Here is an 83,677-nt window from a genome sequence, read left to right on the forward strand (position 1 = left end):
TAATAAAATCAGATCAAAACTATTGGAAATACATAAACTTATTGCATCTTTTCCATTTAAAGCATAGGTAATTTCGAAAGACTCGTGGGAAAGAATAGACTGTAAAACTTTAATATTATCAGGAATATCATCTACAATGAGGATCTGATGCTTCTTCATTTTTAGTTATTTATAGGGAGAAATAGATATTGTTTCAAAACAGCAAACAAAGGATAAAATCGATCTCTAAAATTTGCGATCCCTAAATATAAGAGATAAATCTCAACTAGCGTAGGTCAATTCCTAAAAAGAAGCAAATATACCTAAGAGAAGACTCTTATTTAGATTATTTATTAACAGTTTAGCAAAACTGACAACTCCTACGCTCTTCAAAAATAAGAATCGTAGTTGCTGCTTCCATGCAAAGGTTTCCATTCCTACAACAAACTAATATTTCCACATACAGTAAATAATCAAGCGTGAATAAATCTTTTTAATAGATTAAAACTCAAACTTGGCAGCTTTGACACTTTGCAATCTGATTATTTCAATGTAATTTTACAATTCATTATCACACTACTATTACAAAAATAATTAACATGGAATTGGAAAACTTACCACAAGAGATTGCCGACGCAATCAGAAAAGGTGCAAAAACCAATCAATTGATCCAAATGGCAAACCAATTATTGGAAAATGGAGATCAGGAAAATGCAGCTATAGTATTAGATTATTGCATTTAATGCCTCCCAATTGACAAAAGCCCTGGGAATTTATTTTTTCGGGGCTTTGTTGTTGTGATGAAAGAATTACACGAATTATATCTAATTATCGCGAATGTGTGTTCTTTCCTATTCCGTCGCGAATAATCTGATTACTTCTATTCAAGTGAAGTATGCGCGACGATTTACATTGGTTTACCTATCCCGGGATGGCAGTCGCTTATCGCTCCTTTATCCCGGGCTATGGAATTAGAGCCTTTCAGGCTCGCATAACTTGAATCTAATTTTTCTTTAATTTGACATGGCAGTGTTCGGATAGATTGCTTCGTCGTCGAAAGGACTCCTCGCAATGACAGCCTATATCAAGCATTGTACTTTGAATAAAAAAGACAAAGGTCTTTACTTCAAAAAACCCTGACTACGAATATCTTTGTGAATCTGAACAATATTATCGGGAATATCCACTGATATCAGCCAATTCACATCTAACCCGTTCTGAATAGCAAGCTTAATTAGATATTCATTTTCGGAGATTTGATTACCCAAGCTCTGTAAATCATTTTTTAAATCGATAAAATAATCTTCATGTAACTTATTGATTAACGTCAATATTTTAAATGTTCTTGTAATAATATACATACAACATTTATAGGCTTTACCATAGGGTTCATCCGCTATTTTTCTACTATTGGATTGCAATACCCCATTCAACATCAATAAGTTTAAGCTAACTTCACCAAAATGATCTCTGGTAATTCTAACATGCTCTGTTATCTCTCCACTCAAATATCGCATGTCCATATGCAGATAGCCTGGACTGTAATACCCGTTGGTCATCTTATTGATCTGTTTTAGCACATGAGTTTCCATTTCCTGTCTCCTACTTTCAATCGATTTATTATCAATCAAATCAAAGTACAAACGATTAACAAGATTAGAGTCCTTTTTCAACAAACGAAACAGGAGCTTATCTTTTTCGTTTGATGGTAAATTAGAAATAGCTTCCTTAAATTTATTATCCAATTTCATAGCTGATTTTTTCTGAAACATCCACGTCTTTTCGCTAAGCAAATTTAATCAAAAGCTAAAAATAAAGACACTGATTGTTAATGATTTTCACTGATGTCAATCAAGAAAATGGTACTTCCGTTTTGTATTTACAACCGCCAATAAATTACAACCAGGTGTTGTACGATAGATATTCGTTCACTTTTCAAAAAAATAAAAATGAGAAATTGATCAAATACCAAACCATCTAAAATGAAAAAACTCAAAAAATTAAATTCTTTGGGTTTTTGTTTATTAAGATATGCATATCCTCTCGCTGAATACTTTCTTAATTCCGTCGCGAATAATCCAATTGCCTCTAATTAAGGAAAATGTGCGCGACGGTAGGAGTAGTATTCCGGGCTATGGAATTAGAGCCTTTCAGGCCCTCCCAAACTTGATCTTTATTGCCACATTTTCCTTTTTGGTTTGGTAGTATTCGAACGGATTGCCGCGCTGCGCTCGCAATGACAGCTTTGATGGAAACATTTTGCAATTAATAAACTTCCGAAAAAGAGTATTAACATCAATTCCTGTTTTTTCCCTATTCAGGGAAAATCCCGATAGGGAAAAGGGTGCCTTTATCTTCAATTAGCAGTTCTCATGCACCCCTCTGTCCTGTCGGACATCTCCCCTGAAAAGGGGAGAACGCAATGAATAAATGCTGATGCAAATTGATGAAGATTGCTACGCCCGTTAGGTCAGTATAAAAAAATGGATTACCTCAATTCCTTGTCTATATCATACGATGGAATCCGATACTAATAGATCTTTAACATCTTTTAACTAATAATATTATTACATTAATCTCTTTATTTTTATGATTTTAATATTTTTTCTCCTACTTTTAATCATCGTTTAATTTTTTTTATGCCCTTTTATAATGCAGACAATAAATTATTACAATCCCAATAAGAATATAATCTATGTTACCATGAAATTCTTCCGATTGCATTAAGCGCATCATTTTAAGGAATAGCAAAGGCTCCCGATGAAACAGCATTCATTTTTTATGGAAGAGCAAAGACTCCGAAAGGAGGAGCAATCATTTTTTGAGGCAGAGCAGTAACTTTTTCCTAAACAGCCGAGATGAAAATGCCAAGAGCAAATCATTTTTTTGAAAGAGCATGAATTTAAACACCAAGAGCAATGGATTAGAGGAGAAGAGCATTAACAAACATAGGAACAAAACATCCTTCCGGAAAGACAGCCGTTTAATTGCGGAAGGAACTTTAAGAATTACACCTATAACCAATAGTCTGATTTAGCCAACAGATATAATGGTTTCGGTATCATGTAAAAATTAAGTAGTTCTCTATTATAAAAACAGTCCATCGAAAAGGAGATATTTTTCCTTGGATAATCTAACAATTAAAATTTAAAAGCAATGAATAAAAAGTATAAACCGATTCACAAAATGTTGCCAAGATTCAACGATTTTGTGGCATCGAATCAAACAAAACTAGAAGCAATTCCACTTGTATGGGAGGTGATTGATTTAATTCTAAAATATATCCCAAAACTTGAAGTGGCCAAACAGGCACACAACTATGATTTTAAAGGAATCACAGCAGTTAAGCGGCTTAAAAAAGCTGACTTGGCTAATAGCCTGCATCTGGTAATGAATTTAATTTATAATGATTGCCTTAAAACCGGTAATCAGGCAGTAATTCGCAATTTTAGGGATAGCGTAAGCAATTTGGGGCATATATCCAATGCCAGGCTTGTAAGCAAAGCAAAAAACACCATAACTTATTGTGATGATTTGGGTGAAAACCTGACAATAATCGGGGTGACACCGGAAATGTTAGCAACACTTAAAGCTGATGCAATTGCTTTTGAAGCTGCCATTCCTCAACCTCAGGAGAGCATTAAGAAAGGGAAAATTGCTACCGAACAAATTAAAACCTATAGTACGGAGGTGATTGACATTTTTAATGAACGCTTGAATCGGGTAATGGAATCCTATTTTAAGGAATCAGAGCCAGATCTTTATCGTGCGTATTTATTGGCGACAGAAAGAGAAAATGCTGTCAACAGAAAATTAGCTGTTCGCGGTACTATTTTCGATCGGGTTACCAATAAACCAATTACAAGGGCCTTGATACATATTCCTGCTGTTGGAATCAAACATTTTTGTAATAGTACAAAAGGTGGTTTCCGAATCAAGAATTTGGAAGCAGGAACCTATCAGGTAGAGGTGAGTGCTGTGAATTACCAGACTCAAACGCTTACCCTCGTGCATCATCCTGGTGAAACCAATAAATTAGATATTTTATTGGAACCTGCATTGATAATGCATTCTGAAGAAATGGAATAAATTTACAGGGTTCTACTTAATTTTATTAGTGCTCTCCATTTATTGGGGAGCACTATTTTTTTGGCTTGTTTGGATTGGACGGATTGTTTCGCTGCTCTCTTTAGGTCAGCTAATTAATAGTGTCATTGCGAAGTAGCGATAGCGAATGAAGCAATCTGTTGAAAATGGTGCAGGCGTTCCGTTTGGGGCGCTGCTGTATTCGGGCAGATTGCCACGGCTCCGTGCCTCCGCCTCGCAATGACAGAGGAACAGCAGATTGCTTCGTCGTTGGAACAACTCCTCGCAATGACAGTTTCATTCGGACAGATCACTGTCAATGTAAAATGATTTTTTGTTACCATTTTTTCTTTTTTTAATGGTCAACTTATTTCAGGCATTGACACCTTGAACTCAGCAACAATAGAAACAGATACTGAAACAAGTTCAGCATGACAGAAAAATGGAACGTCATCCTGAATTTATTTCAGGATCTCTCAATTTCAGAGATAGCCCTACCACTAATAAAACCAAAAACTCTGTTTTTACTTAAGAGGGGTCAACATGCTCCGGAATAGCAGATGAAGCAATCTGTTGAAATTTTTCAGGCATTCCGTTTGGGGCGCTGCTGTATTCGGGCAGATTGCCACAGCCTCCTTTGTCGGCTTCGCAATGACAGCTTTATTCGGGCAGATTGCCGCGGCTCCGTAACTCCGCCTCGCAATGACAGATCATAGACTATAGTTGCTTCAAATAGAAATTAAAAGCCCTGTAAACCAGAGCTCTTAATTTCGTACAATCAGCCCCGCGAGTACTAACAACTTTTGGGATGGTACACCGAAGTTGTTATTTTAAATTCTTTATTTTTTGATTTAAAGAATCCATATAGTTCTCAACATCTTTTATCGCCTCAGGTTTTGGTGCCCAAGACGCAAATTCTACACCTACTCCTGGAACATAGGGCCCTTCTTTAATTTCGTAAATTACAGAACCAGAATCCTCTACCATAATGGTATGCCAGATACCTGCTGGAATTTCTACACCATACCCACCTGAAATAGGATTCAATGGTTTTACTTCAATAATTTCTCCAGAATCATCAAAAAGTAACACCTGAATCTTACCTCTTAACAGTAAAAAGACTTCTACTTTTTCTGTGTGTCTGTGAGGAGGTAAATAAGTTCCAGGCTCCAATGCATTTAGCATTCGTTGTAACAATTCCTCACCATTTTCATGAAAATTGTAATTCATGCGTTTACGAGGATTTTTAATTGCTTCTTCAGATATTCGATTCAGTAATTCTGTATTTATACTTTTCACAATCATTAATCTAATTAATAAAACTTTTGATCTGCCTGAATTTATATTTTAAGCAAGTTGATGCAAATGAAAATATTTGCGTTTTACGATGATATAAATTACTGCCAAGATTAGTAAAACAGACAAAACCAATAGTATGATTGCCGCAATTCCAACATCTACTTTCAATAACAATAAAACCACAAAATTTAAAGCCAACTGAACAAGAGCATAAGCACTTGCAACTAATAAATGTGGCACTTTAGCTTCATTTGCCAGAATCTGGTATAAATGCTTTCGATGTGCCTGAAAGATGTTTTCTTTTAGTAACAAACGGTGAATAATGGTTAAAACACTATCTACACCATATACTCCCAACAATAATACCGGAACAATAGATGGTTGAACTAAAAGTAATTTGCCAATCATGAATAGCAGAATAAAAGCTATGGCTATGGAACCAACATCACCGGCAAAACATTTTGCTTTTTTTCTAAAATTGTAAAAATTAAAAACCATTACACTTAACGAAGTACAATAGATTAAATCATTTTCTATGAAATTTACATGATAGTTGTTAAGCATCCATAAACCTGCTAATACAGCAATACTGTATACACCAGTTATTCCATTAATCCCATCCATAAAATTGTAAGCATTGGTTATTCCTATGAATAGTATAAATGCCATCACAATCCAATACCATGGTTGGTCAAACAAATTCAATTGATAAAAAAGTAAAGCCATGGCAATTAAATGAACGGAAAGGCGAAGCTTATTTGATAGTGTCAAAATATCATCCAGAAAACTAATTAGAGTTATTAGTGTTAAGCCAAGAAAAAACCAGGAGTATTGAAAACCCGAATAAATAAAAAAAGATAAAACACCAAAATAAAAGATAATTCCACCTCCCCTTAAAGTTATGGAAGTATGAGAACTTCTTTGATTTGGCTTGTCAATAATATTAAAACGATCGGCAATTTTAAAGTAAATAAGAATAATGGCGATCAGGATTAAACTAATTAAGATGTAATACATAGCTGTTCAATATTATCTTTGTAGTGATCTAATTTAGTGACTTGGTATGTGAAAATGATTTAATAGTTTCAACCAAACCTTCACGTGTTGAAACTGGCAACGTTTTACTCAATACCTTCTTTATTTTAAGATTTGAAACAACATAATTCTCAGTTAATTTATTTAATCTCTCTTCCGTTAATGGTAAATGTAGAATAGAGCCAAGTTTAGCCAAACTTGTCACCAAATTAACAGGTAGCTTTAATATCCTTGCCTTTCTATTAAGTGTTTCAGATATTACTTTAATTAATTCATTTGTGGAGATGGCATCATCATCTGCCAAATGATATATACCAGAATCCACCTTATTGATAATAAATTCATTAAAAATAAAGCAGAGATTAGATACGCTCAAAAATGAACGCTTGTTATCAAAACTTCCCAAAGGATAAGGAATTCCAGATTTAGAAAAACGATACAGCAAATTTAAATTTCCTTTATTCCCAGGACCATGTATCATACAAGGTCTAAAAATATAAAACGATTTACCCAATGGTAAATTCATAGACAAAATATGTTCCTCAGCTTTTAATTTGGATTTACCATATGCAGTTACAGGATTGCATTTTTCTTTTTCATCAAGAGTTTCTCCTTGTACAACATCCGCAACCGCCTTTACCGAGCTCATGAAAAAGAATTTTGAACAATTACTGTCTAAAAACCAATCGTAGATTTTTTTAGTCAATCCGTAATTTATATCAAAATAGACTTTATCATCAGATGTGTTTTTTAAGTCATGCGCTTTGCCCGCTAAATGAATGATAACATCGAATTCCTGTAGTTCATTTAGTTTACTCCAAGAATAAATATGCTCAACACCGTCAATATCTTGATCAATAATATCTAGCCCGTATAATTTATAATTAGGAAATTTAGCTAAATAGTTAACTAAATTTCTTCCAACAAAGCCTGAAATACCGGTTATAAGTATTTTAAATTGCTTCATACAAAAATTCTTTATATACTTTTAAATGTTCATCAACAACCCTATCTACACTAAAATCCTTTTCAGCAATAGATCTCGATTTTTTACCAAATTGTTCTCGTAGCACGTCTCCAAGAATAAGCTTTTCCAATCGTTCAGCCAATATTTTATAATCTTTTGGTGGAATCAAATAACCATTTTCCCCTTCTACAACACACTCCTTACACCCAGGATGATTAGTCGTAATTATTGGTCTTCCTATTGCACAAGATTCAATTAAAAATTTTGGAATTCCCTCTCCATAATATGAAGGAAAAACAATTATATCAGATTTGGCAATTAACTCTTGCATATTTTTTGCAAACCCTAACCATTTTATAGTTCCATCTGATTCCCATTCTCGTATTGTTTCTTCACTTATTGCAGCAGGGTTTAGTTCATCTAATCCACCTGCAATTACAAAATCGACATTATTTATTCCATAAGAATTTTTTATCTCCTTTGCTGCTAAATAAAACTCTTGAAAACCCTTTGGGTATAAAAGGCGCGATGCTAACAAAACCTGCACTCTTTCCTTTTTTGCGACGGGTTTATATGAAAATTCATCCAAGTTAACACCTGATCCCTTAGTAAAAACAGTTTGTTCACTTTCAACAATACCATTGTTTACTAAAATAGCTTGATCATCGGAATTTTGAAAAATAACCTTTAATTTATTATCAATGCGAAATGATCGTCGCAATAATTGTAAAGCAAAAAACCTTTTTAATTTTGACCCTTCAGAAGAAAATAATATACCCAAGCCACTTACTGCGTTAACAACTGAAATGTTTGGAAACTTACGAACAGCAAACCCACCAAGTATCATTGGCTTTAGAGTAACATGATGTACAATATCTGGACGTTCTTCCTTATATAATCTCCGTAACTTCCTATAAATTAAGTATTCATTTATAGGATTAAACTTCGACCTCTCAAATGGCATATCTATAAAATTGATTCCCATTTCCTCAATTTCATGTCTTCTTCCACTATCTTTAGTTATGAGAGTTACATCATAACCATTTTTAATGGCGGCAAGTGCAATAGGAAGTCTATGTGATAGGAAAAACCAATCGACATTAACAACTATAAATATTTTCTTGTTCATTTTTTCTACTTCATTGAAAAAGAAAGAAAATGTAAATCATTGCAGGACTTACATTTTCTTACATTCTCTATTTCAAATAATATTATTCTACTAATTTCTCTAATGAATCAATACCATATGCACTTGGGATGCCATATAAGAACTGACCACAATCTGTAGGTTTCAAAACTAACTTTTTATTTTCAATAAGATCAATTTTCAAGACTTCTTGTGCCCATTCTAATATCTTATCAATTGTAGGTGTGTTTTTACCTAATTTTTCACCTATCCATTTAGCAATACACAATCCATAGTAAATATCATCTGTATAAAATCGATACTCACTACTTACTTTATAAATACCATCTTCATGTTGAATTGCAGGTGTCAAAATATTACCTAAGGTGTTTGATGTAACGAATGACCCTAGAATATCCGAATTACATGAATTGTAAGAAACACGTTCAAGTTCCAAATAGTCTAACATGTAGGTGAAAGATTGGTCTGGAAATCTATTTTTTATTTCTTCCCTAATTCCAGTATAGTCGCCATCAAGGTCTTTAAGAAGATCCGCAGATAATTGATCATAGTCTCTATAGAAATATGGTATTTCTTCTTGCTTATGCCATACTCCTCCATATTTAAGAAATAGACCAAACATCCTTGTTGTATGAATTATTTGATTATCCACAGATAAGGTTAAGGAAATGAAATTTTCAGCTAACTTAAATTTTCCAGTATCAAACCAACGATAACAAATATCGTTTAATACTAATTCATTTAAACTCTCGAAATAACTTTTATCGGATAGTGCAACAACATTGACTGATTTAGGTCCATAAGTAATCCCTTCTTTTCCATAAGTTTTCGTGCGGCATACCCAAGGTATTAAACCAACGGCAAAGGTGATTATATTCTTAAGTTCAAATTTATCGGCAATCTCTTCAACCATCCAGTTAAAACCACCTTGACCATAAATTGTACCTACATAAACATTTTTGTCTTTATTAATTGCAGGACCTATGTTATGTAATGCATTTCTATATTCGCATACTGGCATACACAAAATTATGACTTCAGATTGAGGTATAACCTCATTCGGATCAGAACTGCATTTTTCAATTTTCCCTTTAAATGTAGAATGAACAGAAGTATCTGGCAATTGGTACTCCAAATTAATTTCCTCTGACCATTTTTCGGGTGATCTTGACAATAAATTAACAGTATGCCCAGCACTATGAAGTAAAGGGATAAGTGTATGGGCACTATTACCACCCCCAACTACTGTTATAACACTTTTTCTTTTTTCCATTTTCTAAAAATTATTGGTTATAGATTCTTCTGATAATATCCTTTTTAGATCTAAAAGTCTTAAATTATAACTAGAGTTTTGATTGAATAAGCCTTTTTCTAAAATCCATTCTCCATCTTTGAATAAGTAACGGTATGGTTCTTCATTTATATACATTTGCGATGGGTTATAACCGCCAAATGCTGTTTGCATTTCATTTACAAGGTATTTACCATCTTTTGTTTCAAAAATATCATACGCCATACAGTTATGATCCATCTTGATGGCGATATCCTTGACAAATTCAAGTAAATCTCTAGGAACATCAACCCAGCCAACAAGACCCGATCCACTATGTGAACCATTCTTTTCTAACTTTTGATGTCCAAAATAACTATCGCCAATTTTTATCATTCTCCATTCATATACAATATCAACGCATTCTTGTGTAATTACATACCCTTTTTGGCGGTCGCTTAAAATTGGAACACTAACAGGAATATTATACTTATGTTTAAGCGTATTATATCTAGTTAATCCACCAAATCCTATTTTCATAAAAGGAAATACTTTTCTAAGATATCTCTTGTATGAATATTGCCCTTTAATTTTAACTACTCCTGATCCCCCACTCCCTATATTTGTTTTATTAACAACTGGGTAATCAAAGCTTTTAGCCAATTCTTTCCCCTCGTTTTTATCATATATTACATAGGTTTTTGGGTGAGGAATAGAATAAGCTTGCAGATAATAGGCTAAAAGTCTTTTGTTTTCGTAAAAATGAATTTCATTGAACTTTGGATAAACAAGTAAATTCATTACTTTCTCAAGTACATAAATTCTTTCAACAAATAAATCTCTCCAATGAGAAAGCAAATTAGAAGGACGATACATAAAAGCGTCACAATTACTTTCTTTTACTTCTTCAAGCCAATTTTCACTCAAAAAATCTATGGTCACATAATCGATTCCTAATTCAATACATGCATTCTCCACATATTTTTCATTTCCCATAAATTCTTTTAAGATCCCTACCTTCATAATAAAGCTGATTAAAAATTACAAATCCCATAATGATAATAAAATGGATAAAGTTACTTCGATATCGGTTAGCACTACCAGGATTTAATAATCCAAATGGATAATGCACCAACATGATCCAAAACACGGTACTAAAATACATGTAAATGTTTCGTACATGTAGTTTACCCAAACTTATCCTTATAATTAATTTCTCTGACACAATAAAAGTCATAACAATGATAATTATCCAACTCTCAATAAAAGCGGATAGTGTCAGAAGGTTATTTACCTCACTTAAACTTGGTCCAACAAAACTCAAATAAAAACCAATTGGAATTTTTTTGAAAAAATCATTCTTCTCAAGCCAGAATTGATTCTGTCTGGTCGTATTTGAGGATAATGAAAAATGCTGTTCCATCATCCTTGCCAATTGATCAATTGTATCGCTAAAATATAGAAGTACTGCTACGCAGAATACTATCTGAGATATTACTATAATACCCCACACTAACTTATCTTTTACTTTCTTATTTAAAAATATTAAGAAAAATATATTAACTAAAGCAATAAAATATTGGGGTTTTAATACTGCCAATAAGTATAAAGCTGAACATAACAAGAAATCATACTTTATTTTTCCTTTATTCGAGTAATCAATGAGTTTTCCAATGATAATTCCAATAGCATAAGCACCCAAAGCATCTTTACCCACTATAGATGTCCAAATACCAAAAGATGGCAACATTAAAAGAAAAAATAAAAGCCTATAATTACGTTTTGATAGACTTAATTTTTTTAACGGATAAATTATTCCAACTATAGAAGTTATACAAAAAAAGAAGTGTACTATTATATCTAATCGAAATACCAACTTTATTATTCGAACCAGATATATTATTAAATCGGTTGAAATAAAAAGTCCTTTTAAGGAAAATGGAATACTTGAATTCAAATACAATTCAGTATCTCCTAATTTTGTTAATCGAGCAATTACAAAAACTGCCAAAAACATATATAGAAACTTAAAAGCAATAAATAAGTCAATAAGTTTAATTCCTCTCAGCATATCCTCGATAAAATAAAATTCCAAACAATAACATTTGAGAAATCACAATATAATAAACAAATTGATTTCCTTTAAAGTAATACAAAATAAAAGAGAGTACTACAACATTTATGATAAGGGTTCCAACCATGATCTTGGAAATTGTGACAATCTTTCCTTTTGAAATTGAAATCTGCGTAAGTAATTCGTTAAGAGACATGAAAATTACTACATAAATTATAACGCCAACAATAGCATCAACTTGCTGTAAGTATTCGTTTGTAACTAATTTGATAAATGCTTCGGAGAATATATCAAAAATGACACAACCCACTAGCATCATGAGAAAATAAAACAATAACAAATAATTAAAATACTTATTCCCCTTTGTTTTTTTTGCGTGGGAAATAATTTTTGGATACAGGGCCTGAGTTAAAGCTCTCATAACACCTGTTCCGGCAGCTACAAATTTTTCTCCTATTCCATAAAAAGCAACAATCGCATCGCTTCTAAAAAATCCTAATACGAGGATATTTGTTGTTTGAGTTACATTTAAACTTAGGTTAGAATAAAATACATTCAAGCAACGAAGAAAAAACACTTTCATATAGTTAGCAGGAGGAAGCGAGAAATTTATTTTCCCTTTCATCATGGTATAAACAAAGGAGATTACACCGATTAGTAAAAATGAAATTCCATTGATTAGCTGGACATCATATGCACTTGATTTAGAATCAATAAAAACAAAGACACAAATTGTAAATAGTGATCGAGCAGCTAAATTAAAAATAGTAATAAACTCCATTTTTTCTATTGCCTGATAATAAAAGTTTGGCACTAAACTTTTACCCACAACCAGCAGTAAACTAATAAGAATGACATCACTAATTTGCTCAAATCTAACAATCAAATTGCATAGCAAAAATACGATTATTAAAGACAGAATCGACAATAATAATTTTAAAATATAAACTGTAGTAAAAACATTACCCACAAGATTTTTCTTGCCCAATCTTAGCGTTAAATCTTTTGTCGCTGATTGTTGAAATCCGAAATCAATTAAAATTTGAAAATAAAATATTACTGCATTCGCAAATACTACAACACCATATTGGTCCGCTCCCAGATTTCTAAACAAAAATGGAACTATAGCCAGCGTTAATAAGAGAATACCAACTTGCATGGCAGCAAGCATTGAAAAGTTTTTAAAAATCTTTTTTATGGCATCTATATTAATATTTTCATTAAGTGTCAATTTAGTCTTTCTCAATTAATATTCCTTTTTTATATGTACAAAACCATTCGGCAAAAATCTTTACACCTTCTTGTATTATAACTTTAGGCTTGTAATTTGTTACATTAGACAATTTACTAGTGTCAGCATACGTTACTTTTACGTCTCCCATTTGCATTGGCATGAAGTTCTTTTGTACTTTCTTTTCTAAAGATTTTTCCAAAATATCAATAAACTCCATTAAATCAACAGGACTAGAATTACCAATATTATATACTTCCGCCTTAACTTCATTGTCCGAGATTGCAAAAAGACTCTTCATTACACCATCTACTATATCACTTATAAAAGTGAAATCTCTTTTCATTTCCCCATTATTAAAAACTTTAATTGGTTCTTCTTTCATAATGGCGTTTGCAAATAACATTGGAGCCATATCGGGTCTTCCCCAAGGCCCATAAACTGTAAAGAAACGCAAACCTGTGGTTGGCAAGTTGTACAAATGACTGTAGGTATAGGCCATCAGCTCGTTGCTCTTTTTGGTGGCCGCATACAAACTTACGGGGTGATCCACACGATCGTCTTCAGAGAATGGAATTTTAGCATTTGCGCCATAAACAGAAGAACTTGAAGCATAAACCAAGTGTTCAATTTTATTGTGGCGGCAACATTCCAAAATATTGACATAACCCACCAAATTAGATTGTACGTAAGCATGTGGGTTTTCGATGGAATAACGAACACCAGCTTGAGCTGCAAGGTTAACTACATGCGTGAATTTTTCCTGAGTAAACAAATCCTCCAGGCCTTTTAGATTGGTGATGTCTAATTTTGCGAAGCGATAGTTACTGTACTTCAAACTTTGAACCAACAAATCATTAAGAGATCCTGAAACGAGTTCAGGATGACGGTTTGGGCCGTTAAATTCTGAAATGAGTTCAGGATAATGATCCACTTTAGAACGATCAATTCCTGATTCTGCCAATCGGGCATATTTTAGGTTCACATCGTAGTAGTCGTTGATGTTGTCGATTCCAAGCACTTCATGACCCTCTTTCACCAAGGCCTCCACTAAATGGAAACCGATAAATCCTGCTGCTCCTGTTACTAGTATCTTCATATAAACGCGAATTTCGCTAATTACTAAATATTACGCTAATTAGAACTAATTACACGAACACATCCAATCTGTCGCATTCGTGTAATTCGCCTTAATTTGTGTCATTGGTGTTTTTTACTTTCCTTTACCAATGTTATACACCTCAAAACCCAAGGCTTCCAATTGCGCTTTATCTACAATATTTCTACCATCAAACACGAAAGCAGGTTTCAGCATTTCCTCATAAACCTTTTGCCAATCGTAGGTTTTAAATTCGTCCCATTCGGTGAGGATTGCTATGGCGTGGGCATCCTTCATGGCATCATAGGGGTTTTGGTGAACGGTTACTCTATTTAGCAGATCCCTCGTCGCTTCGCTTCCCTCGGGATGACAGCCTGTTTTTTGGGTCTGTAGGTATTCCAGGTCGGCATATATTTTTTCTGCAGGGACTTTTGGGTCGTACACGTGGATTTCTGCTCTATCCTGAAGCAATTCATCTGCCACATAAATGGCAGCAGATTCGCGGGTATCGTTGGTATCCTTCTTGAAAGCCCAGCCCAGGAAAGCAATTTTCTTGCCCGATACGGTATTGAAGAGCGAATCGATGATGTTTTTGGCAAAGCGGTGTTTTTGGTAATCGTTCATTTTCACCACCTGCTCCCAGTAGTCTGCTGCTTCGGGCAAATTAAAATGGCGACACAAGTACACCAGATTTAAAATGTCTTTCTGGAAACAAGAACCACCAAAACCTACCGAGGATTTCAGGAACTTGGCACCAATACGGCTGTCCATTCCAATGGCTTTCGCTACCTCGTCTACATCGGCACCGGTTTTCTCACATAAGGCAGAAATGGCATTGATGGAGGAAACGCGCTGTGCCAAAAAAGCATTGGCTGTCAGTTTTGATAGTTCGGAAGACCACACCCGGGTAGTGAAAATATTCTCTTTGGGAACCCAATTCCTGTACACTGCTGCCAGTGCCTGGATTGCTTCCTGTCCGGCGGCATCCTCTCCTCCACCTATTAAAACACGATCTGGTGCGTATAAATCGGCAATGGCTGTTCCTTCAGCCAGGAATTCCGGATTGGAAAGTACCTGAAACTGTGCACCATTACCCGTAGCATCCAAGATAGTACGAATGGCCTGAGCAGTACGCACCGGAAGCGTAGATTTCTCTACTACAATTTTATCTTCCTTTGCTACCCGGGCTATCTGACGGGCACACAACTCCACAAATTTTAAGTCGGCAGCCATTCCTTTTCCTACGCCGTAGGTCTTGGTTGGGGTATTCACCGAAATAAAGATAGCATCGGCCTCCTGAATGGATTTTTCAATATCCGTAGAATAAAAAAGATTTCTGTTGCGAGCCTCAGCAACAACCTCAGCAAGACCTGGTTCAAAGATGGGTAGTTTGCTTAGATCAGTATCGTTCCAATCGGCAATACGTTGGGCATTGATATCCACTACATTTACTGTGATATGCGGACATTTTTGAGCGATCACTGCCATGGTTGGGCCACCTACGTAACCGGCGCCTATGCAGCATATATTCCTTATTTCTTTCATTTTAGTGTTATGCTTCTATATTGTTTGTATTTCATTTTCAACTTCATCACTTTCTTGTAGCAGATTGCGCTAATTAAGGCGAATTACGCTAATGCTACTCCCGTCATGCTGAACTCGTTTCAGTATCTGTTCATTCTTAAATCCTGAGATCCTGAAATAAATTCAGGATGACGTCGCATCAGGATGATGATGTCAATTCAGGATGACGTCGCAATTCGCGATAACTTCGTCAATTCAGGATGACGCTAACAATTTTTCGTCATGCTGAACTTGTTTCAACATCTCTCAACTTCACGTCATGCTGAACTTGTTTCAGCATCTGTTCATTCTTAAATCCTGAAATCCTGAAATAAATTCAGGATGACGTCGCATCAGGATGATGATGTCAATTCAGGATGACATCGCAATTCGCGATAACTTCGTCAATTCAGGATGACGCTAACAATTTTTCGTCATGCTGAACTTGTTTCAACATCTCTCAACTTCACGTCATGCTGAACTTGTTTCAGCATCTAAATGTCTTCCAACTATCCTGAGATCCTGAAATAAATTCAGGATGACGGTATCAATTCAGGATGACGTTGTCAATTTTCGTCATGCTGAACTTGTTTCAGCATCTCTCAACTTTTCGTCATGCTGAACTTGTTTCAGCATCTGTTCATTCTGAAATCCTGAGATCCTGAAATAAATTCAGGATGACGGTATCAATTCGGATGACGCTCTATTCAAGATGACGCTGTCAATGTTACGTCATACTGAACTCGTTTCAGCATCTCTCAACTTTTCGTCATGCTGAACTTGTTTCAGCATCTCTAACTGTTCGTCAATCATTAGCGTCATTCGTACTTTCACTCCATTTATCCTTAATGCTAACAAGGAATTCCTTCCCGAACACCATGCCTACCCCAACGATTCCCCCTAAGAAAGTCCAGATCACTAAAATCATCGGCCGTTTAGGCTTTGATTTTTCGATGGGAATAGAAACCGGTTCTATGATGGTGAATACCGGAGTATCCTCTTTTACCTGTATTTTTTGTGTTTCCAACTGCTTTGCCAACTCTGAATATACGCCATAAACCAAATTGTATTCTGCCTGCAGGCGCTCCAGTTCTGTTTGCGCCATGGCAGTGCTTACATTTCTGTTACGGTCGCGAAATTTAGCCAATTTTTGTTGTACGGCATCAAATTCTTTTTGTTTTTCGCTGAAGCGATTCTCCACAAAAGCCAATTGATCCTTTGCCTTTTGAATTTTAAAATCGGTGATGGCTTGCTGCAGGAGTTCCTGTGCTCTTTTTGCCAATTGAGCTGCCGCTTTTGCTTCGGGCATGCGGGCGGAAAGGGATACGTAGCCGTCTTTGTCGTTTACCTCAATGCTTAACTGTGCAGACAAGATTTCTATTAATTTCTTTTCGTCCTGGCTAATGGAAAGCAATTTTTTGTCATTGGTTAATTGGTCATTGGTAGATTGGTCACCTTTGATGGCTTTGATAATGACACCCGGAAGGCCAATGGTGTATTTTTTGAGATAGCCTAAAAGAGTTGGCTTTTGAATTTCCAGGTAGTAATCAGCAAATGTAACTTCCTTTTCTTGGCCTTCGACAGTAATCGGAGTTTGCATCAATTCCTTCTGAAAAGGGATACTACTTACAATTTTTGGATACAATGTTGGAGGTATTGCAGATCCTCCGCCCATGCTTCCCAGGTTAATACCGGCCATGGCTGCCAGTCCGCCCAGGCTACCGCCCAACTTGCTTCCTCCCTCGGCAGCTTGTGGCACCATGGTGGTAGAGGCGGTGTATTCTTTTGCGGAGAACAAGGCAATGAATAATCCGAGTGCCATAAAAATCAGAGTGGTCTTGATAACAGATCTTCTGCCTTCCCATAGGGTTTTTGCGAGCTGGATCAGATCAATTTCGTCGTCGTGAACTGTATTGTCGGTTTTAGATTCTTGCATACTTTTTTAATAGGTTACGCTTATAATTAATTTCGCGAATTAAGATGGATTTTGCGGATGAGGCGTTTTCCTCTTAATTTAAGTGCGTGATATTTCTTATTCTAATTATTGTATTTCTCTAGTTTACGTTAATTCTGAGATCCTGAGATCCTGAAATAAATTCAGGATGACGTTGTCAATTCGGATGACGGTGTCAATTCAGGATGATGGTTTCAATTCAGGATGACGTTCTATCCAAGATGACAATGTCAATGTTACGTCATGCTGAACTTGTTTCAGCATCTATGTCTTCCAACTATCCTGAGATCCTGAAATAAATTCAGGATGACGTTGTCAATTCGGATGACAATCTCAATTCAGAATGACGTTCTATCCTAGATGACAATGTCAATGTTACGTCATACTGAACTCGAATCAGTATCTCTCAACTTCACGTCATGCTGAACTTATTTCAGCATCTAAATGTTACCTTATTGAAAATCCATTTTCAAATCTTTTAGATCTGGATTAAAGCTCTTAATTAATTTCATTTTCCATTCTCTTTTCCAGTTTTTCAACTGCTTCTCCCTTGCTATTGCATCCCTTACATCATCAAATTCTTCATAATAAACCAAGTCAGTCAAATTGTATTTACTGGTAAACTTAGCTCCTATTCCCTCTGAATGTTCTGCAATTCGTCTATTTAAATCTGATGTTACACCTATATATAATGTTGTTCTATTTTTATTTGACATGATATAAATGTAGGATCTTTTCATTGTTTCACTATTCATTTAATCGTCAATCCTGGGATCCTGAGATCCTGAAATAAATTCAGGATGACGATTTCAATTCGGATGACGATCTTAATTCAGGATGACGTTCTATCCCAGATGACAATGTCAATGTTACATCATGCTGAACTCGTTTCAGCATCTATTACCATTCGTCATGCTGAACTTGTTTCAGTATCTCTCAACTTCACGTCATGCTGAACTTGTTTCAGTATCTCTCAACTTTTCGTCATGCTGAACTCGTTTCAGCATCTGTTTCATTAAATCCCTCACTCCCTAACGCGTAGCAATCGCTATAGCCGTAATTAAACTCGCCAATGTAGATGTAAAGGCTAACCATTTACTTGCATTCGCTGCCTTATCAACCTCTGGTTTTTCCGGAACAATAATCTCGCAACCCGGTTCAACCCTTGGGAAACGACGACCGAACAAGCCGGTGCGTGTTGCCTGAGTAGTACCATTGGCATAAAGCACATATACTTTCCCTTTTTTGGCTAACTGAGCAAAACCTCCACTTTTATTGATATAGTCTTTCACGCTTCTTTTTTCGGAATAGGTATGCGCCACCGGATTCAAAACAGCACCGGACACGCTAACCGTCTGCAATTTAGATGGCACCAACAGCTGATCCCCTGCCAGCAGTTGCAAATCCGCTCTTCCTCCCGGGTTTGCCATGATTTTTGGCAAATCAATTCCTACGATCTGATAGGATACCTTTTCCACCTCGTCTTCATTCATGGTGGTATCCTGAGCGGCAATTGCCAATTTAGCCTGATATTCTGCCTCGCTTAATTCTATTCTTCGGCGCAGGGAAGCTCCTTTCACATAAGCCTCCGGTGTAATGCCTCCTGCACGTTTGATTACATCAGATATTTTTTCATCCTTACGGATTACACCATAATCTCCTGCATATTTCACTTCCCCCTGCACGCTTACTACGCCTTGCGGACGATATCCCGGTGCACGGCGTACATATACTTTATCAAAAGCATTTAAAAGAAAGGATTCCCCTTTAGGATCTAATTTTAAATTACGATCGAGTCCGAACTGGAAAGTATGCAACAAGGCCTTGTTCAAATCTTCTGTTTCGGAATAATCCAGGACACGACTAACCTCAATACCCGATACCTCGGCATTTTCTTTGAATCCACCAGCCTGAAAGATGAGATCCCCAATTTTTAAATTTGCGGCCCAGGCATAAGTCCCTGGATATTGTACCTCACCAACAATCTCAACAGTTCTGGCCTCCCTCATATCAAAGATGGAGGAAATATGCACCATGTCCTCCTTCTGAAGAGCTACATCTGTTTTTCCATTTACCACATCGCGTACCGAAAAAGATATTGCTTCCAGACTTCGGTCTGCTTTCTTACGGGTGATCACGCCACGCTCCATAAAGGCCTCCTCCTTTAATCCTTCAGCTTTTGTGATTAATTGCGATAGGCTCATCCCTTTTATCATCTCATAATTACCCGGACGATAAACTGCTCCTTCAATACTGATTCTATTCTCGAATCGCGGGGTTACCACTCCTGCAACCAGAGAATCTCCATTCACCAAAGTGGTTGTTTCAAAATCTGCTGCTGTAACGCCCACAAAACTTAAGGTTCTGGAATTATTGCGATACAATTCCAAACGATGTGTATAGGCCTTATCCGTAAAGCCACCGGCATAGCGTAATAAATCGGATACAGACTCGCCATCCTTCGCCTCAAACAATCCTGTGCGCTTGAACTCCCCGGCAACAGCCACTCGTTTTAAATAAGGTCGAATCAACACCACATCCTGATCGCGCAATTGAATATTCTCTTGCGTTTTCCCATCAACAAGATAGGCATATACATCTACGGAGTTTATGGTCTTACCATCCCTGATGATATCAATCTGACGAAAGGAACCATTTTCATTGGGACCTCCTGCCAGGTATAAGGCATTAAATACAGAAGCAGTAGCTGGCAATGCATAAGTTCCAGGCACATTCACCTCTCCTATCACATTTACTTTTACCCCTTTTAGTGTACCCATGCTGATATCCGCAAAAGTATTGGGCTGATCCCCCTGCATACCATTATATATAGACACCAGGCGGTGCTTAATTTTTGTTTTTGCATTTGTAAAAGACAATCCGTAAACATATACAGGTCCCAAATCAGGAATTTGAATCGCTCCGTTTTTTTGTACCGTCAACAGGTAGGATTGTTGAGAAGCTCCATAAACGGATATATTTACCTCATCACCTATTCCCAGAGAATAGCTATCGGATACCGGTACATCAACACCAGGCTCAAAACTCAGATTTTTAGAATTGAAAAACTGAAAGCCAAATATGTTTTTATTTTTAGGACTTGCTTTAATAGTTTCTTTCTTAGACAGCTCCATCTCAGGCTGCAATGTCTTTTCTTGCATCTGGATCGTAGATGCTTTTGCCCCTCCATTATTCTTTATCTCGTTAATTCGTTGCACCATTTGGTCGATTTGCGACTGAGAAGCACCGCGAGCACGAGCCAAGGTCATGGCTTCCTCCATACTCATGCCATTCTTTTCCATTTCAGCAATCAAGCGTTCAATTTGGGCATCACTTAAAGCTTTTACATTTACTGTTGCCGGATTGATATTGGTATTTTGTGCATTTCCATTTATGCTGCAAAAAACAAGCATAAGACCAATAATAAAAGCATTCCGTACGGTTCGAATCATAATCTTTTAAAAAATAATAGATGATAAATCTGTTTACAAATCCTCATTTAATCCGTTCTGCTTTGACAAAACCCTAATTTTATTTTATCAAAGTTTTTTAAGCTAGCGCAAAAATAAAAAATGAATCTTCAAATCCCTAATTTATATTCTCTTTTCCGTTTGCTATTTAATAACATATTAGCAAACTTATTTTTGCGTTTGCAATAATAAGAACAATCAAGCTTTTTTCCGCCTGCCAAATGTGCCAAGTTGAAGAGGCTGATCCAAACATTAGGAAACAGCCTCTTGATAAATCATCATATATATAATTACATCACTTCAACATCTCCTTAAACTCTGTGATATCAATATCATTAAGTTTATCCTCTCCATTCACACTTTTCTTATCCAATTGCTCATAAATAGAATTCATTGATTTAAATTCAGGAACAATCTCTTTCATATGGGCGACAATCTTAAAATTATCATTTGTCTCCAAAAGTTCTGAAAAATGATTAATCATATGATCGACTTCTGCAGAATCATATCCCCTAACCTTAGCAACCATTATTCGTGGATGTTGGGTAGGTACAGTGTTTTCTTTCACGTTCAAAAGCTCTTCATACAACTTCTCTCCAGGTCTTAAACCTGTGTATTGAATTTGAATATCAGCACCAAGCTTTAAACCACTTAGTTTAATCATCTTGGAGGCCAGATCCGCAATCTTCACAGATTCCCCCATATCAAAAATGAATATTTTACCACCTTTTCCTATAGCACCTGCCTGCATTACCAATTGGCAAGCTTCCGGAATAGTCATAAAATAGCGGGTAATCTCAGGATGCGTTACTGTAACAGGTCCTCCCTTTTCAATCTGAGCTTTAAATCTTGGAATAACAGAACCATTTGATCCCAGAACGTTACCAAATCGGGTTGTAATAAAATGAGTCGGGCATCCCGGATAATTTAAAGTCTGGGTATAGATTTCAGCTATTCTCTTTGAAGCTCCCATAACATTTGTGGGATTTACCGCCTTATCCGTTGAAACCATTACGAATCGTTCCACACCATATTCGAGAGCTAAATCCGCAATGTTTTTTGTACCAAAAACATTCGTTTTAATAGATTCAGAGGGGTTATTCTCCATCATTGGTACATGCTTATATGCTGCGGCATGATAAACCAATTCAGGTTTAAAAGTCTCAAATAATTTTCGAGTTCTTCCCTTATCTCTTATATCTCCAATAACTATTTCAACATTAAAAAATTTCAACTCTTCCTTAAGAGAAAGTTCAATATCATACAAAGGAGATTCCGCCTGATCAAACAATACAATAAGCTTAGGACTAAACCTTGCAACCTGACGAACCATTTCACTCCCTATGGATCCTGCAGCTCCAGTTACCAAAACGATTTTTCCATTCACCTGTTGATTAATCTCTTCCCAATCTAATTTTATGGGATCCCTTTCCAGAAGATCTTCAATTTTTATTGCACGAATTTGTTTTACACTCAACTCTCCATTCACCCAACTTTCAAACTTTGGAACTTCCCAAACCTTTACATTATTATTGAGGCACTTTTCAACAATACACTGCTTCTCTTCCCTGCTTAAATCTTTTTTGGCAACAATAACTTTATCTACACGTGAATCAATAATCAATTTATCCAAGTCTTTCGAACCGAAAATCTTTATATTCTCCAGCTTATTTCCAATCTTTTTATTTTGATGATCAATAAAAGCTACAATTGTACTATTAACTTCACTACCACTATCAAGAGCATGTTTAGCCATAATCCCAAACTCATCGCTGCCATAGATTAAAACATTTTCCCTCAATCTGGAATACGTTAGATATTTATAATAAATCGCCTTGAAAATGATTCTACTACTTGTCATTAAAAATACAACAGAAATATATTCAATTATCAAGATTGAAAAGGGTATTAAAAAACCATTCTCATGAAATAAATAACTAACACCATTAATAGAAGCGAGAATAAAAGAGCCAATAAGAACTACGAGAAAAATTCTTTCTGCATCTTTAGAGCTAGTGTAACGTACAATTCCGGCATAAGTTCCTCCAAATAGAAAACACAGAGCGCGAACTCCAACAACTAATGGAATAATTAATTTTGCTGAATTAAAATTTATACTTTCGATATTGAAATTGAATCGAAGAACATAGGCTGCCGAGATGGAAACCAAACTAATTATTAAATCAATTATAAAAACAATCCATCTAGGTGTTGTTTGATCAAAAACATTGATTTTTAAAATTTTCATAGACATTTAATTGTAATTAATATAGTGTATGTCTTCTATAAAGTAAGGCAAGACAAAATTAGGTTCTTATTTTTCTAAAAACAACTGTCAAGTTTGCCAATTTTTAATTTTCATCAATTTTCCAGCATATTTCATGTGGTTTTTAAATGAATCTGCCATAAATCTGATATTAAAATATGATTGCAACACAAATAGAAGGTTGCGTCGTTGATAGAACAAATTTGAATTCACACTATCAAAATCTCCTCCATTAATCATGTGATATTTTACAATTTCATACTACAATAAATTATCCTCTTAAGTAGAATATACTTCTAAATATCTTATTGATTGCGACTAAACATCGACTATGGTAATTCTATATCAAAACAGTATTTTATTTGACAAGCTCCTATGAAAAAAAACTTAAAAGCGGTCAGGTCATTTATCGCTTTATGTTTTAATTCTTATACTAAACCAAACTAAAACCAATCTACCCTACTTACAGAAAATAAAAACATACTCAGATATTCAAAATATGGATCTATTTCTTGATAAAAAAAAGATCAACTCTTACGAATTGATCTTTGATTTATCTGCTAAGTAATGGTAAACCTATAAGCCGGGTTCTGTATTCTTCGAAAAGAACTTCTATCATTTATCTAGAACATTTGTTGCCAAATGCCTCAAGCAATCTACCCCCCGACATCGGCCGAGTAAGCCTAAAACTGCCGGTATACTTGATCTTGCAATACATAAGGTACACAGCTACCGATGTCGCCACCAGCACTGGTGAGCTCTTACCTCACCTTTTCACCCTTACCCGAAGGCGGTTATTTTCTGCTCTACTACTAAGATCTTTCGACCTTCTTCCCGTTAGGAAGTATGCTACTCTGTATTGCCCGGACTTTCCTCTCCTTTTTGCAAAGCAGCGATAGAACGGTTTACCGTCTGCAAAGATAGGAAACAAATTTAATCCTTCAGATAAATCTGAAGGCAATTAATAAATGAAGCTAAAGATGGAGGCAATTGGTGGATTGGTTGATTGGTCACTGGGGGATTGGAGGATTGGGGAATTGGGCACTAGACATTGGTGGATAATGTCCTACTGACCTTTGACCAAATGATTATTAACTATTAGTAGTTTTTTTTGATCCTATAGATCGAATATAAGCATTTAACATTTTAGCTATAACAATACTATCTGATTCAAGTTCTTTATATATTTTCTTTTCTATTAAGTTTCGGTCTACTGCTTTTTTTATCCAGTTTTGAGTCTCGTATAAGGAGCCTCTGGCATAAAATAAAAAATTTTTATTCTCTTTATAATGATATCTTCCATATCCTTCACATATATTGGCTGAAATGGAATCTGCAGATCTGGCTAATTGTTTACCAATAGTGGATTTTTCAAAATAATTCCATGTTGACACAATATTCCAAATTCTCTCCTCAAAAGAATAGGCCAACTGATACAACTTCAAATCCTTTAAACCAATCATACTTATATTTATAATAATCTTTACCGACCAATAGCCAAATGACAAATGACCATTAAGCACTGACTATTGTCTAATGACCATTGACCACAACCTAGCATATTATAACTTTACGATAAAGGCATCGGGGAAACCCTTTTTGCGAACATCTCTTAATTCTCTGCGACAAACCCAATAATTGTCATAGTCACCATAAAGAAAGCGATACAATCCATCCTGCTGATCAAAAGTGCGGGATACTTCTAAATTAAAGCGGGAAATACTCAGACCAGATTTACTGGCAAAAACCTGAATACTATAATGTTTAGCTGCAGCAGGAGACAATTTACCTTCCTGAATGATTTCTTTTTTCGGGTTTTGTATCCTTGCACGATCAAAACCTAAATCTTTTAATTTCTGAACCGCTTCCTCTGCCAAAGCCTTATCGTCATATGGCCCTAATTCAATCAAATAAACAGGTTTTTTTGTGAACTTTAACTGGGACAAATCATAGTAGTAATCATGATACTCTTTGCCTCTCATTTTTCGTCCCATATTATTGCCAGAATTCTGTGAAATTGATTTCTGCCCGACTTTGGCAACATGGAGATTTCCCAGCTTCCCCTTATTGAAAACCAACACTCTCGCGTTCTTGTATTTGGTACTTAATTCCTTCTTCATATAAGCCTCTGCATCGGCAACATCTTCAAAACGCCCAAATAAATAATAAAAAGCGCCATCCTGCTTTAAAGCTTTCACATCCTGTAAAGGTGCAAATTGATTGGCATTGTATAAAGATTCACTTTTTTGTAATAGGATGGTATAAAAATAGGAGGTGGCCACATTATTTAGTTTTCCTATGGCTATCTCCGCCTCTCCCTTCAGCCTAGCTTTCTTCTTGGTAAGCTTCTTCTTATCCTGATCTTGCTGTTCCCCGGACATTAAATCTTCAATTTCATCAGAGGGAAATTCCGCATTCAAATCTACTATGCGAGCTTCGGGATAGCCCATTTCCTGTATTTCTTTATTCAATTCCTCTGCATCCTCTTTCGACTTTGTGACTCCAGACAAATAATGATATTCGCCATCGCTCCCCGTTAATTCCAATACATCTTTTATATTTTCGAAATAATCGGTATAAACCGGATACTTATATTTGGCAATCTCCACCGCGTAAGAAATCCCATCGGAGGAGGAGTCTGAAAAATTAATATCAAAATAAGGAGAAAAGAAACCAATGGTTCCTGCGGATAAAAGTATACAAATCAGAAAGTAAATATTTCTCATAATAGATTAGTAGGGCAGAGATTAGTTATCAATTTTATCAATAGTAAATATAATAAATTCCTTAAGGATAGAAAATAAATTCTTTAAAAGACGGTCAAGTATTGACAAAATAGATAAAAGTTGAATTAGAGAACGAAAATTAACTCTACTCTTCTGTTTTCCCGCTGCTTTATTTCGGGGCAATCTACCCCGTCACTGCATCCATTCACAATAAACTTCTCCCCGTAAGCATGAACTTGTATTTTTTCCGCTTCTATTCCTTTACTAATGAGATAATCTTTGGTTTTATTAGCACGGAATAAAGAAAGCTTCCTATTTATATTTGAACTCCCTTTGGCATCCGAATGTCCGTTAATCCGAATCTTTAAATTGGGATGCTGATGCCAAAAGTTGGCGAAACGGTCGAGTACAATTCTGGATGAATCACTTAATTGGTTCGCATTGACATTAAAATAAATATTACTAAAAATAATTTTCTTATCCGGATAAGCGATTGGTTTTAATACTGTTGTGAATTTATTAACATTTGGAATCTTACTTAGAAGTACTTCTATCTGCTCCCCTTCTTTTTTAGGACTGAATATTCTTGTAAGGTTGGCATATCCTGATTTGCCAACTTCTATCTGGTACAAAACACCACGATCCACATCTGCTTGAATCACTGTAAAACGGTAAACACCATTTCCCTTATCCCCCGGTAATATTCTCACATCCTTATTGGTAACTGTATTTTTTAAAGACACCTGAGCGCCAGTTACAGGCTTTTTACTGTCCTTGTCTTTCAAAGCAAATTGAATCCTCCCCTTTTCCTGAACCTCAATACGATAAATTTTATCTCTCAGCTTATCTTCGACATCCGACACAATTAATCTGCCAGAGGAATCAGAATAGTCGATAACTGAAAAATCATTACCCGAAGAATTATAGCGATAGCCTGCATTTTTCACAGCTCCCCAATTTCCTGAAGGACTCTTCGCTGCATAAAAAAGATCTAATTTTCCATAACCCACCTTTCCATCCGAAGCAAACCACAAATTCCCATCCTTTAGAACACGAGGAAAAACTTCGTCGCCATTGGTATTGATTGCCTTCCCCAAGCGTATTGGTTTTGACCAGGCATTTCCACGCCGATAGGTCATATAAATATCCATTCCTCCTTCTCCTCCGGGCTGATTCGAGGAAAAATACATAATCTTACCATCTGGAGAAAGAGCCGGATAAGCACAGGAAAACTTTCGGCTATTAAAAGAAAGCAGACTTTTGGCTTGCCATTCCCCTTTTCGTTGTACTGCCTCTACAATTTCCATTTGCTGCTTCCCCTTGCGTTGATACCAACGGGTATAATACAGATTTTTCCCATCAGCACTCCAACAAAGTGCACCAATATTACTGGAAGGATCTAAATTGGGAGCATAAAGCTTTGGTTTCGATTTTTGCGGATTCTCCGGATCATACTCATACAACTGACAGGTGCTATTTCCAGGCATCTTTCGGGATCTTCTATCTGAAAATAGAATTCCATCAGAGTTTTGTGAAATTCCCAGACACTTTCCTTGCGGATGCAAGTCCAGCTCCTCTCGACGGAAGTCTGTTTGTTTTATTTTTCCCGCTGCTATTTTCTTAATTGCAAGTATTCTCGCATTCACAAGATCGGCAGGAGCACCCAAAGATTTGGCTCTTTCACTAAAAAGAATTGCTACTTCAAAGTTAGAATGCTCCATTTGAATCTGGGAAAGTGCCAAAAGATCTTGATATGTTTTCTCTTCTTCAAGTATTTTCTGGTAATATTTTTCGGATTGATCAAATTCTTTCAGAGCAAAATAAGCCAAGGCCATCTTTCTAAAAACCGCAGTGTTCAATATCTTGACCTGATGATAATTCGCAATTGCCTCTGGATAATCCGACTTGGCGAAAGCCTTATCTCCTCTATGTGAAAAACGGTTCTGACCACTTAAGGAAAGGCTAACAAAAATAAAACAAAATAATATTGAAATCCTGGATATCATATCTTTAGTCTATATTAGTATAAACATAAATAAAAATAAAACTTTTTTACCTAAATATCAAAACCAATTTGTATCTCTACATCATTCTTGCGTCGGTGGTAAAAAAAGGATATCCCAATTAACTTGAGTTCGATTAAAAAAGTCAATTGTAAAAGAAGCGACATTTGCAGGCCTGATTTAGATAAAATTACACTGATGTCCGGTTAAATTGTATTCTACTAAATTTCCTGTCGTACCTACGGTACTTATTGTTTTTCAAGAAATTGATATCTACCATACTTTCATCCCTCCGGGATTATTTTTAGCTCCCTTAGGAGCGATAGTATGGTAGAAACAAGTTCGTAACAATAAAAAGAGCCCCGTAGGTGGCGATACAATTTTAAAACCTAATATTATTATCTTTACCTACCTCTGTCTGAATTTTAATCGGTCAGTAGTGATAAAATTAGTTAAAATTAAACTTATCCATAAAATCTGAAAAGCAACTCCACTAATTAAACTGGTATAAAAGAAAAATTTACGACAGTAATCCTAAAATACAGAAAACACCTTAAACCATTGCATACGATCAACTTATTTAAGTATAGTAGCATCACACACAACAGAATCATATTATTACTACAGAGAAACAGAACTATAACTTAATAAACGAAGATCGCCTTTATATTACAAGCATTTATCACGATCTCATCAACAAAGAACTATCCCCATAACTAAGAAAACGAAAATCATTTTGAAGCGCATACTGGTAAATCTTTTTCCAATCCTCCCCTACCAGAGCAGAAATTAACAACAATAAGGTACTTTTAGGTTGGTGAAAATTAGTGACTAGTCCCGATATGACTTTAAAATCGTAGCCCGGAGCAATGATAATTTGAGTAGCCGCATTAAACAAACTCAATTCATGTTGCTGCATATACTTGCAAATCGCTTGGTAGGCTTCCTGATAATTATAAAATTGAGGAAGTTGGTAGGCTTCCCATTGTTTTAGAAGATTCGGATTTTCTACATTACACAATAGCTTAACTCCCATCCAATACAAACTCTCCAAACTCCTTACAGAGGTGGTACCTACTGCAATAATTTTATGCTGACATTCCGATAGGGAAACAAGCGTTTTCAAGTCAACCTGAATGTGCTCGGTATGCATTTCATGCTCCCCAATATTCTCGGCTTTTACCGGCTTAAAGGTTCCTGCTCCTACATGTAAAGTCAATTCCTCTCGGAAAATTCCTTTTCCACCCAACTCGGCAAGTACCTCTTCCGTAAAATGCAATCCTGCTGTCGGAGCTGCTACAGATCCTTCGAACTTAGAATAAACCGTCTGATAACGAATGGTATCCGAATCTTCGGAGTCCCTATTTAAATAGGGAGGAATAGGAATTTTACCTGTTTGATCTAAGACTTCTCCAAAACTTAAATCAATAGGGTCCCAGGAAAATTGCACTTCATGTGCCCCATCAACTTGTGATAAACGTTCCGCTCTAAGATGATAAGTTTTTCCATCCACATAAAAGGGCATTTTCAGAACACCAGTCTTCCACTTGCGCAAATTCCCAACGATACATTTCCAGCTCGATCGGGTTTGTGCTTGAAAAGCCAGATTATAATCCGCAGGGTTTAAAGGTTCTAAACAAAAAATCTCCACTCTGGCTCCCGTATCTTTATAAAATATCAATCGCGCCTGAATAACTTTTGTATTATTGAAAACCATGCTGCAGTTTGCCTCAATATGCTGTGAAAGCGATTGAAAAACAGCCTCCTTTATTTCCCCGTTCTTATAAATCAGTAATTTTGAAAGATCGCGGTTCTGTAATGGATATTTGGCAATTCTCTCCTCGGGCAAATCATAGGTAAATTCTTTTATTTGGATTTGCTGTGCCTTCAAGCTTTTCATCTCTGTAGATTCTGTCATCATGCTTCTTCTCTAAGCCACTGTATTCTTGCGTGGGTTTCTTATTTTGATCGGCAAAATTAGTTAACTTTGTCGGAAATTGAAAAAATGCAGTCTAATTCTAAGCACCTACTGGAAAATGTAAGAGATTCCAGATATCGAATTGGATAAAAAAATAAAACATATGCAAATAAATATTGGAGATAAGGTTCGCTATTTAAACGAAACCGGAGGAGGAATCGTCACTCGCCTTTTGGATGCGAACACCGTGATGGTTCTGAATGAAGAAGATGAATTCGAAATTCCTACTCTAAAGAAAAATCTGGTTGTGATTGAATCTGCCGGAGGCACAAGTCAACCAAAGAGGGAAAGTAACTTTCCACAAAGTAATTCCTTAGTCTCTAAACAATCCTCTGCGAAACCCCTGTTTGTGGAAAAAGAAGATGTTTATATGGCTTTTGTTCCTAAGGAAGGATATGCTGTAACAGACAGTCCGATGGAACTTTATCTGATTAATGACACCAAACAAGTATTGCTATATGGATTTTTTGATGAAATAGAAGGCAAATTACAGGGAAGAACAGCTGGAAATCTGGATCCCAACTCCAAGATCATGATTCGTGAATATGAGCGACAAGAACTCCACGAACTATCGACCTGCACCTTTCAAATTCTATTTTACCAGCAAGGTGATTTTCAGATTAAAAAACCTTTAGAGAAAAACATTAAGATTCAAGCGGTTAAATTTCATAAAGACAGTAGTTTTCAGGAAACTGCTTATTTTCATGAGAATGTAATCCTATATAAGCTGAGTACTTCAGCCATAGATCAGCAAATGGAAGATCTGAGCCAAAAGGAAATAAAACAGATTATCCGCGAAAAAGAAGCTTCTGATACAGGTAGGAAACCACAAAACAAGCAAAATTTAAGTAGCGCTATTTTAGAGGTAGATCTACATATTAATGCATTAATCGATTCGGTTACCGGATTGTCTAACGCAGATATTTTAGAATATCAACTCAACAAGTTCCATGAAATAATGCGGGAGTATCAACAAGAAAAAGGGAAGAAAATTGTGTTTATTCATGGAATAGGGAATGGTACCTTAAAGAAAAAGCTTCATGATGAATTACATCGAAAATATCGTAAACATTACCAACAGGATGCTTCCTTTAAGGAATATGGTTGGGGTGCAACCATGGTAACTATTAGATAACTTCCTATTGAAATTATACAATTAAAACTAATCTTGTACGGTGAATTTGTAAACAGAACCCTCCTGAAGAATTAATCAATCCTTTTAATTTTTGATAAAATCAGGTTTGCCTGTTTACAGGTTCCCCTCTGTTTAAATCAACCTTTACTCCGATAAGTCTATTTTTTTGGATTATTTAGTAAAAATAAAGTTAAGGTACATCAAACCTTTAACTCCATGATACAGGCAAGAATCACTAATACTTTAATATCCCAAAAAGGATTTTATAGGTTCAAAGCAAGCGAGAAAAGCCAAAAAGCCTAAAGATGCAATTACGATTCCGGAAATTTTATTAATCCAAAACAATTGCTTTAATCTAAATTTACGACGAAATGCATTGATGATAGTCGATAAAGTGTACCACCACAAACTACCGCCAATCAAAACTCCCAGTATCAGAAATAGTTCAATGCGGACGGTAGGGTTATTGCCAAAAATAGAAGCTCCGGCGAATACTGCTACAAATACGAAAACAGCAATAGGATTGGAAACAGTCAAGAAAAAGATGGAAAGAAAATCTCCCAGCAAACCTTTTTTGCCCGATCGCTTTGCTCCCCTTATCTGCTTAATAGGATTGGTAAGAAAGATCCTCATCCCTACGTACACTAGAAATATACTCCCGATTAATTGAAGATAAAACTCTTGCGTTTTGATGAAATTAATTACGATACCCAATCCAAATGCAGCAACCGTGGCATAAAACATATCTGCAATAGCAGCGCCTAAACCAGATATAAAACCAGCTAGTCTCCCTTTGTGTATGGTCTTTTGAATAATAATTACACCAATTGGCCCCAACGGAATGGATACCATTAGCCCAACTATTATTCCCTTAAAAATATATTGAAAATCCAAATGATTATCTTTTTCTGTGAGCAAATTTGATTCGCAAAGTTCGGAAAATATCTATTAAAAGTCCATATCATCAGACGAAAATCTTTGAAGAATTGTGTCATCATTAATTTCCTTTGATAAAGATTCAATTACCTTCATGGGAACATCAAAAAGATCTAACACAAGAAGGCCATCCAAACAATCATTAAAATTAGGATCGATATTAAATCCTACAATCCTTGCATTCAAGGATATATACTTTTTCAACAATACTGGTAATTTATCATTAGTAATTTCAAAATCACCTATAATCTTGTCCAGTTTATTAATATCATTTTTCGCAGTTTCAAGCAGGATTTCAATATCTAAATCCTTAATCTTCACCTTAAACTTCTTTCTCGATTTGATATGTTGTCCTATTTCATAATTAAAGTAGTTCGCCATAATAAATTTAATAATCAAATCCTTAGACAGATTTGAATATTTATTACTGATACTCACTGGTCCAATTAAATATCTCGATTCCGGATTTTTCAGGAGAAAATATAAAATCCCTTTCCACAAAAGAAACAAAGGCATGGGCTTGCGCTGATATTCTTTCACAATGAAGGAACGTCCTAATTCCAATGATTGGCTTAAAACAGGTTGGAACTCTTTACTCATCCGGAAAAGACTATGCAAATAAAACCCTCTCAAGCCATATCCTTCCAATATTTCTTTTCCCTTTCCAACGCGATATGCCCCAACAATTTTATGCTGTTCTTCGTCCCAAATAAAAAGTTGATGGTAATATAAATCATATTCATCCACATCGATACTCTGGTTGGTACCTTCGCCTACTTCACGAAAAGTAATCTCCCGTAATCGACCAATCTCGGTTAATATATTTGGTAATTTGGCTGAAGGAGCACAATACACCACATAACCTCTACTCTTAAAAAGAAGGTGTTCCGGATCCAGACCTTCCACTTCAGCACGAATCACATCAGGATCAATCGGAGCAACGATATCCTCCTTCTTCTCTGTTTTCTTTTTCCGTTTAAACTGATAAAATTTTTTCACCTCTATTGGAGTTCCCAGCATATATGTTTTTGCCCTAAGAAAACGTCCATACTGATTAATATCTGTAAATTCCTTTTGATCCTTCACAGAGATTGGATTTCCAATCCTAATACGAACAACTTTATTTTTCTTATTTAAAAGCTCTGATGGTAGTTTTACGGTACGTAAACTTGGATGAATCATTCCTAACAAATGAAATATCAAACTATTACTACCCTGAAAATAAATAGGTATTACGGGCACTTCTGCCTTTTTGATAAACTTTAAGATGGAAGGCATCCATTGCTTATCGGTAATATTATGTGTTTGAGTTTGATAGGAAGAAACCTCTCCTGCCGGGAAAATGCCAAGCGGCTTATCATCACTTAAATGACGAAAAGCTTCCTTTAATCCACCAGTGCTTGAAGCTGCATTTTTACGATCTTCAAAAGGATTCACCCCCAAAAAAGAATTTTCAAGGGGTTTTATTTTTTTCAATAAAAAATTAGCCATAGCCTTAAAATCCGACCGCACCAAACTCATTAATTTTATCAGAATAATACCATCAATTCCACCAAAAGGATGATTAGAAATACTTATAAAAGCTCCATCCTTCGGTATTCTTTTCAGCTCTTCCTCATCGAATTCGAATTTTAATCCCAATTCATCAATTAAAGCATCAATAAAATCAATTCCATCCTTACAACAATTTGCAGAGTAAAGATCATTTAACTTATTCAACTTTAATATATACATCAGTAATTTAGCGAAGCTTTCCCCCCCCAACCAATTCAAACTCTCACTCGCCTTTAGTAAATCTTTCGGATCAACTAACTTCATATTTAAATAAATTTCTTAATAAATACTGTCCTGATTCACCTCAGTAACAGGATAATATATTAACTTTTTTACCAGTAGTAAAAACGCTTTTTATCTTTCCAGCAAACTCTGCATTGCCTTAGTCATATAATATTTGCCATTAATTTAGCTCATTGACGAAAACCTAAATAGATAATTCATTTTCTTCTTACAAAGCATATTAAAGTAAATGGGCAATTACACAACTTAATACATCAATTCATTCGAGTAAAAATAGTATTATTTCTTCACAGTAAAGATACTACCACATCTTATTCCCAAATTGTTTTTTAAGTATTTTTGAATTGAAATAGACCTACCTGATTATAAGAAAATTAGCATCACATAAAAATATTTTAATCTTAAAGATGTTAGCAAAATTACAAGAAGATCACTTGCAAAAGCCTATATACTTTGATCCACCCAATTCCCTTCTTTCAAAATATGAATAGTTTTAAAACCAATTTGTTTCAATCTACCTAAAGCATAATCAAACCCTAAGAGTAATTCGTCGGGATGATGCGCATCTGAACTTATCGTTACCGGAATATTTCGCTTACAGCATTCTTTCAGAAAAAAACCATCCGGAAAAAGATCTGGGGTTTTTTTCTTATACAGCCCTCTGGTATTCAATTCAACTATTGTATGTGATTTCTCCACTACATCCAGGCATTCCCTAACCAAATTTCGATACCAGCTCTCCTCTTCCGTGAAAAACCGAGATTTATTATTCATCTTCACCTTATCGATATGTCCAATAATATCCGGCTTTTGAGTTTCAATCATTTCTATCAATTGATGAAAGTAGGCTCGAACAGCCTCCTGAATATTCCCACCGAACAAATTGTTCAGACCATTAATATAATTGGAGTCCGGACCATCTAAAAACCACAACTCCTCCTCTGATTTTCCTTTCACCAGATGAACAGAGCCTATCGTGTAGTCCAAATCGAGTTCCTTTTTCCAATCCTTAAAAGATCTGGTAATTCCTGGAATATAATCTATTTCCAGCGAGCGATAGATATCTATCTTTCCAGTAAATTTTTCTTTTAAAGAACGAATCTCCTCATTATATCTATTTATATCCTTGTCAGGCATACTCCATCTGACAGGATAATTTAGCGGTGCATGAGAAGAAAACCCAATAGCTTTCATACCAAGACTTATAGCTTTAAGCACATAATCTTCTGGTGCTAGCTTACCATCACAATAGTTAGAATGAGTATGATAAGAAAAATAATCCATACATAAATTAAAAATGGGGTTTCTGTATTTTTATGTTGTGCAAATATAGGAGAAGCAATTGAATATACAAACCGCATCTCCGCTGGGATTTCTGTAAAAGATATACCTTCTTTAAAATGTTTTTAAATAATCCTATCTTTGCAGTAATTTCTAAAGATATGACAGAAAAAATAAATACCCTATATAATCAGTGGCTACCAACCTCTGCCAAAGAAGTAAAAGAAAGAGCTTGGGACGAATTAGATGTGATCCTTTTTAGTGGAGATGCTTACGTGGATCACCCCGCATTTGGTGCTGCTGTAATTGGTCGGATTCTGGAAAAAAACGGATTAAAAGTGGCTATTGTTCCCCAACCAAATTGGCGGGATGACTTACGGGATTTTAAGAAATTAGGGCAACCAAAATTATTCTTCGGCATTACAGCTGGAAATATGGATTCTATGGTGAATCATTATACTGCCAATAGAAGACTGCGCCATGAAGACGCCTATACTCCAGGTGGACAGCATGGTTTTCGTCCTGACAAACCCACTATCGTTTATTCCCAAATATTAAAGAAACTTTATCCCGACACTCCTATTCTAATTGGTGGGATTGAGGCCTCTCTGCGACGTCTTACACATTACGATTATTGGGAAGATCAATTAAAACCAAGTATTCTTTGTGATTCTAATGCGGATATGCTAGTTTATGGAATGGGAGAAAAACCTTTACTGGAAATCGTTCGTTTGTTAAAGAAAGGAGTTCCTTTCTCTTCCTTAACGAATATTCCACAGACATCCTTTTTGATGGGAAAAGAGGAACAATACGCTACCAAAAAACAATGGCAAAGCCAGGAACTTTTCTCGCACGAAGATTGCCTTTCTGATAAAAAGAAATTTGCAAGTAATTTCCGATATATTGAAATGGAATCGAATGCCATGATGGCAAAAAAACTAATCCAGGAATATGAGGATAAGCAAATCATCGTCAACCCACCCTTTCTCGTGATGAACGAGAAGGAAATGGACGAGGTTTATGATTTACCTTACACCCGTTTGCCTCATCCGCGTTACAAGAATAAAACAATTCCTGCATTCGAGATGATTAAATTTTCTGTCAACATGCATCGGGGATGTTTTGGTGGATGTTCTTTCTGTACGATTTCTGCTCATCAAGGTAAATTCATCGCCAACCGATCTGAAAAATCCATATTAAAAGAAGTGGAGTACATCACAAAGATGCCTGATTTTAAGGGTTATCTAACGGATCTTGGAGGACCTTCCGCAAACATGTATCAAATGAAAGGTATATTTGAATCCATTTGTAACACTTGTCGCCGTCCATCCTGTATTCATCCTGATGTTTGTCCGAATTTAAATACCAACCATAAGGCTATGTTGGATATCTATAAAAAGGTAGATCGGATTCCTGGAGTAAAGAAATCATTTATAGGTAGTGGCATCAGATATGATCTAATCCTTCACCAAACAAAAGATCCCGAGATAAACAAAACCAATAGGGAGTATGCCGTAGAATTAATTAAAAATCACGTTTCGGGCCGATTGAAAGTTGCACCTGAACATACTTCGGACGAAGTACTTAAAATGATGAGAAAACCGTCCTTTAAACTATTCTACGAGCTCAAAGCTCTTTTCGATGAAATCAATAAGAAGGAAGGTACAAAACAACAATTAATTCCGTATTTTATTTCCAGTCATCCTGGAAGCCATAGTGCCGACATGGCGGATCTGGCCGTTAAAACAAAGGAATTAGATTTTAAATTAGAACAGGTTCAGGATTTTACTCCTACTCCAATGACGGTTGCAACGGTAATCTATTATTCCGGTTATCATCCTTATACGCTTAAAAAAGTATATACCGCAAAGACTAAAAAAGAAAAACTATCCCAACGAAAGTTCCTTTTTTGGTATAAGAAAGAGTATCGCGATGCCATTAAGAAGGAGCTAATTAAGATGGGGAAAAAAGATTTGCTCCCTAAGCTTTTTGGGTAGTTGGACAAAAAGATACTTTCCCTAATCATATAATTATTGACTTTAATGGGCATATCTTTTATTATTCATGGATATTAATTACATTAGAAAACCCAATTTCCAAAAAACATCTATGAAACACTTCTACTTAAAATCTATTCTTTACGCTGCTTTTTTCTGCCTCCTATTGGTCTCATCAGGCTGCACCAAGTCTAAATCTGACAGAGCAAATGACAGAGGGATCGAACAACTGAATGAAAACAATTACACGGAAGCGATAAAAACATTCACAAGTATCATTAAAAAGGACAAAGACTATCTTCCTGCCTACTATAACAGGGCTATATGCTACTCTTTTTTAAATAAAAACCGGGTTGCTATTCAAGATCTGACAATTATAATCTCCAAGCAAAAATTTGACGAGGATGCCTATCTAAACCGGGCAATTTTATATGAAAATCAAAAGAAATATAAAAAGGCCATTGCAGACTATTCACACGTCATTAAGATCAATCAAGCCAATTTTACTGCCTATCATTATCGTGGTATAAGCAAATATTATATTGGCGATTACAAAGGTGCAATTAAAGATTATAAGCGAGCTATAAAAATGGGACTCCACTCTTCGGGTGTTTATTACAACAATGCCGTAGCCTTAGATTGCATTGCAGATTACCCTTCTGCCATAACCTATTACAACAAGGCAATTAAGATAGATAAGAAATTGAATCGTGCTTATTATGCCAGAGGAATTGCCAAACTGAAAGCCGGCGATAAAAAAGGTGCTATTTCAGATATTAAAAATTCATTAAAATTAGGATTCAAACAGGCCTCTGAGGTACTGAAGCAACTAAAAAACTAATCTACAAACAATCTACCCTGCCAAGTATCTCTTGCTTTCAAGTGATTGTTAAGTTTATTCACAAATTGATAATTTTTAATGCCCCATTTTGGAGCGATCAACCATCCTTCCGGAACCTGATTAATAAATCGTTCCAGCATTACCTGTGGATTAATTCTTTCAATAATATCCACTATAAAATCCAGATACTCCTCCATTTCGAAAAGATAAAACAATTCAGGTTCCTGTTCGAATTGCTTTGCCATCAAAGTATTATTTAAGATTTGAAGCTGATGCATCTTCAGCGTTTCAATTGGCAACCGGGATAACATTACAGCATTGTTGATCATCGATTCCTTATCGTCAAAGGGCAAGCCATTCACCAAATGAACTCCAATATGTATTCCTCTATTAGCGGTGTTCCCGATGGTTTGTTCTGCTTCTTTATATCCATGACCGCGATTAATAAAACGAAGTGCTTCATCATTAGCCGATTCCACGCCATACTCCACGCTGATATAATAGTTCGTTGCCAGATCTTCCAGATAATCCAGAACTGCATCTGATATACAATCTGGTCTGGTTCCGATCACCAATCCAATTACCCTTTCATGATTCAAAGCCTCTTGATACAGCTGTTTTATTTTTTCGAGAGATGCGTAAGTATTAGAGTATGCTTGAAAATAAACTAAATATTGCTGTGTTTTGTACTTTTTAAAAAACTCAATTCCTTCATTTATTTGCTGCGTAATTGATTTTTTCGGACTGCAATAAGGAGGATTAAAACTATTATTATTACAATAGGTACACCCTCCAACACCTTTACTTCCATCCCTATTTGGACAAGTAAAACCAGCATCCACAGAAATTTTCTGAACTCGCTCTGTGAATTTTCTTCGAAAGTAGCTTGGGAAATCGTTATATCTTCCAGCATGTCCCCATGCATATTTTGTCTCGGTCATATCCAATAAATTTGTCCAAAAATACAAAAGATATTGCTGTAAAGATCCGAAAAACAGAAAATGAACATCTGCAAATTGTGTTCAAATCAATTATAATAACCTCCAACTAAATCTTATTGTAAGAAAAGATGATCAGATCAAAGCTAGCTAAAACTCTGTTTTAATAGGAGTCCCACTCCATTTCAACTTTTAAAACAGCAGCGATCCTATTTTTATATCGTATGGTCGTTTCATTTATTGAAACATTTCTTTATATTGCTTCGGACACTTTTTAAAACTTTACGCATGTTCTCAAAACAAGATCTAACCCAATTTGAGTCAAAAAACATCTCGCAGGAAACCATAGAAGAACAAATCAAAAACTTCACAACCGGTTTTCCGAAAATGAAACTCAAAAAACCAGCAGCAATTGATGACGGTATTACTAAAGTTCAAGATGAAGATCTTGACATTTATGAAGAAGTTTACAATACTCTCTCGAAGAACTTCTCTCTGTTAAAATTTGTACCTGCCTCAGGCGCTGCGTCTCGAATGTTTAAATGTTTATACGATTTTCTGAACACTTATCAGGATACCGAAGATGAATATTTAAATTTCCTATCCCATAAAGGTCCCGAAACCATGTTCAATTTCTTCAACAGATTAGAGGATTTTGCATTTTATGGCGATCTCCGAAATATCATTCTCGAGAAGGATATGGAGCTGGAGAAAATGCTGGATAAAAATCAATTCAAGCAAATTCTCGATATGCTACTCAGCAGAAAAGGTTTGAACTACGGTAATCTTCCCAAAGGATTACTAAAATTTCACAGATACAAGCAATACTCCAGAACATCTTTCGAAGAACATTTGGTGGAAACATTAAATTACGCAAAAAACCAAAATGGAAAAGCAAATATTCATTTGACAGTTTCTGATGAGCACAAACCTCTTTTTGAAGAGCGCTTTGAAAAAACAAGAGATAAATTCGAAGAAAAATATAATGGGGAACTTAAAGTATCCTATTCTTCACAAAAAGCATCTACAGATACTATTGCAGTAGATATCAATAACGAACCCTATCGGAATGAAGATGGCAGTATTCTTTTCAGACCGGGTGGACATGGTGCTCTTATTGAAAACCTTAATGAACTGGATGCTGATATTGTTTTTATCAAAAACATAGATAATATCGTTCCGGATCGATTAAAGGAGATCACCTACCGATATAAAAAAGTTTTAGCCGGCTTCCTTTTGGAATACCAATCTTATCTCTTTGATTATCTCGAGGAACTGGATTCAGAAAAGGAAATCAGCATGGAAAAACTAAATGAAATGCTTGCCTTTTTGGAAGATAAACTATGCACGAAATCTCCTGCTGCTCTTCACACAGAGGATCCAATTAAACTGAAGCAATATCTCATTAAGAAATTTAACCGACCAATTCGGGTTTGCGGAATGGTAAAGAATGAAGGCGAACCTGGCGGAGGTCCTTTCTGGGCAAGAAATCACGACGGTTCTGTTTCCTTGCAGATTGTGGAAGGTTCCCAGATTGATAAATCAGATACCAGACAAAAAAACATATTTGATCGATCTACTCATTTCAATCCGGTGGATTTAGTTTGCGGGATTAAAGATTTTAAAGGAAATAAATTCGATTTACGACAATACATCGACCATCAAACTGGTTTTATTTCTGAAAAATCTTATAATGGAAACAACCTAAAAGCAATGGAATTGCCGGGATTATGGAATGGAGCCATGTCGGATTGGAATACTATTTTTGTTGAAGTTCCAATCATTACCTTCAATCCGGTAAAAACGGTATTCGACCTGTTAAGAATAGAACATCGAAATTTATAATAAATAGAAGACCTCGTCCCCCGAGGTCTTTTTCATTTATTATTTGTTTGCAATTGTTAATAAGTTATGGATTGTCTTCAGGGCTTTTAACTTGAATGTTTTAAAATTAATCCTATTTTTGCAATGCAAAAATCATTTTAAATTGATAAATGACAGATAATACAGAAAACTATCTGGAGGACGATGCACTTACTCTGGTAAGACGATTTGAACAAATGATAAAAGCGGAAGCGCTTTACTATTTCGATGTACATGAGTTCGAAAGCATCATTGATCATTATATCGAAAAGAACAAAACTTCCGAAGCTGTTAAGGTGACCAATATTGCAGGAAAGCAACATCCCCATGCCATTTCCCTACAAATTAGAAAAGCATATTTGTTAATTGATCTGAATCAACATTTAGAGGCTCTCTCTCTTTTGAAAAAAGTCGAAAGAATTGAGACTACTAATAAAGAAATATACCTTTTGAAAGGCAATGTTTACAATGCCATGGGAAATTACAATAATGCTAAAAGAGAATTTGATTATGCATTAAAAATTAATATCGACAATCGGGAAGATCTTCTGTTTAGAATTGCCATAGCCTTTGAACAACTGGGAAAATTCGAGATTGCTATTGAGTATTTGGAAGAAGCTTGTATGCTGGATCAAGAAGATGCAGAATCCTTGTTTGAATTGGCTTATTGCTACGAGCAAATAGAGGAAGACAAAAAAAGTATTAGAACCTATAAACAATATCTGGATCTTAAACCCTTTTCGGATAATGCCTGGTACAACATTGGAATTGTATATAACAGAACAAGGGAATTTGAAAAGGCTATTGATGCTTATGAATTTGCAATCGCCATTAACGATCAGCATGGAAAGGCTTATTACAATAAAGCAAATTCTTTTTCTAACCTGGGAAAATATGAAGTTGCAATAAAAAACTATATCGAATACCTCGAATTCGAGGATGAGCATGCCATCACCTATTCTAATATCGGAGAATGTTTCGAAAAGCTGGAAGAATACGATCAGGCTCTAAATCATTACGAAAAAGCATTAAAACTAGACGATAAATGTGCAGATGCCTGGTTTGGAATGGGATTGATTCTCCTATATCAGGAAAAAATCGACGAAAGTCTGGTTTATCTTGAAAAAGCACAAGAACTAGAGGAAGACAATCCTGATTATTGCTTAGCACTTGGTTCAGCATACGGAAACTTAGGAAAACACGACCAAGCGGTGGAATCCTTTCGCAAAGCCATGGATTTAGATCCTGAGGATACAAATTTCTCCATTGCACTGGCTGAATATTATCACCAGAATGAAGATATTGAAAATGCCATTTTGGTGCTGAAAGAGAGTAATCTAAACCAACCTGAATGTATGCATGTTTTGGCTAATTTAGCCGCTTACTACATGATAGATAAAGATATTAGTTCTTCGGAATGGTACGTCGATAAGGCCCTGCAAGGGGATCCTAAGTGTATGGAAAACATCTTCCTTCAATTCCCCGAATTGGAGGACAATCAAGCATTCAAAGCACTCATTCAAAAGTACCTTGATAATTAAATCTCTATTTAAAGAATTTATATGACCAGAAAATTAAAGGATTATATTCTTATTGCCCTAAAGGGAATGGGAATGGGGGCTGCAGATGTTGTCCCGGGTGTTTCGGGAGGTACGATAGCTTTTATAACCGGCATTTACGAAGAACTTATCAATTCCATAAAGTCCGTTAATTTGAATGCAATAAAACTGCTGTTTCAATTTAAATTAAAAGATTTTTGGAAAGCAATTAACGGGAACTTTCTAATTTCCCTGCTGGGAGGTATCGCATTAAGCTTTCTGTCGCTTGCAAAACTCATTAAATATCTACTCGATGTCCATCCCATTCTAATTTGGTCCTTCTTCTTTGGATTAATCGTTGCTTCTGCTATCGTTGTGGCGCAAAAAATAACGGAATGGAAGTTACGAACCATTATAGCAATGATTGTGGGAATAGGTATTGCCTACTTTGTTACCGTTGTAACACCGGCAGAAACACCAACCAGTTATTGGTTTTTATTTCTTTCGGGTGCCTTAGCTATCTGCGCCATGATTCTGCCAGGCATTTCCGGGGCATTCATTCTGCTTTTGCTGGGAAAATACGAGTTCATTTTACATGCAATCAGTAATTTAAAATTCGATGTAATTGCTGTTGTAGCATCAGGAGCTGTTATCGGTTTGATGAGCTTTTCGAATCTATTAAGCTGGCTGCTAAAAAAATATCACAACATGACAATTGCCCTGCTTTCCGGATTTATGATTGGCTCTCTGAATAAAGTATGGCCCTGGAAACAAACCATCAGCACCTTTGTGAATAGTCATGGAATCGAAAAACCTTTGGTTCAGGAAAATATTCTACCAGGAACCTTCGAGACCTTATTCCATCATGATGCCCAATTGGTATATGCAGTTTTATTGGCCATTGTTGGTTTCCTACTAATATGGGTGATGGAAAAATTTTCTCCGGAGACTGAAAAATAGTAGCCGCATGTAATGCTATAATTTAAACACAAATACCTCATGAATACATACGGAATTATCGGCTATCCATTAACGCACTCCTTCTCGAAAAAATATTTTACCGATAAATTTAAGAAGCTGCAGCTTGATGCTCAGTTTTTAAATTTCGAAATTCCGTCGGTTAATGATTTTGTAAAGATAATTAAGATAGAAAAAAATCTAAAAGGACTTTGCATTACCATTCCCTACAAAGAAAAAGTCATTCCATTTCTGGATGAGATAGATCCTCTGGCTAAAAAAATCGGAGCGGTAAATTCAATTCAAATTCGACATGATGGAAATCAGATTAAGCTAAAAGGATACAATACCGATATTTTCGGATTTATGGAATCCTTAAAGGATTTTATTGGGGACAAGCGTCCCAAAGCACTGATTCTTGGAACTGGTGGTGCTTCAAAGGCAATTGCGGCTGGATTAGCAGAATTGGGGATAGCCTATCGTTTTGTATCCAGAGTAGGCAAAAATGATATACTGACTTACGATATGTTGAACGCAGAGCTTATCTCGACACACCAATTAATCGTGAATTGTACACCTTTAGGAACTTTCCCAAAGGAGGAAACCTGTCCGGATATTCCTTATCACCTGCTTGGCTCAGATCATTATCTTTACGATTTAGTTTACAATCCAGCAGCTACCCTTTTCCTGAAAAAAGGAGCTGAACAAGATGCCAAAACGCACAATGGTTTAAACATGCTGCATCTGCAAGCCGAAAAAAATTGGGAAATCTGGCATAAAGAATAGCTTTCTCAAGCTCGGATGAAACGAAAAGCAAAAAAATCATCCATCGGAATCTCCGATAAGACGAAAAAGCAAAAAAATCATCCATCGGAGTCTCCGATGAGACGAAAAAATGAAAAAATCACCCATCGGAGTCTCCGATAAGGTGAAAAAGCAAAAAAATCACCCATCGGAGTCTCCGATAAGGCGAAAAAATGAAAAAATCATCCATCAGAGTCTCCGATGAGACGAAAAAGCAAATAGTCTGTTTCCCTGAACTCCGGGAAGTACCAAAATCCATTTTTAGAATTAAAATGTTACGGAGTAGGTTCAATTCTTCAAGTAGTCACCTCTTTTAAAGTCTCGGGATATTCAATTGCTGATAAAAACAAGGCATGACCAGGTACCGAACTTCCGGCATTCGAACGGTTTTTACTTTCAATAATCTTGCGAAAACCATCCAAATCGAGCTTTCCCCTGCCCACTTCAATCAAAGTTCCAACGATAGCACGAACCATATTCCTAAGAAAACGATCCGCCTTAATAGTAAAAATAAATTCGTCAGCAGTCTCCTCCCATGCTGCTAAATAAATTTTACAGTTATTGGTTTTTACATCGGTGTGGAGCTTACTAAAACTAGTAAAATCCTGATATTCGAATAGTATTTTAGCTGCTTCGTTCATTTTGTGCCCCTCTAATTCGAATGGAATTTGCCAATGTGTTTCTATCCGAAAAGGGTTTTTCTCCTTGGTAATGAAATAATGATAAGTGCGTGATATGGCATCGAAACGTGCATGAGCTTCGGGATGAACTTTGAATATCCGTTTTGCAGCAATATCCCTGGGAAGCAAACGATTCAGCTTAAAGCAGAACTTCTCCGTATCATTAATTGCCTCCTGTACCATATCAAAGTGAGCGTAGAAATCGCTAGCATGCACTCCGGCATCTGTTCTTCCACAACCTACCACATTTATTTCCTCTCTTAAAATAGTGGATAAAGCTTTATTCAGGATTTCCTGAACACTTATAGCGTTGGGTTGTATTTGCCAACCATGATACTTACTTCCTTTATAACTTAAACGGATAAAAAAACGAGCCATCAAACGATATGATTTTATATTTACCATCCAAAAGTAAAGAATTCGTACTAATTTGCCATCTTTAATTCTGCACAGCAGGTAAATTTACTTACTAAATGTCTTAAGTTATTTCCTGTTTACACGGATAAACGTTTAACAAATTTTAACGGAGATGCATTTTCAAAAAACACGCAAAGGTTTATCTTTGTAGAGGTTTTTCTGTTTCAGATACCTTTTTATGTAAACATTAAAATAATAAAACAATACTTCTATGATCCAAACAGTTGATATCAAAGAGCTAAATGATCGTATCCAAAGGGAAAGCTCCTTTGTTGATATGATTTCAATGGAAATGAACAAAGTTATTGTTGGACAGAAACATCTGGTAGAAAGTTTATTGATCGGCTTACTATCTGATGGTCACATTTTATTGGAAGGGGTTCCCGGCTTAGCAAAAACATTAGCAATCAACACACTCTCCACAACCATCGATGCAGGTTTTAGCCGTATCCAGTTTACTCCGGATTTATTACCTGCCGACCTTGTTGGTACGATGATCTACAGTCAGAAAAAAGAAGAATTTGTTGTAAAAAAAGGACCGATATTCTCTAATTTCATTCTTGCGGATGAGATCAACCGTGCTCCTGCTAAAGTTCAGGCAGCGCTTTTAGAATCCATGCAAGAACGTCAGGTAACCATCGGCGATCACACCTACAAATTGGAGGAACCATTTTTAGTGATGGCAACCCAAAACCCAATAGAGCAAGAAGGAACTTATCCTTTACCCGAAGCTCAGGTCGATCGTTTCATGCTGAAAGTAGTCATCAACTATCCAAAAAAAGAGGAAGAGCAAATGATCATGCGTCAGAATCTTTTGAAGACTTTCCCTGTTGCAAACCAAATTTTAAAGCCGGAAGACATTATTAAAGCTCGCGATGTAGTGAAAGATGTTTATATGGATGAAAAAATTGAAAAATATATCATCGACATTGTATTCGCAACTCGTTTCCCTGCAGATTATGGTTTGGATCAATTTAAAGAGATGATTGCTTTTGGAGGTTCGCCACGTGCCAGTATAAATCTTGCATCTGCCGCTAAAGCATTTGCATTTATCAAACGAAGAGGTTACGTAATTCCGGAAGATATACGTGCTGTTTGCCATGATGTATTGCGACACAGAATAGGATTAACCTACGAAGCCGAAGCCAATAATATTACCAGCGAAAATATCATCAGCGAAATCTTAAATACTGTTGAAGTACCCTAGTAAAAAGTAAATGAGTTAAAAAGTGAAAGCCTAATGAGACTTCTTTAAGCTTGTTAGGTAAGCAAAGCTTCATTAGCTATTCTTGATACTTATACCTTAAATACTTGATACTAGAAAAATGGAGACAAGTGAATTACTTAAACGGGTAAGGAAGATCGAAATCAAAACCAGAGGTCTTTCCCGTAATATTTTTGCCGGAGAATATCATTCTGCATTTAAAGGTCTGGGAATGACATTTAGCGAGGTGCGGGAATACCAATATGGGGATGACATTCGAAAAATTGACTGGAATGTAACCGCTCGATACAATCATCCTTACGTGAAATTATTTGAAGAGGAACGGGAATTAACCGTTATGCTGATGATTGACGTTAGTGGTTCTCGTGAATTTGGTACCGTTTCTAAACTGAAAAAAAATCAGATAACTGAAATAGCAGCTGTACTTGCATTCTCGGCAATTCAAAACAACGATAAAATTGGTGTTATATTCTTTTCCAATACAATTGAAAAATTCATTCCTCCCAAAAAAGGAAAAACGCATATTTTAAGGATTATTCGTGAATTGATTGATTTTCATCCGGAAAACAGAGAAACGGATATTAGTAATGCATTGCGATATCTCACCAATGCTATTAAGAAAAAATGTACCACCTTCGTTATTTCCGATTTTATCGATGATGATTTTGAAAATGCCTTAACTATTGCCAATAAAAAGCACGATGTGGTTGCCCTTAAGATTTACGATCAAAGAGAAAAGGAAATACCATCGATTGGATTGGTGAAAATAAAAGATGCCGAATCGGGTGAATATAGCTGGGTGGATACCTCCAATAAAAAAGTTAGGGAGAACTACGCTGCCTGGTGGAGAAATGAAAGCAAAAGAACCTCCGAAATTTTTAAACGGTCGGGAGTTGATGTGGCTGAAATTCGAACCGACCAAGACTATGTGAAGTCATTAATCAATCTCTTTCAACGAAGAGGACATTAACATCAAGAATTGGAATACAACAATGAATAAAATTCTTAGAATGAAAAACTTCCTGGCTAAAACAATAATAACGGCTGTTTTTATATTTGGAATAATAATTTTACCCACTGAACTTAGTGCTCAAAATCCAAATCCGGAAATAAAATATAGTGTTCGATTAGATACCAATATCATTGTAATTGGGGATCAAATTAACCTAAATCTTTCGGTAGAACAACCAAAGGATCTTAAAATAGCCTTTCCTGCATTTGCCGACAGTATAATGTCAGGAGTTGAGATTATCACTCAAAGCCCGCAGGATACGACTAAATTGGATAATGGAAATGTGAAGGTTCATAAAAACTTTGTAATTACTTCTTTTGACGGAGGTATTTATAAAATGAAGCCTTTTGAATTCCAGATTCATGAGGAAAACTTTTCGAAGTCTATTCTGACAGACACATTGGTTCTGGGCGTGAAAACCATGGCTATTGACACTACAAAAGCAAATTTTGATATTGTAATGCCGATTCAAACGCCAATTTCCTTTGCCGAAGTTGTTCCCTGGTTATTGGGAGGAATCGTTTTTATTGCCTTAATCATATTACTGATATGGTATCTTCGTTTCCGAAAAAAGAATCAGCCTTTATTTGCCACCTCTAAACCAATAGAGCCTGCCCACGTAATAGCTCTTCGGAAATTAGATGAAATCAAACAAGATAAACTTTGGCAAACAGGTAAAATCAAGCTTTATTATTCCGAGCTAACCGATACCCTTAGGATTTATCTGGATGAGCGATTCGATTTATCAACTCAGGAATCGACTACTGATGAAATAATGCAAGCAGTTGATAATGTAGAAGTCAACAATGAATGGCATACCAATTTAAAAGAAATACTGGAACGTGCTGATCTTGCAAAATTCGCAAAATTTCAACCTTTACCGGATGAGAATGAACGAAGTCTGAAATTTGCATACAAAATAGTGGAAGACACTATTATTGCAGAAAAGAAAAAAGAAGAAAGTGAAGTATCTGAAACACTTCCCGAAAAGTCAGAAGCAAACCAATAACTTTGAAAATATATAGTATGAGCTCTATAGAATTTGCTAATCCTCAATATTTTTATCTTTTATTATTGTTGATTCCTCTAATCGCGTGGTATGCATTAAAAGACAAAGCAGCACACGCGACCATTCAGGTATCTACCTTAAAAGGTTTTAATGCCTCAAAACGAACCTATAAATACTATTTGCGACATCTGTTATTCGTTTTTAGAATACTAAGCATTGTATTGCTAGTTGCAGCAATAGCAAGACCTCAATCAAGCAATCGGTTTCAAAATACTACTACCGAGGGAATCGACATTATCATGTCGCTGGATATTTCGAGTAGTATGCTTGCTCGTGATTTTGATCCCGACAGGTTGGAAGCTGCAAAAGACGTGGCGATTCAATTTATTACCGGTCGCGAGGAAGATAAGATTGGCCTGGTAATTTTTAGTGGGGAGAGTTTTACCCAATGTCCCTTGACTACAGATCATGCTGTCCTAATTAATCTTTTTCAGGATATTCATTGCGGAATGATTGAAGATGGAACCGCCATAGGCTTAGGGCTGGCTAATGCAGTTAACCGATTAAAAGATAGTCATGCTAAATCAAAGGTTATTATCCTTCTAACGGATGGAGTTAACAATCAAGGTGAAATTGCCCCCTTAACTGCTGCTGAATTGGCTGAAACCTATGGTATTCGAGTTTATACAATTGGTATTGGAACACAGGGAACTGCCCCTTATCCGGTACAGACCGCCTTCGGAATCAGCATGAGAAATATGCCTGTTAAAATTGATGAAGAATTATTAGGGAAAATAGCAAGTATGACAGGTGGCCAATATTTTAGAGCAACTGATAATAATAAATTAAAGGCTATTTATAAGGAAATCGACCAGTTGGAAAAAAGTAAAATTGAAGTAAAACAATATAGCACCAAAAATGAAGAATATTTACCATTCCTACTTTTGGCAGCTCTTTTCCTTCTGATGGAAATAGCTTTACGCAATAGTATCTTGCGAAATATTCCTTAAAGTATAACAATAGAAATACAGAAAATCATTGAACAATGAATCAGTTTCGTTTTGAACATCCGATAATACTGTACTTATTTATAATCATCCCTATTTTGGCGGTCCTATATTGGATCAGCTTTAGCAGGAAGAAAAAAGCATTACAGAAATTTGGCGAATTTAATATTATCAGTCAATTAATGCCTTATGCATCCTTTAGCCGACCGATTTATAAATTCGGAATCCTATTGGTGGCATTGTGCTTTCTCATCATTGGAGCTGCCGGACCTCAATTTGGATCTAAGCTTCAAAAAATAAAACGAAAAGGAGTAGAAATCATCATTGCTCTCGATGTTTCCAATTCGATGATGGCTCAGGATATTCAACCAAACAGATTGGAAAGAGCAAAGCGCGCCATTTCTAAATTAGTTGATAAATTAAATGATGATAAAATTGGACTGGTAGTTTTCGCAGGGGAAGCATATACGCAACTACCCATTACAACAGATTATGCTTCAGCAAAATTATTTCTGTCCTCCATCAGTACAGATATTGTTCCCATTCAAGGAACTGCAATTGGTGCGGCTATCAACTTAGCGGCAAAAAGCTTTAGTCCCGAAAGTGAAGCCAGCAAAGTTATTATCGTAATTACCGATGGAGAAAACCACGAAGACGATGCTGTGGCAGCAGCAAGAGAAGCCAATGCTAAAGGAATCATCGTTCATACCATTGCAATGGGATCTAGCAAAGGAGCACCCATTCCGGTAAAAATAGGATCCAGCGATTTTCGTAAGGATGAAAAAGGAAATATCGTGATTTCGAAACTGGATCAGAAGATGATTGAGCAAATTGCTACTGCAGGAGGCGGTAAACCTGTAATAGCCAATAACACTACAACCGGTCTCAATATTCTTTTTAAAGAAATTAATAAAATGAATAAAACAGAATTGGAGGCAAGAGTTTATTCCGCTTACGATGAAAAATTTCAATATTTTATTGCGGTAGTTCTTTTTTTACTTCTGATCGAATTCTTGATATTAGAACGTAAAAATCGCTATCTAAAAGATATTAACCTATTTAAATCATCGAAATAGAACGATTCAAATTTGGCAATTATGACAAAATATATAGTACTATTTATGGGTATGATTTGTCTTCTAAGCTTGGAGGCAACAGCCCAAAAAGAGAGAAAATTCATCCGAAAAGGAAACGATCTTTTTGATGGAAATAAATATGAAAATTCCGAGGTAGAATATCGGAAAGCATTGGATAAGAAAATTCATTCGTACGAAGCTGGCTTCAATTTAGGGGATGCCTTATACAAACAAAAGAAGTACGATGAGGCCCTCAAGCAGTATAAAGCACTTACGCTAACAGAGAAAGATCCTCAAAAATTAGGGCAACTTTATCACAATATTGGGAATACCTTGTTAATGAATCGAAAAGTTGATGAGAGTATTAATGCTTATAAACAATCCTTGCGTTATGCTCCGGACTCGCAAGAGACCAAATACAATTTGGAGTATGCCCGAAGAATGAAACAAAAGCAACAAAAACAGAAGAAAAAACAACAGAATAAGAATCAAAAAGATAAAGACCAGCAAAAGAAGGACAGTAAAGACCAAAACAAGAAGAATCAGGATAAGAAAGACCAACAGAAAAAAGATCAGCAGAATCAAAATAAGGATAAAAACAAACAGAATTCTAAGGATCAGAAAAAACAAAATGGAGAACAAGCACAAAAGAATAAGATTTCGAAGCAAGATGCTCAACGCTTGTTAGAAGCATTACAAAACGACGAAAAGAAAGTTCAGGAAAAAGTACAAAAAGCAAGAGCAAAAAGTCAAAAAGTCAAACGAAGTAAAATCAAAAAGGATTGGTAGGTAATGGTATAATACACCTTTCAAAGGTTATATTAAAACACATTGGTTCTAATTTAAAATTCGGACTTATTTAACTAATAATTTATAAGTACATTTGTACCTGATATCATTATTAACAATAAATATACATCTGAAAAACAATACAATACAGATGAAGAAAATATTTTTCTTACTAATAGCGGTAATAACAATTAGCAACTCAGCCATAGCTGAAAAAATTAAATTTACAGCTTCTGCTCCAAGAGTTGTTGAAGTTGGTGAGCAATTCCGTTTATCCTATTCTTTAAACGAGAAAGGAAAGAATATACAATTACCCTCACTTACAGGTTTTCGAATATTAATGGGACCATCGACTTCAAGTAGTAGGAGCACCCAAATTATTAATGGAAAAGTTAGTTCTAGTTCTGCCTACACCTACACCTACGTTTTATTGGCCGAAAAAGAAGGTAAATTTCCAATTCAACCAGCTACCATTTCTGTAGATGGCGATGAGGTTCAATCCAACTCTATTACCATTGAAGTGGTGAAAGCTGAAAATAAACCCAAAAACTCTGCCACTCAAAATCAGTCTGAGAACAAAGCTAGCGCACAAAAAATTACCCAAGACAATTTATTTGTGAAAGTAGATCTTGATCGGAGCAGCGTATATATGGGAGAACATATCGTGGCTACTATTAAAGTTTACACCCGGCTTACTATTGCAGGTTTTGGAGATTCAAAATTCCCTTCCTTTGATGGTTTCCTAAGTCAGGAAATTCCAACACCAGGCCAAATTTCTTTGCAAAGAGAAAATATTAATGGAACAATTTATAATGCAGGCGTAATCCGTAAATTAATTTTATTTCCACAACATACCGGAAAAATAACTATCGATCCATTTGAACTAGAATGTATTGTACGTCAGCACCGTTCCCAAAACCGTCAAGGTTTCTTCGATGATTTCTTTGATAACTATCAAGATATCCGTGTACCCCGAAAAAGCAAACCGATCACCATTAGGGTAAAAGATTTTCCCGGAAACAAACCTGCCAGTTTTAATGGTGCTGTTGGAAAATTAAGACTATCCGCTACCATCGACAAAGACTCCGTTCAGGCTAACGATGCGATTACACTTAAGGTGAAAATATCAGGCAATGGTAATCTTAAATTAATTAATCCTTTAAAATTTGATTTTCCTGCCGATTTTGAAGTGTACGATCCTAAAACAAATCAGGATTTAAAAAGTTCTGCTGTCGGGATGACAGGTTCCACTACTTTCGAATATTTAATAATTCCGCGTCACGGAGGAGATTACAAAATTCCTTCTGTTGATTTTAGCTTCTTTGATCCTGCATCAAAAATATACCGGACAAGAAGTACCCCTAAGTTTAAGATTAAAGTTTCCAAAGGTAATTCTAATTCCGAAGGAGGAGTAATCAGCTCCTTCTCGAAAGAAGATGTAAAATTTATTGGAAAGGATATTCGATTTATTAAAACCAATGAATTTACTCCAAGACTTAAAGGGGAAGTATTTTTCGGAACTCTTAATTTTTACCTTGCATATCTTATCCCATTCTTTCTATTTGTTTTAGCATTTATTTTTAACCAAAAACGAATAAAGGAAAATGCGGATCTTGCCCGGGTTAAAAATAAGCGAGCAAATCGAATGGCAATGAAACGTTTAAAAGCTGCTTCGGCGCGTTTAAAAGCAAAACAAAAGGAAGAATTCTATGATGAAATCCTAAAAGCACTTTGGGGTTATACTTCTGATAAATTAAATTTACCATTATCAGATTTAAGTAAAAAGAATATCACAGAAATATTGGACTCGAAAGAGGTAGAAAAAGAACTAATTGAAGCATTTATGGATATTTTGAACACCTGTGAATTTGCTCGTTATGCTCCATCTTCCGGATCTTCAGAAATGGATAAATTGTATCAAAATACAATGGAAACTATTACCAAACTGGAAAAAAGCATTTGATATTTTCGAATAAATATTCGATAATCATTCAAATAATTTATTTGCGACTTCCAAATACAGCTATATAAAATTATAATCCAATGAAAAAGTTTATATATATCGTCCTTCTCCTTTGTATTTCAGCACCAAGCTGGGCTCAAAAAACACCAATCACAGAGGCAAACAATTTATACAAAAAAGGAGAATATGAAAAAGCAATAAAGTCCTATGAGTTTGTGCTTGAAACCCATTTAATTTCGCCGGAAATATATTTTAATTTAGCAAATGCCTATTACAAAACCGGACAAATTGCACCTGCAATTCTAAATTACGAAAGAGCTAAGTTATTAGCTCCCGAGGATAAGGATATTCAGTACAATTTGGCTCTCGCTCATGATCATGTTCTGGATAAACTGGATATAGTTCCTGAACTTTTTTTAAAACGCTGGATAGCTGGTATTAGAAATGCTGCCTCGGCTCAATCCTGGAGTTATTTTTCCATATCATTCTTTATAATATGTCTACTATTTTTAAGTATATACCTGTATAGTAACAAATCAGGGTTTAAAAAAGCAGGGTTTTTATTCGCCTTCCTAAGTCTTTCCTTTTGCATTATTTTCTTTGCCTTTGCTTCTATCAAAACCAACGAAATGACAGTTCGCGAACATGCAATAATCTTTACTCCTAGCGTAACAATTAAAGGCTCACCTGATTTAAGTGGCACAGATTTATTTCTACTACACGAAGGAACAAAAGTGAAAGTAATTGATCAGTTAGGTGATTGGAGAAATATTCAACTAAGTGATGGCAATGAAGGATGGTTAAAAAAAGATGATATCGAGATGATATAATTAACAGTCTATTTGGCATATTTAAATCATTTTTCGATTCTAACGAATTATTCTCCTGTTTTATCAATACAAAAAAGTATAAGAGTTTAATGAGACACAGCATCCAAAATAATTTCTTTCAAATCACAGTAAATGAGATTGGAGCAGAACTTTGCAGCATCAAATCTTTGCAAACCAATCAAGAGTTTCTATGGCAGGCAGATCCTGAAATTTGGGCTAGCCATGCGCCAAACCTTTTTCCAATTATTGGTTGTTTAAAGAATGATGCATTTATTCATGAGGAGAAATTATATCCTATGACAAAGCATGGTTTTGTTCGTAACAATCCGGATATTCAGTTACTGGCTAAGGACGACAACAAGATGAGTTTTGTACTTTTTTCTAATGAAAAAACCCGTAAACTTTATCCCTTTGAATTTGAATTCCGAATTCATTTTTTACTTGACAGCAATACCATAGAAATAAAACACGAAATTATAAATAACGGGCATAAGGAGTTGCTTTTCTCTTTGGGAGGACATCCAGCTTTTGCTTGTCCTTTGAAAAAGGAGGAAAAGTACACCGATTATTACTTGGAATTTGAGAAAAAGGAAAAAGTAAACACATGGAATTTAAGCGAAGGAGGCTTGATAGGGGAAAAGGGAAAACTTATTTTAGATGAATCTAAAATTTTGAATTTGCACCCTGAGCTTTTTGTGAATGATGCCCTTATATTTAAAAATATACAATCAAAAAGTGTAAGCTTAAAAAGCAAAAAATCGAATTTTCAATTAAAGGTATCTTTTTCTGATTTTCCCTATTTAGGCCTTTGGGCTAAACCTAATGCTCCCTATGTTTGCATTGAACCATGGATTGGTATTGCAGATCGTGCCGATTCGAACCAAGAGTTCTCTTCGAAAGAATTAATCCAACACCTTGAAACAGGAAAAAAATTTACAGCAAGTTATTTCATAGAAATTAACGAGTAAAAAAACAGCCCCAAATTGGGACTGTTTCAAATAATATTAAGCTTCTGTCATACTAGGATAATCCGTATATCCTGCCTCATCTCCTCCATAGAAAGTATCCTGATTAGGAGCATTTAAATCTGCATCCAATTCAAATCTTTTTTCCAAATCGGGATTTGCTAAATAGGAAGTTCCAAATGATACCAATTCCGAAATATCATTCTTAATGGCCTGATTTGCTGTTTCCTTTGTAAATCCTCCATTAAGCATGCGTACTCCTTTATAAATTTGCCCATAATATGCCCCAACCTGTTTTACCAATTGTGGATAATCATCCGTAGGCATCAATGGTTCAATTAAATGCAAATAAGCTAGCTTGTAATCATTCAATCTTTCGATAACATGACCAAATAAAGCAACAGGATCCGAATCTCCCATATCATTGAATAAACCACTTGGTGAAAGTCTAATACCTACACGTGATGATTCCCAAACCTCTAAAGTGGCCTCCAGTACCTCAAATAAAAAGCGAGATCTGTTTTGAATGCTTCCACCATATTCATCTATTCTTTTATTGGTTTTATCTACCAAAAATTGATCAATTAAGTAACCGTTGGCTGCATGAATCTCAATACCATCAAAACCAGCAGCCTTCGCATTTTCTGCAGCTTTCCGGTAATCCGCTACAATTTCTTTAATCTCCTCCTTAGTCAATGCTCTTGGTTCCTCAAAGTCTTTTAAACCTTCATAAGTAAAGGCCTGTCCTGCCGGTTTCACAGCTGAAGGACTCACCGGAGCATCACCATTGTGATAATCCGGATGAGAAATACGTCCCACATGCCACAATTGTATGAAAATTTTTCCATTTTCCTGATGAACCGCTTCGGTAATCAGTTTCCACCCTTCAACTTGAGCCGGACTATAAATACCTGGAGTAGCAGGATATCCCATTCCTTGTGGCGAAATTTGGCTTGCTTCCGTTATAATCAGTCCTGCTCCAGATCGCTGTTTATAATATTTTGCCATTAATTCTGTTGGAACATTTCCCTCCCCCGCTCTATTTCTGGTCATTGGAGCCATCACCATTCTATTTTTCAATTCCATTTCACCAATGAAATAATTACTTAGTAGTGTATTTTCTTTCATCTTATTTCGTCATTTTTATTTATACAAGATATAAATAAGAAATCAAATCTTGAAAAAAGAAAAATTAGGAAATGGTATAAATGAATTTATAGTATTGATATTAATAATGGAATTTAAAATTAACTTTCTCCAATGGTTTAAACTATGCTTTGTATCTTCGCTGCAAATAGAACAGGATAATGAAAAAAATTGAATTACTGGCACCAGCCAAAAATCTGGAAGCAGGAATTGCTGCAATCAATTATGGTGCTGATGCGATATATATTGGTGCGCCCAAATTTGGTGCTCGTGCTGCTGCAGGAAATACACTTAAGGATATAAAAGAATTGATCCAATACGCTCATCAATATTGGGCAAAGGTTTATATTACTATAAATACAATCCTGTATGATCAGGAATTAAATGAAGCAGAACAATTGATTCATCAACTGTATGATATAGGTGCAGATGCCTTAATTGTTCAGGATATGGGCATATTGGAGATGAATCTCCCCCCCATTGAATTACATGCCAGCACCCAAACTCATAATTATGATTTAGATCGAATCAAATTTTTGGAACAAGTTGGTTTCAAGCGAATCATTTTAGCCAGAGAACTTTCCTTAGAGCAAATTAAAGAGATTCGAAAAAATACTTCTGTTGAACTAGAATATTTCATTCATGGAGCTCTCTGTGTTTCGCTAAGTGGTCAATGTTACTTTTCACAAGCTTTAGGTGGGCGTTCTGCCAATAGGGGAGAATGTAGCCAGGCTTGCAGAATGAAATATGATTTGGTGGATGAAGAAGGCAAGGTAATCGCTAAAGATAAATATCTTCTATCCTTAAAGGATTTGAATTTATCCGGTCACTTGCAAGAAATCATGGAAAGTGGAATTTGTTCTCTGAAAATTGAAGGAAGATTAAAAGACAGCACCTACCTAAAAAATGTAACAAGTTATTATCGTCAGGCTATCGATCAAATTATTGACCAAAACCCAAATTTTGAAAAATCATCCTCCGGTGTGATAAATCCATCTTTTCAACCCGATTTAGAAAGAACTTTTAATCGCGGATATACCGATTATTTCTTTACGGGTAGAATTCCAGAGATTGCTAATTTTCATACACCTAAATCAATTGGAAAAGAAATAGGTCGGATTATAGATATTAGGAAGGATCATTTCCTAATTGAAACGCAATATGAATTACATAATGGAGATGGGCTTTGCTTTTTCAATAAGAATAATTTACTAAAGGGTATTCTAGTAAATGGTGTTCAGGGTAATAAAATATTCCCAAATGAAATGAATATGCTACAGAGAAATGCTATTCTGTACAGAAACAATGATCATGAATTTGCAAAAGAGTTAAATAGAGACCAGACCAGAAGAAAAATAGCTATCGATTTTTATCTCGAAAGTAAAGATGATGCGATAACTCTAATTGCTACAGATGAAAACGGTATCAGCGCAAGCGTTCAGCACCTGGAACAAGTTAAATCTGCTAAAAATAAGGAAATGGCCATCTCTAATCTGAAAAAACAACTTGGTAAAACAGGAGATAGCATTTATCAAGTTAATTCTATTGATTTGAATTATGCTCAAGCTCCTTTTCTACCCGCAAAATTATTGAATGATCTTAGAAGAAAATGTTTACAGTTGCTCACTACAAGTAGAATTGATAGTCATAAAACACCAACATCAAGACTCTTAATTGCTCATCCCAAATATCCTGGCAAAAACTTATCCTATATGGGGAATGTGGTTAATTGTAAAGCTGAAGAATTTTATCACAAATGTGGCGTTGAGAAAATAGAAAAGGGTTTCGAGTTACAGAAGGATTATTCGGGCAAGACCATTATGACCACCAAGCACTGTTTGCGACACGAATTTGGGAGGTGTCCAAAAGAAATAAGTACGCAGGAACAAGACAACAAACAACTCTATTTGGTCGACAACAAAAAAAGATACAAATTAGAGTTTAATTGTCAACGATGTGAGATGAAAATAATTTTGGAGTAAATCATTTCAAACAAGCATTTTCCAACTTGTTCTTTTGTAGTTTTTTTGAATACGAACCGATAAATTTCACAGATAATGGTTCATTATATTGAAAAATTGATTAAAGAGGGAGAACATCAGCAACAAGATTTTAAATTTTGTATTACAGATTCCCGAAAAATAGCAAAATCGCTATCCGCATTTGCAAATACTGACGGTGGAAGACTTTTAATTGGAGTAAAAGATAATGGGAAAATAGCCGGAGTTCAATCGGATGAAGAATTCTACATGATAAAGGCAGCTGCAGAAATGTACAGTCGTCCCCAAATTTTTTTTAAGAGTAAAATATGGACAATAAGCGGTAAAAATGTTTTGGAAATTTCTGTTCCTCCTTCTCCTGAAATGCCACATTATGCTCAAAATGAAAATGGTAAATGGCTCGCCTACCTTCGCAAGCAGGATGAAAACATTCTTGTCAATAAAATATTACTAGAGGTATGGAAAAAGAAAGCAAAACCAACAGACACCTACCTTGAGTACACTGACATTGAAAAAAATCTAATGGAATACTTGCTTTCTGAAAAGAAAATCAGTCAAAATCAATTTTGTAAACTTGTAAAGATTAGTCGTTATAAAGCAGAGCGAATCCTGGTGAAATTAATTTGCTGGGAAGTAATAGAAATGGATTTTACCGAAAAGGGAGTGAAGTACAAAATAAAGCAAAATTTAGAGTCGTCTTTCTAAAGAAAATAATCCTCAGAAAATAAAAAAACCGCACTAATTAATGGAATTTTAAACTCCTGAATGACAGGATTTGAGTGCCTGCTTGGTCAAGTTTCCCCTGTGTCGAAACAACCCGAAGGTTGGGGCCTGCTTTTGCAAGCATGTAGCTTTCTCGGTATGTGTTAACTGTTGAGTTTAACAATCGATAATTAATGCGGCATACCTTTATCTTATTTTAAAGAACGTCTGTTTCTATTTGCAAAATAAGCAAGAATCTAGCACAAAACAAGACTTACAGTGTTTTTTTTATTCTATTTTGATGAAACGACTTAAACTTAAAAACATAAATTACATTCAATGAGTTTCTTATTATATAGTTCGTACTGACCTATAGCTTGAATCATTCTGCCACCAAAGAAAATATTTGTATTTTTGCCAGAATCAGATGACACACATGACAGCAAATCAATATATCGATATTCACACCCACAAACCATCCAAGGAGATAGATATTCAATCTATTATAAATTGGGATGAATTAGATTGTAGTCGTTTGGAAGGAAACAGATATTTGGTTTCCCTTGGTTTACATCCATGGAATATACCTAAAGTAAATGTTGAGTTTACCCTTCGGGAGATTGAACAATACTCCACAAACCCTAATATTGTCGCCGTTGGTGAAATCGGATTGGATAAACTTGTTGATGTGAGTTTAGAAATGCAGGAAAAAGTATTTACAACTCAACTGCAATTTGCAAATCGGTTGGAAAAACCTGTCATCATACATTGTGTGAAGGCTTTTTCTGAGCTCCTTCGAATTCGAAAGCAACAACATACTTCAATTCCCTGGATACTCCATGGATTCCGAAATAATGAGCAAATTGGGGATAGTCTGATTAAATCAGGATGTTATTTATCTTTCGGAAAAGCCTTATTACAACAAGAAAATCTCCAGAGATTATTTCAAAAAATTTCTGATCATCAATATTTTCTGGAAACGGATGATTCCAATATTAGCATCAAAGATATCTATCTGAAAGCTGCTGAATTAAAAAATAAAAGTGTTAATGAATTAATGCAAAATTTACAAATCAATTACGAGAACTGTTTTTAATAATTATGAGTGAAGATTGGTTGAGCAGGACAGAACTGCTTTTAGGAAAAGAAGAATTATCGAAATTACGAAATGCTAATGTTTTAGTAGTTGGATTAGGTGGCGTTGGTGCTTATGCAGCCGAACAGATTTGCCGATCTGGTGTTGGTAGCATGACAATCGTAGATGGTGATCATGTAGAAGAATCAAATATTAACAGACAATTACCTGCCATTCAAAGTAATTTAGGAAAAGATAAAGCTGCTATCATGGGAGAGCGATTGCTGGATATCAATCCCAATTTGAATCTGAAAATTATCAACGAATACCTGCATAAAGAGAGTATGAATGATATCCTGCAAATAGGGAACTACGACTACGTGGTTGATGCAATAGATACTTTAGCTCCCAAAATTTCATTAATATATCATAGTCTTCAGAATAATTTAAATGTTGTAAGCGCTATGGGAGCTGGAGGTAAAATAGATCCCTCCAAAATAAAGATTGCTGATATTTCCCAATCATACAATTGTAAACTAGCAAGAATGCTTCGCAAAAGATTGCATAAGATTGGAGTTTATGAAGGAGTTCAAGTTGTTTTTTCGCCGGAGGATATTTCGAAAGATGCTGTAGTTTTATCGGAGAGTCAAAATAAGCGGTCAAACGTTGGAACAATTTCCTATATGCCTCCTCTATTCGGCTGTTTTTGTGCTTCAGTTGTTGTAAATGGATTACTGGAAAGGAAAAATTAATTTTCCAATTTTTAGCCTTATGCACAGTTTAGGTAAGTGATCCCCATCTTTTATTAAGCCAGTTTAATACTTTTAGATATTTACCAGGGTAGAAAAATAGATTGGTTCTTATGAGAAATTAAACTTCCAGGAAGATTTTAGTATATTCCAATTTTTCGTACGGCGCAATGAATAATAAATTAGATAATTTTAGAATCAACACTTTTGACTGAATCTTATTAAAATTGCTCTGGTTGGAGATTTAATACTACTTTTTAGTGAATAAAGTTGAATCATTAATGATAAGCTATGTTTTACGATACAATTTCTTCCCCAATTGGTAACTTACTGCTGCTTTCGAGCGATGCAGGACTAAAAAAGATAATTTTCAGTGATCACCAAAACAATATCTCCCCGAATTTAAATTGGATCAAAGATTCCTTTAAATTAAAAGAAGTTAAAGATCAACTCCTTGCCTATTTCCATCAAGAACTAACACAATTTAATTTGATGCTTGCCCCTGATGGAACCGCCTTCCAAAAAAGCATATGGAAAGAACTTCAACAAATACCATATGGTACTATTTGCTCGTATCAGGATATCGCCAATTCTATAGGTAAACCAAATGCGTGCCGTGCTGTAGGAATGGCAAATTCATTGAATCCTATTCCTATTATTATTCCTTGTCATCGCGTTATTGGCAAAAACGGAAAACTTACGGGTTATGCTGGTGGATTGGAAACAAAAGCCAAACTTTTAATAATTGAAAATATCCAAATGCCAAACGATTTCACCCAATTTAAACTATTTTAAAAATCATATTTTAACTTCTGTATATTTGCAATCTTATCTTTATTCAGTTTTTATAGTTTACGCCTTAATAAAGATCAAATAACTGTAAAATACTTTTGATTTAATTGGCAAATCATCTAACTTGCCATCCGCTAAATTAAACTTTGTATGTGTTGGATACGAAGCATTTTAGTTTCATTAAATCAATAAACAAATTCATGAGTAAAATTTTAGGACACAGTTTCCATATTCCTGTAATGGGAACAGGATTTACAGTGGATACTCCTGTAAAAGTGGCTCACCTTGGAATTTCATCGGTTATATCAATTGTTGATGATATACTCGTTGAAAAAATGAGAGAGATGTACTGTAAAAAGTTGAGTCTTCCATTCAAGCCAATTACAGAGAAAACTAAAGATTTTCGTGCTGAAAGAATAACTTCTTATCTGAATCTAATGGACAAGATGGTAAAGGAGAAATTTGAAAATCTTAAAGAATCCATTCAAGATAAAAGTAAGGAATTGGAAGAATATTTCAGTTTACTACCCGATTTTTCAGAAGTTAAAAAAGAATTTACTGAAAAATTTGCTGATCATCCATATGTGAAAGAAGCCAAGGAATGGATTAATAATAATCTTCCATTAGGGTCTATTGATGTAAATATCATGACCAAACTAGACAAGGAAAACTATTATAAAGGAGAACAACTACCTTCAGAATATAACGATGCACATGCAGCTCTTCGTGGTTTTGCCATGAGTAACCTGGAGAGCTCCATGGTTTTATCTGCTGGAATGAATCCTCGTTTGTATGGTTATTTGGAGCAATTCGCAGATTTTTATCCCGATGTTAGCGGATATATCAAAAAGAAAATTGTTCTGAAAGTTAGTGATTTCCGATCCGCACTTATTCAAGGAAAATTCCTCGCTAAAAAGGGAATTTGGATCTCTGAGTTTCGCATAGAATCAGGATTAAATTGCGGAGGACATGCTTTTGCTACTGATGGTTTTCTGATGGGTCCTATTTTGGAAGAATTTAAAGATAAGCGTCAAGAATTACAACAGGATCTTCATCAGATATTAGCTCAGGCTCTGGAAAGAAAGCAGAAACCTGTTCCCAATAAACCTTTGGAGATGAAAATTACTGCTCAGGGAGGTGTAGGTACTGCAGAAGAGCATGATTTTCTTATGGAACACTACCAATTAGACTCAATTGGTTGGGGCACTCCTTTTCTAATGGTTCCTGAAGCTTGCGATGTGGATGACAATACATTGTCTCTTCTTGAAAAGGCGAATGAAAAAGATCTTTCCTTAAGTCACGCATCACCGCTAGGAGTTCGATTTAATAATCTTAACGCCAATACACGCGATAAGGATAAATGGATAAATTTAGAGCAGAATCAACCAGGAAGTGCTTGTTCTAAAAGATATATGATTGCCAATAAAGAGTTCACGAAAGAACCAATATGTACAGCTTCCAAACAATATCAAAAATTAAAATTGGCTGATTTAAAATCACAAAACCTTTCTCCAGAGGAATATGAAAAGGAAGTAAACTTATTGCTGGAGAAAACCTGTCTTTGTAAAGGCCTATCAGCTTCAGCATTTTTAGTGAATCATATTGACACTAAAAAAGATGGAGACGGTGTTTCTATTTGCCCGGGACCAAACTTAGCTTATTTTACGAAAAAGGCCAAGTTAAAGGAGATGATCGATCATATTTACAATCGAACAAATCTGATTGAAAGAACAGATAGACCAAATATGTTTATCAAAGAAATAAACTTGTATTATGACTATTTGAAAGAACAAGTGAATGAATTAAAAAATCCAGTTGCAAAACAAATCAAGTCTTTAGAAAAATTTAAAAATAATTTACTGGATGGTGTAGGTTATTACAAAAACCTGTCACAACATTTTTCTGGTAAATTTCAGAATATCAAGCAACAGTTACAGTCTGATTTAAGTAAATTGGAATTGGAAATACAAAATATTCTTATCACTTCTGATAAGTAAAACCCTAAAAGCCAATCTATAACAGATTGGCTTTTTTCCTTTTTATCCTATCGACACCCCAAAATTGAATTGTAATTTTACTATCCGACAATTTCACATTGAGCTTATTATCTATCTTTATCCATCCCGGAATACTTTTGTCGTAAATTACCCATTCCCTTTTGAGTATTTCTATTTCCTAAATTGGGTGAAAGCCATAAAAAACCATTCGATTAATTCCTGCACATTTGTGATGTAAAGAAATGATTCAAATTATGTGTCAAGTACATTGTACTTGTAAAATTTTAATTTCTACTAAAATATTGTGAATTCTGTATCGGTTTAGGTTAGGGTTAGTTTTCAGATAAATTACAGGATTTGTAAATTTTTTTTAAGTAGGGTTAAAATAATAATTTTGAAAACTTTTCCATATTGTTAGTTTTTGCTTCGAACCGAAAAAGAGTTTTCACCAACTTTTTTTCGGTTTTTGAGCAAAAATAAAGCTGAAATCAAATCGAAATCAGCTCTATATTATTGAAATAGTATTCTTTAATGCTTTTCAGTTTCTACAACATCCTTTAATCCGGCAATTTTTTCCAACATTTCAGTTGTAATAGATTTTGGTCTCTCCAACGGATAACCTAAGGCTCGATCCCAAATAATATTGGCGCAAATACCGATGGATCGTCCAATGCCAAATAAAACAGTATAAAAATCATACTCTGTCACCCCATAGTGCCATTGAATAACACCAGACTGTGCATCCACATTTGGCCATGGATTCTTGGCTTTACCATGCTCTTTCAAAATAGGAGGAACCACCTTATAAAGTAGATCTGCATATTTAAATATCGGATCTTCAGATAGGTGATTTAAGCTAAATTCGCGTTGCAACATATAACGTGGATCAGTTTTACGCAAAACTGCGTGACCAAATCCAGGAATAACCTGACCTGAGTTCAAAGTATCCCAAACAAATTGCTGCATCTCTTCTTCGGTAGGAACCCGATCCCCCATTTTATCCATGACTTCCTGAAGCCATCTTAATACTTCCTGATTAGCCAAACCATGAAGCGGACCAGCCAAGCCATTAATCATCGCCGAAATGGAAAGATAGATGTCAGACAAAGAACTTGCAACTAAATGTCCTGTATGTGCACTAACATTACCACTTTCGTGATCACTATGAATAATAAAATGCAAACGGGATACATCATCATACGGATTTTGAATGCCCATCATATGAGCGAAATTACCTCCCATATCCAAATGCGGATTCGATTGAATTCTTGGTCCCTGACGATAAAGTTTATTATAAATATAAGAAGCTATTTCCGGTAATTTTGCAAGAAGATTTAAAGCATCTTCATAAGTTGCTTCCCAATAATCTTTCTTACTCAAGCCAGCATGATATTGCCGATTAAAAACAGATTCCCTATTTAAAGTTAAAATTGCAGTTGAAAATATGGCCATCGGATGACTACAACAAGGAAAAGAATCGATTACTTCATATACATATCTGGGAACAATCCTTCTTTTGCTAAATTCATCCACCACTTGCATTACCTCTTCCTGATTTGGAAAATCACCGGTAAGTAGCAGATAGAATAATCCTTCCACATATGGCATTTCAGCTCCTTTGGGTTTTGGTAAACTTTTAATCACCTCCTTAAGAGTATAACCACGATATCTAATTCCTTCCTCAGGATCCAAATAAGATATATCTGTAACTAAGGATTTTAAGCCTCTCATTCCACCAATCACCTGAGATATAGTAACATTACCTACAACTACATCCCCATATTCCTCTAATAGCTTTTTTGTACGTGGTCGGTGTTCTTCAATTTTTTTGGATAAGGTCTGTTTTAAAGTTTTTTTCATATGGCTAAACTTAAAATTATGAGACCAGCTGGGGAGATCGGTCTCGTTTATGTATCGTTTTTTGTTTCCTAATTATTTTGTTTACGGATTAGATTTAAAGCACTCCCTGCTTTAAACCATTCAATTTGCGCCTGATTATAAGTGTGATTTGCTAAAATCTCATCTGAAGTACCATCTTCATGATGTATTCTCAGCTTTAATGGTTTTTCAGGAGCGAAATCTGTTAATCCAATAACATCAATTTTATCTTTCTCCTGTATCTTTTCATAATCGCCTTTATCGGAAAAAGTCAACGCCAAAACACCTTGTTTTTTAAGATTCGTTTCATGAATTCTTGCAAATGAACGAACGATAACTACCTGAACTCCTAAGTGTCTAGGTTCCATTGCAGCATGTTCACGGGAAGAACCTTCTCCATAATTCTCATCACCAACTACCAATGTTCCAATTCCCTCTGCTTTAAGAGCTCTTGCAGTGGCCGGCACTTCACTATAATTATCTGCAATAGGATTGAAAATAGAATTGGTTTCTTCATTAAAAAAATTCACTGCACCAATCAACATATTATTGGAAATATTATCCAAATGACCACGATAACGCAACCATGGACCGGCCATAGAAATATGATCGGTAGTACACTTCCCTTTTGCTTTTATCAGTAAATTCAGATTCTTAAAGTCCTGTCCATCCCATTCCTTGAATGGATATAAAAGCTGTAATCGCTCCGAATCATTCTTTACTTCAACTACAACTTTTTGATCATCTGAATTCGGTGAAATATAACCAGAATCCTTCATATCAAACCCATTTGGTGGAAATTCCAATCCAGAAGGTTCTTCCAACCTTACCTCCACACCATCTTCATTTACCAAAGTATCGGTCATCGGATTAAAACACATATCACCGGCAATAGCCATAGCTGTCACCAATTCAGGCGAAGCCACAAAACCATGTGTATTCGGATTTCCATCGTTTCGTTTTGCGAAATTTCTATTAAATGAAGTAATAATTGAATTTTTTCTGTCAGGATCATCGGTATGTCTTTTCCATTGTCCGATACAAGGGCCACACGCATTGGCCATGATTACCCCGCCAATATCTTCAAACTCTTTTAAAATTCCATCCCGCTCAGTAGTATATCGTACTAATTCGGATCCAGGAGTAACTACAAACTCAGCTTTCACCTTCAGATTTTTCTCTTTTGCTTGCTTGGCAAGGGAAGCAGCTCGCGATAAGTCTTCATAGGAGGAATTAGTACATGATCCAATCAATCCAACTTCCAATGTCTGAGGATAATTATTTTCCTTCACAGCCTTTGCAAAATCACCAATTTCATGAGCTAAATCAGGAGTAAACGGGCCATTAATATATGGTTTCAATTCGGACAGATTAATTTCGATTAGCTGATCGTAATATGCTTCCGGATTCTGATAAACTTCATTATCTGAACGTAAATCTGCAATCACCACATCAGCCAAATCAGCAACCTGTTCTCTTCCTGTATGTCGAAGATAATTACTCATATTCTGATCGTAAGCAAAAATTGAAGTTGTCGCTCCAATTTCAGCTCCCATATTACAAATAGTACCCTTTCCTGTGCAAGACAAAGCATCAGCACCTTCCCCAAAATATTCTACAATAGCACCCGTACCACCTTTTACAGTAAGAATACCAGCAACTTTTAAAATAATATCTTTAGGAGACACCCAACCACTTAATTTACCGGTAAGTTTAACTCCAATTAATTTAGGCATCTTTAATTCCCAAGGCATGCCGGCCATCACATCCACAGCATCGGCACCACCAACTCCGATGGCAACCATTCCCAATCCGCCAGCATTCACAGTATGAGAATCCGTCCCAATCATCATTCCGCCGGGGAAAGCATAATTTTCTAGTACTACTTGATGAATAATACCTGCTCCTGGTTTCCAAAAGCCAATTCCATATTTATTGGATACGGTTTGAAGAAAGTTATACACCTCGTTATTTTGAAGCTTAGCATCTTCCAAATCCTTATCCGCACCAGCAAAGGCTTGAATCAAATGATCACAATGAACAGTAGAAGGAACTGCCACTTTCGATTTACCAGCATTCATAAATTGGAGCAAAGCCATCTGAGCAGTTGCATCTTGCATAGCAACTCTATCGGGAGCAAAATTTACGTAATCCGCTCCTCTTTGAAATGTAGTTCCCTTTTCTTCAATGGATAAATGAGAATACAATATTTTCTCACTTAGTGTTAAAGCCTTGCCTACATTTTTTCTGGCTTTACTGACCCTATCGGGCATTTTCTCATACACAGATTTTATTAAATCAAGATCAAATAGCATGTTTAATGAAGTTTTGATTAATTTTTAATTCAAATGGTCAATAATTATCTTTGAGGTGCTAAAATAATGAAAATAACATTTAAAGAGTTGTGTATCTTTTTATGTGTTTTTGTATTTCAAAACACCCAAACACTGATATTCTGTATCACAGCATTTTAGGAGACTCCAAGCCAGATAAAAGCCTATTAAATACAAATAAATTCAAGTATCTAAATATAACAAAAACTTGTTATATTCAAAAGTGAATTTAAAAATCTTGTTTGGAATTTAAACCCCTGTTTTTTATGCAACAATCAATAAGTTACACAAATCTCCCCCTTAAATTTATTTGTTGTTTCAGGTTATGAATCACTTACGAGATTATAGACTCGATTTAGACTTATCGATTAGATTTTTTTCCGAATTCGACCACCTGAAGGTCCTTTATTTCTTTCGCTTCTATAACAAACTTTACCAAGGTCTGGACTTTGTGAAATCCCTCAAGCCCGGAAGCACCTGGATTAATATGAAGCAAATTCAATTCTTTATCGAAAACCACTTTTAAAATATGAGAATGTCCCGAAATAAAAAGCTGTGGTGTGTTTTCAAATATTTCAGGTTTCACATTACTATCGTATCGTTTCGGATAGCCTCCAATATGGGTTATCCAAACATCAACTTCTTCGCATTTAAACCGTTGATGTTTAGGGTAAATGACACGAAGTTCCTGACCATCAACATTTCCATGAACCGCAATTAAAGGCGCAATTTGAGCCAATCTATCGGCAGTTTCCAGATTACCAATATCTCCTGCATGCCAAATTTCATCACATTCTTTCAAATGCTTGAATATTGCAGGATCTAGATAAGAATGTGTATCTGAAATTAGCCCTATCCGCTTCATAAATTATCTAATTAATTCCAATTTTCCCGTGAAGATAAACAAAGCATACTTAAGAAAAAGTGATAGTTTAAAATTATTGTTAGCTGTATCAAATGAATCTTTGGGAATTGTGATTATGGTATTCTCTTATTACTCCCCTTATTAAATTGAAGCAGTGATGAATATATAAACTTAGCAAACATCAAATTCAGATAAAATCATTCCTTAGATATATCACTCCCACATGCAGTTTCAATGCCATTCAAGCTTAGAAAATGATTAAAAATCATCCTAAAATAATTGAAGTGCTTCTTGTCGGTTAAAATTATTACTTTTGCAATCCTAATTATAAGAATATAGCATACAATAAATGGGGTTTCAAGAAGAAATTAAAAGACGCAGAACATTTGGGATTATTTCTCACCCGGATGCCGGAAAAACAACACTTACCGAAAAACTGTTGCTTTTTGGTGGTGCAATTCATGTTGCAGGAGCTGTAAAATCAAATAAGATAAAGAAAACAGCCACTTCCGATTTTATGGAAATTGAACGGCAGAGAGGTATCTCCGTTGCTACCTCCGTAATGGGATTTGACTACAAAGGTCACAAAATAAATATTTTGGACACTCCTGGTCACCAGGATTTTGCAGAAGATACCTATCGTACCTTAACTGCTTGCGATAGTGTAATCATTGTGATTGATGTGGCAAAAGGAGTAGAAGCACAAACCCGAAAATTAATGAAGGTATGTAGGATGCGAAAAACTCCCGTTATCGTCTTCATCAATAAAATGGATCGATCGGGAAAAGATGCTTTTGATCTGTTGGATGAAATTGAACAAGAGCTTCAAATCAGTGTAAACCCCTTAAGTTGGCCTATTAATATGGGTCCTGATTTTAAAGGCGTATATAATATTTACCACAAGAATTTAAGTTTGTTTACCCCGGCAACTCAAATAGTGGAAGAAAGTATTGAATTTGATGATCTTTCTAATTCTCAATTGGAAGATTACATCGGAGATGATGCGGAGATTTTAAGAGAAGAATTGGACTTAATTTCGGGTGTTTATCCCGAATTTAACGTTCAGGATTATCTTAATGCAGAAATTGCACCTATATTCTTTGGTTCTGCTTTGAATAATTTTGGTGTTCGCGAACTCTTGGATGTCTTTATTAAAATAGCGCCATCTCCCCGGCCTTGCCAGACTGTGGAAAGAGTGATTCAACCCATTGAAGAAAAATTTTCGGGATTTGTATTTAAGATTCATGCCAATATGGATCCCAACCACAGAGACAGGATTGCTTTTGTGAAAATTGTTTCCGGAACATTTAAACGCAACACTCCCTATTTGCATGTGAGGAATGGTAAAAAATTGAAATTTTCCAGTCCTACCGCCTTTATGGCAGAGAAAAAGTCTATTGTTGAAGAGGCCTACCCTGGTGATATTGTGGGCTTACACGATACCGGGAACTTTAAAATCGGAGATACGCTTACCGAAGGTGAGAAAATCAATTTTAAAGGAATTCCGAGCTTTTCTCCTGAGCTATTTAAATATATCGAGAATGCAGATCCAATGAAATCCAAACAACTGGCGAAAGGTATCGATCAGTTAATGGACGAAGGAGTAGCTCAATTATTTACTTCTCAATTCAATGGCCGCAAGGTGATTGGAACAGTTGGTGCACTTCAATTTGAGGTAATAGAATATCGTCTGCTACACGAATATACTGCCTCGTGTAGATGGGAACCAATAAACTTGCATAAAGCTTGTTGGATTAAAGCCAATGATGAGGAGGAGTTAAAAGAATTCAAGAAAGCGAAATTTCAATATATGGCAAGAGATAAGCATGGCAGAGATGTTTTTCTTGCGGATTCGGGCTATATGCTTCAAATGGCTCAACAGAATTACAAGAATCTGGAATTTCATTTCACCTCTGAATTTTAATATCCGAAAGGAGAACCAATTAAGATCATAGCTATGGCACTAAAGGAAGGATTATCCTTAACTCAAAAAATGGTGGTTACAGAAAAGGACACCGCCATATATCACAAATCAGGAAAACTGGAAGTATTTGCTACCCCTGCAATGGTTGCCTTTATGGAAAATACGGCTGTTGCTTGCATAGAAAATGATTTGGAGAAAAGCTTGGATACTGTAGGGATTCAAATTGATACCAAACATATAAAAGCCAGCAAATTAGGTGCTACAATTACCTGCACCGCCAAATTAGTAAAAGCAGAGGCTAAGAAGTTGAGTTTTGAAATAGTGGCTTCCGACGAAGAGGGTGTAATTGGTAGCGCTTTTCATGTTCGCTACGTTATTGATCCTGTAAAATTTATGAGTAGACTCTAAAAACAATATATTAAAAACAGAAAAGACTACATCTCCTTCGATTTGTAGTCTTTTTTCTGTTCTAATCCTTCTAATCCATCAGGCGTTTCTCTCCTTTTAATTCTCTGATCTCCGTTACATCCTGACTGACTTCTATACATCCTTTGTAAGCTCCAGCCTCATCGCGTAAAGCAAAATATTGAATCAAAATAAAACGGCCTTTCATTTGAATCCAAAACGACTCGCTATCCTTTTCACAATTTCTAAAAGCCTTTAATAAGTCTTCTACCACATGTACACTCTCCGGTGGATGACAATTTTGTACACTTCGGCCGATAATAGCTTTTGATCTGGTGAAAAATCGATCTTTAGGCTTGGAAAAGAAACGAACCCGATCGTTTTCATCTATCATGGTAATATCCACAGGTAAATGATTCAGGAGTATCATCGCTTGGTCTAAAGTCATTAAGCCGGTATCAAAATTAAGCAATGTATCTCCTAATTGTTGGGGATCTAAGTTATCGCCTTCGAAAGAAAAAGCCTTCTTCCGGTTGGAAGCATTTTTCGCACTATAAACCGGTTTGGGAATGTAACTATATCCAAGCTCATCGCTTTGATGATTCATTTCCTCCCATAATTCAGCAGAAACTGCATTTATTGCCACTGGAAATAGTAAGTATTCCTCCCGAAAAATGATGGCATACATGGAGAAGAAAAGATCACCCAACATATGGTTGATTTCCTTCACATCCACTTTCTTTGCTTCCAAACTATCCAAAAGTATTTTTTGGGTCTTGCGTATATCGTCGTGAATGGACCACATTACCCCCAGACATTTAAACTCCGGAAACTCCCTTTCGAAGTAGGGAAAGAAAATATTTTCCTTACGGGAATAGTGCTTCTCGAAAGCTCCTAAATCTTCTATTTTTGATTTTAGAATCCGGAGTTCCTTGCGTAAATCGCTCTCCTCTTTTATTAGATTGATACTTTTGGCTATGGGCTTCATGGCAGCAAGTCGTTTCTCCAGCTCCCTGTTTTCAGCCATCAGAACACCTAAAAAATGATTTGGCTTCACCTCAATTTTGGCTTGACTTCTAATTGTTTTGAAACAAATATTCAGGAATTTATTAATTCCTGACTTCAAATCCTTCATAGGAATATTATCCTCAACCAAGCGGTGTACCACCTGCACAATATCATTAGGTGTAAGATGATCAATCGCATCCTGGTGTTGTTGAATTAGTTCTGTATTAAGTGCGCCTTGAATGAGATTCCTGCACAATTGAAGCAAAGATTCTATCCGTGCATTGTTGTTATTAATAAATTCTGACATAGCGAATTTTTACAATTTTAAATATTTCGGAAAATACAATAAAAAAGGAATTCTATCAAGAAGTGATTCTATTTATCCTCTTTACATACAAGGTATATTGTTGAAACAGAAATTCAAATCCCATCATAGCTCTTCCTTTTTAACTTCTTCCTACTCATTTTTTATTTGCGCTGCACCCATTTATGCCTCGCTGCGGTAAAATCGTAGTGCGCTGCGCGATTTTTTGCCATGCTGCGGCTATTTGGGGTGCGCTGCGGCAGTTTTTCACAAATCTGCGGACTTTTATGGCGCGCTGCGCCTAAATTTGGTGCGCTGCGGCAAAATTACCTGCGCTGCGGGTTTTCACCTAGCCTGCGCGGGGGTTTCAGAGCGTTCCCTATTTTGTTTGATAGTGTAATAATTTATTAAAATACCCGGGGATATTTGTGGTAAACGTCATCTCCTTTTTGGAATGTGGGTGTTGAATGCAAAGACTGGCAGCATGAAGTGCCAGGCGTTTAACTCCGGCCTTCTCTCCATACATTTTATCACCGGCCACAGGATGACCATTTTCAGCAAAATGAACCCGAATCTGATTTTTTCTACCAGTAAGCAATTCAATTTCCAACAAGCTAAATCTTTTCGATTCCCGAATCACCTTATAACCTGTTTTTGCCAACTTGCCTTTCTCCGGATCTTTTACAGAATACATCCGATGAATGCTATTCTCTGCCAAATAGGAACTTATCATCCCCTCCTTTTCGGGCAATACTCCTTCTACTACAGCATAATATTTTTTGTGAAAATTCTGCCATTCCCCTTGTAGGAAAACCTTCGCCTTTTCTGTTTTGGCAAAGACTAATATTCCTGAAGTATCCTTATCGAGACGATGAACAATGAATATGCGGTTTCGGGATTTAGGATTCCCCTTTTTCACATAATTAGTTAGCAAAAAGTAGGCAGTCTTTTCTCTTTCTCTGGCACTACCCATACTGAGCAAGCCGCTCACCTTATCCACTACAATAATATCCCGATCTTCGTAAAGAAAGCTTAAGCCTCTAGGTTGGTGTTTTGTAGAAACTTTTTTAGTTATTTTTTGATTTTCTTCCATGCTGACTGATAATATCTTTCTGCTATCGAATAGATGAAACTACAGAGGCAGACGCTACTTTATTAATTTGGTGCAAAGATTGCCTTTTCCTTTCGTTATTTTACTTAGAATATGTTTAAATAGGAATTGAAACATTCAAATTAATTGGAACAGCTAAGGTACAAGCAGATATCGAACAATAGCTCTTCCCCACCATGCAAACAACGAATGGAAAACGACTCTGCGGGTAATACCTTACAAACTCTGCCGAACTATTGCAATTTGCTCCTCTTTAACCTGCACATAAAGGGTTTGACCATAGTGCAGGTCTTCAATTTTGGGTAACATCAATTCCAACACCGTTGGTTTTTGCTCATGTTCTACTTTTGTCTTTGGATCCGGCATATAAATCAGTCCCTCATACATCTCCTCCTCCTCCACAGAAACCATCACATCAAAAAAGTAAAAATTCTCCGGGGGCATATCCTTCGACCATTTCATATTCTCAATAAAAAATTTTGGTTTTACCATTTTGAAATGGGAAGGTGCAATATCCACATTAAGTGTGCCCCTATAATAATTACTTAAATCCAATCCTCTCTCCAGAAAATATTTGAGCTGCATTTGTATGGTTCCCATCGGAAACCGGACATCCCCGCTTTTTCCGGAAGCAACACCATAGCCCTGAACTATTTTAGCTTTTATTCTCATGGCTTTCTATTGCTTTAGTATATGCGTTTACGAATGTTTTCACCGATCGGGTAATATCTTCGGAAGTAGTAGCCCAGGAGCAAACACTTATTCTTATCACCTGTCTATTATCCCAAATTGCTCCACCACACCAGCATTCCAGAGAATTCTGAATTCCTTCCATAATGCTGTCTGTGAGATCATCGTTTTCACAAGCAACCAGAACCTGATTAAAAACCACCTCATTTAAAATCTGAAATCCTTGTTCTTTAAGCTCCTTAGAAAACTGAACCGCTCTTTCATGTAATCCCAAAATCAAACTATCAATTCCCTCCTTTCCTAAATACTTCAAGCTTGCCCATAATTCTACCACTCTTGCCCTTCTCGACATTTCCGGGGTGTACAGCATCCCGTCTCTTTTTTCCCCGTAAACAATATAGGAACCTGTGGCTTGCAAAGCAGCAACCATAGCTTCCTTATCATTGCACAACACAATACCACAGTCGTATGGCGTATTTAAGGTCTTATGTCCATCTACCGACCATGAATTTGCTTTTTCAATTCCCTTTACCAGATATTTTAAACTGTTGGAACCAGCTGCCCACAAACCAAAAGCACCATCAATGTGAACCCATGCATTCGCCATTTTTGCTTTATCACAGATTTTATCGAAATTATCAAAAGCTCCTGAATTTACATTCCCTGCCTGCAAGATTAGAATCGTTTGGTCATCCAGATCCGGAATATGCTCCGGAATGATTCTGCCCTGTTCATCTACTTCCACCCATTCGATATTGTCCTTCCCTAATCCCAGTAATGCAACAGCTTTTAGAACGGTTCCATGGGCATGTCTTCCGGCAACAATTCTAATTTCAGGAGCATTTCTTAAGCCTTTCGCATTAACATCCCAATTTAATCTGTTATAAATCCTCCATCTGGCAGCAGCTAATCCCACGAGAATTGCCATAGATGTACCACTCACAAAACCAGCCACCGTTTGTTCGGGCAGCTTGAATAGCTCCAACAACCATTGCTCCACCACAGTCTCGAGCTTACATACAAGGGTGTATTCTGATCCCAAAAATCAGACAACCATTTTGCAGCGAGGGCAGCGGGGATGATTCCACCATTCACTAAGCCGAAATATCTTCCTCCTATTTGCGAAATTGTTGCCGGAGAACCGTAGCTGTGTAGCTGTTCTAAAATTGCGAAAGGATCGTTTGATTTTTCGGGCAAGGTCTCCTCAAAAACACTTAATGCTTCAAGGGCTTCTTTTGTTGGATACACATTTCTTTCCAAAGATTCATCAGCATACTCAAATGCATATTCTTTTACCTGATTGAATAGATTTTTATCCTGCATCTCACGAAACATCTGCTCGCGTATATCCTTTTGAATCGTGTCTTTTGTTTTCATTCCAAGTCCTAATTTTTAAGCAACTTACTGGTACGTTTATTCTGCCAAGGCAATGATATGTCCGTCTAAATCGGAGATGTATCCGACTTTATCCCCCCAATCCCGATTTTTTAGGCTGCTAATTTCTTTAGCCCCCAGCTGAATTCCTCTCTGTATGTACTCCTCAGCATCCGCTACTTTCAGGTATAATTCACATCGGGGAATTCCATTTCCTCCTCCCGGATGCGGCATTTTCTCCGACAATATCTTAGCTATTCCATCTTCAGGCATTAAGCCTAACTTTACAAAGTCATTCCATTCAAATTCTGTCATGCCTGGAACATTTAAGCTCGGTTCTTTATTTAATAGCTGCTGGTAGAAATCTGTGCTCTTTTTCTGATCTGCAACATAAAGGATAAATTCAATTGCGTTCATAAAATAAGATTATTGATTAGGTTTAAATCTATTGCTTATTCTTCCAGATAATATATCAGTTCGTACAATTATCATCCATAAGTAAGCGAAGTAATTAATTCTACCTGTACTTCCAAGATTTTCAGGATCGCTCGATTCAGCCTAAAGATCTAGTTAAAGCGCTAATTTTCTCCTGTAAACTTATGATTTTGTCTTGCTTTCTAAAAGAATAGGTGTGCGATTCCTTCTCCACAAACTCTATCAATAAGAGGGTTTTCTTATAATAAATCAAGCTGCTTTTTTGATTTCCACGTGCAAATTGCAACTCCCCTTCGGCAAAGAAAAGTTCCGACAATATCTCTAAATGTGCATTTTGGTAATTATGCTCCTGCAATAATTTTGTGGTGAGTTTCTCTATGGGGATTTCCCGAAAGAAGGAGGCATCCTCTTTCAAAAAATCGCGATAGGCATTTTCAAGGATTTGGGAAGCTTGTCCCGTATGCCCATTTTTTATCAATCCCAAAATGGCTGCAACCAAGTCTGCAATCATTTCAAGCATTCTTAATATAAAATCTTTTTGATACATGTAAGCTTAATGTGTTTGCTTTTTTTACATCCTTTTCCGAAGCCATCTCGGCAATAACTTTAACCCAATTGCCACAAGCTGCCATTTTTTTGAAACATAGGCAACGTCTTTTTTTCGCACAATTAAATCAAAAATTTGTTTAGCAGCATTCTCTGCTGTTAATACCCAAAAACGTTTTTTATTTTTCGACATTGAGGTATCCACATAGCCAGGTCGAATATCGGTTACATAAATTGGCTTGTCAGATTGGTAAGCTTTTTGCCTTAGGCCTTCCAGGTAACTTATTTGATAAGATTTTGCAGCATGATAAGCTGGAGCAAATCTATATCCAAAAAGTCCAGCTACGGATGAAAGTGCTACAAAATGACCGTATCCCTGTTTTTCAAAGAATCGATAACTCCAATCCGCTATCTCGGTAAATGCCAACACATTTAATTTGTTGGCTTGATTCTCAATTTCAAAACCCAAATTTTTATTTAGATTACCAATTCCTGCACTAAATATTAACAAATCCAGTCCGTTGAGTTGTGTTACTAATTCAATTATTTTTTCAGAATTATTATCTATAGTGCAGTCGAAGCAACTTATTTCTACATCTTCCAAATACCCATTTCGGGATTCGTCCAGGATATCTTTCTCTTTACCTGTTAACCCAACCTTATAATTATTCTCAACCAGTACTTTAACAAGCTCTTTCCCTATCCCAGAACTTGCTCCGACTACTATAGCCTTTTTATTTTTCTTCATAACCATAATACTGATATTAGATTAATTACTACTATCGAAATAAATCCCTATTCAGTAAGTTCACACATAATACGAGCAAAAACCAATCTATACGATAAGTCTGTTACTTGTGAACTCCTATTAACCAAAACCTAAGAGTGGCTCAAGAGCAAAACGCTGCCTCTCGTTCGGCTTTTTAATACAACCAATATCAGAATAATAAAACATCTCCCCTGATAGAAAGAATCTATTTAGATCCTTAATTAGCGCTTATTTTTCTTATAGAATAACTTACCGGTAACTACGAGACCTAGGAAAGTAAAGACAGCAAATATCAGACTACTAATTGACAGCTGCATTCCTCCAGATAAAATATGTCCGCTAGTACATCCTCCGGCCATTCTGGCACCAAAAATCAGAATAAAACCACCTACAAATGCCCATACTACTCTTGAGAAGGAAGATATTCCTTTATATTTTTTCCAATTCTCATGTATCAATGTGAATTTGAAACTCCCATTTAATAGTGAAAAGAATAGTCCTGCTAAAAATGCACCTCCCAAGAATACTGCTTCCCAATTGCCTGGCTTTTGAATTTTCTGGAAATACGAATTATCCATAAAACCACTAAGGTAGTCGGCTAAATAAGGAAATGATGTAGATGCTCCAATTGGTCGATTACTTACCATATTTGAAAAAATAACAACATTAAGTACTGCTAATGCTATTCCTGCATACAACCATTTATAATCTCTTTTTCCTTCCTTTTTATTGAGCCAAAAAGCAATATAAACAAAGACTCCTCCTATTATAAAAACAAGAATAAAAAACAACAATCCTGTTCCCATTAAAGAATTTAAAGAAATAGCTCCCAAATTAGGACCTATAATACCTTTAATAAAAGGTAATAGTATGGTGAAAACAAAACCTCCGAGCAGGCCTCCAATAATTCCAACAAATGCATCAATAGAACCTTCACCCAAAGAAACTGCAAGTGTTCCCGGACAATAACCCAATATTGCCATTCCTGAACCAAAAATTAAACCGCCCAATAAAATACCACCTAAAACCAATGGCTTAATATGGAATGAAGCCATTCCTAACCCGATTTCAATATTTAATAATATTGCCCCAACTCCCAAAGCAACAGCTATTGCTTTGGCTACAGTATAATTATCCAGAGTTGCCAACCCACTGATCACATTATATTTGTTTAAGCTAGCATACTGTAATATGCCACCAAATAAAAATCCAAAAATTAATATTCTAATTTCCATAATTACTGATTTTATAGTATTATTTTAATAGCTAATTAACATCTGACATACAATAACTGGAACATCTCCAGATACCAATCTCCTATTTCTCCAATCAATTCCTGTAAAAAACACAATTTACAACAGCAATCGCTTATATCTTCGAAATAATTTATTCTTAGATAAGAAACAAAACAGCTCTTAGATCTGAAAAAACAAGGAATTCTCTAATTAACCAAGGCTTGCTTAGCTACTCTAAATGTAATAAATTCTTTGTAAAAGCAGTCAATACACGAAACTTTCGGGATTAGAAATCTATTATGGAATACTCAAGGTTAATGCAAAACTAAAATTGAAAGTTTTGTCGATGTTCTTCCCATAAATATCAATTGGTGTTGTTAATACAATGATATAGTTCTTTCCGGTTTCGATGGTCACGCCCGGATAAAAAGTATATAAAAACTGATTCGTCATATCATATTTGGTATGCTGATATCCCAAACCGGCAATCAGCTGAAGTCCCTTATCAAAAACGTAATACCCGGCATCAGCACTGATGTTTGTTGTGCCTTTATTGCCACTTTCCAACTTTCTGGTATATGCATTATATTGTACGTTAAAATCTATGGAAAAATTTTCGCTATACTGATAGGACATTACAGCTCCTAAACCTGTCTGCCAGGTATTTGCTTCGGTTCTTACTGCTTTATATTGCACTTCATTCCCCATGGGGATATTAACACCAGCAATTACTGCCAATCCTAATTTTTCTTTTTGAGCAATAACATAGCGCGCTCCCCAACTGCTCCTGGACATATCATCGGGTACTGTTACTCCTATTTCCAATTTATCGAACAATCCATAGGTAAAACGAAATTGCATTCCTGATGCCCTGTTAAGACTATCACTTGTACTATAAATATTAGTCAAATTCTTACCATTATCCCAATACTTGCTAGTCTGCGAAAACGAAAAAGCAGGCTCAAATTCCAAAACATGATGATCTACCACATCAACGCATACCGCATTCAATTTGGAACCGGATATCCCTCCAATCTGGGCAAATAATTCCATACTCAAAGGCAATAAACAAAACAACAAGTAAAATTTTCTCATCTCTATTCTTTTCAATTAATAATACTCAAAAGCGCAATCCTCCCGATAGAAAGGAATTCAAAACTACAAACTCTTTTTTTGTTGTGCAGGTCTAACAATAAAATTCTAATCAAAATACCTACATGTTGGTATCCTTGCTACTCATTAATCATCTTTTTGACTCACACCACTAAAGTCTTTGGTTTCCTTCTAATTTAAAACAATTGAATTTCATTAATTTTTTCCTTGTCACACCTACAGTATTAACAGTGAACCAATATCGTTATAAACGTTTCTATTGAAGTTGTATTTTTTATTGCAAACAAGATTTTTATAGCTAATAACACTATGAATGGGTTATTTTTGAGCAGCCTGAAGAATGGTGTTTTTTTGCTTCTGTTTTTTGGATGAAGCAAAAAAATAGCGGTTCAGATCAATATCCCTAACCGCTTTACATTACTAATCGATGATGGCAATCTATTTTTAAAAGTAATTTTTGCCAATCTGCCATTTTTTTTGGTCAGTCACCAACTATTTTATACGCTTCAGTAGCTTGCTCCCCTTTTCGATAAAAAGTGTAAGTTCTGCCTTATCTACAATCCAGGAATTTGTTTTTAAAGCTACCAGATCTTTTCCATTCAATTCGGGAACAATACTGTTCGATTCGCAGATTGTACTTAACTCAAGTGCTAAAATTTTATTATTAATTTCAACAAAATCCCTAATCGCTTTTGGATCGATAACAGATCGGTTAATTTCTAATAGATCTGAATAGATGGAGATATGCTTATCTAAATAATAATCTCCTGTTTTTAATCTTTTCTTAAAATTGAAAATGTCGAACCAATCCCGTTTTATCATTTTTATTTCACCATCACATTCTGATATGCTCTTAAATAATCCGCAATAGCTTTTTTGTGTAAAAGCTTTTGTAGAATAAGCATCATAGAATACTAAAAATAAATTTTCTACTATCTGATCTAAATCAAATACGATAAACTTTGTAGATGTATATCTTTCGTCCTGAATAAGATGATGATTTTTAACACTTGAATTTGTGTAATAGGGGAATCCTTTCTCTTTTGCAAATGCTTCCAATCGATCTATATGGGTTTTCTCTTCTATTTCCTTAATATCCATTGTATAAAAGTTTAGTTGATATAGCGTAAATATATTTGGACTGAGCTGATTTCTTGAAGGGATCTAATCATAAATGTTTCATCCTTTCATTTTTTAATAGAGATAATATGCACACTTAAGCCTATCCCTAAACAAAGCCATTCTCCTAATACAAGTTCTCTTCCTATTGATTTCGATCACACAAATGCTCGGTTTATATTAGCTCACGCTTTCACTACTTTTTCCTTTCATAGTAACTAGTTGGTCCGTCAAGATAAGCCTGACTAATAATTAATGCATCATGGGCAATTGAAAAGTTGGACTCTGCCCCATTGTTAATCACCAAAACCAGAATAGAGTCACTTTCCGTGTTAAGCGGATCATTTATTCTGTATCTCAACTCGTAAGGATACTTATGAATCAAATTGCCATTTTTGTAATACTCCAACGTATCGTTTGTCCTGAATTGTATCGACGCAGTGTACCCTTCCGTTTCCGGATTACTTTCATGCGCTGTCCAGGCATCTACTGTTTTTATCCAATTCCACTCCCCCACAAGAGAATTAATTGCTGTCGTAACAGGATCTAATATCACGGTTCGATTATCAGTACAAGCAAAAGTCAACAAAATAATTCCACTGAGTAAGAGTCCCTTTATTCCGAAATTCCTACAGTTGTTAGTTTTCATTTTATGTTGGATTAATTTATACAAACTGCACACAATAACACTCTCATCAATACTTATACAAAATTTTGTAGTATCCTTATTTATTTCAGTTGTCGTCCCATCTTAATTCCTAATTCAAATGCTTTATCCATTATCTCTTTTTGTTTTTTTACGGCACCTTTTTCAAAGGAATTAAAAACAGGTAATGTTCCGATAATGTCAAAACCTAAAGCCTCCATAGGTCTTTTCATTGCGTCAATAGCAAATCCCAAATTCTCAATATTCTCTTGTTCGCAAACAGCAGAAATAACAACTTTCCTATTTTGGTTTGCAAGTCTGGAACTCCATTTTCGTGGTCTTGTATTATTGTCAAATTCATAAAAACAATATAACCTATCAATAAAAGCTTTCATCCAAGAGGTTATATTATAATTATGGACAGGAGAAACTAAAATTAATCCTTTCGAGTCAATAATACTTGGATACAAAACTGACATTCCATCTAGAAGCATTGTACAGATTTTATCTTTTCTACACTTTTCACAGCCAATACATCCGCTAAAATCTATACTCTTAAGGTTAGTACTTTCTGTTGCAATGTTTTCAGTATTTAAACCTAAAATAATTTGCTTAATGATAATATCTGAATTACCTCCTTTTCTAGGACTACCAGAAACTGCTAGAACTTGCTTAAGCGGATTTTCAATTTCTTTAGCTTTGTTTATAAGTTCCTCAAAATAATTCATCTTTATTTTCTCAATTTTATTAAGATTAATACTTGTTTTTACGATCTCAATTCATTGCTTTTCCAATATACCACAACGGCAGTCTGTCTAGAAACCCATCCAGCTGTCAATTTATAAATTATAATATAGCAGTTTTATGGATGCATAAAAATAGAATTGAGGATCTTATTTGGTCCATTTTTAACCCTAATATCTTCATTAATTCAGTAAAAGAAGATAATTGCTGTATTGCCTATTCTATGAGGATTTTTAAGCCAATAATAATGATTAAACAGCGTAGGTTGTAGGAGAACTCCCTCGAATACGTTCGCCCAGTAGCCCTATTCGCCAATTGATGAACGCCTTTTTACAATAATATGAATGACTTCGTTTCAAATCTTCATTTTCTTATGAAGACTGGATTTGTACGCCCTAATCTCTCGGTTTTCATCGCTTTACAAACGGTACAGCCTGTTGAAAATCCATAAATTAGGAAGATTAATGCACCAGATTTACGTAAGCTCCCCCTCTAAAGACTTCAGAATACAAGAAAAATCGTCGATAAAAGCATAGTCCGATAAGCTCACCAAACTTGAAACTCCAAAGCAACCCGGGATGCAGTTCAACATGTTCTCATCGCTGGATCTTGTAACTTGTTTATAGTTCTATTTATTTATGCGTTCGATTTTTATTTTTTCATCCATTTTGCTTCAATATTTTCTCTTTCCGCACAAACTCCTTCTGACATGTTTGCTAATTCGTTTATTGAATTATCAATGATTGTTGCCTCTTCCAGACTAATTATTTTAATCTCTTCATCTGAGTGTCCGTTTGCACCACATGTAAATTCCCAACTCGAATCATCATCGTGGGAGACAAACAATATTGGTTTTCTCTTTGTCATTACATGAACACAAGTGAAACATGCTGTATTCTTTTTCTCTTTGAATTTATATTCTGATTTATTCATTTTCGTCAGTCAAAAAGTTAAACTCCGATTTGTCGATGCTTTTTGTATACTGTCTCTGTTTCCCTGATTTATCCGCAAAACCAGCAACTACAAAATCGTTAAAAATCAGAAGTCTAAAATCATTGCTTGTCAGAAAAATGTCAGGCGTTGTCCAAGACGCAATTGAACTCTCCCAACCGTCCGGATTATTTTTAAACCAGATTCTCAATTTGTCAATTATTTTTGAGTCGGCATTTATTTTTGTTACCGATGAACTGTTTAAATTAAGATTCCCATTGGGATAGATTTTCAACTCAAACTGTTTCTCGTTTTTAAGAATTTCTTCAAAATCCAGATTTTGTCCGCATGAGATTGTAAAAATCATGAGTAAGAATCCAATATTTCTAATCATTTTTTTCATGCCGATTCGGTTCTTTTAAATTGACGCATAACGAATAGCTGTAAGAATCTGTCACTAGTTATAATTTTTACAGCGTGTTGGGATGAGTTTTGCTGTGAATACCACTAATGTAAATTTTAAGCTATTCTGATTCATAAATTTACTTTTAAAATTTCATTTCCTTTTGTATAGTTTATA

Annotated in this window: 70 protein-coding genes and 1 other RNA gene (1 of these 71 only partly in view); 26 read left to right on the forward strand and 45 right to left on the reverse strand. The window is 35.6% G+C overall.

Annotated features, from left to right (window positions below; all coding sequences use genetic code 11):
* Positions 1 to 159 carry the 5' portion of a hybrid sensor histidine kinase/response regulator gene (locus tag DLK05_RS01800; RefSeq protein WP_127342260.1) on the reverse strand. 1,011 nt of this gene lie to the left of the window's left edge, so only the first 159 of its 1,170 coding nucleotides appear in the window; it begins with the start codon at positions 157 to 159; its stop codon lies beyond the left edge, outside the window.
* A 419-nt stretch (positions 160 to 578) separates the two neighbouring features.
* On the opposite strand from DLK05_RS01800, the gene DLK05_RS17405 reads away from it, so the two are divergent.
* On the forward strand, positions 579 to 722 hold the full coding sequence (locus DLK05_RS17405; protein ID WP_209319654.1) for a hypothetical protein: 144 nt from the start codon (positions 579 to 581) through the stop codon (positions 720 to 722).
* 378 nt (positions 723 to 1,100) lie between these two features.
* On the opposite strand, the gene DLK05_RS01805 is transcribed toward DLK05_RS17405, so the two are convergent.
* Positions 1,101 to 1,751, reverse strand: a complete 651-nt coding sequence (locus DLK05_RS01805) for a hypothetical protein (RefSeq protein WP_209319655.1) — start codon at positions 1,749 to 1,751, stop codon at positions 1,101 to 1,103.
* Between the two features lie 1,384 nt (positions 1,752 to 3,135).
* On the opposite strand from DLK05_RS01805, the gene DLK05_RS01810 reads away from it, so the two are divergent.
* Positions 3,136 to 4,068, forward strand: coding sequence for a carboxypeptidase-like regulatory domain-containing protein (locus DLK05_RS01810; RefSeq protein ID WP_127342262.1), 933 nt, complete (start codon positions 3,136 to 3,138; stop codon positions 4,066 to 4,068).
* Positions 4,069 to 4,890: 822 nt separating this feature from the next.
* On the opposite strand, the gene DLK05_RS01815 is transcribed toward DLK05_RS01810, so the two are convergent.
* The 19 genes from DLK05_RS01815 to DLK05_RS01905 all read right to left on the reverse strand — a co-directional run bounded on the left by DLK05_RS01815 (position 4,891) and on the right by DLK05_RS01905 (position 30,087).
* The gene (locus DLK05_RS01815) at positions 4,891 to 5,364 is read right to left on the reverse strand and encodes a WbuC family cupin fold metalloprotein (RefSeq protein ID WP_127342263.1); all 474 of its coding nucleotides are present in this window, start codon (positions 5,362 to 5,364) and stop codon (positions 4,891 to 4,893) included.
* Between the two features lie 48 nt (positions 5,365 to 5,412).
* A complete protein-coding gene (locus DLK05_RS01820; protein ID WP_127342264.1) occupies positions 5,413 to 6,381 on the reverse strand; it encodes an MraY family glycosyltransferase in 969 nt (322 codons plus the stop codon).
* A gap of 28 nt (positions 6,382 to 6,409) precedes the next feature.
* Complete coding sequence (locus DLK05_RS01825; RefSeq protein ID WP_127342265.1) at positions 6,410 to 7,366, reverse strand: NAD-dependent epimerase/dehydratase family protein; 957 nt, start codon at positions 7,364 to 7,366, stop codon at positions 6,410 to 6,412.
* Positions 7,353 to 8,495 (reverse strand): glycosyltransferase family 4 protein, encoded by a 1,143-nt coding sequence (locus DLK05_RS01830; RefSeq protein WP_127342266.1) that lies wholly within the window; start codon positions 8,493 to 8,495, stop codon positions 7,353 to 7,355. Before DLK05_RS01830 ends, DLK05_RS01825 begins: the two co-directional genes overlap by 14 nt.
* A gap of 82 nt (positions 8,496 to 8,577) precedes the next feature.
* The gene (locus DLK05_RS01835) at positions 8,578 to 9,786 is read right to left on the reverse strand and encodes an NAD/NADP octopine/nopaline dehydrogenase family protein (protein WP_127342267.1); all 1,209 of its coding nucleotides are present in this window, start codon (positions 9,784 to 9,786) and stop codon (positions 8,578 to 8,580) included.
* Between the two features lie 3 nt (positions 9,787 to 9,789).
* Positions 9,790 to 10,806, reverse strand: a complete 1,017-nt coding sequence (locus DLK05_RS01840; protein ID WP_127342268.1) for an ATP-grasp domain-containing protein — start codon at positions 10,804 to 10,806, stop codon at positions 9,790 to 9,792.
* Complete coding sequence (locus DLK05_RS01845) at positions 10,769 to 11,800, reverse strand: hypothetical protein (protein ID WP_127342269.1); 1,032 nt, start codon at positions 11,798 to 11,800, stop codon at positions 10,769 to 10,771. Before DLK05_RS01845 ends, DLK05_RS01840 begins: the two co-directional genes overlap by 38 nt.
* Positions 11,801 to 11,837: 37 nt before the next feature.
* Positions 11,838 to 13,103, reverse strand: a complete 1,266-nt coding sequence (locus tag DLK05_RS01850) for an oligosaccharide flippase family protein (protein ID WP_127342270.1) — start codon at positions 13,101 to 13,103, stop codon at positions 11,838 to 11,840.
* Positions 13,090 to 14,187, reverse strand: coding sequence for an NAD-dependent epimerase (locus DLK05_RS01855; protein ID WP_127342271.1), 1,098 nt, complete (start codon positions 14,185 to 14,187; stop codon positions 13,090 to 13,092). Before DLK05_RS01855 ends, DLK05_RS01850 begins: the two co-directional genes overlap by 14 nt.
* Before the next feature lie 114 nt (positions 14,188 to 14,301).
* Positions 14,302 to 15,732: a UDP-glucose 6-dehydrogenase gene (locus DLK05_RS01860; RefSeq protein ID WP_127342272.1), complete on the reverse strand. Its 1,431-nt coding sequence runs from the start codon at positions 15,730 to 15,732 to the stop codon at positions 14,302 to 14,304.
* 823 nt (positions 15,733 to 16,555) lie between these two features.
* Positions 16,556 to 17,686 (reverse strand): Wzz/FepE/Etk N-terminal domain-containing protein, encoded by a 1,131-nt coding sequence (locus DLK05_RS01865; RefSeq protein ID WP_127342273.1) that lies wholly within the window; start codon positions 17,684 to 17,686, stop codon positions 16,556 to 16,558.
* Positions 17,687 to 18,156: 470 nt separating this feature from the next.
* Entirely contained in the window at positions 18,157 to 18,444 is a 288-nt protein-coding gene (locus DLK05_RS01870; RefSeq protein WP_127342274.1) for a GIY-YIG nuclease family protein, read from the reverse strand.
* Positions 18,445 to 18,735: 291 nt separating this feature from the next.
* Entirely contained in the window at positions 18,736 to 21,156 is a 2,421-nt protein-coding gene (locus tag DLK05_RS01875; protein ID WP_127342275.1) for an SLBB domain-containing protein, read from the reverse strand.
* Between the two features lie 313 nt (positions 21,157 to 21,469).
* On the reverse strand, positions 21,470 to 23,422 hold the full coding sequence (locus DLK05_RS01880; protein WP_127342276.1) for a polysaccharide biosynthesis protein: 1,953 nt from the start codon (positions 23,420 to 23,422) through the stop codon (positions 21,470 to 21,472).
* 581 nt (positions 23,423 to 24,003) lie between these two features.
* Positions 24,004 to 24,352, reverse strand: an RNA gene (gene rnpB, locus DLK05_RS01885) — RNase P RNA component class A.
* A gap of 179 nt (positions 24,353 to 24,531) precedes the next feature.
* Positions 24,532 to 24,903, reverse strand: a complete 372-nt coding sequence (locus tag DLK05_RS01890) for a four helix bundle protein (protein WP_127342277.1) — start codon at positions 24,901 to 24,903, stop codon at positions 24,532 to 24,534.
* Positions 24,904 to 25,002: 99 nt separating this feature from the next.
* Entirely contained in the window at positions 25,003 to 26,166 is a 1,164-nt protein-coding gene (locus DLK05_RS01895) for a hypothetical protein (protein ID WP_127342278.1), read from the reverse strand.
* A gap of 125 nt (positions 26,167 to 26,291) precedes the next feature.
* The gene (locus DLK05_RS01900; protein WP_127342279.1) at positions 26,292 to 28,172 is read right to left on the reverse strand and encodes an OmpA family protein; all 1,881 of its coding nucleotides are present in this window, start codon (positions 28,170 to 28,172) and stop codon (positions 26,292 to 26,294) included.
* A gap of 679 nt (positions 28,173 to 28,851) precedes the next feature.
* The gene (locus DLK05_RS01905; protein ID WP_235831939.1) at positions 28,852 to 30,087 is read right to left on the reverse strand and encodes an S-adenosylmethionine:tRNA ribosyltransferase-isomerase; all 1,236 of its coding nucleotides are present in this window, start codon (positions 30,085 to 30,087) and stop codon (positions 28,852 to 28,854) included.
* A gap of 163 nt (positions 30,088 to 30,250) precedes the next feature.
* Between DLK05_RS01905 and DLK05_RS01910 the strand changes: the two genes are divergently transcribed.
* Positions 30,251 to 31,282: a DUF2027 domain-containing protein gene (locus tag DLK05_RS01910; protein ID WP_127342280.1), complete on the forward strand. Its 1,032-nt coding sequence runs from the start codon at positions 30,251 to 30,253 to the stop codon at positions 31,280 to 31,282.
* Positions 31,283 to 31,525: 243 nt separating this feature from the next.
* Here the strand turns inward: DLK05_RS01910 and DLK05_RS01915 are convergent, their stop codons facing one another.
* The 3 genes from DLK05_RS01915 to DLK05_RS01925 all read right to left on the reverse strand — a co-directional run bounded on the left by DLK05_RS01915 (position 31,526) and on the right by DLK05_RS01925 (position 35,299).
* A complete protein-coding gene (locus tag DLK05_RS01915; protein ID WP_209319656.1) occupies positions 31,526 to 32,176 on the reverse strand; it encodes a LysE family translocator in 651 nt (216 codons plus the stop codon).
* A 54-nt stretch (positions 32,177 to 32,230) separates the two neighbouring features.
* Positions 32,231 to 34,036, reverse strand: coding sequence for a bifunctional lysophospholipid acyltransferase family protein/GNAT family N-acetyltransferase (locus DLK05_RS01920; RefSeq protein WP_127342281.1), 1,806 nt, complete (start codon positions 34,034 to 34,036; stop codon positions 32,231 to 32,233).
* 423 nt (positions 34,037 to 34,459) lie between these two features.
* Positions 34,460 to 35,299 (reverse strand): histidinol-phosphatase, encoded by an 840-nt coding sequence (locus DLK05_RS01925; protein WP_127342282.1) that lies wholly within the window; start codon positions 35,297 to 35,299, stop codon positions 34,460 to 34,462.
* Between the two features lie 158 nt (positions 35,300 to 35,457).
* On the opposite strand from DLK05_RS01925, the gene DLK05_RS01930 reads away from it, so the two are divergent.
* Complete coding sequence (locus DLK05_RS01930; RefSeq protein ID WP_127342283.1) at positions 35,458 to 37,293, forward strand: YgiQ family radical SAM protein; 1,836 nt, start codon at positions 35,458 to 35,460, stop codon at positions 37,291 to 37,293.
* Positions 37,294 to 37,405: 112 nt separating this feature from the next.
* Positions 37,406 to 38,134, forward strand: a complete 729-nt coding sequence (locus DLK05_RS01935) for a tetratricopeptide repeat protein (RefSeq protein ID WP_209319657.1) — start codon at positions 37,406 to 37,408, stop codon at positions 38,132 to 38,134.
* Here DLK05_RS01935 and mnmL read toward each other — a convergent pair.
* On the reverse strand, positions 38,131 to 39,075 hold the full coding sequence (gene mnmL / locus DLK05_RS01940) for a tRNA modification radical SAM protein MnmL/YtqA (RefSeq protein ID WP_127342285.1): 945 nt from the start codon (positions 39,073 to 39,075) through the stop codon (positions 38,131 to 38,133). The genes DLK05_RS01935 and mnmL overlap by 4 nt on opposite strands.
* Positions 39,076 to 39,360: 285 nt before the next feature.
* Between mnmL and DLK05_RS01945 the strand changes: the two genes are divergently transcribed.
* The 4 genes from DLK05_RS01945 to DLK05_RS01960 all read left to right on the forward strand — a co-directional run bounded on the left by DLK05_RS01945 (position 39,361) and on the right by DLK05_RS01960 (position 44,216).
* Positions 39,361 to 40,917: a DUF4301 family protein gene (locus tag DLK05_RS01945; protein WP_127342286.1), complete on the forward strand. Its 1,557-nt coding sequence runs from the start codon at positions 39,361 to 39,363 to the stop codon at positions 40,915 to 40,917.
* A gap of 149 nt (positions 40,918 to 41,066) precedes the next feature.
* Positions 41,067 to 42,476, forward strand: a complete 1,410-nt coding sequence (locus DLK05_RS01950) for a tetratricopeptide repeat protein (protein ID WP_127342287.1) — start codon at positions 41,067 to 41,069, stop codon at positions 42,474 to 42,476.
* 21 nt (positions 42,477 to 42,497) lie between these two features.
* Positions 42,498 to 43,433, forward strand: coding sequence for a polyprenyl-phosphate transporter (locus DLK05_RS01955; RefSeq protein WP_127342288.1), 936 nt, complete (start codon positions 42,498 to 42,500; stop codon positions 43,431 to 43,433).
* A gap of 39 nt (positions 43,434 to 43,472) precedes the next feature.
* Positions 43,473 to 44,216, forward strand: coding sequence for a shikimate dehydrogenase family protein (locus DLK05_RS01960; RefSeq protein WP_127342289.1), 744 nt, complete (start codon positions 43,473 to 43,475; stop codon positions 44,214 to 44,216).
* 314 nt (positions 44,217 to 44,530) lie between these two features.
* Here DLK05_RS01960 and truA read toward each other — a convergent pair whose 3' ends face one another.
* Positions 44,531 to 45,319, reverse strand: a complete 789-nt coding sequence (truA, locus tag DLK05_RS01965) for a tRNA pseudouridine(38-40) synthase TruA (RefSeq protein WP_235831940.1) — start codon at positions 45,317 to 45,319, stop codon at positions 44,531 to 44,533.
* A 223-nt stretch (positions 45,320 to 45,542) separates the two neighbouring features.
* Here truA and DLK05_RS01970 point away from each other — a divergent pair, with 223 nt between their 5' ends.
* The 9 genes from DLK05_RS01970 to DLK05_RS02010 all read left to right on the forward strand — a co-directional run bounded on the left by DLK05_RS01970 (position 45,543) and on the right by DLK05_RS02010 (position 55,210).
* Positions 45,543 to 46,538, forward strand: coding sequence for an AAA family ATPase (locus DLK05_RS01970; RefSeq protein WP_127342291.1), 996 nt, complete (start codon positions 45,543 to 45,545; stop codon positions 46,536 to 46,538).
* A gap of 118 nt (positions 46,539 to 46,656) precedes the next feature.
* Positions 46,657 to 47,526, forward strand: coding sequence for a DUF58 domain-containing protein (locus tag DLK05_RS01975; RefSeq protein WP_127342292.1), 870 nt, complete (start codon positions 46,657 to 46,659; stop codon positions 47,524 to 47,526).
* A gap of 40 nt (positions 47,527 to 47,566) precedes the next feature.
* On the forward strand, positions 47,567 to 48,577 hold the full coding sequence (locus DLK05_RS01980) for a hypothetical protein (RefSeq protein ID WP_127342293.1): 1,011 nt from the start codon (positions 47,567 to 47,569) through the stop codon (positions 48,575 to 48,577).
* A 17-nt stretch (positions 48,578 to 48,594) separates the two neighbouring features.
* Positions 48,595 to 49,587, forward strand: a complete 993-nt coding sequence (locus tag DLK05_RS01985; protein WP_209319658.1) for a vWA domain-containing protein — start codon at positions 48,595 to 48,597, stop codon at positions 49,585 to 49,587.
* A 35-nt stretch (positions 49,588 to 49,622) separates the two neighbouring features.
* Positions 49,623 to 50,660, forward strand: coding sequence for a VWA domain-containing protein (locus DLK05_RS01990; protein WP_127342294.1), 1,038 nt, complete (start codon positions 49,623 to 49,625; stop codon positions 50,658 to 50,660).
* Positions 50,661 to 50,681: 21 nt separating this feature from the next.
* Entirely contained in the window at positions 50,682 to 51,449 is a 768-nt protein-coding gene (locus DLK05_RS01995; protein ID WP_127342295.1) for a tetratricopeptide repeat protein, read from the forward strand.
* Positions 51,450 to 51,600: 151 nt separating this feature from the next.
* A complete protein-coding gene (locus DLK05_RS02000; RefSeq protein WP_127342296.1) occupies positions 51,601 to 53,412 on the forward strand; it encodes a BatD family protein in 1,812 nt (603 codons plus the stop codon).
* Between the two features lie 80 nt (positions 53,413 to 53,492).
* Positions 53,493 to 54,242 (forward strand): tetratricopeptide repeat protein, encoded by a 750-nt coding sequence (locus DLK05_RS02005; protein WP_127342297.1) that lies wholly within the window; start codon positions 53,493 to 53,495, stop codon positions 54,240 to 54,242.
* An 89-nt stretch (positions 54,243 to 54,331) separates the two neighbouring features.
* On the forward strand, positions 54,332 to 55,210 hold the full coding sequence (locus DLK05_RS02010) for an aldose 1-epimerase family protein (RefSeq protein ID WP_127342298.1): 879 nt from the start codon (positions 54,332 to 54,334) through the stop codon (positions 55,208 to 55,210).
* Positions 55,211 to 55,246: 36 nt separating this feature from the next.
* Here the strand turns inward: DLK05_RS02010 and DLK05_RS02015 are convergent, their stop codons facing one another.
* Positions 55,247 to 56,335, reverse strand: a complete 1,089-nt coding sequence (locus tag DLK05_RS02015) for an alkene reductase (RefSeq protein WP_127342299.1) — start codon at positions 56,333 to 56,335, stop codon at positions 55,247 to 55,249.
* A 179-nt stretch (positions 56,336 to 56,514) separates the two neighbouring features.
* Here DLK05_RS02015 and DLK05_RS02020 point away from each other — a divergent pair, with 179 nt between their 5' ends.
* From DLK05_RS02020 to DLK05_RS02045, 6 genes are all read left to right on the forward strand, one after another.
* Positions 56,515 to 58,335: a peptidase U32 family protein gene (locus DLK05_RS02020; protein ID WP_127342300.1), complete on the forward strand. Its 1,821-nt coding sequence runs from the start codon at positions 56,515 to 56,517 to the stop codon at positions 58,333 to 58,335.
* 75 nt (positions 58,336 to 58,410) lie between these two features.
* Entirely contained in the window at positions 58,411 to 59,058 is a 648-nt protein-coding gene (locus DLK05_RS02025) for an AlbA family DNA-binding domain-containing protein (RefSeq protein WP_127342301.1), read from the forward strand.
* 433 nt (positions 59,059 to 59,491) lie between these two features.
* On the forward strand, positions 59,492 to 60,151 hold the full coding sequence (locus DLK05_RS02030) for a TatD family hydrolase (protein ID WP_209319659.1): 660 nt from the start codon (positions 59,492 to 59,494) through the stop codon (positions 60,149 to 60,151).
* Positions 60,152 to 60,156: 5 nt separating this feature from the next.
* On the forward strand, positions 60,157 to 60,882 hold the full coding sequence (locus DLK05_RS02035; RefSeq protein ID WP_127342303.1) for a tRNA threonylcarbamoyladenosine dehydratase: 726 nt from the start codon (positions 60,157 to 60,159) through the stop codon (positions 60,880 to 60,882).
* A 288-nt stretch (positions 60,883 to 61,170) separates the two neighbouring features.
* Complete coding sequence (locus tag DLK05_RS17945) at positions 61,171 to 61,674, forward strand: methylated-DNA--[protein]-cysteine S-methyltransferase (protein ID WP_127342304.1); 504 nt, start codon at positions 61,171 to 61,173, stop codon at positions 61,672 to 61,674.
* Between the two features lie 197 nt (positions 61,675 to 61,871).
* The gene (locus DLK05_RS02045; protein ID WP_127342305.1) at positions 61,872 to 63,668 is read left to right on the forward strand and encodes a hypothetical protein; all 1,797 of its coding nucleotides are present in this window, start codon (positions 61,872 to 61,874) and stop codon (positions 63,666 to 63,668) included.
* Between the two features lie 528 nt (positions 63,669 to 64,196).
* Here DLK05_RS02045 and DLK05_RS02050 read toward each other — a convergent pair.
* The 3 genes from DLK05_RS02050 to DLK05_RS02060 form a co-directional block, all read right to left on the reverse strand.
* A complete protein-coding gene (locus DLK05_RS02050) occupies positions 64,197 to 65,528 on the reverse strand; it encodes a citrate (Si)-synthase (RefSeq protein WP_127342306.1) in 1,332 nt (443 codons plus the stop codon).
* 68 nt (positions 65,529 to 65,596) lie between these two features.
* Positions 65,597 to 67,861 carry an aconitate hydratase gene (locus DLK05_RS02055; protein WP_127342307.1) on the reverse strand — a complete coding sequence of 755 codons (2,265 nt, stop codon included), beginning with the start codon at positions 67,859 to 67,861 and terminating at the stop codon, positions 65,597 to 65,599.
* Between the two features lie 379 nt (positions 67,862 to 68,240).
* Complete coding sequence (locus DLK05_RS02060) at positions 68,241 to 68,744, reverse strand: metallophosphoesterase family protein (protein WP_127342308.1); 504 nt, start codon at positions 68,742 to 68,744, stop codon at positions 68,241 to 68,243.
* 349 nt (positions 68,745 to 69,093) lie between these two features.
* On the opposite strand from DLK05_RS02060, the gene DLK05_RS02065 reads away from it, so the two are divergent.
* The gene (locus DLK05_RS02065) at positions 69,094 to 70,668 is read left to right on the forward strand and encodes a peptide chain release factor 3 (RefSeq protein WP_127342309.1); all 1,575 of its coding nucleotides are present in this window, start codon (positions 69,094 to 69,096) and stop codon (positions 70,666 to 70,668) included.
* Positions 70,669 to 70,701: 33 nt separating this feature from the next.
* Positions 70,702 to 71,076, forward strand: coding sequence for a thioesterase family protein (locus DLK05_RS02070; RefSeq protein WP_127342310.1), 375 nt, complete (start codon positions 70,702 to 70,704; stop codon positions 71,074 to 71,076).
* Positions 71,077 to 71,146: 70 nt separating this feature from the next.
* Here the strand turns inward: DLK05_RS02070 and DLK05_RS02075 are convergent, their stop codons facing one another.
* The 15 genes from DLK05_RS02075 to DLK05_RS02140 form a co-directional block, all read right to left on the reverse strand.
* Entirely contained in the window at positions 71,147 to 72,388 is a 1,242-nt protein-coding gene (locus DLK05_RS02075; RefSeq protein WP_127342311.1) for a DUF438 domain-containing protein, read from the reverse strand.
* Positions 72,389 to 72,764: 376 nt separating this feature from the next.
* Positions 72,765 to 73,478, reverse strand: coding sequence for an RluA family pseudouridine synthase (locus tag DLK05_RS02080; protein WP_209319660.1), 714 nt, complete (start codon positions 73,476 to 73,478; stop codon positions 72,765 to 72,767).
* A gap of 234 nt (positions 73,479 to 73,712) precedes the next feature.
* Entirely contained in the window at positions 73,713 to 74,168 is a 456-nt protein-coding gene (locus DLK05_RS02085; protein ID WP_127342312.1) for a hypothetical protein, read from the reverse strand.
* Positions 74,152 to 75,228, reverse strand: a complete 1,077-nt coding sequence (locus tag DLK05_RS02090; protein ID WP_209319661.1) for a pyridoxal phosphate-dependent decarboxylase family protein — start codon at positions 75,226 to 75,228, stop codon at positions 74,152 to 74,154. Before DLK05_RS02090 ends, DLK05_RS02085 begins: the two co-directional genes overlap by 17 nt.
* Positions 75,126 to 75,563 carry a hypothetical protein gene (locus DLK05_RS17410; RefSeq protein ID WP_209319662.1) on the reverse strand — a complete coding sequence of 146 codons (438 nt, stop codon included), beginning with the start codon at positions 75,561 to 75,563 and terminating at the stop codon, positions 75,126 to 75,128. Before DLK05_RS17410 ends, DLK05_RS02090 begins: the two co-directional genes overlap by 103 nt.
* Positions 75,564 to 75,599: 36 nt before the next feature.
* Positions 75,600 to 75,977, reverse strand: coding sequence for a VOC family protein (locus tag DLK05_RS02095; RefSeq protein WP_127342313.1), 378 nt, complete (start codon positions 75,975 to 75,977; stop codon positions 75,600 to 75,602).
* Positions 75,978 to 76,113: 136 nt separating this feature from the next.
* A complete protein-coding gene (locus DLK05_RS02100) occupies positions 76,114 to 76,542 on the reverse strand; it encodes a hypothetical protein (RefSeq protein WP_127342314.1) in 429 nt (142 codons plus the stop codon).
* Between the two features lie 24 nt (positions 76,543 to 76,566).
* Positions 76,567 to 77,289 carry an SDR family NAD(P)-dependent oxidoreductase gene (locus DLK05_RS02105; protein WP_127342315.1) on the reverse strand — a complete coding sequence of 241 codons (723 nt, stop codon included), beginning with the start codon at positions 77,287 to 77,289 and terminating at the stop codon, positions 76,567 to 76,569.
* 242 nt (positions 77,290 to 77,531) lie between these two features.
* Positions 77,532 to 78,545 (reverse strand): YeeE/YedE thiosulfate transporter family protein, encoded by a 1,014-nt coding sequence (locus DLK05_RS02110; RefSeq protein WP_127342316.1) that lies wholly within the window; start codon positions 78,543 to 78,545, stop codon positions 77,532 to 77,534.
* Between the two features lie 297 nt (positions 78,546 to 78,842).
* Positions 78,843 to 79,640 carry a DUF5777 family beta-barrel protein gene (locus DLK05_RS02115; protein ID WP_127342317.1) on the reverse strand — a complete coding sequence of 266 codons (798 nt, stop codon included), beginning with the start codon at positions 79,638 to 79,640 and terminating at the stop codon, positions 78,843 to 78,845.
* 510 nt (positions 79,641 to 80,150) lie between these two features.
* Positions 80,151 to 80,759, reverse strand: a complete 609-nt coding sequence (locus DLK05_RS02120) for a hypothetical protein (protein WP_127342318.1) — start codon at positions 80,757 to 80,759, stop codon at positions 80,151 to 80,153.
* Positions 80,760 to 80,973: 214 nt separating this feature from the next.
* Positions 80,974 to 81,426, reverse strand: coding sequence for a hypothetical protein (locus tag DLK05_RS02125; RefSeq protein WP_127342319.1), 453 nt, complete (start codon positions 81,424 to 81,426; stop codon positions 80,974 to 80,976).
* 80 nt (positions 81,427 to 81,506) lie between these two features.
* Entirely contained in the window at positions 81,507 to 82,151 is a 645-nt protein-coding gene (locus tag DLK05_RS02130) for a flavodoxin family protein (protein ID WP_127342320.1), read from the reverse strand.
* 667 nt (positions 82,152 to 82,818) lie between these two features.
* A complete protein-coding gene (locus DLK05_RS02135) occupies positions 82,819 to 83,100 on the reverse strand; it encodes a hypothetical protein (RefSeq protein WP_127342321.1) in 282 nt (93 codons plus the stop codon).
* Positions 83,093 to 83,500: a hypothetical protein gene (locus tag DLK05_RS02140; protein ID WP_127342322.1), complete on the reverse strand. Its 408-nt coding sequence runs from the start codon at positions 83,498 to 83,500 to the stop codon at positions 83,093 to 83,095. Before DLK05_RS02140 ends, DLK05_RS02135 begins: the two co-directional genes overlap by 8 nt.
* Between the last annotated feature and the right edge of the window lie 177 nt (positions 83,501 to 83,677).

The organism is Ancylomarina longa (genome assembly GCF_003996985.1).
Taxonomy (GTDB): domain Bacteria; phylum Bacteroidota; class Bacteroidia; order Bacteroidales; family Marinifilaceae; genus Ancylomarina_A; species Ancylomarina_A longa.

Coding starts and splice junctions, on each gene's coding strand:
- DLK05_RS17405 (WP_209319654.1), top strand. CDS start 579: ATGGAATTGGAAAACTTACCACAAGAGATTGCCGACGCAATCAGAAAA.
- DLK05_RS01805 (WP_209319655.1), bottom strand. CDS start 1,751: ATGTTTCAGAAAAAATCAGCTATGAAATTGGATAATAAATTTAAGGAA.
- DLK05_RS01810 (WP_127342262.1), top strand. CDS start 3,136: ATGAATAAAAAGTATAAACCGATTCACAAAATGTTGCCAAGATTCAAC.
- DLK05_RS01820 (WP_127342264.1), bottom strand. CDS start 6,381: ATGTATTACATCTTAATTAGTTTAATCCTGATCGCCATTATTCTTATT.
- DLK05_RS01825 (WP_127342265.1), bottom strand. CDS start 7,366: ATGAAGCAATTTAAAATACTTATAACCGGTATTTCAGGCTTTGTTGGA.
- DLK05_RS01830 (WP_127342266.1), bottom strand. CDS start 8,495: ATGAACAAGAAAATATTTATAGTTGTTAATGTCGATTGGTTTTTCCTA.
- DLK05_RS01835 (WP_127342267.1), bottom strand. CDS start 9,786: ATGGAAAAAAGAAAAAGTGTTATAACAGTAGTTGGGGGTGGTAATAGT.
- DLK05_RS01840 (WP_127342268.1), bottom strand. CDS start 10,806: ATGAAGGTAGGGATCTTAAAAGAATTTATGGGAAATGAAAAATATGTG.
- DLK05_RS01845 (WP_127342269.1), bottom strand. CDS start 11,800: ATGTTTTTGGCAGTTTTTGTAATTGCTCGATTAACAAAATTAGGAGAT.
- DLK05_RS01855 (WP_127342271.1), bottom strand. CDS start 14,187: ATGAAGATACTAGTAACAGGAGCAGCAGGATTTATCGGTTTCCATTTA.
- DLK05_RS01860 (WP_127342272.1), bottom strand. CDS start 15,732: ATGAAAGAAATAAGGAATATATGCTGCATAGGCGCCGGTTACGTAGGT.
- DLK05_RS01865 (WP_127342273.1), bottom strand. CDS start 17,686: ATGCAAGAATCTAAAACCGACAATACAGTTCACGACGACGAAATTGAT.
- DLK05_RS01870 (WP_127342274.1), bottom strand. CDS start 18,444: ATGAAAAGATCCTACATTTATATCATGTCAAATAAAAATAGAACAACA.
- DLK05_RS01875 (WP_127342275.1), bottom strand. CDS start 21,156: ATGATTCGAACCGTACGGAATGCTTTTATTATTGGTCTTATGCTTGTT.
- DLK05_RS01880 (WP_127342276.1), bottom strand. CDS start 23,422: ATGAAAATTTTAAAAATCAATGTTTTTGATCAAACAACACCTAGATGG.
- DLK05_RS01890 (WP_127342277.1), bottom strand. CDS start 24,903: ATGATTGGTTTAAAGGATTTGAAGTTGTATCAGTTGGCCTATTCTTTT.
- DLK05_RS01895 (WP_127342278.1), bottom strand. CDS start 26,166: ATGAGAAATATTTACTTTCTGATTTGTATACTTTTATCCGCAGGAACC.
- DLK05_RS01900 (WP_127342279.1), bottom strand. CDS start 28,172: ATGATATCCAGGATTTCAATATTATTTTGTTTTATTTTTGTTAGCCTT.
- DLK05_RS01905 (WP_235831939.1), bottom strand. CDS start 30,087: ATGACAGAATCTACAGAGATGAAAAGCTTGAAGGCACAGCAAATCCAA.
- DLK05_RS01910 (WP_127342280.1), top strand. CDS start 30,251: ATGCAAATAAATATTGGAGATAAGGTTCGCTATTTAAACGAAACCGGA.
- DLK05_RS01920 (WP_127342281.1), bottom strand. CDS start 34,036: ATGAAGTTAGTTGATCCGAAAGATTTACTAAAGGCGAGTGAGAGTTTG.
- DLK05_RS01925 (WP_127342282.1), bottom strand. CDS start 35,299: ATGGATTATTTTTCTTATCATACTCATTCTAACTATTGTGATGGTAAG.
- DLK05_RS01930 (WP_127342283.1), top strand. CDS start 35,458: ATGACAGAAAAAATAAATACCCTATATAATCAGTGGCTACCAACCTCT.
- DLK05_RS01935 (WP_209319657.1), top strand. CDS start 37,406: ATGAAACACTTCTACTTAAAATCTATTCTTTACGCTGCTTTTTTCTGC.
- mnmL (WP_127342285.1), bottom strand. CDS start 39,075: ATGACCGAGACAAAATATGCATGGGGACATGCTGGAAGATATAACGAT.
- DLK05_RS01945 (WP_127342286.1), top strand. CDS start 39,361: ATGTTCTCAAAACAAGATCTAACCCAATTTGAGTCAAAAAACATCTCG.
- DLK05_RS01950 (WP_127342287.1), top strand. CDS start 41,067: ATGACAGATAATACAGAAAACTATCTGGAGGACGATGCACTTACTCTG.
- DLK05_RS01955 (WP_127342288.1), top strand. CDS start 42,498: ATGACCAGAAAATTAAAGGATTATATTCTTATTGCCCTAAAGGGAATG.
- DLK05_RS01960 (WP_127342289.1), top strand. CDS start 43,473: ATGAATACATACGGAATTATCGGCTATCCATTAACGCACTCCTTCTCG.
- truA (WP_235831940.1), bottom strand. CDS start 45,319: ATGGTAAATATAAAATCATATCGTTTGATGGCTCGTTTTTTTATCCGT.
- DLK05_RS01970 (WP_127342291.1), top strand. CDS start 45,543: ATGATCCAAACAGTTGATATCAAAGAGCTAAATGATCGTATCCAAAGG.
- DLK05_RS01975 (WP_127342292.1), top strand. CDS start 46,657: ATGGAGACAAGTGAATTACTTAAACGGGTAAGGAAGATCGAAATCAAA.
- DLK05_RS01980 (WP_127342293.1), top strand. CDS start 47,567: ATGAAAAACTTCCTGGCTAAAACAATAATAACGGCTGTTTTTATATTT.
- DLK05_RS01985 (WP_209319658.1), top strand. CDS start 48,595: ATGAGCTCTATAGAATTTGCTAATCCTCAATATTTTTATCTTTTATTA.
- DLK05_RS01990 (WP_127342294.1), top strand. CDS start 49,623: ATGAATCAGTTTCGTTTTGAACATCCGATAATACTGTACTTATTTATA.
- DLK05_RS01995 (WP_127342295.1), top strand. CDS start 50,682: ATGACAAAATATATAGTACTATTTATGGGTATGATTTGTCTTCTAAGC.
- DLK05_RS02000 (WP_127342296.1), top strand. CDS start 51,601: ATGAAGAAAATATTTTTCTTACTAATAGCGGTAATAACAATTAGCAAC.
- DLK05_RS02005 (WP_127342297.1), top strand. CDS start 53,493: ATGAAAAAGTTTATATATATCGTCCTTCTCCTTTGTATTTCAGCACCA.
- DLK05_RS02010 (WP_127342298.1), top strand. CDS start 54,332: ATGAGACACAGCATCCAAAATAATTTCTTTCAAATCACAGTAAATGAG.
- DLK05_RS02015 (WP_127342299.1), bottom strand. CDS start 56,335: ATGAAAGAAAATACACTACTAAGTAATTATTTCATTGGTGAAATGGAA.
- DLK05_RS02020 (WP_127342300.1), top strand. CDS start 56,515: ATGAAAAAAATTGAATTACTGGCACCAGCCAAAAATCTGGAAGCAGGA.
- DLK05_RS02025 (WP_127342301.1), top strand. CDS start 58,411: ATGGTTCATTATATTGAAAAATTGATTAAAGAGGGAGAACATCAGCAA.
- DLK05_RS02030 (WP_209319659.1), top strand. CDS start 59,492: ATGACAGCAAATCAATATATCGATATTCACACCCACAAACCATCCAAG.
- DLK05_RS02035 (WP_127342303.1), top strand. CDS start 60,157: ATGAGTGAAGATTGGTTGAGCAGGACAGAACTGCTTTTAGGAAAAGAA.
- DLK05_RS17945 (WP_127342304.1), top strand. CDS start 61,171: ATGTTTTACGATACAATTTCTTCCCCAATTGGTAACTTACTGCTGCTT.
- DLK05_RS02045 (WP_127342305.1), top strand. CDS start 61,872: ATGAGTAAAATTTTAGGACACAGTTTCCATATTCCTGTAATGGGAACA.
- DLK05_RS02050 (WP_127342306.1), bottom strand. CDS start 65,528: ATGAAAAAAACTTTAAAACAGACCTTATCCAAAAAAATTGAAGAACAC.
- DLK05_RS02055 (WP_127342307.1), bottom strand. CDS start 67,861: ATGCTATTTGATCTTGATTTAATAAAATCTGTGTATGAGAAAATGCCC.
- DLK05_RS02060 (WP_127342308.1), bottom strand. CDS start 68,744: ATGAAGCGGATAGGGCTAATTTCAGATACACATTCTTATCTAGATCCT.
- DLK05_RS02065 (WP_127342309.1), top strand. CDS start 69,094: ATGGGGTTTCAAGAAGAAATTAAAAGACGCAGAACATTTGGGATTATT.
- DLK05_RS02070 (WP_127342310.1), top strand. CDS start 70,702: ATGGCACTAAAGGAAGGATTATCCTTAACTCAAAAAATGGTGGTTACA.
- DLK05_RS02075 (WP_127342311.1), bottom strand. CDS start 72,388: ATGTCAGAATTTATTAATAACAACAATGCACGGATAGAATCTTTGCTT.
- DLK05_RS02080 (WP_209319660.1), bottom strand. CDS start 73,478: ATGGAAGAAAATCAAAAAATAACTAAAAAAGTTTCTACAAAACACCAA.
- DLK05_RS02085 (WP_127342312.1), bottom strand. CDS start 74,168: ATGAGAATAAAAGCTAAAATAGTTCAGGGCTATGGTGTTGCTTCCGGA.
- DLK05_RS17410 (WP_209319662.1), bottom strand. CDS start 75,563: ATGAAAACAAAAGACACGATTCAAAAGGATATACGCGAGCAGATGTTT.
- DLK05_RS02095 (WP_127342313.1), bottom strand. CDS start 75,977: ATGAACGCAATTGAATTTATCCTTTATGTTGCAGATCAGAAAAAGAGC.
- DLK05_RS02100 (WP_127342314.1), bottom strand. CDS start 76,542: ATGTATCAAAAAGATTTTATATTAAGAATGCTTGAAATGATTGCAGAC.
- DLK05_RS02105 (WP_127342315.1), bottom strand. CDS start 77,289: ATGAAGAAAAATAAAAAGGCTATAGTAGTCGGAGCAAGTTCTGGGATA.
- DLK05_RS02110 (WP_127342316.1), bottom strand. CDS start 78,545: ATGGAAATTAGAATATTAATTTTTGGATTTTTATTTGGTGGCATATTA.
- DLK05_RS02115 (WP_127342317.1), bottom strand. CDS start 79,640: ATGAGAAAATTTTACTTGTTGTTTTGTTTATTGCCTTTGAGTATGGAA.
- DLK05_RS02120 (WP_127342318.1), bottom strand. CDS start 80,759: ATGGATATTAAGGAAATAGAAGAGAAAACCCATATAGATCGATTGGAA.
- DLK05_RS02125 (WP_127342319.1), bottom strand. CDS start 81,426: ATGAAAACTAACAACTGTAGGAATTTCGGAATAAAGGGACTCTTACTC.
- DLK05_RS02130 (WP_127342320.1), bottom strand. CDS start 82,151: ATGAATTATTTTGAGGAACTTATAAACAAAGCTAAAGAAATTGAAAAT.
- DLK05_RS02135 (WP_127342321.1), bottom strand. CDS start 83,100: ATGAATAAATCAGAATATAAATTCAAAGAGAAAAAGAATACAGCATGT.
- DLK05_RS02140 (WP_127342322.1), bottom strand. CDS start 83,500: ATGAAAAAAATGATTAGAAATATTGGATTCTTACTCATGATTTTTACA.